This window comes from Saccharopolyspora sp. NPDC049426 (assembly GCF_040676935.1).
GTDB lineage: Bacteria > Actinomycetota > Actinomycetes > Mycobacteriales > Pseudonocardiaceae > Saccharopolyspora.
This window is the reverse complement of the sequence record NZ_JBFAPZ010000008.1, coordinates 56,869-170,122: the sequence shown is the minus strand read 5'-3', so window position 1 is coordinate 170,122 and position 113,254 is coordinate 56,869. Positions and strand designations below refer to the sequence as shown.

At 69.7% G+C, this 113,254-nt stretch carries 110 protein-coding genes (1 of these 110 cut by a window edge); 44 read left to right on the top strand and 66 right to left on the bottom strand.

Features of this window, described 5'->3' with window-relative positions:
- The first annotated feature begins 134 nt into the window (after nt 1–134).
- Nucleotides 135–800 (top strand): TrkA family potassium uptake protein, encoded by a 666-nt coding sequence (locus AB0J78_RS19235; RefSeq protein WP_363790773.1) that lies wholly within the window; start codon nt 135–137, stop codon nt 798–800.
- On the top strand, nt 800–1,465 hold the full coding sequence (locus tag AB0J78_RS19230) for a TrkA family potassium uptake protein (protein ID WP_363790771.1): 666 nt from the start codon (nt 800–802) through the stop codon (nt 1,463–1,465). Before AB0J78_RS19235 ends, AB0J78_RS19230 begins: the two co-directional genes overlap by 1 nt.
- 48 nt (nt 1,466–1,513) lie before the next feature.
- Here the strand turns inward: AB0J78_RS19230 and AB0J78_RS19225 are convergent, their stop codons facing one another.
- The 4 genes from AB0J78_RS19225 to dut form a co-directional block, all read right to left on the bottom strand.
- Nucleotides 1,514–2,209 carry a DUF3159 domain-containing protein gene (locus AB0J78_RS19225; RefSeq protein ID WP_363790769.1) on the bottom strand — a complete coding sequence of 232 codons (696 nt, stop codon included), beginning with the start codon at nt 2,207–2,209 and terminating at the stop codon, nt 1,514–1,516.
- Nucleotides 2,206–2,583, bottom strand: coding sequence for an OB-fold nucleic acid binding domain-containing protein (locus tag AB0J78_RS19220; RefSeq protein ID WP_132672633.1), 378 nt, complete (start codon nt 2,581–2,583; stop codon nt 2,206–2,208). The genes AB0J78_RS19225 and AB0J78_RS19220 overlap by 4 nt, the downstream gene beginning before the upstream one ends.
- Nucleotides 2,584–2,761: 178 nt before the next feature.
- A complete protein-coding gene (locus AB0J78_RS19215) occupies nt 2,762–3,397 on the bottom strand; it encodes a DUF3710 domain-containing protein (RefSeq protein ID WP_363790767.1) in 636 nt (211 codons plus the stop codon).
- Nucleotides 3,398–3,401: 4 nt separating this feature from the next.
- Complete coding sequence (gene dut / locus AB0J78_RS19210) at nt 3,402–3,896, bottom strand: dUTP diphosphatase (RefSeq protein WP_363790765.1); 495 nt, start codon at nt 3,894–3,896, stop codon at nt 3,402–3,404.
- Between the two features lie 24 nt (nt 3,897–3,920).
- On the opposite strand from dut, the gene AB0J78_RS19205 reads away from it, so the two are divergent.
- Entirely contained in the window at nt 3,921–4,430 is a 510-nt protein-coding gene (locus AB0J78_RS19205) for a DUF3093 domain-containing protein (RefSeq protein ID WP_363790763.1), read from the top strand.
- A 141-nt stretch (nt 4,431–4,571) separates the two neighbouring features.
- Here AB0J78_RS19205 and AB0J78_RS19200 read toward each other — a convergent pair whose 3' ends face one another.
- The gene (locus AB0J78_RS19200) at nt 4,572–4,871 is read right to left on the bottom strand and encodes a DUF4193 domain-containing protein (RefSeq protein ID WP_093416518.1); all 300 of its coding nucleotides are present in this window, start codon (nt 4,869–4,871) and stop codon (nt 4,572–4,574) included.
- A gap of 481 nt (nt 4,872–5,352) precedes the next feature.
- Between AB0J78_RS19200 and cei the strand changes: the two genes are divergently transcribed.
- On the top strand, nt 5,353–6,054 hold the full coding sequence (gene cei, locus AB0J78_RS19195) for an envelope integrity protein Cei (RefSeq protein ID WP_363790760.1): 702 nt from the start codon (nt 5,353–5,355) through the stop codon (nt 6,052–6,054).
- A gap of 89 nt (nt 6,055–6,143) precedes the next feature.
- Here the strand turns inward: cei and AB0J78_RS19190 are convergent, their stop codons facing one another.
- A complete protein-coding gene (locus AB0J78_RS19190) occupies nt 6,144–6,932 on the bottom strand; it encodes an inositol monophosphatase family protein (protein WP_363790759.1) in 789 nt (262 codons plus the stop codon).
- Between the two features lie 102 nt (nt 6,933–7,034).
- Here AB0J78_RS19190 and ppgK point away from each other — a divergent pair, with 102 nt between their 5' ends.
- The 3 genes from ppgK to AB0J78_RS19175 all read left to right on the top strand — a co-directional run bounded on the left by ppgK (nt 7,035) and on the right by AB0J78_RS19175 (nt 10,271).
- Entirely contained in the window at nt 7,035–7,796 is a 762-nt protein-coding gene (ppgK, locus tag AB0J78_RS19185; protein WP_363790757.1) for a polyphosphate--glucose phosphotransferase, read from the top strand.
- Between the two features lie 398 nt (nt 7,797–8,194).
- Nucleotides 8,195–9,604 (top strand): RNA polymerase sigma factor, encoded by a 1,410-nt coding sequence (locus AB0J78_RS19180; RefSeq protein WP_363791113.1) that lies wholly within the window; start codon nt 8,195–8,197, stop codon nt 9,602–9,604.
- Nucleotides 9,605–10,085: 481 nt separating this feature from the next.
- Nucleotides 10,086–10,271 carry a hypothetical protein gene (locus AB0J78_RS19175; RefSeq protein ID WP_210968756.1) on the top strand — a complete coding sequence of 62 codons (186 nt, stop codon included), beginning with the start codon at nt 10,086–10,088 and terminating at the stop codon, nt 10,269–10,271.
- A gap of 61 nt (nt 10,272–10,332) precedes the next feature.
- On the opposite strand, the gene AB0J78_RS19170 is transcribed toward AB0J78_RS19175, so the two are convergent.
- The 3 genes from AB0J78_RS19170 to AB0J78_RS19160 all read right to left on the bottom strand — a co-directional run bounded on the left by AB0J78_RS19170 (nt 10,333) and on the right by AB0J78_RS19160 (nt 14,181).
- Complete coding sequence (locus AB0J78_RS19170) at nt 10,333–11,544, bottom strand: cysteine desulfurase-like protein (protein ID WP_363790755.1); 1,212 nt, start codon at nt 11,542–11,544, stop codon at nt 10,333–10,335.
- Nucleotides 11,545–11,603: 59 nt separating this feature from the next.
- Nucleotides 11,604–12,341, bottom strand: coding sequence for a hypothetical protein (locus tag AB0J78_RS19165; protein ID WP_363790753.1), 738 nt, complete (start codon nt 12,339–12,341; stop codon nt 11,604–11,606).
- A 70-nt stretch (nt 12,342–12,411) separates the two neighbouring features.
- On the bottom strand, nt 12,412–14,181 hold the full coding sequence (locus AB0J78_RS19160; RefSeq protein ID WP_363790751.1) for a DEAD/DEAH box helicase: 1,770 nt from the start codon (nt 14,179–14,181) through the stop codon (nt 12,412–12,414).
- 267 nt (nt 14,182–14,448) lie between these two features.
- Between AB0J78_RS19160 and AB0J78_RS19155 the strand changes: the two genes are divergently transcribed.
- The gene (locus tag AB0J78_RS19155) at nt 14,449–15,582 is read left to right on the top strand and encodes a YihY/virulence factor BrkB family protein (protein ID WP_363790749.1); all 1,134 of its coding nucleotides are present in this window, start codon (nt 14,449–14,451) and stop codon (nt 15,580–15,582) included.
- A 27-nt stretch (nt 15,583–15,609) separates the two neighbouring features.
- Here the strand turns inward: AB0J78_RS19155 and AB0J78_RS19150 are convergent, their stop codons facing one another.
- Together AB0J78_RS19150 and AB0J78_RS19145 are read right to left on the bottom strand one after the other, a co-directional pair.
- On the bottom strand, nt 15,610–15,858 hold the full coding sequence (locus tag AB0J78_RS19150) for a DUF3039 domain-containing protein (RefSeq protein ID WP_132672622.1): 249 nt from the start codon (nt 15,856–15,858) through the stop codon (nt 15,610–15,612).
- 70 nt (nt 15,859–15,928) lie between these two features.
- Complete coding sequence (locus AB0J78_RS19145) at nt 15,929–16,276, bottom strand: DUF3099 domain-containing protein (RefSeq protein WP_363790747.1); 348 nt, start codon at nt 16,274–16,276, stop codon at nt 15,929–15,931.
- A gap of 141 nt (nt 16,277–16,417) precedes the next feature.
- Between AB0J78_RS19145 and AB0J78_RS19140 the strand changes: the two genes are divergently transcribed.
- Nucleotides 16,418–17,092, top strand: coding sequence for a lysophospholipid acyltransferase family protein (locus AB0J78_RS19140; protein WP_363790745.1), 675 nt, complete (start codon nt 16,418–16,420; stop codon nt 17,090–17,092).
- Nucleotides 17,093–17,186: 94 nt separating this feature from the next.
- On the opposite strand, the gene AB0J78_RS19135 is transcribed toward AB0J78_RS19140, so the two are convergent.
- The 3 genes from AB0J78_RS19135 to AB0J78_RS19125 are packed head-to-tail and all read right to left on the bottom strand — an operon-like array spanning nt 17,187 to nt 19,130.
- On the bottom strand, nt 17,187–17,765 hold the full coding sequence (locus AB0J78_RS19135; protein ID WP_363790743.1) for an HhH-GPD-type base excision DNA repair protein: 579 nt from the start codon (nt 17,763–17,765) through the stop codon (nt 17,187–17,189).
- Nucleotides 17,766–17,808: 43 nt separating this feature from the next.
- Nucleotides 17,809–18,525, bottom strand: coding sequence for a class I SAM-dependent methyltransferase (locus AB0J78_RS19130; protein WP_363790741.1), 717 nt, complete (start codon nt 18,523–18,525; stop codon nt 17,809–17,811).
- Between the two features lie 47 nt (nt 18,526–18,572).
- Nucleotides 18,573–19,130, bottom strand: coding sequence for an isochorismatase family protein (locus AB0J78_RS19125; RefSeq protein WP_363790739.1), 558 nt, complete (start codon nt 19,128–19,130; stop codon nt 18,573–18,575).
- Between the two features lie 123 nt (nt 19,131–19,253).
- Between AB0J78_RS19125 and AB0J78_RS19120 the strand changes: the two genes are divergently transcribed.
- From AB0J78_RS19120 to AB0J78_RS19110, 3 genes are all read left to right on the top strand, one after another.
- Complete coding sequence (locus AB0J78_RS19120) at nt 19,254–20,768, top strand: class I SAM-dependent methyltransferase (protein WP_363790737.1); 1,515 nt, start codon at nt 19,254–19,256, stop codon at nt 20,766–20,768.
- Nucleotides 20,765–21,190, top strand: a complete 426-nt coding sequence (dtd, locus tag AB0J78_RS19115; RefSeq protein ID WP_363790735.1) for a D-aminoacyl-tRNA deacylase — start codon at nt 20,765–20,767, stop codon at nt 21,188–21,190. The genes AB0J78_RS19120 and dtd overlap by 4 nt, the downstream gene beginning before the upstream one ends.
- A 337-nt stretch (nt 21,191–21,527) precedes the next feature.
- Complete coding sequence (locus AB0J78_RS19110) at nt 21,528–22,499, top strand: sigma-70 family RNA polymerase sigma factor (protein WP_132672615.1); 972 nt, start codon at nt 21,528–21,530, stop codon at nt 22,497–22,499.
- A gap of 249 nt (nt 22,500–22,748) precedes the next feature.
- Here AB0J78_RS19110 and AB0J78_RS19105 read toward each other — a convergent pair whose 3' ends face one another.
- Nucleotides 22,749–23,462, bottom strand: coding sequence for a tyrosine-protein phosphatase (locus tag AB0J78_RS19105; protein WP_363790733.1), 714 nt, complete (start codon nt 23,460–23,462; stop codon nt 22,749–22,751).
- Nucleotides 23,463–23,647: 185 nt separating this feature from the next.
- Here AB0J78_RS19105 and AB0J78_RS19100 point away from each other — a divergent pair, with 185 nt between their 5' ends.
- Nucleotides 23,648–25,303, top strand: coding sequence for a fumarate hydratase (locus AB0J78_RS19100; protein WP_363790731.1), 1,656 nt, complete (start codon nt 23,648–23,650; stop codon nt 25,301–25,303).
- A 333-nt stretch (nt 25,304–25,636) separates the two neighbouring features.
- On the opposite strand, the gene AB0J78_RS19095 is transcribed toward AB0J78_RS19100, so the two are convergent.
- The 5 genes from AB0J78_RS19095 to AB0J78_RS19075 all read right to left on the bottom strand — a co-directional run bounded on the left by AB0J78_RS19095 (nt 25,637) and on the right by AB0J78_RS19075 (nt 31,916).
- A complete protein-coding gene (locus AB0J78_RS19095) occupies nt 25,637–26,071 on the bottom strand; it encodes a hypothetical protein (protein WP_363790729.1) in 435 nt (144 codons plus the stop codon).
- A 123-nt stretch (nt 26,072–26,194) separates the two neighbouring features.
- Nucleotides 26,195–27,076, bottom strand: a complete 882-nt coding sequence (locus AB0J78_RS19090; RefSeq protein ID WP_363790727.1) for an alpha/beta fold hydrolase — start codon at nt 27,074–27,076, stop codon at nt 26,195–26,197.
- Nucleotides 27,077–27,117: 41 nt separating this feature from the next.
- Complete coding sequence (locus AB0J78_RS19085; protein ID WP_363790725.1) at nt 27,118–29,793, bottom strand: GNAT family N-acetyltransferase; 2,676 nt, start codon at nt 29,791–29,793, stop codon at nt 27,118–27,120.
- Between the two features lie 12 nt (nt 29,794–29,805).
- A complete protein-coding gene (locus AB0J78_RS19080; RefSeq protein WP_363790723.1) occupies nt 29,806–30,981 on the bottom strand; it encodes an acetoin utilization protein AcuC in 1,176 nt (391 codons plus the stop codon).
- 83 nt (nt 30,982–31,064) lie between these two features.
- A complete protein-coding gene (locus AB0J78_RS19075; protein ID WP_363790721.1) occupies nt 31,065–31,916 on the bottom strand; it encodes a sulfurtransferase in 852 nt (283 codons plus the stop codon).
- A gap of 122 nt (nt 31,917–32,038) precedes the next feature.
- Between AB0J78_RS19075 and AB0J78_RS19070 the strand changes: the two genes are divergently transcribed.
- The 3 genes from AB0J78_RS19070 (at nt 32,039) to galE (ending at nt 34,935) form a co-directional block, all read left to right on the top strand.
- The gene (locus AB0J78_RS19070) at nt 32,039–32,734 is read left to right on the top strand and encodes a metal-dependent transcriptional regulator (RefSeq protein ID WP_132620300.1); all 696 of its coding nucleotides are present in this window, start codon (nt 32,039–32,041) and stop codon (nt 32,732–32,734) included.
- A complete protein-coding gene (galK, locus tag AB0J78_RS19065) occupies nt 32,731–33,909 on the top strand; it encodes a galactokinase (protein ID WP_363790719.1) in 1,179 nt (392 codons plus the stop codon). The genes AB0J78_RS19070 and galK overlap by 4 nt, the downstream gene beginning before the upstream one ends.
- Nucleotides 33,910–33,972: 63 nt before the next feature.
- The gene (gene galE / locus AB0J78_RS19060; RefSeq protein ID WP_363790717.1) at nt 33,973–34,935 is read left to right on the top strand and encodes a UDP-glucose 4-epimerase GalE; all 963 of its coding nucleotides are present in this window, start codon (nt 33,973–33,975) and stop codon (nt 34,933–34,935) included.
- A gap of 26 nt (nt 34,936–34,961) precedes the next feature.
- Here galE and AB0J78_RS19055 read toward each other — a convergent pair whose 3' ends face one another.
- Nucleotides 34,962–36,062: a DUF4192 domain-containing protein gene (locus AB0J78_RS19055; RefSeq protein WP_363790715.1), complete on the bottom strand. Its 1,101-nt coding sequence runs from the start codon at nt 36,060–36,062 to the stop codon at nt 34,962–34,964.
- Nucleotides 36,063–36,253: 191 nt separating this feature from the next.
- Nucleotides 36,254–38,035 carry a Xaa-Pro dipeptidyl-peptidase gene (locus AB0J78_RS19050; RefSeq protein ID WP_363790713.1) on the bottom strand — a complete coding sequence of 594 codons (1,782 nt, stop codon included), beginning with the start codon at nt 38,033–38,035 and terminating at the stop codon, nt 36,254–36,256.
- A 150-nt stretch (nt 38,036–38,185) separates the two neighbouring features.
- Between AB0J78_RS19050 and AB0J78_RS19045 the strand changes: the two genes are divergently transcribed.
- Nucleotides 38,186–38,479 carry a hypothetical protein gene (locus AB0J78_RS19045; protein WP_363790711.1) on the top strand — a complete coding sequence of 98 codons (294 nt, stop codon included), beginning with the start codon at nt 38,186–38,188 and terminating at the stop codon, nt 38,477–38,479.
- On the opposite strand, the gene AB0J78_RS19040 is transcribed toward AB0J78_RS19045, so the two are convergent.
- A complete protein-coding gene (locus tag AB0J78_RS19040; protein WP_363790709.1) occupies nt 38,466–39,206 on the bottom strand; it encodes an SDR family oxidoreductase in 741 nt (246 codons plus the stop codon). The two genes, AB0J78_RS19045 and AB0J78_RS19040, sit on opposite strands and share 14 nt — an antisense overlap.
- A 23-nt stretch (nt 39,207–39,229) precedes the next feature.
- A complete protein-coding gene (locus AB0J78_RS19035) occupies nt 39,230–39,382 on the bottom strand; it encodes a hypothetical protein (protein WP_363790707.1) in 153 nt (50 codons plus the stop codon).
- Between the two features lie 108 nt (nt 39,383–39,490).
- Here AB0J78_RS19035 and AB0J78_RS19030 point away from each other — a divergent pair, with 108 nt between their 5' ends.
- Nucleotides 39,491–40,768, top strand: a complete 1,278-nt coding sequence (locus AB0J78_RS19030) for an aminotransferase class I/II-fold pyridoxal phosphate-dependent enzyme (RefSeq protein WP_363790705.1) — start codon at nt 39,491–39,493, stop codon at nt 40,766–40,768.
- A gap of 68 nt (nt 40,769–40,836) precedes the next feature.
- On the opposite strand, the gene AB0J78_RS19025 is transcribed toward AB0J78_RS19030, so the two are convergent.
- From AB0J78_RS19025 to AB0J78_RS19010, 4 genes are all read right to left on the bottom strand, one after another.
- Nucleotides 40,837–41,181 carry a hypothetical protein gene (locus AB0J78_RS19025; RefSeq protein WP_363790703.1) on the bottom strand — a complete coding sequence of 115 codons (345 nt, stop codon included), beginning with the start codon at nt 41,179–41,181 and terminating at the stop codon, nt 40,837–40,839.
- 290 nt (nt 41,182–41,471) lie between these two features.
- Nucleotides 41,472–44,297 (bottom strand): vitamin B12-dependent ribonucleotide reductase, encoded by a 2,826-nt coding sequence (locus AB0J78_RS19020; RefSeq protein ID WP_363790701.1) that lies wholly within the window; start codon nt 44,295–44,297, stop codon nt 41,472–41,474.
- Nucleotides 44,298–44,476: 179 nt separating this feature from the next.
- Entirely contained in the window at nt 44,477–44,968 is a 492-nt protein-coding gene (gene nrdR, locus AB0J78_RS19015; protein ID WP_363790699.1) for a transcriptional regulator NrdR, read from the bottom strand.
- Nucleotides 44,969–45,228: 260 nt separating this feature from the next.
- Nucleotides 45,229–45,702 (bottom strand): LysM peptidoglycan-binding domain-containing protein, encoded by a 474-nt coding sequence (locus AB0J78_RS19010; RefSeq protein ID WP_363790697.1) that lies wholly within the window; start codon nt 45,700–45,702, stop codon nt 45,229–45,231.
- Between the two features lie 293 nt (nt 45,703–45,995).
- Between AB0J78_RS19010 and lexA the strand changes: the two genes are divergently transcribed.
- Nucleotides 45,996–46,661 carry a transcriptional repressor LexA gene (gene lexA / locus AB0J78_RS19005; RefSeq protein ID WP_363791111.1) on the top strand — a complete coding sequence of 222 codons (666 nt, stop codon included), beginning with the start codon at nt 45,996–45,998 and terminating at the stop codon, nt 46,659–46,661.
- A 9-nt stretch (nt 46,662–46,670) separates the two neighbouring features.
- Here lexA and AB0J78_RS19000 read toward each other — a convergent pair whose 3' ends face one another.
- From AB0J78_RS19000 to miaA, 4 genes are all read right to left on the bottom strand, one after another.
- Nucleotides 46,671–47,702 carry a hypothetical protein gene (locus AB0J78_RS19000; RefSeq protein WP_363790695.1) on the bottom strand — a complete coding sequence of 344 codons (1,032 nt, stop codon included), beginning with the start codon at nt 47,700–47,702 and terminating at the stop codon, nt 46,671–46,673.
- Entirely contained in the window at nt 47,692–49,125 is a 1,434-nt protein-coding gene (gene hflX / locus AB0J78_RS18995; protein WP_363791109.1) for a GTPase HflX, read from the bottom strand. The genes AB0J78_RS19000 and hflX overlap by 11 nt, the downstream gene beginning before the upstream one ends.
- Nucleotides 49,126–49,291: 166 nt before the next feature.
- Nucleotides 49,292–50,134: a diaminopimelate epimerase gene (gene dapF / locus AB0J78_RS18990; protein ID WP_363790693.1), complete on the bottom strand. Its 843-nt coding sequence runs from the start codon at nt 50,132–50,134 to the stop codon at nt 49,292–49,294.
- 9 nt (nt 50,135–50,143) lie between these two features.
- Nucleotides 50,144–51,055 carry a tRNA (adenosine(37)-N6)-dimethylallyltransferase MiaA gene (gene miaA, locus AB0J78_RS18985; RefSeq protein ID WP_363790691.1) on the bottom strand — a complete coding sequence of 304 codons (912 nt, stop codon included), beginning with the start codon at nt 51,053–51,055 and terminating at the stop codon, nt 50,144–50,146.
- Nucleotides 51,056–51,645: 590 nt separating this feature from the next.
- Between miaA and AB0J78_RS18980 the strand changes: the two genes are divergently transcribed.
- A complete protein-coding gene (locus AB0J78_RS18980; RefSeq protein ID WP_363790689.1) occupies nt 51,646–52,971 on the top strand; it encodes a DUF349 domain-containing protein in 1,326 nt (441 codons plus the stop codon).
- Nucleotides 52,972–53,159: 188 nt separating this feature from the next.
- Here AB0J78_RS18980 and AB0J78_RS18975 read toward each other — a convergent pair whose 3' ends face one another.
- Both AB0J78_RS18975 and miaB read right to left on the bottom strand, forming a co-directional pair.
- A complete protein-coding gene (locus AB0J78_RS18975) occupies nt 53,160–53,603 on the bottom strand; it encodes a hypothetical protein (protein WP_363790687.1) in 444 nt (147 codons plus the stop codon).
- Entirely contained in the window at nt 53,600–55,084 is a 1,485-nt protein-coding gene (miaB, locus tag AB0J78_RS18970) for a tRNA (N6-isopentenyl adenosine(37)-C2)-methylthiotransferase MiaB (RefSeq protein ID WP_363790685.1), read from the bottom strand. Before miaB ends, AB0J78_RS18975 begins: the two co-directional genes overlap by 4 nt.
- A 289-nt stretch (nt 55,085–55,373) precedes the next feature.
- On the opposite strand from miaB, the gene AB0J78_RS18965 reads away from it, so the two are divergent.
- From AB0J78_RS18965 to AB0J78_RS18950, 4 genes are read left to right on the top strand one after another with little or no spacing between them, the layout of a single operon-like run.
- The gene (locus AB0J78_RS18965; protein ID WP_363791107.1) at nt 55,374–56,102 is read left to right on the top strand and encodes an amino acid ABC transporter ATP-binding protein; all 729 of its coding nucleotides are present in this window, start codon (nt 55,374–55,376) and stop codon (nt 56,100–56,102) included.
- A 34-nt stretch (nt 56,103–56,136) separates the two neighbouring features.
- Complete coding sequence (locus AB0J78_RS18960) at nt 56,137–57,042, top strand: glutamate ABC transporter substrate-binding protein (RefSeq protein ID WP_363790683.1); 906 nt, start codon at nt 56,137–56,139, stop codon at nt 57,040–57,042.
- A gap of 59 nt (nt 57,043–57,101) precedes the next feature.
- Entirely contained in the window at nt 57,102–57,761 is a 660-nt protein-coding gene (locus AB0J78_RS18955) for an amino acid ABC transporter permease (protein WP_363790681.1), read from the top strand.
- A complete protein-coding gene (locus AB0J78_RS18950) occupies nt 57,758–58,624 on the top strand; it encodes an amino acid ABC transporter permease (protein WP_363790679.1) in 867 nt (288 codons plus the stop codon). Before AB0J78_RS18955 ends, AB0J78_RS18950 begins: the two co-directional genes overlap by 4 nt.
- Before the next feature lie 52 nt (nt 58,625–58,676).
- Here the strand turns inward: AB0J78_RS18950 and AB0J78_RS18945 are convergent, their stop codons facing one another.
- Nucleotides 58,677–59,270, bottom strand: a complete 594-nt coding sequence (locus tag AB0J78_RS18945; RefSeq protein ID WP_363790677.1) for a transporter substrate-binding domain-containing protein — start codon at nt 59,268–59,270, stop codon at nt 58,677–58,679.
- Between the two features lie 178 nt (nt 59,271–59,448).
- Between AB0J78_RS18945 and edd the strand changes: the two genes are divergently transcribed.
- Both edd and eda read left to right on the top strand, forming a co-directional pair.
- Nucleotides 59,449–61,284, top strand: coding sequence for a phosphogluconate dehydratase (edd, locus tag AB0J78_RS18940; RefSeq protein ID WP_363790675.1), 1,836 nt, complete (start codon nt 59,449–59,451; stop codon nt 61,282–61,284).
- Nucleotides 61,285–61,325: 41 nt separating this feature from the next.
- Complete coding sequence (eda, locus tag AB0J78_RS18935; RefSeq protein WP_363791105.1) at nt 61,326–61,949, top strand: bifunctional 4-hydroxy-2-oxoglutarate aldolase/2-dehydro-3-deoxy-phosphogluconate aldolase; 624 nt, start codon at nt 61,326–61,328, stop codon at nt 61,947–61,949.
- Nucleotides 61,950–61,983: 34 nt separating this feature from the next.
- On the opposite strand, the gene AB0J78_RS18930 is transcribed toward eda, so the two are convergent.
- The 4 genes from AB0J78_RS18930 to recA all read right to left on the bottom strand — a co-directional run bounded on the left by AB0J78_RS18930 (nt 61,984) and on the right by recA (nt 65,229).
- Nucleotides 61,984–62,643, bottom strand: coding sequence for an HAD family hydrolase (locus AB0J78_RS18930; protein ID WP_363790673.1), 660 nt, complete (start codon nt 62,641–62,643; stop codon nt 61,984–61,986).
- 52 nt (nt 62,644–62,695) lie between these two features.
- Complete coding sequence (locus AB0J78_RS18925) at nt 62,696–63,388, bottom strand: hypothetical protein (RefSeq protein WP_363790671.1); 693 nt, start codon at nt 63,386–63,388, stop codon at nt 62,696–62,698.
- A gap of 177 nt (nt 63,389–63,565) precedes the next feature.
- Complete coding sequence (locus AB0J78_RS18920) at nt 63,566–64,153, bottom strand: regulatory protein RecX (protein WP_363790669.1); 588 nt, start codon at nt 64,151–64,153, stop codon at nt 63,566–63,568.
- Between the two features lie 17 nt (nt 64,154–64,170).
- Entirely contained in the window at nt 64,171–65,229 is a 1,059-nt protein-coding gene (recA, locus tag AB0J78_RS18915; RefSeq protein WP_363790667.1) for a recombinase RecA, read from the bottom strand.
- Nucleotides 65,230–65,499: 270 nt separating this feature from the next.
- On the opposite strand from recA, the gene AB0J78_RS18910 reads away from it, so the two are divergent.
- Complete coding sequence (locus AB0J78_RS18910) at nt 65,500–66,231, top strand: DUF4383 domain-containing protein (RefSeq protein ID WP_363790664.1); 732 nt, start codon at nt 65,500–65,502, stop codon at nt 66,229–66,231.
- Nucleotides 66,232–66,301: 70 nt separating this feature from the next.
- Here the strand turns inward: AB0J78_RS18910 and AB0J78_RS18905 are convergent, their stop codons facing one another.
- Entirely contained in the window at nt 66,302–66,496 is a 195-nt protein-coding gene (locus tag AB0J78_RS18905; protein ID WP_363790662.1) for a DUF3046 domain-containing protein, read from the bottom strand.
- 37 nt (nt 66,497–66,533) lie between these two features.
- On the opposite strand from AB0J78_RS18905, the gene AB0J78_RS18900 reads away from it, so the two are divergent.
- A complete protein-coding gene (locus AB0J78_RS18900; RefSeq protein WP_363790660.1) occupies nt 66,534–66,656 on the top strand; it encodes a hypothetical protein in 123 nt (40 codons plus the stop codon).
- Between the two features lie 46 nt (nt 66,657–66,702).
- A complete protein-coding gene (locus tag AB0J78_RS18895) occupies nt 66,703–71,268 on the top strand; it encodes an ATP-dependent helicase (RefSeq protein ID WP_363790658.1) in 4,566 nt (1,521 codons plus the stop codon).
- A gap of 7 nt (nt 71,269–71,275) precedes the next feature.
- On the opposite strand, the gene AB0J78_RS18890 is transcribed toward AB0J78_RS18895, so the two are convergent.
- From AB0J78_RS18890 to AB0J78_RS18880, 3 genes are all read right to left on the bottom strand, one after another.
- A complete protein-coding gene (locus AB0J78_RS18890; RefSeq protein WP_363790656.1) occupies nt 71,276–71,794 on the bottom strand; it encodes an N-acetyltransferase in 519 nt (172 codons plus the stop codon).
- A 71-nt stretch (nt 71,795–71,865) separates the two neighbouring features.
- On the bottom strand, nt 71,866–72,621 hold the full coding sequence (locus AB0J78_RS18885; RefSeq protein ID WP_363790654.1) for a maleylpyruvate isomerase N-terminal domain-containing protein: 756 nt from the start codon (nt 72,619–72,621) through the stop codon (nt 71,866–71,868).
- A gap of 1 nt (nt 72,622) precedes the next feature.
- On the bottom strand, nt 72,623–73,078 hold the full coding sequence (locus tag AB0J78_RS18880) for an SAV_6107 family HEPN domain-containing protein (protein ID WP_363790651.1): 456 nt from the start codon (nt 73,076–73,078) through the stop codon (nt 72,623–72,625).
- A 248-nt stretch (nt 73,079–73,326) separates the two neighbouring features.
- Here AB0J78_RS18880 and AB0J78_RS18875 point away from each other — a divergent pair, with 248 nt between their 5' ends.
- On the top strand, nt 73,327–73,893 hold the full coding sequence (locus AB0J78_RS18875) for a GNAT family N-acetyltransferase (RefSeq protein ID WP_363790649.1): 567 nt from the start codon (nt 73,327–73,329) through the stop codon (nt 73,891–73,893).
- A 66-nt stretch (nt 73,894–73,959) separates the two neighbouring features.
- On the opposite strand, the gene AB0J78_RS18870 is transcribed toward AB0J78_RS18875, so the two are convergent.
- A complete protein-coding gene (locus AB0J78_RS18870) occupies nt 73,960–75,642 on the bottom strand; it encodes a DUF885 domain-containing protein (protein WP_363790647.1) in 1,683 nt (560 codons plus the stop codon).
- A 110-nt stretch (nt 75,643–75,752) separates the two neighbouring features.
- Here AB0J78_RS18870 and AB0J78_RS18865 point away from each other — a divergent pair, with 110 nt between their 5' ends.
- The 4 genes from AB0J78_RS18865 to AB0J78_RS18850 all read left to right on the top strand — a co-directional run bounded on the left by AB0J78_RS18865 (nt 75,753) and on the right by AB0J78_RS18850 (nt 79,696).
- Nucleotides 75,753–76,415, top strand: a complete 663-nt coding sequence (locus AB0J78_RS18865; protein WP_363790645.1) for a DUF3153 domain-containing protein — start codon at nt 75,753–75,755, stop codon at nt 76,413–76,415.
- Nucleotides 76,416–76,539: 124 nt separating this feature from the next.
- Nucleotides 76,540–77,658 carry a polyprenyl synthetase family protein gene (locus AB0J78_RS18860; RefSeq protein ID WP_363790643.1) on the top strand — a complete coding sequence of 373 codons (1,119 nt, stop codon included), beginning with the start codon at nt 76,540–76,542 and terminating at the stop codon, nt 77,656–77,658.
- A gap of 4 nt (nt 77,659–77,662) precedes the next feature.
- The gene (gene crtI, locus AB0J78_RS18855; RefSeq protein WP_363790641.1) at nt 77,663–79,138 is read left to right on the top strand and encodes a phytoene desaturase family protein; all 1,476 of its coding nucleotides are present in this window, start codon (nt 77,663–77,665) and stop codon (nt 79,136–79,138) included.
- A 135-nt stretch (nt 79,139–79,273) separates the two neighbouring features.
- On the top strand, nt 79,274–79,696 hold the full coding sequence (locus tag AB0J78_RS18850; RefSeq protein ID WP_363790639.1) for a PPOX class F420-dependent oxidoreductase: 423 nt from the start codon (nt 79,274–79,276) through the stop codon (nt 79,694–79,696).
- Between the two features lie 42 nt (nt 79,697–79,738).
- Here the strand turns inward: AB0J78_RS18850 and AB0J78_RS18845 are convergent, their stop codons facing one another.
- Nucleotides 79,739–80,104, bottom strand: coding sequence for an Rv2175c family DNA-binding protein (locus AB0J78_RS18845; RefSeq protein WP_363790637.1), 366 nt, complete (start codon nt 80,102–80,104; stop codon nt 79,739–79,741).
- A 146-nt stretch (nt 80,105–80,250) separates the two neighbouring features.
- On the opposite strand from AB0J78_RS18845, the gene pknB reads away from it, so the two are divergent.
- Nucleotides 80,251–82,248 (top strand): Stk1 family PASTA domain-containing Ser/Thr kinase, encoded by a 1,998-nt coding sequence (pknB, locus tag AB0J78_RS18840; protein ID WP_363790635.1) that lies wholly within the window; start codon nt 80,251–80,253, stop codon nt 82,246–82,248.
- Nucleotides 82,249–82,464: 216 nt separating this feature from the next.
- The gene (gene mptB / locus AB0J78_RS18835; RefSeq protein ID WP_363790633.1) at nt 82,465–84,036 is read left to right on the top strand and encodes a polyprenol phosphomannose-dependent alpha 1,6 mannosyltransferase MptB; all 1,572 of its coding nucleotides are present in this window, start codon (nt 82,465–82,467) and stop codon (nt 84,034–84,036) included.
- A 119-nt stretch (nt 84,037–84,155) separates the two neighbouring features.
- On the opposite strand, the gene AB0J78_RS18830 is transcribed toward mptB, so the two are convergent.
- The 5 genes from AB0J78_RS18830 to AB0J78_RS18810 form a co-directional block, all read right to left on the bottom strand.
- Nucleotides 84,156–85,541: a class II 3-deoxy-7-phosphoheptulonate synthase gene (locus tag AB0J78_RS18830; protein WP_363790631.1), complete on the bottom strand. Its 1,386-nt coding sequence runs from the start codon at nt 85,539–85,541 to the stop codon at nt 84,156–84,158.
- A 448-nt stretch (nt 85,542–85,989) separates the two neighbouring features.
- On the bottom strand, nt 85,990–87,456 hold the full coding sequence (locus tag AB0J78_RS18825) for an MFS transporter (protein ID WP_363790629.1): 1,467 nt from the start codon (nt 87,454–87,456) through the stop codon (nt 85,990–85,992).
- Nucleotides 87,457–87,596: 140 nt separating this feature from the next.
- The gene (locus AB0J78_RS18820) at nt 87,597–88,622 is read right to left on the bottom strand and encodes a 6-phosphofructokinase (RefSeq protein WP_363791103.1); all 1,026 of its coding nucleotides are present in this window, start codon (nt 88,620–88,622) and stop codon (nt 87,597–87,599) included.
- Nucleotides 88,623–88,767: 145 nt separating this feature from the next.
- On the bottom strand, nt 88,768–89,268 hold the full coding sequence (locus AB0J78_RS18815) for a polyadenylate-specific 3'-exoribonuclease AS (protein WP_363790627.1): 501 nt from the start codon (nt 89,266–89,268) through the stop codon (nt 88,768–88,770).
- A gap of 45 nt (nt 89,269–89,313) precedes the next feature.
- Nucleotides 89,314–90,060, bottom strand: a complete 747-nt coding sequence (locus AB0J78_RS18810; protein WP_363790625.1) for a lysophospholipid acyltransferase family protein — start codon at nt 90,058–90,060, stop codon at nt 89,314–89,316.
- A gap of 277 nt (nt 90,061–90,337) precedes the next feature.
- Between AB0J78_RS18810 and AB0J78_RS18805 the strand changes: the two genes are divergently transcribed.
- Together AB0J78_RS18805 and AB0J78_RS18800 are read left to right on the top strand one after the other, a co-directional pair.
- Entirely contained in the window at nt 90,338–91,099 is a 762-nt protein-coding gene (locus AB0J78_RS18805) for an alpha/beta fold hydrolase (RefSeq protein WP_363790623.1), read from the top strand.
- Nucleotides 91,096–91,575, top strand: a complete 480-nt coding sequence (locus AB0J78_RS18800) for a DUF308 domain-containing protein (RefSeq protein ID WP_363790621.1) — start codon at nt 91,096–91,098, stop codon at nt 91,573–91,575. Before AB0J78_RS18805 ends, AB0J78_RS18800 begins: the two co-directional genes overlap by 4 nt.
- Before the next feature lie 54 nt (nt 91,576–91,629).
- On the opposite strand, the gene AB0J78_RS18795 is transcribed toward AB0J78_RS18800, so the two are convergent.
- The 5 genes from AB0J78_RS18795 to AB0J78_RS18775 all read right to left on the bottom strand — a co-directional run bounded on the left by AB0J78_RS18795 (nt 91,630) and on the right by AB0J78_RS18775 (nt 95,460).
- Nucleotides 91,630–92,562 carry an ROK family protein gene (locus tag AB0J78_RS18795; RefSeq protein ID WP_363790619.1) on the bottom strand — a complete coding sequence of 311 codons (933 nt, stop codon included), beginning with the start codon at nt 92,560–92,562 and terminating at the stop codon, nt 91,630–91,632.
- On the bottom strand, nt 92,556–92,909 hold the full coding sequence (locus AB0J78_RS18790; protein ID WP_363790617.1) for a hypothetical protein: 354 nt from the start codon (nt 92,907–92,909) through the stop codon (nt 92,556–92,558). Before AB0J78_RS18790 ends, AB0J78_RS18795 begins: the two co-directional genes overlap by 7 nt.
- 5 nt (nt 92,910–92,914) lie before the next feature.
- On the bottom strand, nt 92,915–94,132 hold the full coding sequence (locus AB0J78_RS18785; protein ID WP_363790615.1) for an ArsA family ATPase: 1,218 nt from the start codon (nt 94,130–94,132) through the stop codon (nt 92,915–92,917).
- 8 nt (nt 94,133–94,140) lie between these two features.
- Nucleotides 94,141–94,581 (bottom strand): SRPBCC family protein, encoded by a 441-nt coding sequence (locus tag AB0J78_RS18780; RefSeq protein WP_363790613.1) that lies wholly within the window; start codon nt 94,579–94,581, stop codon nt 94,141–94,143.
- Between the two features lie 90 nt (nt 94,582–94,671).
- On the bottom strand, nt 94,672–95,460 hold the full coding sequence (locus AB0J78_RS18775) for a metallophosphoesterase (protein WP_363790611.1): 789 nt from the start codon (nt 95,458–95,460) through the stop codon (nt 94,672–94,674).
- Between the two features lie 256 nt (nt 95,461–95,716).
- Between AB0J78_RS18775 and AB0J78_RS18770 the strand changes: the two genes are divergently transcribed.
- Nucleotides 95,717–97,525 (top strand): long-chain fatty acid--CoA ligase, encoded by a 1,809-nt coding sequence (locus AB0J78_RS18770; protein WP_363790609.1) that lies wholly within the window; start codon nt 95,717–95,719, stop codon nt 97,523–97,525.
- Between the two features lie 120 nt (nt 97,526–97,645).
- Here the strand turns inward: AB0J78_RS18770 and AB0J78_RS18765 are convergent, their stop codons facing one another.
- The 3 genes from AB0J78_RS18765 to AB0J78_RS18755 form a co-directional block, all read right to left on the bottom strand.
- Complete coding sequence (locus AB0J78_RS18765; RefSeq protein ID WP_363790607.1) at nt 97,646–98,941, bottom strand: hypothetical protein; 1,296 nt, start codon at nt 98,939–98,941, stop codon at nt 97,646–97,648.
- A 107-nt stretch (nt 98,942–99,048) separates the two neighbouring features.
- A complete protein-coding gene (locus AB0J78_RS18760) occupies nt 99,049–100,095 on the bottom strand; it encodes an NlpC/P60 family protein (protein ID WP_363790605.1) in 1,047 nt (348 codons plus the stop codon).
- Nucleotides 100,096–100,478: 383 nt separating this feature from the next.
- Nucleotides 100,479–101,840 (bottom strand): NYN domain-containing protein, encoded by a 1,362-nt coding sequence (locus AB0J78_RS18755; protein ID WP_363790603.1) that lies wholly within the window; start codon nt 101,838–101,840, stop codon nt 100,479–100,481.
- A 76-nt stretch (nt 101,841–101,916) separates the two neighbouring features.
- Here AB0J78_RS18755 and AB0J78_RS18750 point away from each other — a divergent pair, with 76 nt between their 5' ends.
- The gene (locus tag AB0J78_RS18750) at nt 101,917–103,632 is read left to right on the top strand and encodes a DEDD exonuclease domain-containing protein (RefSeq protein ID WP_363790601.1); all 1,716 of its coding nucleotides are present in this window, start codon (nt 101,917–101,919) and stop codon (nt 103,630–103,632) included.
- A gap of 140 nt (nt 103,633–103,772) precedes the next feature.
- Here the strand turns inward: AB0J78_RS18750 and AB0J78_RS18745 are convergent, their stop codons facing one another.
- The 5 genes from AB0J78_RS18745 to AB0J78_RS18725 all read right to left on the bottom strand — a co-directional run bounded on the left by AB0J78_RS18745 (nt 103,773) and on the right by AB0J78_RS18725 (nt 108,576).
- The gene (locus AB0J78_RS18745) at nt 103,773–104,198 is read right to left on the bottom strand and encodes a PPOX class F420-dependent oxidoreductase (RefSeq protein WP_363790599.1); all 426 of its coding nucleotides are present in this window, start codon (nt 104,196–104,198) and stop codon (nt 103,773–103,775) included.
- 92 nt (nt 104,199–104,290) lie between these two features.
- Nucleotides 104,291–105,946 (bottom strand): cytochrome bc complex cytochrome b subunit, encoded by a 1,656-nt coding sequence (locus tag AB0J78_RS18740; protein WP_363790597.1) that lies wholly within the window; start codon nt 105,944–105,946, stop codon nt 104,291–104,293.
- Nucleotides 105,943–107,073 carry a ubiquinol-cytochrome c reductase iron-sulfur subunit gene (locus AB0J78_RS18735; RefSeq protein WP_363790595.1) on the bottom strand — a complete coding sequence of 377 codons (1,131 nt, stop codon included), beginning with the start codon at nt 107,071–107,073 and terminating at the stop codon, nt 105,943–105,945. Before AB0J78_RS18735 ends, AB0J78_RS18740 begins: the two co-directional genes overlap by 4 nt.
- The gene (locus AB0J78_RS18730) at nt 107,070–107,876 is read right to left on the bottom strand and encodes a cytochrome c (RefSeq protein ID WP_363790593.1); all 807 of its coding nucleotides are present in this window, start codon (nt 107,874–107,876) and stop codon (nt 107,070–107,072) included. The genes AB0J78_RS18735 and AB0J78_RS18730 overlap by 4 nt, the downstream gene beginning before the upstream one ends.
- Nucleotides 107,877–107,964: 88 nt before the next feature.
- Nucleotides 107,965–108,576, bottom strand: coding sequence for a heme-copper oxidase subunit III (locus AB0J78_RS18725; protein ID WP_132672553.1), 612 nt, complete (start codon nt 108,574–108,576; stop codon nt 107,965–107,967).
- A gap of 86 nt (nt 108,577–108,662) precedes the next feature.
- Here AB0J78_RS18725 and AB0J78_RS18720 point away from each other — a divergent pair, with 86 nt between their 5' ends.
- From AB0J78_RS18720 to trpD, 3 genes are all read left to right on the top strand, one after another.
- On the top strand, nt 108,663–109,100 hold the full coding sequence (locus tag AB0J78_RS18720; RefSeq protein WP_363790590.1) for a hypothetical protein: 438 nt from the start codon (nt 108,663–108,665) through the stop codon (nt 109,098–109,100).
- Nucleotides 109,101–109,219: 119 nt separating this feature from the next.
- Nucleotides 109,220–109,627 (top strand): hypothetical protein, encoded by a 408-nt coding sequence (locus AB0J78_RS18715; RefSeq protein WP_363790588.1) that lies wholly within the window; start codon nt 109,220–109,222, stop codon nt 109,625–109,627.
- A 202-nt stretch (nt 109,628–109,829) separates the two neighbouring features.
- Nucleotides 109,830–110,864, top strand: coding sequence for an anthranilate phosphoribosyltransferase (gene trpD, locus AB0J78_RS18710; RefSeq protein ID WP_363790586.1), 1,035 nt, complete (start codon nt 109,830–109,832; stop codon nt 110,862–110,864).
- A gap of 243 nt (nt 110,865–111,107) precedes the next feature.
- On the opposite strand, the gene AB0J78_RS18705 is transcribed toward trpD, so the two are convergent.
- The 3 genes from AB0J78_RS18705 to coxB all read right to left on the bottom strand — a co-directional run bounded on the left by AB0J78_RS18705 (nt 111,108) and on the right by coxB (nt 112,868).
- Nucleotides 111,108–111,392 carry an Lrp/AsnC ligand binding domain-containing protein gene (locus AB0J78_RS18705; RefSeq protein WP_363790584.1) on the bottom strand — a complete coding sequence of 95 codons (285 nt, stop codon included), beginning with the start codon at nt 111,390–111,392 and terminating at the stop codon, nt 111,108–111,110.
- Nucleotides 111,393–111,488: 96 nt separating this feature from the next.
- A complete protein-coding gene (locus tag AB0J78_RS18700) occupies nt 111,489–111,887 on the bottom strand; it encodes a cytochrome c oxidase subunit 4 (protein WP_132672549.1) in 399 nt (132 codons plus the stop codon).
- Nucleotides 111,888–111,929: 42 nt separating this feature from the next.
- Nucleotides 111,930–112,868 carry a cytochrome c oxidase subunit II gene (gene coxB, locus AB0J78_RS18695; RefSeq protein ID WP_207918470.1) on the bottom strand — a complete coding sequence of 313 codons (939 nt, stop codon included), beginning with the start codon at nt 112,866–112,868 and terminating at the stop codon, nt 111,930–111,932.
- 296 nt (nt 112,869–113,164) lie between these two features.
- On the opposite strand from coxB, the gene asnB reads away from it, so the two are divergent.
- Nucleotides 113,165–113,254, top strand: the 5' portion of a protein-coding gene (gene asnB, locus AB0J78_RS18690; RefSeq protein ID WP_363790580.1) for an asparagine synthase (glutamine-hydrolyzing). The gene runs 1,839 nt beyond the window's last position; 90 of the gene's 1,929 nt are visible here — the first part of the coding sequence; its start codon is at nt 113,165–113,167; the stop codon falls past the right edge of the window.

The following is a 113,254-nucleotide window of genomic DNA, read 5'->3' as shown; positions in this document are numbered from 1 at the left end:
GGTGCACCAGCCCGTTTCCGGAGGGCCGCAGCGGTCACCGAACCGCCCCCGTCCGGGTACGGTCAGCGGCGACGAGCGGCGTCGTCCGCAGCAGTTGTTCCAGTGCGCTCAACACGCAGCGAGGAGACAAGGTCGTGCACGTCGTGATCATGGGCTGCGGCCGGGTCGGGGCCTCCCTGGCCGCCGCGCTGCAACGGCTCGATCACACCGTGGCCGTGGTGGACAAGGACCCGCAGGCGTTCCACCGCCTGGGCCGAGACTTCCGCGGTCAGCAGGTCACAGGCAACGGCTTCGACCGGGACATCCTGGAAGAAGCGGGGATCGAGCAGGCCAGCGCCTTCGCCGCGGTGTCCAACGGGGACAACTCCAACATCGTCTCGGCCAGGGTGGCGCGGGAGACCTTCGGCGTCGCCCACGTCGTGGCCCGCATCTACGACCCCAAGCGAGCCGAGGTCTACGAGCGGCTCGGCATCCCGACCGTGGCCACCGTGCCGTGGACGACGGACCGCTTCCTGCGGATGCTGCTGCCCGAGGGCGTGGCCACCGCGTGGCGGGAGCCGTCCGGTGCCGTCGCGGTGCTGCAGCTTCCGCTGCACGAGAGCTGGATCGGGCGCAAGGTCTCCGAGGTGGAGTCGGCGACCGGGGCGCGGGTCGCATTCATCATGCGGTTCGGCAACGGCGTGCTGCCCGACCGCAAGACCGTGATCCAGTCCGACGACATCGTCTACGTGGCAGCGCTGTCCGGAACCGTCACCGACGTCACCGCGGCCGCTCGCCGCACACCCGAGGAGAGCGAGTAATGCGAATCGCGATCGCGGGAGCCGGCGCGGTCGGCCAGTCCATCGCGCGGGAACTGCTCGAAGGCGAGCATGAGGTGCTGCTCATCGAGCGCAGCACCGGCAACTACCACCCCAGGCGCATCCCGGGCGCGGAGTGGATGCTCGCCGACGCCTGCGAGCTGGCGTCGCTGGAGGAGGCGGGGCTGCAGTCCTGCGACGTGGTCATCGCGGCCACCGGCGACGACAAGGTCAACCTCGTGGTCTCGCTGCTGTCCAAGACCGAGTTCGCGGTGCGCCGCGTCGTCGCCCGGGTCAACGATCCGCGCAACGAGTGGCTGTTCACCGACGCCTGGGGCGTGGACGTCGCGGTCTCCACGCCGCGGATGCTGGCCGCGATGGTCGAGGAGGCCGTCAACGTCGGCGACCTGGTGCGCCTGATGACGCTGCGCCAGGGCCAGGCCAACCTCGTCGAGGTGACGCTGCCGGAGTCGACCCCGCTGGCCGGACGCCGGGTCCGCGACCTCAAGCTGCCCGTCGACTCGGCACTGGTGAGCATCCTGCGCGGTGGCCGGGTCATCGTGCCCCAGGCCGACGACCCGCTCGAGGCGGGCGACGAGATGCTGTTCGTGGCCACCAGCAACGTGGAGAACGAGATCCGCGCGGTCATCCACGACCACGGGGAATGACGAACGGGGCGGTTCCCGGCGGAACCGCCCCGCACCACGTCGAGCGCGCTAAGCGCCGGCGACCGCCGCCTCTTCGGCGACCTTCTTCGCCCTGCGGATCGCCCAGACCGTCACGACCAGCGCGATGCCGGTCAGCGGGTATCCCATGGCGATGCGGGCGAAGGCCAGCCAGCCGGTCTGGTCGTTGTCGTAGAGCCACTGCTGCACCACGTACTTGGCGGCGAACACCGCCGCCCAGGACAGCGTGGCGATGTCGTAGGCGCGCATCGCGCGGCGCTGCTTGCGCCAGCCCATGCCCAGGCCGTTGAGGGCCGACCAGACCACTCCGACCAGCGGCCAGCGCGCCGCCACCGACACCAGGAACACCCCGCCGTAGATCAGGCTGGTCCAGATGCCGAGCAGGAAGAAGCCCTTGGTCTCGCCGGAGCGGTAGGCGATAAACGAGCACACCGCCACGCCCAGCACGCCGGAGATCGCCGGTTGCAGCGGCTCCTTGCGCACCAGGCGGAAGATCGCGATGCCCACCGCGACACCGATCGAGGCCCAGATCGCGGGCATCATCGAGGTGAACGAGCTGACCACCACGAACACGACGATCGGCACAGCGGAGTACGCGAGCCCGCTGACACCGCCCATCTGCTCCAGCAGGGTCTGCTCGGAAACACCGGCCTTGCCCGCGGGCTGCCGGTCATCGTCGGTCTGCCGGGCGTTGAGCCCCGCGGCCGATGCGTCATGTTCGCTCATGCGGTGTTCTGCAACTCGTAGTAGGGGTTGTACAGCACCTTACGACCGTCACGGACTGCGATCCGGCCACGGGCCTTGACGATACGGCCCGGTTCGATTCCGACGATGCGCCTGCGCCCGAGCCACACGAGAGTCACCCCTTCGGTGCCGTCGTAGAGCTCGGCCTCCAGGGTGGGCGCGGAAGTCTTGGGGCAGAGCTCAACGCTACGAACCCGGCCGAGCACCACGGCTTCCTGCCCGCACTGGCAGTCGCTGGCCCGCTGCGCGCCTCCCGCCTGCGACCGGTCTGACAGGTCGTCGGCGTCAAGTTCGGCGACATCGCTGGTCAGGCTCCGCACGAGGCGCTTCCAGTAGCCGCCTTCGGTCTTGCTCATCTAGCGCTCCTGTGCGCCTCGGGGCTCGACTCCGCAGCCCGTGCACTTCCCAGCCTAACCGCCTGCGGGGGCCGAATCCCACGCCCGGCGGAATAAAGAACCCACTCCGGAGCACGCCGTTCGTCTCACCCGTTCGGCGCAGGGGTGGGGCCGTCGAGATCCCCACCCCGCGCCGGCCTCAGACCTGCCCGTTGGGGGTCTCGGTCTGCTGCGTCTGCGCCTGCTGGATGTGGCGGAGGATCGCCTCGGGGAGCTCGATGGGCAGCGGCGTGCGCACCGGCATCGGCTCGGAGCCGCGGACCACGACCGTGTCGTCCAGGACGCCGTAGAGCAGCCGAGCGCACTCCTTGGCGGACTCGGCCGGACCCGCCGCCACACCGCGCAGCAACCAGCGCGGACCGTCGACGCCGACGAACCGCAACGCCGCCTTCGGCGAGTCCGCGACCAGCTCGACGCCCCAGTCGCCCTGCTCGGTGTGCACCCGCGCGCCGTCCTTGCGGAGCTGGTCGGCCAGTTCGTTGCCGACCTCCTCCCACAGCCCGCCGCTGCGCGGCGCCGCGAAGGCGCTCACGGTCAGCCTGCCGACCGGGGTCACCAGGTGCACCGCGCGCACCGGCCCGGAGGGATCGACCTCGACCTGCAGCTGTCCCCCCTCGGGCACCGGCACCCGCACCGAACCGAGGTCGAGCCGCTCCACCCCGGAATCGGGTGCTTCGCTCTCGTCGTACGGCCCCTGCGAGGGAACCTGCTCCGGCTCGGCCTGTTCCTCGATGGCCTCGTCGCGCTTGGACTTCCCCCGGCCCCTTCTGAACATCCCCTCAGACCTCCGTCCTGTGACCGGCCTCGGTGGTTCCCGACGCCGTCAGCACCTCATGACCACCTGTGGAGCCATGTCCACCGGCACCGCGCAACGACTCGGGCAACTCGTCGACCTCGGTGAACACGGCGTGCTCGACCTTCTGCACGACGAGCTGAGCGATGCGGTCACCTCGTCGCAGCGACACCGGCTGCACACGATCATGATTGATCAGGCAGACCTTGATCTCACCGCGGTACCCCGAATCGATGGTCCCGGGCGTGTTGACCACGCTGAGCCCGGTCTTGGCGGCGAGCCCCGAGCGCGGGTGGACGAAGCCCGCGTAGCCCTCCGGAAGCGCCACGGCGACTCCGGTGCCCACCAGCACGCGTTCGCCCGGTTCGAGAACCACGTCCCTGGTGGTTACCAGATCGGCACCGGCGTCCCCGGGTTTGGCGTATTCGGGAAGCGGTACACCGGGGTCGGTTCGGGTAAGCAGGACCTTCACGTTCGACACGGGCGGCGAGACTACCCTGAACGCGTGTCGGAAAGCGTAGAAGCAGCCACCACGAGCGGGGACACCCCCGGTCAGGCGAATTCGGAGGGGCAGGCGGTGTTCCGCGAGCGGCTGTACGCGTCGTGGTGGACCTGGCCGTTGCCGCTGGTCGCAGCGGTCTTGATGGCCGCTCAGGTGCACATGGGCTACCCGGGCGTGCGGGCGTGGCTGCCCTACGTCGTGCTGGTCCCGCTGGCGATCCTCGTGCCGCTGTGGCTGGGCAGGCTCAAGATCGAGGTCGTCGACGACGAGCTGTGGGTCGGCGACGCCCACCTGCCGCTCCGGTTCATCGACGAGGTCGAGATCATCTCCCCCGCCGAGCAGCGGCGTTCCCTGGGCCCGGACCTGGATCCGGCGGCGTTCCTGGTGCATCGCTCCTGGGTGCGCACCTCCGTGCGCGTCTGGCTCGACGACCCGGACGATCCCACTCCGTACTGGGTGGTCAGCACCCGCAAGCCGGAGCGGCTCAAGGCCGTCCTGCTCCGCGAGCGGTGAACGGCCACCGGCACCGGTGTCAGGTTCGCCACCCGCACCGCCGAGCGATTGAGCTGTGAAGCCTTTCGACGGGAAAAACACTGGGCACACGCCGCCCGCGTGTGCCCAGCCACTTCCCTTTGTGAGTCGTCGACGTGCGCCTCAGGCGGCGCAATCACGACAGATGAACTGACCGTTCTTGGTCTCGGCCAGTCGGCTGCGGTGATGGACGAGGAAGCAGCTCGAGCAGGTGAACTCGTCAGCCTGCTTCGGGAGCACCTTGACGGTCATCTCCTCGCCGGACAGATCAGCGCCCGGCAGTTCGAAATTCTCCGCGATCGCCCCTTCGTCTTCGTCGACGACGCCGGATTGCGCATCGTTGCGTCGCGCCTTCAGCTCCTCCAACGAGTCCTCCGCCAAGTCCTCGGACTCGCGGCGAGGAGCGTCGTAGTCGGTCGCCATCGTGATTCACCCCTGCGTTTGTGGAGACTGCAATGGTGTGCCGCTGGTAAACGTTCCAGGACCCGGATTTGTGCCCGATGGGACAGTGATCGCGGTCTCGCCCTGCAACGCGTCTAGTTCCCCCGTAAAGAGCGACTTGCCTCAACTCGGCACTCCGTGAGGCGCCGAGAGGGTAGCTCATAACTTCTGCGAACACGCAGCAGGTCACCCATAGGTGTGGCATTGCGCGCATTCGGAGGGCATCGTAGATCAAAATTCGACCGGTCGGCCGAGTCCTCCGGGCGGCCCGTCCCGGTTGCCCCGCCGATCCCCGCGTGATGCGATGCGCTCGCGGTTTCCCGTCGGCATCGGCTTCGAGACGATCACGGGAAGATCAAGACACGGCAGCGGCGACCAGCACCGCGCACAACAGGTTCAACCCCTAGGCTGATCCAGTGCGGGCGGGAGCGCGCGGATCCGAGGCATCCAGGGAGGGGCGGACGTGGGAGCCGTAGGTGCAAGGCCGGGACGGCGAGTCGGATATCGCCGACGCCGACCGCTGCCCGCGCTGGTCGTGCTGGTGGCGCTGGTGGCGCTGTCCGGACTGCTGTGGACTCGCGTCTTCGGGTCCGTGGAGGACATCGACACGGCCACCAGGTGCAACCCGCCCGGAGCACCGACCGCGCCGCCCGAGGCCAGCGGCATGCCGCCGCAGGTGCCGCTGGGCACCATGCTCGAACGCGACGCGCTGAACTCCACGACCCCGGTGCCGCCGCAGGACGTGCACGTGCGGGTGCTCAACGGCAACGGCGAGAGCAGGCAGGCGAGCATGGTCGGCGACGAGCTGGCCAGCCTCGGCTTCATCAAGACCGGCGCCGACAACGACTCCGTCTACGTCAACTACGACCTGCAGTGCCACGGTCAGATCCGGTTCGGCGCCGCCGGAATGAGCGCAGCCCGCACGTTGAGCCTGATCGCGCCGTGCGCGCAGCTGGTGCGCGACGAGCGCGAGGACGCCGGGCTGGACCTGGCGCTGGGCGCGCGCTTCGACGACATCAAGACCACGCAAGAGGCCAAGCAGATCCTGCAGCAGCTGCAGAACTGGGTGCCGCAGCGCGATCAGCAGGACGGCGCGCAGCAAGAGGTGACGCCACCGCAGATCAGCGAGGATCTGCTCACCAAGGCCCGCGACGTGCACTGCTGATAACGATTCCCGGCAACAACTCGCAACGGACCGCTATCGATGCCGTGGCGGAAACCCGATCGGGATTGGCGGGTTCCCGCCACTGGCGGTCAGACCTCGCCGGCGTTGGCCGCGCGCAGGGCGTCGGTGAGCTCCTCGGCGACCCCGGGCGTGGCGCAGACCAGCATCTCGTCGCCCAGCCCGTCCGACGACCCCTTCTCCGGGAGCCGCAGCGCCGCTCCGGCCTCCTGCGCGATCAGCGCGCCCGCCGCCCAGTCCCAGCGGTTGAGCCCGACCTCGTAGGTCGCGTCGAGCCAGCCGGCCGCGACCGAGCACAGGTCCAGCGAGGCGGCTCCCGCGCGGCGGATGTCGCGCACCTGGCCGAGCAGGTCGTTCACGACGCGCGCCTGGGCGGTGCGGCGCTCGACCGCGTAGGCGAACCCGGTGCCCACGAGCGCCAGGTCCAGCCGGTCGGAGCCGGAGACGTGCAGCGGTTGCCCGTCGAGGAAGGCCCCGTGACCGGCCGCGGCGCTCCAGACCCGTCCTGAGACGGGTTCGACGACGGCTCCGGCGACCGAGCGGCCGTCGACCTGCGCGGCCAGCGAGACCGCGTAGAAGGGGAACCCGTAGAGATAGTTCACAGTGCCGTCGATCGGGTCGACGACCCAGCGCAGTCCGTCCAGCGCACCGTCGCCGCCTTCCTCCTCGCCCAGCACGGACTCCCCGGGGCGGAGCTCGGCGAGCCGCTCGCGCACCAAGCGCTCCACGGCTCGATCTCCCATGGTGACCACATCGGTCTCGGTGCTCTTCGTATCAACACCGTCGGTCACTGCCTGATCACGCACGGTTCGGGCCAAATCGGCGGCTTCGCGCGCGATTCGCACCGCGACCTCGGACAAGGCGTTTGCATCCACATCTTTTGGCAATCCCACGCAGACATCGCAACACAGTCCCGTTAAGGTCTGCACACCTTGGTCTGAATCGAATAGGAAGGATCAGCCATGGCGACAGCCCGCGGGTTCGGCGTGGACATCGGTGGGTCCGGCGTCAAGGGATCGCCGGTGGACATCGAGGCCGGAGTGCTGGCCGAGGAGCGCTTGCGCCTCGCGACGCCGCAACCCTCGACGCCGGACGCGGTGGCCGATGCCGTGGCCGAGATCGTCGAGAAGTTCGCCTGGACCGGACCGGTCGGTGTCACGCTGCCCTGCGTCATCAAGGACGGCACGGCGCTGACCGCCGCCAACATCGACAAGGGCTGGATCGGTACCGATGCCCAGGCCCTGTTCGCCGAGCGCCTCGGTCGCAGCCGGGACGAGATCGTCGTGCTCAACGACGCCGACGCCGCCGGGGTCGCCGAGATGAAGGCGGGTGCGGGCGTCGGGCACGAGGGCCAGGTCGTCGTGCTGACCTTCGGCACCGGCATCGGCAGCGCGATGTTCATCGACGGCAAGCTCGTCCCCAGCACCGAGTTCGGCCACATCGAGGTCGACGGCCACGACGCCGAGTCGCAGGCCGCCGCGTCGGTGAAGGACGATCTGGAGCTCTCCTACGAGGAGTGGGCACCGCGGGTCACCCGCTACATCCAGTCCTTGGAGAAGTTCATCTGGCCCGACCTGATCATCGCCGGGGGCGGTGTCAGCCGGAAGGGCCACAAGTGGATCCCGCTGCTGGAGACCCGCACCCCCGTTGTGGCGGCTGCGCTGCGCAACGACGCGGGCATCGTGGGCGCCGCGATGGCCTCCGCGAGCAGCGCGAAGAGCTGATCCGACCGCTGCCGGGCACAGCTGCAACCGCGTGCTGAGCCCGGCCGCGAAGGGGCGTCCCGAGGGACACCCGTCGGAGTGTGCGGCACGGCTCGCAACGGTCTTCCGGAGCCGTGCCTAGCACACGGAGGGACGCGCGGACTCCGCCTTGCAGCGGAACCGCACCCCCGCATCGCGGTTACAATGGAACACGACCCACTTGGTTCGAAGTCCTTTTGGCTGGTGAACGCTGGTGAACCCGCCCGCTGGTGCAACACCTTCACCGACGGCGGGAGCCGGTGCGGCGGCGAGCCGATAACCCGGTACTTCACGGGTGATTGTTCGTCAGCCAGGACGCCGAGTCCGGTGGGTTGTTCCCCGACCTTTGGCGGCCGAGGTTTCGCGCCCTCCGGCCCGCCCTGATCGACCGTCGCGAAAGGGCGTACGTGGCAGCCGCAGAAACCGCAACCCGACGCTCCAGCACCGCCGCAGACGCTGGCGGCGCTCAAGCCGAGTCGGGCCAGTCCCAGGCCACCCCAGCTTCGGAGGCGGCTGCTTCGTCTGACGTCGAGCAGACGAAGCCTGCCGCGCGCAAGAGCACCGCCAAGAGCTCGTCGGGTGCGAAGTCGACCACCCGCAAGCCCGCGGCCAAGAAGGGCGCCGCCAAGGCCCCGGCGAAGAAGACGACCAAGTCGGCTTCCGCCAAGGGCGCTGGCGAGGGCATGGAGATCGACGAACCGATCGAGACCGACCTGACCTCTCCCGAGGTCGGCGATCTCGCGGAAGTCGAGGTGGAGATTCCAGAGGAGCCGGTTCCGGACGAGGACTCCAAGGAGTCCGGTGACTTCGTCTGGGACGAAGAGGAGTCCGAGGCGCTCCGGCAGGCGCGCAAGGACGCCGAGCTGACCGCTTCCGCGGACTCGGTGCGCGCCTACCTCAAGCAGATCGGCAAGGTCGCGCTGCTCAACGCCGAGGAAGAGGTCGAGCTGGCCAAGCGCATCGAGGCCGGCCTCTACGGTGCCGAGCGGTTGCGCCAGATCGAGGAGTCCGGCGAGCAGCTGACCACGCAGATGCGGCGCGACCTGCGCTGGATCGTGCGCGACGGCGAGCGCGCCAAGAACCACCTGCTGGAGGCCAACCTCCGCCTGGTGGTCAGCCTCGCCAAGCGCTACACCGGCCGCGGCATGGCGTTCCTGGACCTGATCCAGGAGGGCAACCTCGGCCTGATCCGCGCGGTCGAGAAGTTCGACTACACCAAGGGCTACAAGTTCTCCACGTACGCGACCTGGTGGATCCGTCAGGCCATCACGCGCGCGATGGCCGACCAGGCGCGCACCATCCGCATCCCGGTGCACATGGTCGAGGTCATCAACAAGCTCGGCCGCATCCAGCGCGAGCTGCTGCAGGACCTCGGTCGCGAGCCCACGCCGGAAGAGCTCGCCAAGGAAATGGACATCACCCCGGAGAAGGTGCTGGAGATCCAGCAGTACGCCCGGGAGCCCATTTCGCTCGACCAGACCATCGGCGACGAGGGCGACAGCCAGCTCGGTGACTTCATCGAGGACTCCGAGGCCGTCGTCGCGGTCGACGCGGTGTCGTTCACGCTGCTGCAGGACCAGCTCCAGTCGGTCCTGGCGACGCTGTCCGAGCGCGAGGCGGGCGTGGTCCGGCTGCGCTTCGGCCTCACCGACGGCCAGCCGCGCACGCTGGACGAGATCGGCCAGGTCTACGGGGTGACCCGGGAGCGGATCCGGCAGATCGAGTCCAAGACGATGTCGAAGCTGCGCCACCCGTCGCGGTCGCAGGTCCTCCGGGACTACCTCGACTGACCGAATTGTCCGGAATTGGCCGTCGACCCACTCGGGTCGGCGGCCTTTTTCGCGTGTCCACTTCGGCCTCGAAGGGCGGTTTCGGAGCTTCGGGAGGGCGATTTTCCGTCCGAGTGCTGAGATTTGCTGTTCGCTTCCAGAGGAACGGGGCCGATCACGGATCGTCATATTTGTGATCCAACCCACCAGGATTGGCCTTGACCAGTCGGAGCGTTTGTCCAGCTAGATTCGTCGATCTCCGCATCGTTGCAGGTCAGAATGGTGAACCCAATGTTGATCACCCTCCGCGAGGATCACTGCTGCAACCGGGTACTTCATGGTGACGACCGTCGCTAGCCCGCGCGGGAACACTGACTCCGGCCAAAACGTCTGGAAGAGTAGAGCCAACGAGCACCGACCCTGCAGCCAGTAGGACACCGGTGGTCGTAGCAGGATCGAGGGCGTCGGGTGGAATCCGACGCCGGGACGGAGGGAGATATCGATGCCGGGAACGCTCACCCGCCCCGAGCTGACCGCCGCCGACCGCTGCGACCGCTGCGGGGCCGCTGCCAAGGCTCGCGCCGTACTACCGTCCGGTGGCGAGCTTCTGTTCTGCGGGCACCACGCCCGCGCCTACGAAGCCGGTCTGCGCGACGTGCGGGCCGACCTCCAACAGGACGAGCAGTGACAACCTGATCAGCCAGGTCACCGGGCCCCCGCAGCCAAGCGCTGCGGGGGCCCGGTGCGTTTCACGCGCTGATCTCGCGCAAGGCCACCAGCAGGCGATCGACCTCGTCGGCCGTCGAGTAGTGCGACAGGCTCGCCCGCACGCCGCCCTCGGGCCCGATGCCGAGGGCGTGAACGAGTTCCCAGGCGTAGGAGTGGCCGGCGGAGACGTTCAGCCCCCGCTCCGACAGCGCCGCGGACACCTCCGCCGGAGCCTTGCCCTGGACGGTGAAGAAGGCGGTGGGCGTGGTCGGCCCCTGCGGAGTGCCGTGGCGCTGGACACCGCCCAGCTCGGCCAGTCCCGCGAACAGCCGACCGGCGAGCTGCTCCTCGTGCGCCACGACGGCTGACCGCGAGATCGCGAGGCGTTCGGCGCGGCTGCCCGTCGCATCGCCGTCCAGCCCCGCCAGGTGCTCCACCGCCGCGACGACACCGGCCATCGGGGCGAACGGGTTGGTGCCCAGCTCGAAGCGCTCCGGGGAGCTCTCGGGCGACGGCGCCAGCTTGTCCGGGTGGAGGTTCTCCAGGACCCACGGATCGGCGGCGACGACGGCCGCCAGGTGCGGTCCGGCCCACTTGTAGGCGCTGGTGGCGTACAGGTCCGCGCCGAGATCGGCGATCCGCACGTGCGCGTGCGGGCAGTGCTGCACGCCGTCGACGTAGGACAGCGCGCCGACCTCGCGGGCCCGGTCGGTGATCGGCTTGAGGTCGGGCATGACCCCCAGCAGGTTGGACGCGGCGGTGACGGCGACCAGCTTGGTGCGATCGCCGATCAGCCCGACGACGTTGTCGACGGGGAGCTCACCCGTGGTCGGGTCGATCTCGGCGGTGCGCACGGTCGCACCGGCCCGCTGCGCGAGCTGCACCCACGGCCGGACGTTGGCGTCGTGGTCGAGGGAGGTCACCACGATCTCGTCGCCCGGGTTCCAGCCGAGCGCCAGAACTCCGGCGAACCGGTAGGTCAGCGAGGTCATGCTCGGCCCGAACGCCACGCACGCCGGATCGGGCGCGCCCACCAGGTCCGCCACGGCCGCACGAGCCTCGGCGACGATCCCGGACGAGCGGCGGCTCGACTCGTACTGCCCGCCCACGTTCGACAACCCGGATCGGTAGGCGTCGCTGATCGCCTCGATCACCGATTCCGGCACCTGCGTGCCCGCTGCGCCGTCCAGCCACGCCCGGCCGTCCGCCAGCGCCGGGTACTGCGCCCGGACCTTCTCAACGTCGAATCCCATGCCGCGACCCTAGAAGACGGAACGCACGGCCAAGATCATCGCCCTCACTCGGGCTGCCGCTACGCGGTGACGGCCTCGTCGACCACGGCGGGACGCGGCGTGAAGGCGTCGGCGGTGACGTCCCGGACCAGTTCCACGACGCTGGGGCCGTAGCTCTCGGACTCCACCACGCGCAGGAGCAGGCAGAAGCGCCGCCTGCGGCCGTACTTCCGCATCAGGCGCGGGTGCTGGACGTCGACGTACCGCGCGGCGGCGCGGTTGGCGATCGAGGTCTGACCGCAGATCAGGAAGGCAGGCTTGTCCTGCTTGCTGCGGATGATCTTGGCCAGGACCACGTACTCGACCTGACGGCTCTGCGCCGGGTACCTCTCCCCGCCCACCTCGATCGCCGTCTTCGAGTCCAGTCCGCCCACCCTCACTCCTGGCAACGCCGACCGCAGGTGAGCCGCGGTGCGCCGGTTGGCGGACGGGCCACCGATGCAGAACTCGGGCTTGTCCGCCAGCCCCTGCTCGGACTGGTCGTGGAAGATCACCTCGGGCTTCGCCCCGCAGTCCCCCAGGATCGACGAGAGTTCGAGCATCGCCGCAGCGTCATTCCGGTGGACGCTGCGCTCGTTGTCCGCCGACACCATCCGGGGAACCACCAGCAGGCACTCGCCTCCGCTGCTCAGCCCGAAGAAAGCCTGCTTGCGCCGCAGCCTCCGAAGTCGCAGCAGGCGACCGGAGATCCAGACCACCGAGCCGGTGATCACGCTGGCGATGATGTAGAGCCCGACGTTCCACGCATCGCCCGTCACAGCACCCGCTCCAAGATCGTCGCTCTGGCGGGTGACAGGTTAGCCGGACGGCCGGACCCGCATCAGGCGTTCACCAAGAGCGGAGGGTGGCGATTCGCTCTTCGAGCTGCTCGACCGTGGCCATCGCAGTGGGCGGGCCGCCGCAGACCTTCTGCAGCTCGTTGTAGATCTTGCCGTGCGGCTTGCGGGTGCGGTGGTGGTGCAGCGACACGAGCGTGTTGAGCTCCTTGCGCAGCTTCTGCAGCCGCTCCTGGACGCTCTGCGGGCGCGACTGCTGCTCGGCCTGCTCGGCGACCTTGGCCGCCTTCGCATCAGCCTCGCGCTTGCCGACGTCGTCCAGCTGCTGCGACTGGCGCTGCCGCAGCAGCGCTCTGACCTGGTCCGGTTCCAGCAGACCCGGCAACCCCAGGTAGTCCTGCTCCTCCTCGGTCGTGCTGAACGCGGCCGTGCCGAACGACGAACCGTCGTAGATCACCTGGTCCAGCTCGGCCTCGGCGCCCAGCGAGGTGAACGCCTTCTCCTCCTCGCCGGGCTCGTCGCGCTGGGCGTTGGCGGCGGCGACCAGCTCGTCGTCCCAGCCGTCCTTCTCCCGGTGCGGCTTGCCCAGCACGTGGTCGCGCTGCGCCTCCAGCTCGCTGGCCAGCTCCAGCAGCACCGGAACGCTCGGCAGGAAGATGCTGGCCGTCTCCCCCGGTCGCCGCGACCGCACGAAGCGACCGATGGCCTGGGCGAAGAACAACGGCGTCGAGGCGCTGGTGGCGTAGACGCCGACGGCCAGGCGGGGCACGTCGACGCCCTCGGAGACCATCCTGACCGCGACCATCCACTTGTCGTCGGACTCGGCGAAGGCACCGATCCGCGAGGACGCCTGCGGATCGTCGGAGAGCACGACCACCGGATCCGAGCCGGTGATCTGGTGCAGCGCCTTGGCATAGGCCTTGGCCGTGGGGTGGTCGGAGGCGATCACCAGGCCACCGGCGTCCGGGATGCCGCCCTGGCGGAGCTGCTCCAGCCGGGTGTCGGCGGCCTTGAGCACCGTGGGGATCCACTCGCCGGACGGGTCCAGCGCGGTCCTCCACGCACGGGCGGTCTGCTCGGCGGTCAGCGGCTCACCGAGGCGCGCGCTGAACTCGTCGCCCGCGTTGGTGCGCCAGCGCGCCTCGCCCGAGTAGGCGAGGAAGAGCACCGGCCGCACGACGCCGTCCGCCAGCGCGTCGGAGTAGCCGTAGGAGTGGTCGGCGCGGCTGCGCATCGACCCGTCGGCATCGGGCTCGTACCCGATGAAGGGGATGGGCGAGTCGTCGCTGCGGAACGGCGTACCGGTCAGCGACAACCGGCGAACCGCGGGGGTGAACGCCTCCCGGATCGCGTCGCCCCAGGACTTGGCGTCGCCCGCGTGGTGCACCTCGTCGAGGATCACCAGCGTCTTGCGCCGCTCGGTGCGCACCCGGTGCAGGTTGGGGTGGGCCGCGACCTGCGCGTAGGTGACGACCACGCCGCGGTAGTCGCTGGAGGTGATGCCGTCGGCGTTGCGGAAGTTGGAGTCCAGCGGGATCCCGGCGCCTCCGGCCGCCAACGCCCACTGGTGCTTGAGGTGCTCCGTCGGCGCGACCACCGTGACCTGCTCGACCGTGCGGTCGGCGAGCAGTTCCGCGGCCACCCGCAGACCGAACGTCGTCTTCCCCGCGCCGGGCGTCGCCACGGCCAGGAAGTCCGTCGGCCGGTTGGCCAGGTACTTGGTGAGGGCTCGCCGCTGCCAGGCTCGAAGTGGCCGGGACGGTGCCTGCGAGGGGTCGCTAAGAACAGATCGGACGGAATAGTCGAGTTGCGCTTCGGACACGCCGGCTCGCCGCTCCCTTCCTCGTTTCCCCAAACCGGATGGTGCGGGCACATCCGTTGAGCCCCGCGACCGCCACGCTCCCCTGGACATCAGGCCTGAACCGGAGAACTGGATCAACCAGCACCGATCAACTCGTGGCGGGCCGTCGTGCAGCTTACCTTCGCGCTCGGGCCGACACCGGTTCGGCCGATCGAGATGGTTCCGACACTCCGGTTTCAACACCTCGACGCCTGCGCGCCGGAGCTATGAAGCATCCTTATAGGCGACATGGGTTCGCCGAGTTCGCCAGACAGTCGGGGGCGCAGCGCGACCGCAGCGCGGGATGAGGTCCCGGTCCGCCGCGGTCCCCTGCGCTTGGTCGCACGCACCCTGGACAAGGCGTGGTGGGACAACATCTTCTCGGAATCCGCGGCTGCGGCGTTCTGGCAGACGATGTCGCTGCCGCCGCTGCTGCTGGGTCTGCTGGGCAGCTTGGGCTACCTCGGCGACTGGTTCGGCCCCGAGATCGTCGACGCGGTGCACGACAAGATCCTGGCGTTCTGCCGGACGGTGTTCACCAGCAGCGTCGTTGACCAGATCATCGGGCCGACGGTCGGCGACATCCTGACCAAGGGCCGCAGCGAGATCGCTTCGATGGGTTTCCTGCTGTCGCTGTGGGCGGGTTCCTCGGCGCTGGCGTCGCTGGTGGACTCGATCACCCAGGCCTACGACCAGTACCTGGTTCGCAACAGCATCTGGCAGCGGATCGTGGCGCTGCTGCTCTACCTGGTGGGCCTGGTGCTGGCGATCATCGGGATGCCGGTGGTGGCGCTGGGGCCGGAGTGGCTGCCCACGGTGTTCCCGCACGCGCTGCAGGACGACGTCACCTGGCTCATCCACGCCATCTACTACCCGGCGACGGCCGCCGGTCTGGCGATCGCGCTGGCCACGCTCTACAGCGTGGCGCTTCCGCGCAAACTTCCCTGGCACCGCGGCGTGCCGGGCGCGCTGCTGGCGATGGTGCTGTTCCTGGTGGCCAGCTACGGGCTGCGGGTCTACATCACCTGGATCACCAGCACCGGCTACACCTACGGCGCGCTGGCGACCCCGATCGCGTTCCTGCTCTTCGCGTTCTTCATCGGTTTCGCGATCATCATGGGCGCGGAGTTCAACAACGCGATCCAGGAGATGTGGCCGGCGAAGATGACCCGCCGCGAGCGGCGGCGCTGGCGTCGGCTGGAGATGCGGCGACTGGCTCAGCGCATGCACACCGAGGACGGCTACCGCGCCTGGCGCGAGGACAACACGCCCGAACCGGAGCACGAAGCGGTGCAACCGAAGCCCGAGACCGATCCGCCGCACACCAACGGCAAGCCGGTGAACTTCAAGCGCGCAGGCCAACCCGAACCGCACGGCGGCTGACCCGCGGCGGTTCGGGAAGCACCCGACTTACTTGTCGGCCCCTGGGGGCAGCGACTCGAAGATCTCCTTGCAGTCCGGGCAGACGGGCGAACCGGGCTTCGCGGACTTGGTGACCGGGAAGACCTCGCCGCACAGCGCCACGACGTGGGTGCCCATGACCGCGCTCTCGGCGATCTTGTCCTTCTGCACGTAGTGGAATACCTCGGGACGATCATCGCTGGTCTGATCAGCTGTCTCGTTCCGGGTGTCGGTCTCCGGCAGCGTCATCGTGCTCATGGCACCAATGATGCCGCACGACGCATGCGTCTGTCCGCAGCGGTTCTGGTCTCACCACCGCAGAGGGGTGTCAGTGGCTCTCGATGACGCGATGTTCCGAGGCCTCGATGCTGCGGTGCGACCTGCGGAACCGGTTCACGTGCTCGGACTTGCGAACGGGCCGATCGTTGGCGATCAGGACCGCCATCCACGGCAGGGGGATCGAAATGGCCAGGATGATCAGGGCCAACCACCACAGCTGCCACACCTGGAACACGACCACCGCGCCGACCAGGCACGGAATCCGGCTTGCCATCATGATCGCGTACCTGCGGCGGCGAGTCGCCTGCTCATCGTCCATCGACGGCTGAGCCTCGGTGATCAGCACCGGGGTGTCGTCACGATGTGAAGTGTTCACGACGCTACCTCCGATTTCCATGCTCCCACCCACTGGTGCCCGCCGACACCCCCGGGGCCCGGCGATTCACCCCCACTGGTTGACCGCCACGACGCACGCGCGAAACCTCGCCGAGTTAGATTCGACGTGGGAGCAAGAACTTCGGCGCGGGAGTGACCACACATGATGTACGCGGTGAGCAAACGGGTCGTGGGTGCGGTAGCCCGGTCCGTCTACCGACCCAAGATCATCGGCGCGGAGAAGGTGCCCACGACGGGCCCGGTGATCCTGGCCCCGAACCACCTCGCCGTGCTGGACAGCTTCATCGTCCCGCTGGTGCTGCCACGTCCGGTGGCGTTCCTGGCCAAGGCCGAGTACTTCCAGGGCACGGGATTCAAGGGCGGCCTGAGCAAGTGGCTGTTCAGCTCGCTGGGCGCGATCCCGGTCGAGCGGGGACGCGGCCGGGCCGCGATGGAGGCCATCGGCGCGGCCGAGGAGGTCCTGCGCAACGGCGGAGCCTTCGGAATCCACCCGGAGGGCACTCGCTCCCCCGACGGCCGTCTCTACCGAGGCCGCACCGGCGTCGCCAGGCTCACCCTGAACACCGGTGCCCCGGTCGTCCCCGTGGCGCTGACCGGCACCGACAAGCTCCAGCCCCGCGGCACCAGGATCCCGCGCCTGGCCAAGGTCACGGTCCGCTTCGGCGACCCGCTGGACTTCACCCGCTACTCGGGCATGGAGGCGTCGCTCCCGGTCCTGCGCTCGATCACCGACGAGATCATGTACGCCATCTCCGAGCTCTCGGACCAGGAGTACGTCGACAAGTACCAGAAGCCGGGAGCAGCAGCCGCCGCCTGACCGCCCGTGCTGCCCGGGCAATCGCCAACGGGCGGTTTTGGTCCGAACCGCGTCCCTTGTGCCCGGTCAGCTCGGACCAGAACCGCCCACGCGGCTACTTCGCGGCCTTCGCGGCGGCCTTCTGCGCCTTCTTGAAGGAGCGGACCTCCTGGAGGCTCTGCTCGTCGACGACGTCGGCGATGGAGCGCCGCGAGCCCTGCTCGCCGTAGGCGCCCGCTGCCTCTCGCCAGCCCTGCGGCTCGACCCCGCGCTGCTTGCCGAGCAGGGCGAGGAAGATCCGGGCCTTCTGCTCGCCGTAGCCGGGAAGGGCCTTGAGCCGCTTGAGGACTTCCTTGCCGTCGGGGTCGCCGTCGGTCCACAGCGCCTCGGTCCGGCCGTCGTAGTGCTCGACGACGTGCTGGGCGAGGGCCTGGACCCGCTTGGCCATCGAACCGCCGTAGCGGTGGATCGCGGGCTTCTGCACGCAGAGCTCGACGAACTCCTCCGGGTCGGCCTCGGCGATCTTGGCGACGTCGAACCCGCCCATCCTGTCCGCGATCTTCTTCGGACCGGCGAACGCCAGCTCCATCGCCACCTGCTGATCGAGAAGCATCCCGGTGAGCAGGGCGAACGAGTCCTCGGAGAGCAGCCGGTCCGCCTCGGCGTCGCCGGTCAGGTGCAGTGCGTCGGACATGGCCGCATCATCTCACGACACCACGCCGGGAACGCGTTCGCGCTCAGTCCGCCCTGCGGGCGATGTAGACGTCCTCCAGGCCCGCGCGGTCCGGTGCTTCGCGCACCTCGCGCAGCACGAAACCCGCTTCGGCGAGGCTCGCGTCGATCTCGTCCCGGGTTCGGAAGCGCAGGGTGGACTCGGAGGTGAGCTCCTCGCCGTCGGGGAACCGGTAGGTGCTGCGGAACGAGATCAGCGGCGGGCTCGCGTCGGTGAGCTCGTCGTGCCGTTCGACGCGGCCGAGTTCCGGCACGTCGACGCTAGTCGTGCCCGGCCACCGCTCCCAGTCGCGGCGTTCGGGCTTCCTCGTCTCGAACACGAAGTGCGTCCCCGGCCGGAGCGCGGCGCGGACGCTGAGCAGGACTCGCGTCCACTCCTCGTCGGTGCGGAAGACCTGCGCGACGTTGCCGGTCATCACCACGAGATCGGCCGCGATGGTCGGCAGGACCGTGGCGTCGCAGCGCACCCAGACGATCCGCGCGGAGCCGTCCTTGGACCTGGCGACCGCGAGCGATGCCTCGGCCGGGTCGGTTCCCACGACCGTTCGCCCTGTCCCCTCGAGCAGGATCGCCAGCGAGCCGGTTCCGCATCCGACGTCGAGAACCCGGGCAGCGCCCAGCTCGTCGGCGATCTCGACGTAGGAGTGCAGGTCGCTGCGACCGGATTCGAACGCGTCGTAGAGCGGCGCGAGCCGAGGATGAGCGAACATCGCGTCAGGCACCGACCGAATCTAGCGAGGCGTCGGCGAGGTGACTACCGCCGTTTCGCTCATGCGCGAGCTAAGTCGACCTCCGCCGCGCTGACCGCGCCGGCCGTGCGGCCGGGTGCGGCCTGGTGCTGCCAGTACAGGTTGGTGTGCGCGATGACCTCGTCCGGCGATGGCGCCCCGTAGCGGCTGAGGTCGCTGGTGGTGTGGGCGTCGGCGACCAGCGTCGCGTCGTAGCCGCGGACGAACGCGCCGTGCAGCGTGCACCGGACGCACTGATCGGTCTGCGCCCCCGTGACGATCAGCCTGCCGATGCCGCGGTGGGCGAGCACCTTCTCGAGTTCGGTGTCCTCGAAGGCGTCGCCGTAGGACTTGTGCACCAGCGGCTCGTCATCGTCGCGGTCCAGCTCGGGCACCAGTTCCCAGCCCTCGCTGTCGCGGACCAGCCCTTCGTCGTGGTGTTGGATCCACACCACGTCGACACCGGCCGAACGCGCCCGATCGACCAGGTGGCCGATGTTGGCCACGACCCGGTCCCGATCGTGCGCGTCGGCGACCACGCCCTTCTGCACGTCGATGACCAGCAGCGCGGTGTTCGGCCTGTTCTCCAGAACGGTCATGGCGACTCCCCCATCAGCGATGCCCCGATGCTAGGCGGCACCACCGACGGTTTTCCGGTCTCCGCGAACCGCCCGACCGACTGAGCGGAGGCATCGGCCCGCGGGCGTGTGAGGATTCAGGACGTGATTCCAGATCTGTCCGCTGACCGCATCGACCGACTTCGCGAGGCGTTCCGCGCCGCCTCCTACGACGCCGACGGCGTCCTCGACCTGCTCGGCCACTCCGCGCACGCCGCGCTCGGCCGCGGCGAACCGATGCCCGCGCTGCGCGCCACCGAGGGCGCCGGCCCGCTGGGCACCCTGGTCCGCCTGTTCCTGCTGGGCCGTCCCGAGACCCGCGCCGACGTGCAGGCCGCGCTGGGTTCGCTGACCATCGACGACGCGCTGGCGGCCGGCATCCTCGCCGCCGACGGCGAGCTGGTGCGCGCCGGACTGGACATCCGCCCTCACGGCGAGGGCGAGCACTCCTGGTGGGTCGTGTCGGACCTGGACTCCGACCTCCGCGGGGGCCGTCCGGTCGACCCCGACCACGTGCTGGGAGTCGGGCACGCCTCGCTGAGCCTGGTGCGCGCCACCACCCGGCGGCCGGTCGGCTCGGTGCTCGACCTGGGCACCGGCTGCGGCGTGCAGGCGCTGCACGCGAGCACGCACGCGAGCAGCATCACCGTCACCGACGTCTCGCAGCGGGCGCTGGCCCTGGCTGCGGCGACCTTCCGGCTCAACGGCGTCGACGCGGAGCTCGGCGAGGGCGAGTGGTTCGACCCGGTCCGGGGCCGCCGGTTCGACCTGGTCGTGTGCAACCCGCCGTTCGTGGTCGGACCGCCGCGCACCGACTTCACCTACCGCGACTCCGGCATGGCCGGTGACGACGCGAGCGCGCTGGTGGTGCGCCAGCTGCCGTCGTTCCTCAACGAGGGCGGCACCGGGCAGCTCCTGGCGTCCTGGGTGCACCGCGAGGGCGAGGACTGGGAGGACCGGGTCGCGTCCTGGCTGCCGCCGGGGGCGGGGGTGGACGCCTGGTTCGTGCAGCGCGACGTCGCCGACCCCGACCTGTACGTCGGCACCTGGCTGCGCGATGCCGGCTACGACCTGCGTTCCGAGCAGGGCATGCGCAAGGCCGCCGAGTGGCTGGACTGGTTCGAGGACAACGACGTGATCGGCATCGGCTTCGGTTTCGTCACCCTGCGCCGCACCGACGGTCCCGGTGAGGTCATCTGCGAGGACCTGCGGCACGCCTTCGACGACCCGCTGGGCCCGGAGTCCGATGCCTGGCTGCGCCGGGTCGACTGGCTGCGGGAGCACGACTCGGACGACGACCTGCTGGCCGCCCGCCTGGTCACCGCCGACAGCACGGTGCTGGAGCAGGTCTCGCAGCCGGGCGACGAGGGCTGGGAGCCGATCGTGCACCGCCTGCACCGCACCGACGGACCGGGTTGGCAGCACGAGATCGACGAACTCGCCGTCCGGTTGCTGGCGGGATTCCGCGGTGCGCTGCCGTTGGACGAACTGCTGGAGTTGCTCGCGTTGGGTTACGGCGAAGATGTGGAGGAGTTGACCTCCGCTGCGATTCCCGTGGTGCGCGAACTCGTGCGGCACGGAATGGTCGTTCCGGCCGAATGGCGAGGTGTTGATCAATGAGGGCAATCGCCACGCGCGTCACTCGCGCCTCGGTAACGGTCGACGGTGAAGTGGTCGGCAAGATCGATGAACCCGGACTGTTGGTCCTATTGGGTGTGACGCATTCCGACGGCCGTGAGGAAGTCGTAAAAATGGCCCGGAAACTGCACGAGATTCGAGCCCTGCGGGACGAGGAGTCGTGCGCCACGAGCGGGGCTCCGCTGCTCGTCGTCAGCCAGTTCACCCTTTACGGATCGACCAAGAAGGGACGCCGCCCCTCCTGGACCGAAGCGGCCCGCCCGGAGCAGGCGGAGCCGCTGGTGGAAGAGGTCGTCGCCGAGCTCCGCGAGCGGGGTGCTCGGGTGTCCACCGGAGTGTTCGGAGCGATGATGGCGGTCGAAAGCGTGAACGACGGGCCATTCACACTTTTGGTTGAGGTCTAAACGTAACGAGAGCTCTCAGGAAATCCTCAGGCTTGGGCGCGCAACGGATGTGACGGCCGCGACGTCTTCGAATCGAGAACATCGGGAACGAATTCGTCGCGCCCGTCGTTTTCCAGGTAACGAAGCTTCGACGGCCATGCCGACAGCGGTGACCGAACGCTGGAAGTTCTCGCCCGGACATCCGGCGGAACCGACAGCTCCGGCACCGACCCGACATCCGAAGAAGAACGTCGACGCGGAAGCCCCGGTAATACCGAGCGTACGCGTCTTCCGCACCGCGCACCGATGCGTCGGTGTGAATTGCGCCCCGCTAGCCAGCCCGTCAGGGAGGGAGCTCATGACCGTCCCGCAGACCACCAAGCCAGACGTCGCCGTCGCCGAAGAACTGGACACCCAGGGACCATCGGCCGACCTGGTGCGCGTCTACCTCAACGGCATCGGGCGCACAGCGCTGCTCACCGCACAGGAAGAGGTCGACCTCGCCAAGCGGATCGAGGCCGGAGTTTTCGCCAAGCACTTGCTGGAGACCGGCAAGAACCTCTCCCCCGAGCGGCGTTCGGACCTCAATGCCGTCGTGCGGGATGGTCGGCGCGCGAAGAACCACCTGATGGAGGCCAACCTCCGTCTGGTCGTCAGCCTCGCCAAGCGCTACACCGGACGCGGCATGCCCCTGCTGGACCTCATCCAGGAGGGCAACCTCGGCTTGATCCGCGCGGTGGAGAAGTTCGACTACACCAAGGGCTTCAAGTTCTCGACCTACGCGACCTGGTGGATCCGTCAGGCCATCACCCGTGGCATGGCCGACCAGAGCCGCACCATCCGGCTGCCCGTCCACCTGGTCGAGCAGGTCAACAAGCTGGCCCGGATCAAGCGCGACCTGCACCAGAAGCTGGGCCGCGAGGCCACCGACGACGAGCTCTCGGAAGAGGCCGGAATCCCGGTCGAGAAGATCCTCGACCTGATGGACCACTCGCGTGACCCGGTGAGCCTGGACATGCCGGTGGGTGCCGAGGAGGACGCGCCGCTCGGTGACTTCATCGAGGACGCCGAGTCCGCCGACGCCGAGAACGCGGTGATCTCGGGCTTCCTGCAGGACGACCTGCGCAGGGTGCTGTCCACGCTGGAGGAGCGCGAGCAGGCGGTCATCCGGATGCGCTACGGCCTCGAAGACGGCCAGCCGCGCACCCTGGACCAGATCGGCAAGGCGTTCGGGCTGAGCCGCGAGCGGGTCCGCCAGATCGAGCGCGAGGTCATGTCCAAGCTCCGCCAGGGCGACCGCGCCGACCGGCTCCGCGCCTACGCCAGCTGAACCAGGCGGAGCGCCCCTCCCCACCCGAGGGGCGCTCCGCCTTCTCATGTGACCTCTGCGACGGTTGAGGCGGTCGGCGCGAGGTCGTGCGCGGGTCGAGCCAACCGGCATCACTTTGCACCCGATCGGCTCGTTGACCCGACGCGGAGAAGACGCGAAGATCTTCTTCCCGTTGCTTGAGCGGTGGGGTCCTCCACCGCTTGCTGGAGGAGGGCGGGCTCGTCGAACAGGCGGGTCCGGCCTCCTCACCTACTTCTGCAGGAACTTCTCCTGCCAGCGACCCAGCTCGTCGTCGGTGACCCCGTGGTCGCTCAGCCAGCCCGCCGCCCCCTGGTGGTCGTCGAAGATCTCCAGCACGCGCTCGATGGCCTGCGTCGGGGTCGCCAAGAACTCGGCGACCATCTCCTCGTCCACGCCGGGCGGTAGTTCCGGTGCCTCGTTGAGCCGCTGCAGAACGCGGAACATGTTCTTGTCGGTGCGCACGTAGTCGGCGATGATCGCGTCCTGCCGCACACCTGCCGCGCCCAGCAGCATCGCCGAGACCACCCCGGTCCGGTCCTTGCCCGCCGCGCAGTGCACCAGCGCCGGGCCGTCGGCCTCCAAGACCTGCCGGAACACCTCGACGAGCTTCTTCGGGGCGCCCTCCAGCATTCCCTGGTAGAGCAGGGTCAACTCGTGCACGGAACCGTCGGTCTCCGGCTTGTCCAGCCCTTCCAGCACCCGCACCCGGTGGACCTGGGCGACGGGGGCCAGCGGGTGCTCGTCCTGCGTCTCGACCGCTTCGCGCAGGTCCACCACCACGCGCGGTGGCCACGCGGAGGCCCCGGCCGGGTCCCGATCACCCGGGTGCGGGGCGTCACTGCGGTAGACCACGCCGGATCTGGTCAGCACACCGTCACCGGTGGGTTGACCGCCGAGATCGCGGAGGTTGACCAGTTCATCGAGCGCATCCGACGTCGCCATGAAGCCTCCATGTGAGGGAGCCGTCCAACCACGAGAATGTCAATCCGAGCCGGTTTCGACCAGGGCGCACCCGGCACGCACCACCGGGTCTCCGTCACACATAGCCCACCCGTGTGGACGGCGTGATCCGCTGCGCGGTTACATGAGTGCACGCGTAACCCGAACGCGCGCAAAGGAGCCGCGACGTGACCACCACGAATTTCGACTTCACCGAGGTGCTCCCCCTCGGCCCCGACGACACCGAGTACCGCTTGGTGACCGATGAAGGCATCAAGGTCGTCGAAGCCGCTGGGCGCCGCTTCCTGGAGATCGAACCCGCCACGCTGACCTCGCTGGCCGCCGAGGCGATCAAGGACATCCAGCACCTGCTGCGTCCATCGCACCTCGCCCAGCTGAAGTCGATCGTGGAAGACCCCGAGGCCAGCGCGAACGACCGCTTCGTGGCCACGGACCTGCTGCGCAACGCCTGCGTGTCGGCCGGCGGGGTGCTGCCGATGTGCCAGGACACCGGTACCGCGATCGTCATCGGCAAGCGGACCGAGTCGGTGCTCACCGGCGGCCAGGACGAGGAGTCACTGGCTCGCGGCATCTTCAACGCCTACCAGGACCTCAACCTGCGCTACTCGCAGATGGCGCCGCTGAACTTCTGGGACGAGCGCAACACCGGCAGCAACCTGCCCGCCCAGATCGAGCTGTTCAACAAGCCGGGCACCGACCCGTTCTACGAGCTGCTGTTCATGGCCAAGGGCGGCGGCAGCGCGAACAAGACCTTCCTCTACCAGGAGACCAAGGCGCTGCTGAACCCGACGCGCCTGGGCCGCTTCCTGGAGGAGAAGCTGCGCTCTCTGGGCACCGCCGCGTGCCCGCCGTACCACCTGGCGATCGTCGTCGGCGGCATGTCGGCCGAGTACAACCTCAAGGTCGCCAAGCTCGCCTCCGCGCGCTACCTCGACGAGCTGCCGCGCGAGGGATCCGGCTCCGGGCACGCGTTGCGCGACGTCGAGATGGAGCAGCAGGTCCTGGAGATGACCCGCCAGTTCGGCATCGGCGCGCAGTTCGGCGGCAAGTACTTCTGCCACGACGTGCGGGTCATCCGGTTGCCCCGCCACGGCGCGTCGCTGCCGGTGGGCGTGGCGGTGTCCTGCTCGGCGGACCGGCAGGCCAAGGCCAAGATCACCCCTGAGGGCGTGTTCCTGGAGCAGTTGGAGCGCGACCCGGCCAAGTACCTGCCGGAGGTCTCCGACGAGCAGCTCTCCGACGAGGTCGTCAAGATCGACCTCAACCGGCCGATGGCCGAGATCCGCTCCGAGCTGTCCAAGCTGCCGGTCAAGACCCGCGTGTCGCTGACCGGTCCGCTGGTCGTGGCGCGCGACATCGCGCACTCCAAGATCGCCGAGCGGCTCGACGCGGGCGAGCCGATGCCCGACTACATGCGCGACCACCCGGTCTACTACGCCGGTCCGGCCAAGACCCCCGACGGCTACGCCTCAGGTTCCTTCGGCCCGACCACCGCCGGCCGGATGGACTCCTACGTCGAGCAGTTCCAGGCCGCCGGGGGCTCGATGGTCATGCTGGCCAAGGGCAACCGCTCCAAGAAGGTCGCCGAGTCCTGCCAGAACCACGGCGGGTTCTACCTCGGTTCGATCGGTGGCCCGGCCGCCCGTCTGGCCCAGGACTGCATCCGCAAGGTCGAGGTCCTGGAATACCCCGAGCTGGGCATGGAAGCCGTCTGGCGCATCGAGGTCGAAGACTTCCCCGCCTTCATCGTCGTCGACGACAAGGGCAACGACTTCTTCGCCAACTCGACGCAGCCCACCCTGCAGATCTCCTTCGGTCGCTGAGATCCTCTTCCCGAACTCGTTGTGCGTGCCGGTGCCGGTCGCGGAACCTGACCTTCGGCGGTGCGAGCTGCTCAGATGGTCTTCACGGCTCGCGGCTGCGCAGCTTGCACACGGGTCAGGAACGCGCTCTGCGGTTTTCGCGCTGGACGACCGGTCTTGGGCTCACCCGCGCGTGGTGCGCGGGTGAGCCCAAGCGGCCGCGGTCATCCCGCTGCGAAAGCCCGCATCGAGACCAGGACTGCCGAACCAGGCCCACCGTGGAGCCCCACCTCCGGCGGCGAGCCGGGTTCCGCACGCGCGGCGGCGGCAGGTTTCCGCCGCGCTACAGCCTGATCAGCGCGGGACCTTCACATCTTTCTGCTCCAGGACCACTTTTCGCCCTTCCAGCGGAGCGCTGAGGCTCACCGCCACCGGCGGGTACCTCAGGTCCATCGTGCAGATGCCCGGCGGCTCCGGAGTCTCCTCCACCAGGATGATCTTCACGTGGTCCGCGGTCTGCTCCGCCACTTCGGCGTGCACCTTGCTGCAGCCGCCCTCCTGACCGGAGGCGACTACTGCGGTACCGTTGTCCTGGGTCCAGACCTTCTTCGGATATCCTTTTGGCAGCAGCGAAAGATCGATGGCCTCTGCGGCCACCGGCTTCCGTTCCGGTTCAGGTTTCGGCTGAACCGGCCCGGGCGGCACCGGCGGTTGACCACCGAACCCCACGTCGTTGGTCGGCTGTTGGGCGCAGGCTGCCAGGACGATAAGCAGACTCCCCGCGCCCACTGCAGTGTGTAGGCGTCTCATACCTCTAAGACGGACGCTCGGGAGTCAGCGGTTGCGTCCCGGCCGAGGTGGATCACTCCACACCTTTCACACAATTCACCCGGCCGGGTGCGCCACCCGCGGTCAGCGTCCGAGGACGCCGTTCATCCAGTTCTCGATCCAGGCCGCCATCTCGGCGGAGCTCCGCGTCCACTTGAAGTGGTCCACCGGCCCGCCCGCGTCGTCGGCCGTGTAGTGCCGGGCGGTGCGGTCGGCGCGGGTGGAGTGCTTGACCAGGTCGTCCATGGACGAGGTCGGCGCCAGCTCGTCGTTGTCCACGGTCACGGTGAGCAGCGGGGTCGTCACCTCGGCCAGGGCGGCGTCGTAGTCGAGGTCGCATCCGGTCAGCCGCCAGCGCCCGGTGCGCGCCTGGCGCGCCCAGTCGCGCATCAGGCCCGTCGCCTGCCTGCCCCCGAAGACGTAGCCGGGCCAGTACCCGAGCAGCGTCGAGGCCAGCGCGATCGTCTGGGTTCCCAGCAGTGAGTAGTAGTACTTGGCCAGGCCCGGATAGCCCCGGTACCAGACCGAACCGGTGGCGATCAGCGCCGCGCCCCGGATCCGGCCGGGATTGGCGGCGGTGTGCAGCAACGCGATCTGACCGCCGAGGCTGTGGCCGAGGACGAACCGGGGCGCCCTGGGGAAGACCGATTCGACCAGGTCGAGCACGGCGTCGAGGTCGTCGACGAAGTCCTGGTAGCCGAAGTGGACTCCGCGCTGGGGCCGGGGCTTGTTCTCGCCCTGCCCGCGCACGTCGTACGACACCACGGTCATGCCGAGCTGGTGCAGCTCGGCGACGAACCGCCGGTAGTAGCCGGCGGGTACGCCCATGGCCGGTGCCAGCACGGCGACCGGCGCGCTCGGGTCGTCCTGCTGCAACGCGCGCACCTTGATCCGGTACTGGCCCGCGGGGACCACGCCGAGCACGGGGGCGGGCGCGTCGATCTTCCGGGTCGTGACCTCATCCACGCGCACAGATTAACGGAACTAGCACGTTCCGTCTGTGTCCCCTATCGCAGTCGCCGCGGCCCGGTGTCCGGAACCGCCGCGGACTCGCCCAGCGACACTCTGGCCCCGGTGACCGCAGCACCGTTCGGCGAGGCCAGAACCGGCTGCAACACCAGCTGCCGCACCTCGGGCAAGTCCTCGGCCAGGGTCGCCACCCGCAGCACCAGGTCCTCCAGCGCGGACAGGTCGGCCGGCTCCACGCCCCGGTACCCGACCAGCAGCGGCGCCGCCCGAGGCGCGCGCACCAGCGTGGCAACGTCGACGTCGGTCAACGGCAGCGCGCGGTACGCCTTGTCCCCCAGCAGCTCGCTGGCCACGCCGGAGAGCCCGAACGAGACCAGCGTGCCGAACGAGGGGTCGTCGATGAGGTCGATGACGCACGAGGTACCGCGCCCGGCCATCCGCTGCACGTAGACCTCGTCGATCCCCGAGACCCGACGCACGTCGGCGTACGCCGTGCGCACCGCCTCCGGACTGCCCAGGTCCAGCCGGACCCCGACCAGGTCGTTGCGGTGCCGCAGCTTGGCGCTGGTGGACTTCAGCACCACCGGGTAGCCCAGCTCCTCAGCCGCGGCGATCGCGCCGTCGACGTCGGAGACCTTGCGGAAGGGCACCACCTCGATGCCGTAGCAACCCAGCAGGCGCACGGTGCGCTCGTCACCGAGCTCCACCACGCCCTCGGCCAACCACTGCTCGACCAGGGAACGCGCCTGCTCCCCGTCCACCTCCGGGCGCACGAAGTGCCCCTTCGGCGCCGCGCGCCACTTCGCGTAGCGGGTGACGCGAGCCAGCGCGAGCACCGAGCGCTCCGGGCTCGGGTACGACGGCACCGAGCCCTTGCCCGTGGTCCCGTCCGGTCCGGGCACCACCAGTTCGTCCGGCACGCCCTCCGCCGCCAGGAAGGTGGTCACCACCGGCTTCGAACGCGCGGCGTCGGCCTCCTGCAGCGCGTTCCGCAGCGCCCGCGCGTAGGCCGTCCCGGGCACCGCCACCGGCGGCGCGAACACCGTGATCAGCGCGTCGACGTCGTCGCGCAGGGCGGCATCGCGCACCGCGGCGGCGAACTCCTCCGGCCCGGCAACAGCCCCGACGTCGACCGGCTCGTGCGCCAGCTGCAGGCCCTGCGCCTGGGCCACGTCGGCGGCGATCATGCCCAGCGCCGACGAATTGCCCACGATCGAGACGCGATCGCCCTGCGGCAGCGGCTGGTGGGCGAGCAGCAGCGCGGTGTCGAACATCTGCGCCACCGACTCGACCCGGATCACGCCGGACTGCTCGAACAGCGCCTGCACGCTCGTCTCGTCGATCTCCACCGTGGTGGCGGCCAGACCCGCGCGCACCGAGTTGCGACCCGACTTGACCACCACGACCGGCTTGCTCCGGGCCAACCGCCGGGCGAGCCGCCCGAACTTGCGCGGATTGCCGAACGATTCCAGGTACAGCAGCACGACATCCGTGGCCGGGTCCGTCTGCCAGTACTGCAGCAGGTCGTTGCCGGACAGGTCGGCGCGGTTGCCCGCGGAGACGAACGTCGACAGCCCGAGCCCGCGTTCGGTCGCGGTCTCCAGGATCGCCACGCCCAGCGCACCGGACTGGCTGAAGAACCCGGTGCGGCCACGTCCGGGCAGCTGCGGCGCGAGGCTCGCGTTGAGCCGGAACTCCGGGTCGGGGTTGACCACGCCGAGCGCGTTGGGGCCCACCACCCGCATGCCGTGCACGCGAGCGGCCCGCACCATCTCGCGCTCGACCTCACGTCCCTCCGGCCCGGACTCGCTGAACCCGGAGGAGACGATGACCAGCGTTTTCACGCCCTTGGCCAGGCAGTCGTCGAGGACCTCGTTGACGCTGGCAGCGGGAATCGCCACCACAGCCAGGTCGACCTCGTCGGGGATGTCGAGCACCGAGGGGTAGGCCCGCACGCCGCGCACCGAGCGGTGCTCGGGGTTGACCGGGTAGACCGGGCCGGTGAAGTCCGCGGTGAGCAGGTTGGTCAGCACCGCGTGACCGATCTTGCGGGGATCCGTGGAGGCGCCGATCACCGCCACCGACCGGGGACGCAGCAGGTTGTGCACGCTGCGCGCCTCAGCGGCCTGTTCCCGGGCTCGGGCCACCGCGACCGATTCCTCGGTCGGGTCGATGTCGAACTCCAGGTGCACGACGCCTTCCTCCATGGCCCTGCTGACCTGGTAGCCGGCGTCGCGGAAGACCCGAACCATCGTCGAGTTCTCGGCCAGGACCTCGGCCACGAAGCGCCGCAGACCGCGTTCCTGCGCCGCGGCCGCGAGGTGCTCCAGCAGGATCGAGCCCAGTCCGCGCCCCTGGTGACCGTCCTCGACCACGAACGCGACCTCGGCGGACTTCTGCTCACCGAGCCGGTCGAAGCGGCCGACCGCGACGATGTCGTCGCCGAGCAGCGCGACCAGCGCGATCCGGTTGGCGTAGTCGACCTGCGTGAACCGCCGCACGTCGCGCTCCGGCATCCGCGGGTACGGACCGAAGTACCGGTAGTACCTGGTCCTGTCGCTGAGCCGCCCGTGGAAGGCGAGCAGCTTGTCCTTGTCGGCCGGAACGATCGGCCGCAGGTGCACGGTGCCGCCGTCGGACAGCACCACGTCGGCTTCCCACTGCCGGGGGTAGTCCTGCTGCGGCCCGGCCTCCTCTCCCCGCTCTTCGTCCACTTCGGATGCTCCTCAGTCGCGGCTGTCTGCCGGGTCCAGCCCGAGCAACGGGAAAACCGCGTGCCGGGCGTCGCGGATCGCGGTGTCCACCGACGAAGCGGTCACCCCGGTCCAGGCTTCGAAGGACGGGTCCGCCCCGTCCGACATCGACGTCGGCATCGGTACGTTCTGCGCACGCCGGACGGCGTACGCGATCCAATCCTCGGGGATGGTCGTCTCCGGCGCTACGTCCCGGTTCAGCAGCGTCGCCAGCAGGTGGGTCCACGCCCTGGGCACCACGCGGAACAGCGAATACCCCCCACCGCCGAGCGCCAGCCACTTGCCGCCGGCGTAGTTCTCGGCGAGTTCGCGCAGGTTCTGATAGGTCGCGCGCTGCCCGTCGACGGTCATCGACAGGTCGGCGAGCGGGTCCTCGCGGTGCGCGTCGGCGCCGCACTGGGTGACCAGCACCTGCGGGCGGAACTGGTCCAGCACCGAAGGCACCACCGCGTGGAAGGCGCGCCGCCAGTCCGCATCACCGGTGCCCGGTGGCAGCGGGATGTTGACCGCCGTGCCGTCGGCGTTGCCCTTGCCGACCTCGGTGGCGAAGCCGGTGCCCGGCCACAGCGTCACCGGGTGCTGGTGCAGCGAGATCGTCATCACGCGCGGGTCGTCGTAGAAGGCCGCCTGCACGCCGTCACCGTGGTGCACGTCGACGTCGAGGTAGGCGATGCGTTCGACGCCCTGCTCCAGCATCCAGGCGATGGCCACCGAGCAGTCGTTGTAGACGCAGAACCCGGCCGCGTGATCGGCCATCGCGTGGTGCAGTCCCCCGGCGATGTTGACGGCGCGGTCGGCCTGGCCGGACACGATCTGCTCGGCGGCCTTGATGGACGCACCCGCGATCAGGGCCGACGCCTCGTGCATCCGGTCGAAGATCGGGTTGTCGTCGGTGCCCAGCCCGTGCCCGACCTCCCAGCCGCTCAACGGAGCCGAGCGAACCGCGGCCATGTACTCGGCGGTGTGCACCCGCAGCAGGTCCCGTTCGGTGGCCGGCTCGGGTTTGAGCGTCTCCACGCCGTCGAGCAGACCGAGCGAGTCCGCCAACCGCATGGTCAGGTCCAGGCGGATCGGATGCAGCGGATGGTGCCCGCCGAGGTCGTACTCGAGCAGCGACTCGTCCCAGACCACGGCCAACTGAGAACCCATGGGCGGGACGCTACCCGCAGGAAGCCGCCCGCCACAGGGTCTCGGCCGCGTGACCCGCCGAACCGGATCGATCTTGCGAGCGCTCAGCCCGCGTCCGCACCGGTGGCCGCCGGCCGCGCGGGGTCCGCCGCCCAGTTCGACCACGAGCCCGCGTACAGCGCCGCCGGGTTGCGGGCGTCGGTGATGCCGGCGTGCTCCAGCGCGAGCAGCACCGAGCAGGCGGTCACGCCCGAACCGCAGTAGGCGCCGACCGCGCTGTCGCCGGTGACGCCCAGCGCGGCGAAGCGCTCGGCCAGCTCCTCCGGCGAACGCCAGCGCCCCGACTCACCGGTGTGCTCGCTGAACGGCGCGTTGCGCGCTCCGGGGACGTGCCCGGCACGCGGGTCCATCGGCTCGACCTCACCCCGGTACCGCTCCGGGGCCCGCGCGTCGAGCAGCACGCCGTCGCGAGCCAGCCCGGCCGCCTGATCTGCGTCGATCACCGGCATCGAACCGGGCCGAACCCGGAATCCGCCGTCACCGGGTCCCGGGGTCTCGGTGGTGGTCGGCTTGCCCTCGGCGGTCCACGCCGCGTAGCCGCCGTCGAGGACGGCGACCGAGCGGTGCCCGGCCCAGCGCAGCAGCCACCACGCCCGGGACGCTGCCGAACCGTTGTCCGAGTCGTAAACCACCACCGGCCGGTCGGCGTCCACTCCGGCGCGGCGGAGCACCTCCTGCAGGGCCGCCGGATCGGGCAGCGGATGCCGGCCCGCCGGGCCCGGCTCGGCCGCCAACTCGGCGTCCAAGTCCACGAAAACCGCTCCCGGCAAGTGCCCGTGGGCGTAGTCCTCCCGTCCCGGTGGGCCGAGCAGGGACCACCGCACGTCGAGCAGCGTTGGGTGCGGGTCCGCACTCAGCGCGGACATGAGATCATCGGTACTGATCAAGGGATGCATGACGGCCTTTCGAAACCCGCCGACGAGGTCGGTCATCAATCTTGGCTGTCAACTCCCCGGCCACTGACCGTTGTCGCTGGCAGCGACTAGCATCGTGGTTGGGACTTGAATGGGGAGCCGACGTGAACGATCTCATCGATACCACTGAGATGTACCTTCGCACCATTTACGACCTCGAGGAAGAGGGCGTGGTGCCACTCCGGGCCCGGATCGCCGAGCGCCTGGAGCAGAGCGGACCCACCGTCAGCCAGACGGTGGCCCGCATGGAGCGCGACGGCCTGCTGATGGTCGCCGAGGACCGCCACCTCGAGCTGACCAAGGCCGGTCGTGCCCGGGCGATCAGCGTCATGCGCAAGCACCGCCTCGCCGAACGGCTCCTCGTCGACGTGATCGGCCTCGAGTGGGAGCACGTGCACAACGAGGCGTGCCGCTGGGAGCACGTGATGAGCGAGGCCGTTGAGCGCAAGCTCGTCAAGCTCCTCGGTGGCCCCACCACGTCCCCCTACGGCAACCCCATCCCCGGACTCGACGACCTCGGTGTCGATCACGTCGAGAGCGCGGTCGACGGCGAGCTCCAGCGAGTCGACGAGATCGCGCGCAACGGCGGTGGCCGCGCGGTCATCCGCCGCATCGCCGAGCACGTGCAGCTGGACCCCGACCTGATGACCGACCTCAAGGAGGTCGGCATCGTGCCGGGCAACGAGGTCGAGATCCTGTCGGTGGTCGGGGCGAACAAGCCGATCGAGGTGCGCGGCCAGAGCGGTACCGCCGAGCTGACCCCGAGCATCGCCCACGCGGTCATGGTGACCGCCAAGTGACCGTCTCCGAACGCGCAGCGGAGCTGTTCGCCGCTGAGCACGGTCGTGCCGCCAGCGCGGTGTGGTCTGCCCCCGGCCGGGTCAACCTGATCGGTGAGCACACCGACTACAACGACGGTTTCGTGCTCCCGATGGCGATTCCGCACCGGGCGGCGGTGGCCGTCGGAACGCGCGAGGACGGCAAGCTCGTGAGCGCGACGCTGGGCGACGACGGCGAGCTTCACCGAAGCGACGAGGTCGTCGTCGACGAACTCCGGCCCGGCTCCCCCAGCGGCTGGTCCGCCTTCCCTGCCGGCGTCGCGTGGGCGCTGCGCGAAGCCGGTCATCCCGTACCCGGGCTGAACCTGATGATCGTCGGTGATGTCCCCACCGGTGCGGGCCTGTCGTCCTCCCACGCGCTGCAGTGCGCTGTTGCGCTGGCGTTGCTTGACCACTTGGGCCTGGCGCCGGGCGAGCCGAACGCGCCGAGCCTGGCGGAGATCGCACGGATCGTGCAGCGCTCGGAGAACGACTACGTCGGCGCTCCCACCGGACTGCTCGACCAGACCGCCTCGCTGCGCTGCGTCGAGTCCAACGTGCTGTTCTTCGACGTCCGCTCCGGCGAGGCCGAGCAGGTCCCGTTCGACCCGCGCAGCGCCGGCCTCGAACTGCTGGTCATCGACACCCGCGCGAAGCACTCGCACAGCGAATCCGGTTACGGAGTACGCCGGAAGGGCTGCGAGCGGGCGGCGGAGCTGCTGGAGGTCAAGGCACTTCGGGACGTTTCGGCGGCGCAACTGCCTGCGGCGTTGGAGCAGCTTCCGGATGAGCTCCAGCCGCTGGTCAAGCACGTGGTCTCCGAGAACGAGCGAGTGCTGTCCACCGTGGAGCTGCTGCGCTCCGGCGGTTACGCCGAGATCGGCCCGCTGCTCAACGCCTCCCACGCCAGCCTCCGCGACGACTACCGCGTCTCCTGCCTGGAACTCGACGTCGCAGCGGACGCAGCGGTGCAGGCCGGTGCACTGGGTGCGCGGATGATCGGCGGCGGTTTCGGCGGGTCGGCGATCGCGCTGATCTCCAGCGCCGACCGGCAGCGGATCGAGTCCGCCGTCCGGTCCGCGTTCGCCGAGCGGAGCCTCACCGAGCCGCGCGTGTTTATCGCGATACCCTCCGCCGGTGCGGGACGGGACCTGTGACGAGCTCGTCGACCTCCGCTTCCCGCCGAATCGACTAGTTTTCCCACGGAAGGCAGTGCGCAGTTGAAGCTCCTGGTCACAGGCGGTGCCGGTTACGTCGGAAGCGTGTGCGCAGCACGCCTGGTGGAGGCAGGTCACGAGGTCGTCGTGGTCGACGACCTGTCCACCGGGCACGCCGACGCGATCCCGGACGGCTGTAAGTTCGTCGAGGCCGACATCGCCTCCGCGGCGAGCGAGCTGCTCGCGGAGCGGTTCGACGGTGTGCTGCACTTCGCGGCCAAGTCGCTGGTCGGCGAGTCCATGGAGGACCCGCAGAAGTACTGGCAGGGCAACGTCGTCACGTCGCTGCGCCTGCTGGATGCGATGCGCGAGCACGGCACGCCGCGACTGGTGTTCTCCTCGACGGCGGCGACCTACGGCGAGCCCGAGGTCTCCCCGATCACCGAGGACCTCCCGACGCGGCCGACGAACACCTACGGCGCCACCAAGCTCGCGATCGACCACGCGATCACCTCCTACGCGTCCGCGCACGGCATCGGCGCGGTCAGCCTGCGGTACTTCAACGTCGCCGGGGCGCACGGCGCCTTCGGCGAGCGGCACACCGTGGAGACCCACCTGATCCCGATCGTGCTGCAGGTCGCGCTGGGTCAGCGCGAGCAGGTGCAGATCTTCGGTGAGGACTGGCCCACCGCCGACGGCACCTGCGTCCGCGACTACATCCACGTCACCGACCTCGCCGACGCCCACCTGCTGGCGCTGCAGAACGCCGAGGGCGGCCAGCACCGCATCTACAACCTGGGCAACGGCACGGGCTTCTCGGTCAAGCAGGTCATCGACACCTGCCGCGAGGTCACCGGGCACCCGATCCCCGCGAAGGTCGCACCCCGCCGAGCGGGCGACCCCGCGACCCTGGTGGCTTCCAGCCAGCGGGCGCGCGAGGACCTGGGGTGGCAGCCCCAGCGCGCCGACATCGGCGTGATCGTGCGTGACGCGTGGGAGTTCACCCGCGCGCGTCACGCGTCCTGAACGCTTCTTCCGCTTCTTCGCGCACATCAGCAGCCTCCCTCCTCGTCGAGCAGGAGCTGGACGTCGTCGACCGAGTGCCGGGCGACGGCGGCCAGCTCCGCGGGCGGAATTCCGGCGTCCATGGCCTGCCGGAGCAGGATGCCGAGGGTGTGCTCGGGCCTGACCCTCTCGATCCGTTCCAGCGCGACGCCCGCCAACGCGCCCTCACCGCGCACGTAGGCCGAGAACGCCAGCAGTGCGGCGACCTCGACGAGTTCGGGATCCGGCGCCTTGCGCACCAGCGTCAGCCAGAGCTCTTCGGCCGGACGCGCCAGTTCGCTCAGCGCGGTGCCCATCACGATGTCCCGCACCCGGACGTCGGCGACGGCCTGCAGCACGCCCAGCAGGTCGTCCTCGGTGAGCGCGGAGCCCGCGGCGATGCGCTGGATGGCGCCGAAGACCTTGCGCAGGTCTTCGGTGACGCGTGACGGGTCGTAGGAGTCGATGGCCTCCTCGGTCAGCGCGTCGAGCTTCGCCGACCAGCGGCTGATCACCTCTTGCGATTCGGGCGCGACGAGTTCGCGCAGTTCTTCCCTGCTTCCGAAGGTCACCGACCCCTCGGCGGCCATCACGGCTCCCATCGCGGATTCCTTCGGATCCGCGACGACGCCGCGGCAGCCCTCGTCGAAGTAGCACCGCCACTTCTCGCCGGCCGCGATCTCCGGCACGTGCAGCGCGTGGGCGGTCACGATCCCGGCCTGTAGCAGCGTTTTCCGAACCACCTCGATCAGGCCGAGCATCGGCGGCTCGGAGTCGGGACCGGACTCGTCGGACTCGTGGCACCTGCCGCCGCAATTCTCCGGGCAACCCGAGTAATTGGGTTTGTCGCCGACCACGACCATGATCACGCCTTCGACGTTCTTCCTGCTCAGCGGGCCTGTCAGCAGGAACTCGCCGAACGTGCAGGCGGTCGCGGGGCACGGCAGGTCCACGCGCAGGGTCATGCCGAACTTCGGGGTTCCGGTCAGGTCGTGCAGCGTCAGCACCACGAAGGAGTTGACCGGGTTGAACCCGATCATGTGCGGTAGCGCGGCCAGCACGTCACCGGGATCGCTCAGCGATATCTGGGTGTTCAGTCGGGTTGTCATGCCACAACGATGGAGCCGAAAACCCAGCTGGCGAAACCGATTTCGCGAATCTCTGGACAACTTCGTCCGCTGTGGACAGATCGGTGGCGAAACGCTCGAAACCACACCGATCAGCGACGATCGATCAGGCTAACTTCGCCACCCCATCGATCGTTGCTCTCCGCTACCGCAACGGATTTCATGAAATTCAGTCATGGAATCCTTCCGACGGCGGGAATCGAGATGCTGGTGCGCGCCAGGTCCAGCCCCAGCCCGGCCCCCGGCTTGGGGCGCAGCGTGAAGTCGTGATCGCTGGAGAGCACCACCACGCCCAGCCGGTGCCCAGGATCGAACACGTAGTCGTCGGGCTGCATGGTCACGGTGATCGCGTAGTTCCGCCCCGGCTCGATCGGCGTGGTGCGGTCCAGCGCATCCCGGTTCTGCGGATCGGTCCACCCGCGGGTGACCACCGAGACCGAACCGTCCGGCGCCTGGTCGACCAGCAGAACGGTCACGTTGGCCGCCGGCCGGTCGAAGGTCAGCGCCAGGTCAGCGCGCACCTCACCGCTGACCCGCGCCCGTTCGGCGAGCGGCTCGGTGAAGTAGGCCAGCCGGTTCGGCGAACTCGGTGCCGCCGCGAGATCCTCGGCCAACAGCCCGGCGTCGTCGGTGAGGCCTTCGACCATCTCAGCAACGGGGCTCGCAGCGCTGAGACCACCTCGCTGCGGTCCACCCGCGCTCGGACGCAACACCGTCTCGGCCGCATCCGGAGCGGGCCATTCGGGCTCCTCGGTCCAGCTGCCGTCCTCGCGCTGCACCGTCGCGCGCGGCTCGCCCTCCACGCCGTTGGGCACGTCGTAGAGGTAGCGGGTGAACCAGCGGTTCAGCGTCCGCAGCCACTCCTGCTCGCGCAGCTTGATCGGGTCGGTGTGGCCGGACTGGTGCCACCAGATCTTGTGCGGGACGTCGTGCTCCCGCAGCGCCTGGTACCACTGCGCGGCCTGGCGCGTCTTGACGTTCCAATCGTTGAGGCCGTGCACCGACAGCACGGCCGCGTGCACCTCGTCGACGTCGTCGAGGTAGTTGCGCTCGTCCCAGAACCGGCTGTAGTCGCCGGTGATCCGGTCCTGCTCAGCGGTGAGACCATCGATCACCGGACGGCAGGGCTCCCTGTCGGCGCGGGTGTGGACGTATTCGGCCAGCACATCGGCGTCCTCGCCCTGGTAACCGCCGGGCGCGACCACGGCACCGTCGGTTCGGTAGTAGTCGTACCAGTTCGAGATCGCCCCGATCGGGACGATCGCTTCGAGCCCCTCGACCCCCGTGGAGGCCACGGCGTTGGGCAGGGTGCCGTTGTAGGAGACGCCCATCATGCCGACCTTGCCGGTCGACCAGTGAGCTCGAACGGGCGCACCGCCGGCGTCGTGGCCGGGTGCGCGGCCGTTGAGCCAGTCCACCACTGACTTGGCGCCGATCGTCTCGTTCTCGGCACCGGTGGTCGGGCACCCCGTGGACTCCCCGGTGCCCAGCGACTCGGCGTAGACCACGGCATAGCCCCTGGCCAGCAGGTACTGCTCGTAGGCCCAATCGATCTCGGCGGCGACGGCGACCCGTTCGTCGCCCGTCGTGCGGCGCGTCGTGCGCGGTCCGGCCTGCTCCGGCACGTGCAGCTCGGTGTCGACGTTGTGGTTGGGCACGTCGTTGCCGCCGGAGAAGTACGGGCTCGCCTGGTAGACCACCGGAACCCGCAGACCGCGCTCGGACTCCTTCGGCCGCACCACCTGGACGTGCACCCGGTCCTGCTGACCGTCGTGGTCGCTGTCGACCGGCGCGGTGACGAACAGGTCCTGGCGCACCGCTTGAGCCGGGTCGAACACCGGCTGCGCTTCACCGTCGGAGAACACCGGGCCCTGCGGCGGTTGGGCAGCCGCCGTGGACCCGACCAGGGGCAGGGCGAAGATCGCCGCGAGACAACCGGTCACAACGCGCCGCATGCAGGGCTCCCGAAGCTGGAAGAAGGACGACAGCAGCACTTTTCTTAGCGCGAAATGGGAAGTCAATCACCGATGCGGCGGGTTCCCGCCAGAACCACCCGGGCGGCAGTAAGGTCGAAGCGTCGGGACCGGAACCAACGAGGAGTTCGCATGTCGATTCCGTCCAGCCTGCTGACCTCGGCCGGTTTGATCGGTGGCTTCGCGGTGGCTCGCGCCTCCCAGCACCGGCACTGGGGCGGAGTCGTCGCGGCAGGCGCCGGCTTGGGCGCGATGGAGGTCTGCCGCCGCCGCTCCGGTGTCGTCCCGGCGTTGGCCCTGGGGGCGACCTACGGAACAGCTCTGGCGGGCTCGCACCCGCTGGCGAAGAAGATCGGCGCCTGGCCCTCGGTGTTCGCCGTGACCGCCGCGACCGCGACCGCGGCCCACCTGCTCACCCGCCGCTGAGGAAGTCCTCGAACGTCGCCCGTCCGACGGCACGGTCCGGGACGAGGTTCTCACCGGCGCGCAACGCCCTGAACACCGCACCCGGAGGCCGCAGCCGGAGCACCCGCCTGCGAAGCCCGTGGGCCTCGCAGTACGCGCGGGTCAGGTCCGCGTGGCTGCGCACCTGCGGTCCGCCCATGTCCGGCACCCGACCAGCAGGCGCCCCGTCGACCAGTTCGGCCAGCCGGTGGGCGACCTCGTCCACCGCGATGGGCTGAAATCGCACGTCCGACAGCGCCGCGACCACCGGCGAGCGGCGCTGCACCGACGCGATCTTGGCGATGAGCTCGTGGAACTGCGTGGTGCGCAGAACCGTCCACGGCAGGCCGGAGCCCCTCACCAGGCGTTCGGCCTCGAGCTTGGCCCGGTAGTAGAACAGCGGTACCCGGTCGACGCCGACGATGGAGATGTAGACCAGGTGCGGCCGACCCGACCGGCGAGCCTCCTCGACGAGGTGCCGGGTGGCGACCACGTCCTTGCCACCGTTGGTGGTGGCGCAGTGCACGATCGTCTCGGCATCGGAGACCGCGGCACCGATGCCCTCACCGGTGCGCAGGTCACCGACCACCCGCTGCGGCCCCGCCCGACGACTGAGCACGCGGACGTCGTGCCCGGCCCCGCGCAGCAACCCCACCACGGCGCTGCCGAGCGTGCCTGTACCACCGGTGACCAGGATCGATCCGCCCATGCTTCCGTCCTCTCGTCGACTCGCTACGGGTACCAGGGACGCGATCTCGGGATCCAGGCCGGAACCTCGCGCCGGTAGCGCTCGTAGTCCGCGCCGAAGCGGCGGACGCCGATGACCTGCGCACGAGTCACACGATGCCGTTCGTCGAGGGCCGGCACCAGTACCCACGTGGTCACACCGGGCTCGCAGCGCGTGACCGGTCCGCGTGCCGTCTCACACCGGTTCGCAGGTGAGAGCTAGGCTGTTTGCCGACCCGTTACTCGACACGGCGAAGGAAACAACCGGTGTCTGATCCAGCTTCATCCATTGAAGAGCTGACCGCCCAGCGCGACCGCGCCCACCAGGAGTTCGCAGATCTCGTGGCGCGTGGCCTGAAACTGGACATCACCCGAGGAAAGCCCTCGCCGAAGCAGCTGGACCTGTCCAACGAGCTGCTCGACCTCGCCAGCGGAACCGACGCCGACGGCGCTGACCTGCGCAATTACGGTGGGCTCAACGGCCTGGCCGAGCTGCGGGCGATCTTCAGCGACGACCTGCAGGTGCCGGTAGACCAGCTGCTGGCGGCGGGCAACTCGAGCCTGGAGCTCATGCACGACGCGCTGGTCTTCGCGCTGCTCAACGGCGTGCCCGGCGGCACGCAGCGCTGGGTCGCCGAGCAGGAGATCGCCTTCCTGTGCCCGGTGCCCGGCTACGACCGCCACTTCGCCCTGTCGGAGCGGCTCGGCATCAAGATGATCACCGTCCCGATGACGCCCGACGGCCCGGACATGGACGTCGTCGAGCGGCTCGTCGCCGAGGACTCTCGCATCAAGGGCATCTGGTGCGTGCCGAAGTACAGCAACCCGGACGGTGCCGTCTACTCCGACGAGACCGTGCGGCGGCTCGCCGCGATGAGCACCGCGGCTCCGGACTTCCGGATCTTCTGGGACAACGCCTACGCGGTGCACCACCTCACCGATGACGAGGCCGAGATCGCCGACGTGCTGGCGCTGTGCACCGAGCACGGCAACCCCGACCGCGCGCTCGTGTTCGGCTCCACCTCGAAGATCACCTTCGCGGGTGCGGGCGTGGCGTTCTTCGGCTCATCGCCTGCGAACATCGAGTGGTGGCTGGCCTCGACGTCCAAGCGCAGCATCGGCCCGAACAAGGTCAACCAGCGGGCGCACGCCCGGCTGCTGCGCGACGCCGCCGGCCTGCGCGAGCACATGCGCAAGCACGCCGCGCTGATCCGCCCGAAGTTCGAAGCGGTGGACAAGATCCTCAGCGCCGAGCTGGGCGGCACCGGGCTGGCCAAGTGGAGCAACCCGGCCGGTGGCTACTTCATCAGCCTGGAGGTCCCCGCGGGCTGCGCCAAGGCCGTCGTCGCCAAGGCCAAGGAAGCGGGCATCGCCCTCACCCCTGCCGGTGCGACCCACCCCTACGGGGACGACCCGGAGGACTCGGTAATCCGCATCGCGCCGACCTTCCCGGAGCTCGCCGACGTCGAGGCCGCCACTGCGGGCCTGGCCGTCTGCGTTCGCCTCGTCGCCACGGAGAAGATCCTGGCCGAGAAGCAGTCCTGATCTGAGAACGACGAAGGCCGGTGCGGTTCCTCGGGAACCGCACCGGCCTTCGTCGTGGAAGAGCGGTTTCAGCTGGAGCTCTCGTCGTGGAGGACCAGCGGCCAGGCGTCCTCGTAGTGGACTCCTGGTTCCGGCGGGACGGGCTCACCGGTGTCGGGGTCGACGCATCCGATGTCGAAGGCCTCACCAGCGCGAACCGGCCTGACCGTTCCGTCCTCGATGAACCAGCCGTAGACGTGCTTGATCAGGACGTCGCTGCCCTGGGAGTCGGTGAACGCGACCTCGTCGGTGAGCGAGTACAACACCAGCGACACCATCGTCCCCTCGCGCAGCAACTCGTCGAGGAAGCGCTCGACTTCGGGATCGTCCAGGACCAGCTCATCGCGGTAGTCCAACGCCGCCAGGGTGTTCACGGACCGATCCGGAAACCCCGTCACGGTCAGGACGTGCACACCAGGTGCGGCGAAAAGAACCGCGTTCTTCAGCAAGCTTCGTGCCCGCATCTCCACCTCCGCGTGTCTCGGTGCGGATGAGAGTGCCGAACTCGGGCTCGCCGTTCGTCGTCTCAAGACGCACACCCCGCGGGAACCCCCGAACGTGAGCACGCTTGCTGGGCAGACGCGAAAGGTCAGAACACGAAAGAAGTCCGGGGTGGGCGTGTTGGTCACGCCCACCCCGGACTTCGGTCATTCAGCGCTCAGGCTCAGCTGCAGCCCGAGGTGGAGCCGCAGCCCTCGCAGAGGTAGCAGGAGCCGGACGGGCGCATCTTCGTGCCGCAGGTCATGCACAGCGGCGCGTCGGCGGCCTTGCCGAGCTGGAGCTCGAGCAGCTCGGTGGAGCTGCCCGCGCGACCCTCCTGCTTGGACTCGGACTTCTCCTCGGCCTTCGCGTAGTCCACCGTGGACCGCATGGTGTCCAGGTCGACGTTGTCCGAAGACTGAGCCGGTTCCGTGTTGTTGACCTGGGCTTCCCGCTCGTCCACGGTGAAGATGCCCAGCTGGGCGCGCTTCTCGTAGGGCAGGTAGTCCAGCGCCAGGCGGCGGAACAGGTAGTCCAGGACGCTGCTGGCCATCCGGATGTCCGGGTCGTCGGTCATGCCGGCCGGCTCGAAGCGCAGGTTCTGGAACTTCGAGACGTAGAACTCCAGCGGGATGCCGTACTGCAGGCCGACCGAGATCGACATGGAGAAGGCGTCCATCACACCGGCCAGGGTCGACCCCTGCTTGCCGAGCTTGACGAAGATCTCGCCCAGCCCGTCGTCGGGGTACGAACCGGCGTGCAGGTAGCCTTCGGCTCCGCCGACGGTGAACGACACCGTCTGGCTCGGGCGCTTCTTCGGCAGGCGCTTGCGGACCGGGCGGTACTCGATCTGCTTCTCGACGACCTTCTCCGACTCGCCCTGGTCGCCCTTGCCGGCGGACAGCGGCTGGCCGACCTTGCAGTTGTCGCGGTAGATCGCCAGCGCCTTCAGGCCCAGCCGCCAGCCCTCGAAGTAGAGCTCCTCGACCTCTTCGACGGTCGCCGACTCGGGCATGTTCACCGTCTTGGAGATCGCACCCGAGATGAACGGCTGCACCGCGGCCATCATCCGCACGTGGCCCATCGGCGCGATCGAGCGCTCGCCCATCGCGCAGTCGAAGACCTCGTAGTGCTCCTGGCGCAGACCCGGCGCGTCAACGACGTGACCGTGCTCGGCGATGTACTCGACGATCGCCTCGATCTGCTCTTCCTGGTAGCCCAGGGCCTGCAGGGCGCGCGGGACCGTCTGGTTGACGATCTGCATCGAGCCGCCGCCGACCAGCTTCTTGAACTTCACCAGCGCCAGGTCGGGCTCGACACCGGTGGTGTCGCAGTCCATCATCAGGCCGATGGTGCCGGTGGGAGCCAGCACCGACGCCTGGGCGTTGCGCCAGCCGTTGCGGTTGCCGATCTCCAGACCCTGCTGCCACACCTGGGTGGCCAGCTTGTGCACGGTCTTGTCGTTGTGGTGGTAGGTGCGCACCAGGTCGTTGGCCGCGGCGTGCTTGCGCATGACCCGCTGGTGGCCCTCGGCGTTGCGGGCGTAGCCCTCGTAGGGGCCGACCACACCGGCGAGCTCGGCCGAACGCTTGTAGGCGGTGCCGGTCATCAGCGAGGTGATCGCCGCCGCCAGCGCACGACCACCGTCGGAGTCGTAGGCGTGACCGGTGGCCATCAGCAGCGCGCCGAGGTTGGCGTAGCCGATGCCGAGCTGGCGGAACTTGCGGGTGGTGACGCCGATCGACTCCGTCGGGAAGTCCGCGAAGCAGATCGAGATGTCCATCGCGGTGATGACGAACTCGACGGCCTTCTCGAACAGCTCGGCGTCGAAGGTCAGGTCATCGCGCAGGAACTTCATCAGGTTCAGCGAGGCCAGGTTGCAGCTGGAGTTGTCCAGGTGCATGTACTCCGAGCACGGGTTGGACGCGGTGATCCGGCCCGTCTCCGGTGAGGTGTGCCAGTCGTTGATCGTGTCGTCGTACTGGATGCCCGGGTCGGCGCATTCCCACGCGGCCTTGGCCAGCTTGCGGAACAGGTCGCGGCCCTTGACGGTGTCGATCACGTCGCCGTCGGTGCGGGAGCGCAGACCGAAGTCGTTGTCGCTCTCGACCGAGCGCATGAACTCGTCGGAGACGCGCACCGAGTTGTTGGCGTTCTGGTACTGCACCGAGTTGGAGTCCGCGCCACCGAGGTCCATGTCGAAACCGGCGTCGCGCAGCGCGCGGATCTTGTGCTCCTCGCGCGCCTTGGTCTCGATGAACTCCTCGACGTCCGGGTGGTCGACGTCGAGGACGACCATCTTGGCCGCCCGGCGGGTCGCCCCACCGGACTTGATGGTGCCCGCCGAGGCGTCCGCGCCGCGCATGAACGAGACCGGGCCGGAAGCGGTGCCACCGGAGGACAGCAGCTCCTTGGAGGAGCGGATGCGGGACAGGTTCAGCCCGGCCCCGGAACCGCCCTTGAAGATCAGGCCCTCTTCCTTGTACCAGTCGAGGATCGACTCCATCGTGTCGTCGACCGACAGGATGAAGCAGGCCGAGACCTGCTGGCGCGAGCTGGTTCCCACGTTGAACCAGACCGGCGAGTTGAAGCTGAAGACCTGGTGCAACAGCATGTAGGTCAGCTCGTGCTCGAAGACCTCCGCGTCCGCGTCGGTCGCGAAGTAGTCGTTCTCGACGCCGGAGGCGACGTAGGTCTTCACGACGCGGTCGATCAGCTGCCGGAGGCTGCCCTCCCGCTCGTCGGTGCCGACGGCACCGCGGAAGTACTTGCTGGTGACGATGTTGACCGCGTTCAACGACCAGAAGTCGGGGAACTCGACCCCGCGCTGCTCGAAGTTGACCGAACCATCCCGCCAGTTGGTCATCACCACATCGCGACGCTCCCACTTGACGTCGTCGTAGGGGTGCACCCCTTCGGTGGTGTAGACGCGCTCAACCCGGATGCCCTTGCGAGCATCTGCTTCCGGCTCCCCCGCTGCGCCGGCCGGGCTACCGACGGTCTCTGTCATGACCTGCCCCTTTTCCTTCTTCATCGCTCGCTCAGTCGCTCGTCGCGTTTCGTCGGCCCCGTCCGGGCTCCCCGTCCGGTTCGGTCGTGACTCTGTTCTCTTCGCCGTCCCCGCCCGGGACTGCGAATGGCCTTTCGCGCTTCCGCCCCCCTTGCGGGACGTGCGCCGTCGCGGCTTGCTCAACCGCCGCACTCCACGTCTAGTCGCTCGCCGTCCTGCGGGGACTCCCTCGCAGCCCGCAGGTCGGTAATTTCCTTCTCGAAGTCCTCCACCGAGGAGTACGCGCGGTAAACGCTCGCGAAGCGCAGGTAGGCGACTTCGTCCAGTTCCCGCAGCGGACCGAGGATGGCCAGCCCGACTTCGTGGCTGGGCAGCTCGGCGACGCCGGAGGACCGGATCGCCTCCTCCACCTGGTGCGCCAACTGCTGCAGTGCGTCCTCTTCTACCGGACGCCCCTGACAGGCACGGCGCACGCCGGTGACCACTTTCTCCCGGCTGAAGGGCTCGGTGACGCCCGATCGCTTCACGACCGACAACACCAGCTCTTCGATCGTCGTGAACCGGCGACCGCACGCCGAGCACGAGCGTCGGCGGCGGATCGCCTGGCCGTCCTCGACTTCGCGCGAGTCCACGACCCTGGAGTCATCGCCGCGGCAGAACGGGCACCGCACCGGCCATTCACCCCCCTTCCCCCTTGGCGGCCGTCAGCCGGGATCCACCGGCCCGCGACCACGTACGCCCATGGGGTACCCAGAACCCTGGAAGCCCAATCTATGGACTAACCACATGGACGTAACTACTAGATGTTGTGGTCGACTTTAAACCCGCGTCGGACCGCGTTGCAAACCGACACACCTGTGTCGCCCGGCCGGATGACGCACCCCTCGCCCCAGCTGGGAAAACCCGCGAACCACAACATCTTGGGGTTCGATCAGCTATCGACCGGCACCACCAGGAATCGGCCCGCTTCCGCGGAAGGCGTCCCGAGACCGTTGAGCTCGACGATGCGATCGACAGCCGCGCGAGGGTCCGCATCGGGCGCCATGCGCGTCGCGATGCTCCACAGAGTGTCCCCCGTTCGCACCTGCACAACGGTGGTACCTCCCGCCACCGGCGCGTCGCCAGACCCGAACAGCCCCACCAGCACCACACCCAAGAAGGCCGCAGCGGCGACACCGGAGAGCACGAGCCACTCGCCGAGCCTGCCCCTCTCCGGAATCGGGCGGGCGCAGGGTCTGACCTCGGCGGCCCGCTCGCGGCGCCGAGCCTCGATCACACGCCCATGTGGGCGACGAGCCTCGACCCGGCGCGGGCGCGACACGATCGGCTCGACTTCCGGCCGACCGGCGAGCGACTCCCGCTCAACAGGCCGAACTCGCCGTACTGTGTCGATGAACGTGGTCATGTCGCCTCCCGCGCGGAACGATGATCGAAAGGTTGTTCGATCGAACCTCCGTGCGATTGTGTACCAAGAGTGGCCTTCAGCGCGAGACCCTGGGCCAAAATTAACTCGAACAGGTGTTTGATCTCCGTGTTTCTCGCGTCTACTGTGGAAAGCGAGCAGCGGACAGCGAACACCGGTGACCAAATCCGGGGCGGCACACCGCTCGATGAAGACCAGCACCGCAGTTCACACGAGTTCAGGAGGCAGCGGTGGCGAGAAATGCGACCGGCTCTATCGGGGGCCGCGTAGACGACATCAAGGACTCCCCTGCCGAGGTGGACACCGTGCCAGAGCAGGCCACCGCGGCCGAGGAACTCAGCGACCGCCAGCTCAGGGTGCTGGAGGCCATCCGGGAGTGGATGAGCGAGCACGGCTATCCCCCCAGCGTCCGGGAGATCGGTGACGCGGTGGGCCTGACGTCGACCTCCTCGGTGGCCTACCAACTGCGCGTGCTGGAGCGGAAGGGGTTCCTGCGCCGCGACCCGCACCGGCCGCGCACCGTGGGCGTGCTGGTCGGCGGAGAGCCGGAGAACGAGGCTCAGGCGAAGCCGGCCTACGTCCCGGTCGTCGGCAGGATCGCGGCAGGCGGTCCGATCCTGGCGGAGGAGTCCATCGAGGACGTCTTCCCGCTGCCCAAGGAGATCGTCGGCGACGGAACCCTGTTCCTGCTGAAGGTCGTCGGCGACTCGATGGTCGACCTGGCCATCACCGACGGCGACTGGGTCGCCGTCCGCCAGCAGCCCGACGCCGACAACGGCGAGGTCGTCGCTGCCATGATCGACGGCGAGGCGACGGTGAAGACCTTCAAGCGCACCGACGAGCACGTCTGGCTGATGCCGCACAACTCGGCCTACGAGCCAATCCTGGGTGACGACGCCCAGATCCTCGGCAAGGTCGTCGCGGTCCTGCGCCGCCTCTGAGCGAGGCGGTCAGAAGCGTTTGCGGCGCCAGCCGATGAGGTAGACCAGCAGGGCGGCGATGACTCCGGCGAACAGCAGCGCTCGGCCGGTGGACATGCCGCCCTCCTCGGTCGCGGGCTGGGCCTGGTCACCGTCGCCGCCGGGCGGCGCAGGCTGATCGGTCGCCGTCTCGGCGGACGGGTCGCCGTTCGCCCCGGCGATGCGGCGAACCGCTTCTCCGCCCTCGGAGCCGGACAGCAGGCTGCCGCCGGGCTCCCAGGCGATGGCTTCGCCCTGTTCCTCGTCCGGGAGCGGGATCCGCACCGGTTCGCTCTTGAGCGCTTCGAGCACGTCCCCGTTCGGTGAGCGGTAGACGTAGGCCTCGGTGTAGGTGCGCAGTGCTACCAGCGTGCCGTCCGCGCTCACCGATCCACCGGTGACCAGAACCGAACCCATCGATCCGTCGAGCGGTCCGCCCGGCGTCTTGGTCGCGCGCAGGGACACCGAGCCGACTCGTGCCATCGGGACGGTCCGGGCCGGGTCCAGCGGCTCCGCGGGCCGGTACACCCCGGCCCAGCCGAGCGGCTCCTTGGTGACGATGTGCGGCACTCCGGCCCGGTCCAGCAGCAGCGCCTCGGCGTCGTGCGGACTGTCCGGATAGGACATCCGGTACAGCGCGGAACCGCCGTTGCGATCCAGCACGTGCAGCGCCACGTCCTTCCGCTTGTGCCCGTTGTCGCCGGTGTCGGCCAGCCAGAGAGCTCCGTCCGGAGCCAACGCCAGGTCCTCGACGTCGTAGGGATCGCTGTCGCCGGTGCGTTGCGAGCGGACCTCGCAGGTCCGCGGGTCGAGCACGAACGCCCGTGCCCTCGATCCGCTGTCGTTGATGGCGTACCAGTTGTCCCCGTCCGAGGCCATTCCGGACAGCTCGGAGAGCCCGGATTCCTCGATCGTGCACAGCTCGAACGGCGCCGACTGAGCGTGCGCGGGCGCCCCGGAGAGGGTCGCGCAAGCGGAGAGCAGCGCGGCCCCGGTCAGGCCGCCGGCTCGGTCAGGCCGCACCGTTGGCTGCGAACGGCTCGATCAGCGAGGCCAGGTCCGGGCGGACCTTGGCCTGGATCCGAGTGCCCTCGGGGGTGTGCTCCTCCTCGACGACCTCGCCGTCGCTGTGCAGCCGCGCCACCAGATCACCCCGCGTGTAGGGGATCAAGGCGTCGACGAACACCTCCGGGCGCGGCAGCCGGTCGGCGATGATCTCGCGCAGGTGCTCGATGCCCTTGCCGCTGTGCGCGGAGACCAGCACGGCCTCCGGCAGCAGGCGGCGCAGTTCGGCCATGCGCGTCTCGTCCACCGAGTCGATCTTGTTGACGACGAGCAGCTCCGGGGGCATCTCCGACTTGTGCTCCTCGGAGATCTCGCTGAGCACCTCGCGCACGGCGGCGACCTGCTCGTGCGGCGACCCCTCGGAGCCGTCGACGACGTGGACCAGCAGGTCCGCGCTGGCGACCTCTTCGAGGGTGGAGCGGAACGCCTCGACCAGCTGGTGCGGCAGGTGGCGCACGAACCCGACGGTGTCGGTGAGCGTGTGCGGCTGGCCGTCGGGGGTGACCGCCTTGCGGGTGGTCGGGTCCAGGGTGGCGAACAGGGCGTCCTCGACCAGGACACCGGCGCCGGTCAACGCGTTGAGCAGGCTGGACTTGCCTGCGTTGGTGTACCCGGCGATGGCCACGCCGGGGACCTCGTTGGACTCGCGGCGGCTGCGCTTGGTGCCGCGGACGGTCTTCATCGCCGCCAGTTCCTTGCGCAGCTTGCTGATGCGCTTGTGGATGCTCCGGCGGTCGGTCTCCAGCTTGGTCTCACCGGGACCGCGGGTGCCCACACCGCCGTTGGCGCCCGCCCGGCCACCGGCCTGGCGGGACATCGTTTCACCCCAGCCGCGCAGTCGCGGCAGGAAGTACTGCAGCTGAGCGAGCTCGACCTGCGCCTTGCCCTCCTTGGAGCGGGCGTGCTGGGCGAAGATGTCGAGGATCAGCGCGGTGCGGTCGACGACCTTGACCTTGAGCTTCTCCTCCAGCTGACGCAGCTGGCCGGGCGAGAGCTCACCGTCGCAGATGACCGTGTCGGCGCCGTTGGAGGCGACCAGGTCGCGCAGCTCGCGGACCTTGCCGGAGCCGATGTAGGTACCGGGGTCGGGACGGTCGCGCCGCTGGATGATGCCTTCGAGCACCTCCGAACCGGCGGTCTCGGCGAGGCGGGCGAGCTCGGCGAGCGACGCGTCGGCGTGCGCGGCGTCGCCCTCGGTCCAGACGCCCACCAGCACGACGCGCTCCAGCCGCAGTCGCCGGTACTCGACCTCGGTGATGTCCTCGAGCTCGGTGGACAGCCCGGAGATCCGCCGCAGCGAGGCGCGGTCTTCCAGCTCCATCTCGCCGGTGGAAGGCTCACCACCGGCCAGGATCGGTTCGAATTCGTCGCCGTCGGCCATGTCCTGGTCCAAGGCGGCGTCGTGGTCGAGCTCTGGGGATGCGGTCAAGGAATCTCTCATCTCACGTTCATTGTCCCACGCTGCGCGACCCATTTTCACTCGCTGCGCTCGCCCGAGCCCGTCCGCGCAGCGCTGAACTGCGGGATCGGGGTCGTCGAAGGGATCGTCACGGGTTCTGCCACCAGTCGGGGTCCAGTCGTCCTCCGCCGACCAGCACGGCAGGGCCGGTCAGGGTGGAACCGCTGGCGGCGATCTCCACCTCGACGGTGCCGCCGGGGATGTGCACCACCCGGCGACCGGTGGTCTGACCTGCGGCGTGCAGTGCGGCGGCGGTCGCGGCGACCGTGCCGGTGCCGCAGGAGCGGGTCTCGCCGACACCGCGCTCGTGCACCCGCATCCGCACCTCGTCGCCGCCGAGCGGCCGCACGAACTCGACGTTCACGCCGTCCGGGAACAGGTTCACGTCGTGCGGCGGAGCCGCGCCGAGGTCGAGGGCGTCGAGATCGTGATCCCCGACGCAGGCCAGGTGCGGGTTGCCGACGTCGACGGCGACGCCGGCGAAAGCGGTGCCGTTCACCGTCGTGGTGGATTCGCCGAAGATCTTGGCCTGCCCCATCTCGACGGTCACCCGGCCGTCCTGGTGGGTGTGCACGGGGCGGATGCCCGCGCGGGTGCCGACCAGCAGATCCCCGGACGAGGCGAGGCCGGACACGACGAGGTAGCGGGCGAACACGCGCACGCCGTTGCCGCACATCTCGGCGATGGATCCGTCGGCGTTGCGGTAGTCCATGAACCACACGTCCGACGGGACGTCGGCCGGGGCGTCGGTCAGGTTGCCCGCGCGGATCACGCGCAGCACACCGTCGGCGCCCAGACCGCGCTGCCGGTCGCACAGAGCGCGCACCCGGTCGCCGGTGAGCTCCAGCTCACCGTCCGGGTCGGGCAGGATGACGAAGTCGTTCTGGGTCCCGTGGCCCTTGATGTACTCGGGTCCTCCGAAGGCGTGCACGTCGCCAGTCTACGGATTCACCAGGGCACGGACATGGTCGGCAAGCTCGGGGTCCGCGGCGTCGAACCAGTTGATGCGCTCGTCGCGCCGGAACCAGGAGCGCTGCCGCCGGACGAAGCGGCGCGTCAGCCGTGCGGTCTCGGCCGCGGCGGCGGTCATGTCGTCCGCACCGTCGAACTCGGCGAGGACCTGCTGGTAGCCCAGCGCACGACTGGCCGTGCGGCCGTGGCGCAGCCCCTTCTCCTCCAGGCGGCGCACCTCGTCGACCAGACCGGAGTCGAACATGCGGGTCACGCGCTCGTCGACGCGATCGTCGAGGTCCTCGGCGGGCCGGTCCAGGCCGACCAGAACCGTGCCGTAGCGCGGCGGGCCCGGGGTCGGCAGGTTCGCGGAGAACGGTTCGCCGGTGATCTCGATGACCTCCAGCGCCCGCACGATGCGACGTCCGTTGCTGGTCAGGATGGCTGCCGCGGCGGCGGGGTCGAGTTCGGCGAGCTTCCGGTGCATCGCGACCGGCCCGAACCTGGCCAGCTCCTCCTCGTACTTCTGCCGCACCTGCGGATCGGTCCCGGGGAACGACAGGTCGTCCACGACCGCCTGCACGTAGAGCCCGGACCCGCCCACGAGGATCGGGGTGCGGCCGCGTGCGAGCACGTCCTCCAGGATGGTGCGGGCCGCTCGCTGGTACGCGGCGACCGAGGCGGTCTCGGTGACGTCGAGGACGTCGAGCTGGTGGTGCGGGACGCCCCGCCGCTCGTCGGGGGTGAGCTTGGCGGTGCCGATGTCCATCCCGCGGTAGAGCTGCATCGCGTCGGCGTTGATCACCTCGCCGTCGAACCGCTCGGCGAGCAGCACGGCGAGGTCGGACTTTCCGGTGGCTGTGGGCCCGACGACGGCGACGGGGTGCGGCAGCGAAGACACACCAGAACTCTAAGTGCCCGCCGCCCCGTTTCGTCCGCGTGGCGGAGCGGGCGTGGCACCGCTCGCAACGGTGTGCGATCTGAATCGCGTCGGGCCGGATGGATCTGCGTCAACGACCACCCATTCGGCGTTCGAATCCGTCAGACTGGACACGGCGCGCGAACAGGCGCCCCGCAACCGCTCGGCTTCGACGCAGGCGCGCACGGCCAGCGCGAGGACCAGCAGCGGCGGGTGCGGCACGACGACACGGGTGATCGCACTCGTGCACGGCATGGGGTCACGGGCGAGTTGGCTGGAGCAGGTGGTCGCGCACTGCGGCGGATCGGACCGATGCGAGGCATCGGCACCCTGCTCGCTGCCGCCACACGGGTGACCGATGACAATGAAGCCGTGCAGGTCATGAGGTCCCGAGGTTTCAGCCGGGCACCGATTCGGGTATGGAGTACCGAATCGGCTGTTGACCTGTTTGAATGCGCCAGCGGAGGCCGGACCATCCGACGGTTCGGGCTGACGCTTGCTGGGCCCCGCCGACGCGGGGCGCCCGTGGCTGACACGGGCATCGAAGCGGGCACGCAAGGAGGAAGCCGGCCATGACGCACCAGGACACGACCCCCGAGTCGGTCGCCAGCAAGGCGGTCGCGGACTCGACCAGCAGCAACACCGGGTCACCCGCGGTCGCGCCCGCAGTACCGAAGGCTTCCGCGGACCCGTCCAAGTGGGGACGGGTGGACGCCGACGGCACGGTGTACGTGAGCACCGCCGACGGTGAGCGGGCCATCGGTTCCTGGCAGGCCGGTGATGCGGCGGAAGGCCTCGCCCTCTACGCGCGCAAGTTCGACGACATGGTCACCGAGGTCGAGCTGCTGGAGACCCGGCTGGGCACCCACGCCGGCGAGCCCAAGCACACGCTGACCAGCGCCAAGCACCTCCAGGAGTCGTTGGCCGAGGCCGCGGTGATCGGCGACCTCGCCGCCTTGGGCGCCCGCATCGAGCACCTGCTGGCCCGCGCCGAGGAAGCGGTCGAGGGCGCCAAGCACGAGAAGGAGCGCGCTCGCGCCGAGGCGATCGCCCGCAAAGAGGCGCTGGTCGCCGAGGCGGAGGAGATCGCTCACGAAGCGACGCACTGGAAGTCGGCCGGCGACCGGCTGCGCCAGATCCTCGACGAGTGGAAGAAGGTCCGCGGCGTCGACCGCAAGACCGACGAGCAGCTGTGGCGGCGGTTCTCCAAGGCGCGCGACGCCTTCAGCCGCCGTCGCGGTTCGCACTTCGCCGAGCTGGACCGGCAGCGCGCGGCGGCCAAGACCCACAAGCAGGAGCTGGTCGAGGAGGCCGAGTCGCTCACCGAGTCCAGCGACTGGGGCGACACGGCCAACCGCTACAAGCAGCTGATGGCCGACTGGAAGGCCGCCGGTCGCGCGCCCAAGGACAGCGATGAGGCGCTCTGGCAGCGCTTCCGCGCCGCGCAGGACCGGTTCTTCAGCCGCCGGTCGGAGGCGTTCTCCGAACGTGACGCCGAGTTCGCCGCCAACGCCAAGCTCAAGGAAGAACTGCTGGTCGAGGCGGAGCAGATCGACCCCTCGGCTGATCTGAAGGCCGCGCAAGCGCAGCTGCAGCGGGTGCAGGAGCGCTGGGACGCGATCGGCAAGGTGCCGCGCGAGCGGATGCGCGAGCTGGAGGGCAGGCTTCGCGGAGTGGCCGACAAGGTTCGCGACGCCGTGGACGCTCAGTGGCGCCGCACCGACCCGGAGGCCCAGGCCCGCGTCGACCAGTTCCGCGATCGCGTGGAGCAGTTCGAGGCGCAGGCGGAGAAGGCCCGAGCAGCGGGCGACGAGCGCCGGGCGAAGAAGGCCGACGAGCAGGCCGCCCAGTGGCGCGAGTGGTTGCACGCGGCGGAACAGGCCATCGCGAACCGCTGACCTGCACTACTTCTCGCACTCGGCCTGCTGAGCGGTTCGGGTGGCGGAACCTCAGCGGTCCTCCGGGGCCGGGCACCATTCCTGATGCACGGCGTCCTCCCCGGAGCACCGCTGAGGAATCCCCCGGAGTGACGGCACAGCTGTGCCGGTCGCGAGGGGCGGGAAGGCTGCGCCGCTCGAAGCGTTGCTCAGTCGCGGGACCAGACGATGCGCATCCACTGGATCGCCAGGACGGCCATGCAGATGACCGCGAGCACCAGGCCGAGGCCCGGCCCCGCCTGGCCGCTGGTCTGGCGGGACCAGATCGCGATCATGCCTTCGAAGGTGACCACCAGTCCGGCGACACCCGCCAGGAAGGCCGCACCCCAGCGGCGGGTGATCAGCGCCAGCGCGCCGAAGCCCAGGCCGACGATGGCGGAGTTGATCGCGAACAGCCGTGGCAGCAGCCCCACGTTCAGCGACGGGTCCGCCTGCCCGGTCAGCACCTCCCACCCGGGACTGCCGCCCACCCAGGGCAGCAGCGTGCTCACCACGAGCACCAGCATCACCGTGGCGATGACCAGCGCCTTGGCACCCGGGTCGAACCGCCGCAGCACCTCACCGCGGCTCTGGACGTCCTGTTCCTCGCTCAACACGCACATCCCTGCTGCGCAGCCGGCTGCGGAGCCGGGGCGCCGATGGAGGGCAGCCCGAGGCTGACCCCGGAGGTCTTGGGGCGCACGCCCTCTTCCCAGTGGTCGCCCGCCCGAGTCCGGCGGTGGCCGGTGATGTCGGTGTCGGCGACCAGGTGGTGCGGGGCGGCGCGGGTGATCGTGGTGCGCACGAGGTCGCCGGGCCGGATCTCACCGTCGAGCGCGCCGGTGGGCGTGAAGTGCACCAGGCGGCCGTCGCGGGCGCGACCGGAAAGCCGGTGGGTCTCGGCGTCCTTGCGCCCCTCCCCTTCGGCGACCAGCAGCTCGACCTCGCGGCCGACGATCTTCTTGTTCTCGTCCCAGGAGATCTCGTTCTGCAGCGCGACCAGGCGGTCGTAGCGCTGCTGAACGACCTCCTTGGGCAGCTGGTCGGGCATGTCCGCGGCGGGCGTGCCCGGTCGCTTGGAGTACTGGAAGGTGAAGGCGCTGGAGAACCGGGCGCGACGCACGACCTCCATCGTGGCCTCGAAGTCCTCCTCGGTCTCCCCGGGGAAGCCGACGATGATGTCGGTGGTGATGGCCGCCTCCGGCATGGCCGCGCGGACCTTGCCCACGATGTCGAGGAAGCGCTCGCTGCGGTAGGAGCGGCGCATCGCCTTGAGGACGCGGTCGGATCCGGACTGCAACGGCATGTGCAGCTGCGGGCAGACATTGGGCGTCTCGGCCATCGCCTCGATGACGTCGTCGGTGAAGTCGCGCGGGTGCGGTGAGGTGAAGCGGACGCGCTCCAGGCCGTCGATCTCGCCGCAGGAGCGCAGCAGCTTGCCGAAGGCGAAGCGGTCGCCGAACTCCACGCCGTAGGCGTTGACGTTCTGACCGAGCAAGGTCACTTCGAGCACGCCTTCCGAGACCAGCGCCTCGACCTCGGAGAGGATCTCGCCGGGTCGGCGGTCCTTCTCCTTGCCGCGCAGCGCGGGCACGATGCAGAAGGTGCAGGTGTTGTTGCAGCCGACCGAGACCGACACCCAGCCGGAGTAGGCGGAGTCGCGGCGTGCCGGGAGCGTGGACGGGAAGACGTCCAGCGACTCCAGGATCTCGACCTCGGCCTCCTGGTTGTGCCGCGCACGTTCCAGCAGCGTCGGCAGCGAACCGAGGTTGTGGGTGCCGAAGACGACGTCGACCCAGGGCGCCTTCTTGACGATCGTGTCGCGGTCCTTCTGCGCGAGGCAGCCACCGACGGCGATCTGCATGTTCGGGTTGACGTCCTTCTGGGGACGCATGTGGCCGAGCGTGCCGTAGAGCCGGTTGTCGGCGTTCTCGCGCACGGCGCAGGTGTTGAACACGACCACGTCGGCGGGCATCTCCCGACCGTTGCCGGCCCGCACGTACCCGGCGTCCTCCAGCATTCCCGCGAGCCGCTCGGAATCGTGCACGTTCATCTGGCAGCCGAAAGTGCGGATCTCGTACGTCTTCGTGCTCACCGTTCCACGGTAGCGCCTGGTCAGATCGCCGATTCACCCGCCCGGACCGATGATGGAGCGGGAGGAACACACCCTTCGTGATTACTGAGCGCAACGAACGGTCGGAAATCGCGGACACGATAGGCGGTCAGGTGGACGAAGCTAACTCCGTTGCGTAACGGAGTTGAAACAACGTATCGATCCCAACCTCTGGACTCCGCAGCCACGACAGGCTTAAGTTTCGGCCAACGAATTCCACATACGACGCATTCGGGAGCACTGGATGACCGCAGCCCCCACGGACGCTCCGATGATCCGGATGTCCGCGGTCGACAAGTTCTTCGGCTCACTGCACGTGCTGCGGTCGATCGACCTCGAAGTGCCCAGGGGGCAGGTCGTCGTGGTCCTGGGCCCGTCCGGCTCCGGAAAGTCGACGTTGTGCCGGGCCATCAACCGGCTGGAACCGATCAACGAAGGCTCCATCGAGATCGACGGCGTGCCGCTGCCGGCCGAAGGACGAGCTCTGGCCGAACTGCGCGCCGACGTCGGCATGGTCTTCCAGCAGTTCAACCTCTTCGCGCACAAGACGATCCTGGAGAACGTCACGCTCGGGCCGATCAAGGTCCGCGGGCAGAGCCGGGACGAGGCCCAGCGCGACGCGATGAAGCTGCTGGATCGGGTCGGCATCACCGACCAGGCTCAGAAGTACCCGGCACAGCTCTCCGGCGGCCAGCAGCAGCGAGCGGCCATCGCCCGAGCGCTGGCGATGAAGCCGAAGGTCATGCTCTTCGACGAGCCGACCTCCGCGCTGGACCCGGAGATGGTCAACGAGGTGCTCGACGTGATGACCGGTCTCGCCGAAGAGGGCATGACCATGGTCGTCGTCACGCACGAGATGGGGTTCGCACGCCGCGCCGCGCACCGCGTGCTGTTCATGGCCGATGGCGAGGTCGTCGAGGACGCCGAGCCCCAGAAGTTCTTCGGCGAGCCGAAGAGCGACCGGGCCAAGGACTTCCTCGGCAAGATCCTCACCCACTGAGTGTCACCACCACTGCACAGAGAGGCGTAAGCAGATGCGAGGCAAGAGATTTCGTCTGGTCACGGTGCTGACGGCGTCGCTGGCCCTGGCGTTGTCCGCCTGCGGCGGGGGCGGCGAGAACCAGCTGGAAGGCGGCGGAGGCGCCCCGGAGATCCCGGTGGACCAGAACGCGCAGTTCGAGCCCGGAAGCACGATGGCCAACCTCAAGCAGGCGGGCACCATCCGGATCGGCACGAAGATCGACCAGCCGCTGTTCGGCCTGAACGACCTCGAGGGCAAGCCGCAGGGCTTCGACGTCGAGATGGCCAAGCTGGTCGCGGCGAAGATGGGCATCCCCGCCGACAAGATCCAGTGGGTCGAGGCGCCGAGCAAGACCCGCGAGGAGGTCATCGAGCAGGGCCGCGTCGACATGGTGGTGGCCACCTACACCATCAACGACTCGCGCAAGCAGCGGATCAGCTTCGCCGGGCCGTACTACACCGCCGGTCAGGACATCATGGTCAAGTCCGACAACGCCCAGATCACCGGACCGGAGACGCTGCGAGCCAGCGGCGCGAAGGTCTGCTCGGTGACGGGCTCGACCCCGGCCGAGAAGATCAAGGAGTACGTCGACGAGCCGAACCTGGTGCTCTTCGACGTCTACTCCAAGTGCGCCGACGCGCTGCGCACCGGCCAGGTCCAGGCGGTGACCACGGACAACGTGATCCTGATGGGTCTGGTCGAGAAGAGCGGCGGGCAGTTCAAGCTCGTGGAGAAGCCCTTCACCGAAGAGCCCTACGGCATCGGCATCAAGAAGGGCGATGTGAAGTTCTGCGAGTTCATCAACCAGACCCTCGCGCAGGCCGGCCAGGACGGCACCTACGCGAAGGCGTGGCAGGCGACCGCCGGCAAGGTGTCCAAGCAGACGCCGAGCCTTCCGCAGACCGACCCCTGCAGCTGACCTGATAGCGGAATGAGGGTGCCGTCCGATCCGGTCGGCACCCTCATCTCTTGGCCGGAGTGGAATCTGTGCAAGTCATCATCGACAACCTGCCGCTGTACCTGAGCGGTCTCGTGCGGACGCTGGAGATCTGCCTGCTGGCGGGTCTGCTCGCGCTGATCATCGGCACCATCGCGGCGGGCTTCCGGGTCTCGCCGCTACCTCCGCTGCGCGCCGCCGGGACCAGCTGGGTCAACGTGCTGCGCAACTGCCCGCTGACCGTGGTGCTGTTCTTCATGGCCTTCGGCCTGCCGGAGCTGGGCATCAACGGTTCCTACTTCTGGTTCGGCACCATCGGCCTGGCGCTGTACACCTCGGCGTTCGTGTGCGAGGCGATCCGAAGCGGCATCAACGCCGTTCCGGCAGGTCAGGCCGAGGCCGCACGCGCCGTGGGCCTCACCTTCGGCCAGTCGCTGTCGCTGGTCGTGCTGCCGCAGGCCGTGCGCACGGTGGTCCCGCCGCTGGGCAACGTGATCATCGCGATGATCAAGAACTCGGCCCTGGTGGGCGCCTTCGGCGTCGGCGGGGACCTGTTCTCGGTCGGTGACACGCTGACCTCGGCGCGCGGCCTGGCCGCACTGCCGGTGCTGCTCGGCGTGGTGCTGTTCTACCTGGTGCTCACCATCCCGGCCGGTCTGCTGCTGGGTTACCTGGAGCGGAAGGTGGCGATCGCACGATGACCAACGCCGTTCTCTACGAAGCCCCCGGCCCCCAGGCGAAGCGGCGCTCGCTGGTCGCCAGCGCGGTGGTCGGGCTGCTGCTGCTCGCGGTGGTCGGCTGGGTGCTCTACACGCTGGGCGTGCAAGGGCAGCTGACCGCCGAGAAGTGGGGTCCGCTGCTCGACCCGACCAACGGCACGTTCACCGCGCTGTGGGGCCTGCTGGGCACCGGCCTGCTGGGCACCCTCACCGCAGCCGTGCTGGCGATGGTGTTCTCACTGGTCATCGGCACCCTGCTGGCGATCACCCGCGTCGTGAGCGCGCCCTGGTACCGCTGGCTGGTGGTCGGCGTGGTCGAGCTGCTGCGCGGCATCCCGGTGGTCATCATGGTCTTCTTCGCCTTCCGGGTGCTTCCCTCGGTGGGCTTGGACCTCTCGCCGATGTGGTTCCTGGTGATCGGCCTGACCGCGTACAACTCGGTGATCATCGCCGAGATCGTGCGCGCCGGGATCCTGTCGCTGCCCAAGGGCCAGAGCGAGGCCGCCTACGCCATCGGCCTGCGCCGCGGTCAGGTGCTGAGCTCGGTGCTGCTGCCGCAGGCATTCCGGGCGATGCTGCCCGCGCTGATCAGCCAGCTCGTGGTCATCGTCAAGGACACCTCGCTGGGCTTCATCGTCGCCTACGTCGACGTGGTGCGTGAGGCGCAGGTGATCATCCAGAACCTCAGCAACCCGATCCAGACCTACATCGTGGTCGGCGCGATCTTCATCGTCATCAACTACGCGCTGAGCAGGCTGGCGGTCTACACCGAACGCCGCCTCAGCCAAGGCCGCAAGGGCAAGCTGGGCACGGTCGCGGTCGTGGACACCGGTCGCGACACCTGATCCGGGCGAAGCAGGCGCCTCCGGGACCCGTTCCCGGAGGCGCCTCTTCACGTCACGGATGCGCCGAGATCCCCTGGGGAGCCAGGTTCTGGTCGTGGGCCCGTTGCCAGGTGCCGTCGGCGGTCGCGGCTCGGAGCATTCCCCGGAGCTCTTCGGCGAGCTTGGGGTCGTCGGCCTTGACGACCAGGTTCCGCTCGGTGTCGGTGACGGCGTACGGGATCTGCGCGAGCTGCGGGACCTCCGCGGTGCCGCCGAGCAGGAGGTCGACGTTGCCCGCTGCGACCGCGTCGCGCAGCAGCGTCGGGGGCAGGCGGCGGAACTGCACCTGGGTGGTGGGGTCGAGACCGATGCGGCGGGCGATGTCGCGGGCGATGTCGACGTCGAAGCCCCGGTAGCCGCCCGCGGGGTCGCGCGTCACGAACTCCGGCTGGTCGGCGCGCACACCCACCAGCAATCGCTTCCGCTGCTTGATCGCGGTCAGCGTCGGCGAGCTGCCCAGCTCCACGTCCCCTCCCGCCGAGGAGCTCGGCTGTGAGGGCGGGACCTCCGGAGCCGGCGGGGGCGGTGGCGGCGCTGCGGGTTCGGCTTGCCCGCACCCGGTCAGGACGACGGCCACCGCCGCCACTGCGAGCAGGCGAATCCTCACAACCACTCCTTCACCATCGGGACCACCCGACCATGATCGCGCACGGTCGATGTCACGCGGGAATGAGTTCTCATGGACTGGATCGATTGTGAAATCCAGGCCACACCCACTAGTGTGACCCGCGCCATGTGGCGCCAACGTCGTCGCCCGTTTGTCCAGCTCACCTTCGGAGGCGATCATGGCGCCACTGCACGCCGTCGTCGAGCGGGTCACCCGCCGCATCGCAGAACGCAGCGAGCGGACCCGCTCCGCCTACCTCGAACGCATCAACGCCGCAGCTGCGCAAGGCCCGGTCCGGGCCGACCTGCCCTGCAGCAACCTCGCGCACGGTTTCGCCGCCTGCAGCGGCTCCGACCGGCTCGCGGTGCGCGGCGTGAGCAAGCCCGGGGTGGCGATCGTGTCGGCCTACAACGACATGCTCTCCGCGCACCAGCCCTACAACGAGTTCCCCGCGTGGCTGAAGGACTCGGTGCGCGAAGCGGGCGGTGTCGCGCAGTTCGCGGGCGGAGTGCCTGCGATGTGCGACGGGATCACCCAGGGCCGCACCGGCATGGAGCTGTCCCTGTTCTCCCGCGACGTGATCGCGATGGCCGCCGGCGTGGCGCTCTCCCACGAGATGTTCGACGGGGCGCTGATGCTCGGGGTGTGCGACAAGATCGTGCCCGGGCTGCTGATCGGCGCGCTGGCGTTCGGTCACCTGCCGACCCTGCTGGTGCCCGCCGGACCCATGCCCTCGGGCCTGCCCAACCGCGAGAAGAGCCGCATCCGGCAGCTCTTCGCCGAAGGCAAGGCCACTCGCGAGGACCTGCTGGAGGCCGAGTCCGCCTCGTACCACTCCCCCGGCACCTGCACGTTCTACGGCACCGCCAACTCCAACCAGCTGGTCGTCGAGGTCATGGGCCTGCACCTGCCCGGATCCAGCTTCGTGCCGCCCGGCACCCCGCTGCGCAAGGCGCTCACCGAGGAAGCCGGCCGTCAGGTCGTGCGGCTCGGCCAGGGCGAGGGGCGCACGCCGATCGGTGAGCTGCTCGACGAGAAGGCGATCGTCAACGGCGTCGTCGCGCTGCTGGCCACGGGCGGCTCGACCAACCACACGCTGCACCTGCCCGCCATCGCCGCCGCCGCGGGCATCGAGCTGACCTGGGACGACTTCTCCGAGCTGTCCGCGGTCGTGCCGTCGCTGGCGCAGGTCTACCCGAACGGATCCGCCGACATCAACCACTTCGCAGCCGCCGGTGGCGTGCAGACGCTGATCGGTGAACTGCTCGACGCAGGCCTGCTGCACGCCGACGTCAAGACCGTCGCCGGTCACGGCCTGGACCGCTACCGGCAGCAGCCGTTCCTCGACGACGGCGAGCTGGTGTGGCGGGATGGTCCTTCGAAGAGCCTGGACACCGACGTGCTGCGAGGGGTCGACGACCCGTTCGCACCCGACGGTGGACTGCGCGTGCTGGAGGGCAACCTCGGGCGCGCGGTGATCAAGGTGTCGGCGGTGGCCGCCACGCACCGCACCGTCACCGCGCCGGCGCGGGTCTTCGACGACCAGCACGACTTCACCGCCGCCTTCTCCGCGGGCGAGATCGACCACGACGTCGTGGTCGTGATCCGCAACCAGGGCCCGCAGGCCAACGGCATGCCCGAGCTGCACGGCCTCACCCCGGCGCTGGGAGTGCTGATGGACCGCGGGCACCAGGTCGCGCTGGTCACCGACGGCCGGATGTCGGGCGCCTCCGGCAAGATCCCGGCCGCCATCCAGCTCACCCCGGAAGCCACCGCTGGCGGGCCGCTCTCGCGCATCCAGGACGGCGACGTGATCCGGCTCGACGCCGACCGGGGCACGCTGGAAGCCCTCGTGCCCGACGACGAGCTCACCGCGCGGCAACCCGCGCGCGGAGCGGATCCGGCACCGTTCGGCACCGGCCGCGAGCTGTTCGCCGCCTTCCGCAATGCCGTTGGCCGCGCCGACCAGGGCGCGAGCGTGTTCGGGCAGGCGCAACCGCAGGTGCGAGTATGACCAGCGGCGGAACCACCGCCCCGACGCGATTGGACGAGCAGATGAACACCGCAGCCGACGTTTTCGACCTGGCGCCCGTGGTGCCGGTCGTGGCCCTCGACGACGCCGAGCACGCCGTCCCGCTGGCCGAAGCGCTGCTGCGCGGCGGAATCCGGACCATCGAGGTCACCCTGCGCACTCCGGCCGGTCTCCCGGCCATCGAACGCATCGCGGCCGAGGTGCCCGACATGGTCGCCGGGGCGGGCACGATCACCGAGGTGGGCCAGGCCAAGCAGGCCGCCGACGCCGGTGCCCGCTACCTGGTCACCCCCGGCACCACCGATCGGCTGCTGGACGACCTGGAGGCCTCCGGGGTGCCGTACCTGGCGGGTGCCGGCACGGTGTCCGAGGCGATGCGGCTGGCCGAGCGCGGGGCGAGCGCGATGAAGTTCTTCCCCGCCGAGCCCAGCGGCGGAGTGCCGTTCCTCAAGGGCATCGCCGGCCCTCTGCCGCACCTGCGGTTCTGCCCCACCGGCGGGATCAGCCCGGCGACCGCGCCGGACTACCTGGCCCTGCCCAACGTCGGCTGCGTGGGCGGCTCCTGGCTCGCCCCGAAGAACCTGCTGGCAGCGGGCGACTGGGCGAAGATCGAGCAGCTGGCCGCCGAGGCCGCCGCGCTGCGCTGATGCTGGGGCGCCCGCGCGGGCGGGCGCCCCGGCTTCACGCCGCGAGCAGGGTGAGGGCCTCCGGAATCGAGTCCACGACCGGGTAGCCGGACTTCTCCAGCTTGGGGCGGTCCATCACGCCGGTGGTCACCAGAACGCACTGCGCACCGACCTGTTCGGCAGCGTGGGCGTCGTCGAGGACGTCGCCGATGAGCACCACCTCGGCCGGATCGAGCTCTTGCGCCTTGAGGTGGACGCGCAGGTGCTCGTCCTTGGATCCGCCACCCACCGAGGCGCGCAGGCCGTCCATCCGATCGAAGAGCTCGTGCAAACCGCGTGCCGTGACCAGCTCGACCAGCTCGTCGTGGAACCACATCGACAGCAGCGACTGGGTCCCGCCGGTCGCCGCCCAGTCCTGGAGCACGTGCGGCACGCCTTCGGCCATGCCGCAGGAATCCAGCAGATCCCGGTAGGCGACGTGGTAGAGCTCGTCGACGCGAGCCCAGTCGTCCTCGGTGATCTCGCGCCGCAGGAGGTTCTCGTAGCAGGCGCGCAGCGGACGGCTGTAGATCGCGCGCCACTCGTCGATGTCGATGTGTTCCCGGTCGAACCGGGTGCACACGCTGTTCACCGCGGACACCACGGCGTGGTTGTCGTCAAGAAGTGTTCCGTTCCAGTCCCACACGATGTGCTGCGGGCTCCTCGACTTCGTCATGACCAGGAACCCTACGACGCGCCACCGACGTTCTGGTACCCACGTCCCACAGTCAGATCGGACCGGTGAAGCAAGCGGTCTCCTCAGCGGCGAACGTCGGCTGCACGCTGACCTGCAGCTCGCCCGGCTCGGCCCCGATCTCGAAAACCACGGTGTAGAGCACTTCTCCACCCGGAGGCAGCTGCGCGACGGGGACCGGGTCCCCCGCCCCGAAGTGCTGCTGGGCGAGGCGCCCGTTGTGGGTGACGGTGATCGTCGCGTTGACGACGTTGTAGGCGGTGTCACCGCCGTTGCGCACCGCCACGTCGAACTGGACGTGCCGCTTTCCCGCAGGAGGGCGGGAGAACTGGCTGGTCTCCTCGTAGTGAACGGGCGGGAGGATCGAGATCGTCCACCCCTTCGGCCAGGTGTGCCGCTCGCCGAACGGCAGCCGCAGGGCCGGGGCCGGAGCGCTCGACGACGGCTGCTCTTGCTGCGTGCCGGTCAGCACCCGGTCCAGCTCGGTGACCACGAGCCCTTGGAGCACGGCGGTGGCCGCGATCCCCAGCACGCACAGCAACGCGCCGAGTCCGGCGAGCACCTTCCGGCTTCCGAACAGCGCGATGACGCCCAGCACCAGCCCGACGAGCGCGGCGAGGGCCGTGGCGTTGTTCAGGATCGGCAGGATCGATCCGCAGACCCCGACGATTCCGAGGATGAGCGCCGTCCACGCCAGCCCACCGAACTTCGGCTTCGGCTGGGCCACGTACGGGTTCTGCGTTGGCGTTCGCGCGGGCTGACTCACCTTGTCCCCCAGGTCCGTCGAGCGCGACCGACGTCCGCTGCGCCGGTGCACGCGGCGCGCTGGAGCCTAGGGAGAGCGATCAGCTCCGCTCACGGCATTCACCGGGTTTCACCCCAACGGCCCAGAAACCGCCAGGGATCAGGAGAAATCGGAGTCCGCCGCGTCGCCGGCGTTCTCGATCTCCTCCTTGACGATGCGGTAGGCGAGACCTTCGGAGTAGCCCTTGCGGGCGAGCATGCCGACCAGACGGCGCACCTTCGCGGTGTAGTCGAGCGATCCCGTGCTGCGCAGCTTGCGCTGCACCAGTTCGCGGGCGCGCTCGGCCTCGGCATCGTTGTCCACGTTGGACAGAGCCGATTCCACGAGGTGCTCGTCGATGCCCTTGCGCCGCAGCTCGAAGCCCAGCGCCTTGCGCCCCAGCCCCTGGGAGCGCTGGCGCTGGTTCACCCACTCCTCGGCGAACGAGGCGTCGTCGATGAGGCCCGCGTCGGCGAACTTCTGCAGCACGCCGTCGGCGATGTCCTCGTCGACGTCCTTGCGCAGCAACGCCTGTCGGAGTTCGAGCCGACTGCGAGCGCGGCTGGCCAGCAACCGGTACACGATGTCGCGGGCCTGCGCGGCGGGGTCCTCGGGCTTGCGAGGCGGCTTCTTCTCCGCCTCGCCGTCGCGAGGTTCGGCGCCGGGGGCGCGACGAGCGCTCCCCCGGCGCGTTCCTTCGTCGTTCATCCGTGCCAAGGCGTCGATCAGAACTCGACCGGTGCCGGCTCGGCGGCGCTGTTGTCGCCGCCCTCGGCGTCGAGGGTGGCGCCGATGCCGAGCTTCTCCTTGATCCGCTTCTCGATCTCGTTGGCCACGTCCGGGTTCTCCCGCATGAACTTGCGGGCGTTCTCCTTGCCCTGGCCCAGCTGGTCGCCCTCGTAGGTGTACCAGGCACCCGACTTGCGGATGATGCCCTGCTCGACACCCATGTCGATCAGCGAGCCCTCGCGGCTGATGCCGATGCCGTAGATGATGTCGAACTCGGCCTGCTTGAACGGCGGTGCGACCTTGTTCTTGACGACCTTCACGCGGGTCCGGTTGCCGACCGCGTCGGAGCCGTCCTTGAGCGTCTCGATCCGGCGCACGTCCAGTCGCACCGAGGAGTAGAACTTCAGCGCCTTACCACCGGTGGTGGTCTCCGGGGAGCCGAACATGACGCCGACCTTCTCGCGGAGCTGGTTGATGAAGATCGCGGTGGTCTTGGCGTTGTACAGCGCGGAGGTCAGCTTTCGCAGCGCCTGGCTCATCAGGCGGGCCTGCAGACCCACGTGGCTGTCGCCCATCTCGCCCTCGATCTCGGCGCGCGGCACCAGCGCGGCCACCGAGTCGATGACGATGACGTCCAGCGCGCCGGAGCGGATCAGCATGTCCGCGATCTCCAGCGCCTGCTCACCGGTGTCCGGCTGGGAGACCAGCAGCGAGTCGGTGTCCACACCGATCGCCTTCGCGTACTCCGGGTCCAGCGCGTGCTCGGCGTCGACGAAGGCCGCCGTGCCTCCGAGCTTCTGGGCGTTGGCCACGGCGTGCAGGGCGACCGAGGTCTTACCGCTGCTCTCCGGGCCGTAGATCTCCACGACACGACCGCGCGGCAGGCCGCCGATGCCCAGTGCGACGTCCAGCGAGATGGAGCCGGTCGGAATGACCTCGACCGGCGGCCGCGAGTCGTCGCCGAGCCGCATGACCGATCCCTTGCCGAACTGCTTGTCGATCTGAGCGAGCGCCAGCTCCAGCGCCTTGCCCTTGTCCGGTGTCGCTGCTGCCATCGGGGTCCACCTCGGTGAAGTCTTCGAGTCGGGTCTTCGGGCGACTCTCTTGGGAGCGAGTCGTTCACGTCGTTTCAGACGCTACGGGCTGGGACCGACAATCCGACTCGCGGGGTTTGCGGGTCTTCCCGGTCCGCACTCCCATAGTGAGCGAACGGATGTTCGAGCGTCATGCCGACACGCCGGACTCATCACCTGGTCGAGTGACAGTGCGATCAGCGCACCACAGGTGGACACTCAGGACTACCTCGCTCTCAGGAGGTGCCCGAAATGCGCATGGATCGCTACTTACCACCGGAACACCCGCTGAACCGCTTCTACCGGATCGCCGCAGCCGTGTTCGGGGCGTGCCTGATGGTCTTCGGCGGGCTCGGGCTCGCCAACCGGGTCCCGCTGTTCACCACCGACGGAGTCGACGTGCTGGGGCTGTCCAGCAACGGCCTGCTCGCCGTGGTGTCGATCGTCGTCGGCGCGATCCTGGTCGCCGCCGCGGCCTGGGGCGGCCCCGTCGCCTCCACCACGACCGCCGCCATCGGGGTGCTGTTCGCCCTGTCCGGCCTGGCCAACCTGGCGGTGCTCAACAACTCGTGGAACGTCTTCGCCTTCGAGCTGCAGAACGTGGTGTTCAGCCTCATCGCCGGCCTGGTGCTGATGTTCTTCGGCTTCTACGGCCGGGTCAGCGGTGGCCTGCCCGAGGACAACCCCTACGTCCGCTACCGCCACCACCAACCACCGGCGCACGAGGACCCCAGCGACGTGATCGCCGACGAGAAGCGGATCGCCGAGATCAAGCCGATGTGCGAGGACGAGATGGCGGTCGCGGAAGGGCACCCCACCCCGGAGCAGCAGCGACGGGTCACCGCCGAGCGGTTGCGGAACGTGCGGCAGGAACGCCGTCGGGCCTACGAGCACTACCGCGAATCGGGACGCAGCGAGCAGGAGCAGATCAGCGCCCAGAACCTCTGGGCCGACTTCCAGCAGGACGAGAGCACCCGCGGTTAGGCGTTGTTGAGGAATCCCGTTGCTCGGCGGTGCCAGCAGCGGAAACTCAGCGGCGGTGCACGCTGAGCGGCTAGCGGCGTTCGGCCGGGACCTCGAAGGTCTCGCAGACCGCGGCCCAGACCTCCTTGGTCGTGTAGCCGGCCTCCAGAGCCTGGTCCACCGTCCGTCCTCCGAGGGCCGAGAACACGTGGTCCTGGGAGAGCATCTCGGACCGGACCCTGCCGAACTCCTCGGCCATGCGTTGGCGGAAAGCGGTGTGGCGCATCGTCGACCAGCCTACGTGCCGCCCGTACGCTGGTGGTGTGCTGCTCCTGCAGACCGATCCGACCGGTATGTCCACGCCGCTGGGCCAGGTGGTGATCGCCGCGACGCTCCTGGCGGTGATCGTGCTCGCCGTGCGCTTCTTCTGGCAGAACCGACGATAGGCCCTCACCTGCGCCGTTCGTCGGTGGTGTGGTCCAGCATGGGTGCATGAGCGACGTGCTGGACGGGTTCTCCGCCGCGACCCGCGACTGGTTCCGCGGCGCCTTCGCCGCGCCCACCGAGGCGCAGGCGGGCGCGTGGCAGGCCATCGCGGCGGGCGAGCACGCCCTGGTGGTGGCGCCGACAGGCTCCGGCAAGACGCTCGCGGCCTTCCTCTCCGCGCTGGACCGGCTCGCTTCCGAGGGCGTGCCGTCGGAAGCGAAGAAGCGCTGCCGGGTGCTCTACGTGTCACCGCTGAAAGCCCTGGCCGTCGACGTGGAGCGCAACCTGCGCGCGCCGCTGGCCGGGATCCGGCAGGCCACCCAGCGGCTGGGCGGCGAGCCGCCGGACATCCAGGTCGGCATCCGCACCGGCGACACCCCCGCCGACCAGCGGCGTTCCTTCGCCCGCACACCGCCGGACGTGCTGGTCACCACTCCGGAATCGCTGTTCCTGCTGCTGACCTCGGCGGCGCGCGAATCGCTGGCCGGGGTGGAGACGGTGATCGTCGACGAGGTGCACGCGGTCGCGGGCACCAAGCGCGGCGCGCACCTGGCGCTGTCGCTGGAGCGGCTCGACCAGCTGCTGGCCCGGCCCGCCCAGCGGGTCGGGCTGTCGGCGACGGTGCGACCGGTCGAGGAGGTCCGGACCTACCTGGCAGGCGGTCGGCCGGTGCGCACCGTGCAGCCCGCCCACCCCAAGGAGGTCGAGGTCCGGGTCGAGGTGCCGGTTCCGGACATGGCCGAGCTCGGCGCGTCCACCGGCGAGACCGGAGAGCAGGCGGCCGAGCAGCACACCTCGATCTGGCCTTCGGTCCAGGAGCGCGTCCTGGAGCTGATCCGCCAGCACCGCTCGACCATCGTGTTCAGCAACTCGCGGCGGCTGGCCGAACGGCTCACCGCCGGCATCAACGAGCTCGCCGCCGAGCAGCCGGAACCGATGACCCGGTTCCCGGCGGAAGCCGTCGGCGGCTCCGGCATCGGCTCGGGAGCTCCGCCGGTCGTGGCCAAGGCGCACCACGGCTCGATGTCGAAGGAGCAGCGGGCCGTCGTCGAGGAGGAGCTCAAGTCCGGGCAGCTGCCGTGCGTGGTGGCCACCTCGTCGCTGGAGCTGGGCATCGACATGGGCGCGGTCGACCTGGTGGTGCAGATCGAGACGCCGCCGACGGTGGCCTCCGGCTTGCAGCGCATCGGGCGCGGCGGTCACCAGGTCGGCGCGGTCTCCCGCGGCGTGGTATTCCCGAAGTTCCGCGGCGACCTGGTCGGTTGCGCGGTGGTGTCGGAGCGGATGACGGGCGGGCTGATCGAGTCGATCGCCTACCCGCGCAACCCGCTGGACGTGCTGGCGCAGCAGATCGTGTCGATGGCGGCGATGGACGACTGGCCGGTGGCCGAGCTCGCCGCGCTGGTGCGCCGCTCGGCCCCGTACGCGGGGCTGCCGGACTCGGCGCTGCACGCGGTGCTGGACATGCTCGCCGGGCGCTATCCCAGCGAGGAGTTCGGCGAGCTGCGGGCGAGGATCGTGTGGGACCGGGTCAACGACGAGCTGCGCGCCCGACCCGGCGCGCAGCGGCTCGCCGTGACCTCCGGCGGCACCATCCCCGACCGGGGGCTGTTCACCGTGACCACGCCCGGCGACGAGGAGGCCGGTCGCGGAGGTGTGCGGGTCGGTGAGCTCGACGAGGAGATGGTCTACGAATCCCGCGTCGGCGACACGTTCCTGCTGGGCACCAGCGCGTGGCGGGTGGAGGACATCACCCACGACCGGGTCATCGTCACCCCGGCGCCGGGCGAACCCGGGCGGATGCCGTTCTGGAAGGGCGACCAACCCGGACGACCGCTGGAGCTCGGCCGCGCCCTGGGAGCCTTCGTCCGCGAGCTGACCAGCGCGGATGCCGACGACGCCCGGGAGCGCATCACGGCGGCCGGGCTGGACGAGTGGGCCCGCGACAACCTGATGTCCTACTTGGACGAGCAGCGGCGTGCCACGCGGCACGTCCCGGACGACCGGACGATCGTGGTGGAGCGGTTCCGCGACGAGCTCGGCGACTGGCGGATGGTGATCCACTCCCCCTTCGGAGCCCAGGTCAACGGGCCGTGGGCGCTGGCCGTCGGCGCGCGGATCAGGGAACGGCGGCGTGTCGAACCGCAGATCGCCTCCTCCGACGACGGCATCGTGCTGCGACTGGCCGACGCCCTCGACGACTCCGGCGCCGAGGTGCTGCCGACGGCCGAGGACGTGCTGCTCCCACCGGCCGAGGTGCAGCAGATGGTGACCGACGAGGTCGGCGGTTCGGCGCTGTTCGCCGCCCGGTTCCGGGAGTGCGCGGCGCGGGCCCTGCTGCTGCCGCGCCGGGACCCCCGCCGCCGCACCCCGCTGTGGCAGCAGCGGCAGCGGTCGGCGCAGCTGCTCACCGTGGCGGCGCAGTACGAGCAGTTCCCGATCGTGCTGGAGGCGATGCGGGAATGCCTGCAGGACGTCTACGACGTCCCGGGGCTGACCGAGCTGATGCAGCAGGTCGCGGCCCGCAAGGTGAAGGTCGTCGAGGTCGAGACGCCGACGCCGTCGCCGTTCGCGCGCAGCCTGCTGTTCGGCTACATCGGCATGTTCCTCTACGAGACCGACGCTCCCCTGGCCGAGCGCCGGTCGGCGGCGCTGAGCCTGGACTCCACGCTGCTCGCCGAGCTGCTCGGCTCGGAGGCGCTTCGCGAACTGCTGGACTCCGAGGCCCTGGACGAGATCGAGCAGCAGTTGCAGCGGCTCGCCCCCGAGCGCCACGCGCGCGACGCCGAGGGCGCGGCCGACCTGCTGCGCTTCCTCGGCGATCTGTCCACATCGGAGGCCGAGAAGCGCGGTGTGCGGCCGGAATGGCTCGAGGAGCTGGCCGAGCAGCGCCGCGTCCTGCGGGTCCGGATGGCCGGCGAGCAGCGCTGGATCCCGATCGAGGACGCGGGCAAGGTGCGCGACGCGCTCGGCGTCGCACTGCCGGTCGGCGTGCCGGAGGCGTTCACCGAGCCCGTCGCCGATCCACTGGCCGACCTGCTGATCCGCTACGCGCGTTGCCGCGGCCCGTTCACCGCCGACGCCGCTGCCCGGCGGTTCGGGCTGGGCGTGGCCGTGGTGCACGGCGTGCTGGACCGGTTGACCGGTTCCGGACGTCTGGTGCGCGGCGAGTTGCGCCCGCTGGAGGCCGGGGGCGGGGGTGCGCTCGACTACTGCGACGCCGAGGTGCTGCGCCGGCTGCGGCGGGCGTCGCTGGCACGGCTGCGGGCCGAGGTCGAGCCGGTGGAACCCGCTGCGCTGGGCCGTTTCCTGCCGGTGTGGCACGGCGTCGGCGCGCGGCTGCGCACCGCTCCGACCGTCGACGACGTGTACTCGGTGGTCGAGCAGCTCGCCGGGGCACCGGTCCCGGCGAGCGCGCTGGAGTCGCTGGTGCTGCCCGCGCGGCTGCCCGGCTACTCCCCCGCTCTGCTCGACGAGCTGACCGCGACCGGTGAGGTGAGCTGGGTCGGGTCGGGCTCGCTGGCCGGTGGCGACGGGTGGATCGCGCTGGCCCCGACCGATGTCTCCGACCTCCTGCTGCCGGATCTCCCCGAGGATTCGACGGATTCGCCGCTGCACCGAGCCGTTCTGTCCTCTTTGGAAGGTGGTGCGCTGTTCTTCCGACAGCTCGCCGACCGGGCCGGTGGACTCCTGCTGGAGCAGGAGGAGGCGGCGCCTGCCGACGACGCGATCACCACCGCGCTGTGGGACCTGGTCTGGGCCGGGGCGGTCACCAACGACACCCTCGCCCCGCTGCGCGCCCTGGTCTCCGGCCGCGGTGCCGCGCACAAGCCGCGTCGCAGCGCGCCGCGCGGCCGGTACGCGCGGCTGCGGGCCGGGCGTCCGGCGATGCCGCCGCGCGGCGGACCGCCGACGGTGTCCGGACGCTGGTCGCTCGCTCCGCAACCTGCGGCTGAACCGACGCGCCGCGCGCACGCCCGCGCCGAAGCGTTCTTGGAGAGGCACGGGGTGCTGACCCGGGGCGCCCTGGACGTCGAGCGGGTGACCGGCGGGTTCTCGGCGGTGTACAAGGTCCTTCGGGCCATGGAGGAGTCCGGTCGGTGCCGGCGCGGTTACGTGATCGAGGGGCTCGGCGCCGCGCAGTTCGCGGTTCCGGGTGCGATCGACCGGCTGCGGGCGCTCTCCGGCGACGACGAGGCGAGCACCGATGCGGTGGTGCTGGCCGCCGCGGATCCCGCGCAGCCCTACGGTGGCGCGCTGGGCTGGCCCGCGGCGATGGGCGACACCCGGCACCGGCCCGGCCGGAAGGCCGGCGCGCTGGTGGTGCTGGTGGCCGGTGAGGCGGTGTTCTACGTCGAACGCGGCGGCAAGTCGCTGCTGTCGTTCACCGACGACGATGCCGCGCTCCGGGCGGCGGCAGCGGGACTGGCCCGGGTGGTGCGCGACGGCTGGCTCGACCAGCTCGCGGTGGAGCGAGCCGACGGCGAAGGCGCGTGGGGTTCGCGACTGGCGGAGGTCCTCACCGAGGCGGGTTTCCGGGCCACGCCGAAAGGTCTCCGGCTTCGGGCGTGACCGTCCGCTAGAGCTCCATGAACGGTGCGGCGTAGGCGAATTCGCCGCGCACAGCCGAATCGTGGGCGGCCAGCTGGCGGACCTGGAAGTGCGAGGCCCACTCGGGCACCGGCGGTGCGATGCCGAAGTTCGCGGCGGGTTCGAAGCCGAACCGGGGGTAGTACTCGCGGTGGCCGAGCAGCGCGACCAGCGGTTCGCCGAGCGCGTCCGCGGCGCCGAGCACGGCGTGCATGAGCGCTGATCCGATGCCCGCGCGCTGCGACTCCGGGCGCACGCCGATCGGTCCGAGCGCCAGCACCGGGACCGCGCCCACGTGCGCCCGGCTGCACACCACGTGCCCGGCGATCTCCCCGGAACGCTCGGCGACCAGCGACAACGCCGGGAGCCACGCATCGCCGGCGCGCAGGGCGTCGACGAGCCCGACCTCGACCGGAACGCGGTGCGGGTTCTCGGCGTCGGCGAACGCCGCGGCGTGCACCTGACCGATGGCGGCGAGGTCTGCGGGGGTTTCGCGGCGGATCAGCATCCGCCCACGATGTGCCACCTCCCGGGTTGGGGCAATCGAATTTCGTCGAATCGGCCAGGCCGTGCCCGTGGTCACCGGGTCGCCAGCTGCAGCAGGCCCCAGAGCTGGGCGATGGCGTCCGGGTCGCCGCTGGTCTCCACCGCGCGATTGGGCAGGCGGCCCCACATCCACAGGTAGACCGCGCTGGGGTCGCCGCCGACCACGGCGTCCGGGGTCGTGGTGGCCACGTCCTCGGAGCTGGTCACCGCGGCACCGCTCGGGTCCGCGGTGACCAACCAGTTGCGTCCGGGCACGTGCACGCCCACCGAGCAGGGCCGGGTGGCGGTGATCTGCAACGAGTGCAGCCGGTAGCCGAACCAGGCCCGCAGCACCTCGTCGATGCCGTCGGCGGCGACCTCCGGATCGATCGGCGTGTGCTCGATGCCCGCCGCCGTTTGCACGTCGGCGCGGTGCACGGTGGTCGCGTGCAGCATCCGCCGCACCCAGAAGGCCACGGTGTGCTGCTCGGGCCACCACGTCGGGCACGGGTCGTCCGGCGGTCGGGAGATGAACTCGGCGAGCAGGTCGGCCATCCGGACGGCGAACCGGTTGGTCAGCTCCCGCAGGTCGGGTTCGGCGGGCAGGTCCCAGTGGCGTTGCGCCTCCGGCGATCCGAGCCAGCTCAGCACGTCCTCGCACAGATCACCGAGGTGCCGGAGCGTCTGGCCGACCGTGCGGCCGGACGCGCTGAACACCGGTGCGTCGACGTGCACGTCGTGCGTCGCGGCGGTCAGCAGCTGCGCTTCGATGCCCAGCTGATCGAGCATGCGTCCGTGTTCGAGTCCCACGTCAGTACCGTTCACGCGTCGCCCCCAGCAGGCTCCGCCCCACGATGCCGAGGAATTCCCGGCTGTTGTCCAGCAGTTCGTCGGCGTGCGCGTCGGTCGTGGTCGGGACCCCGGCCTCGGCGGCGGCCCGCCGGTTGGAGCGCGCGGCGAAGTAGGCGGCCCACTCGCGCAGTTCTGGTGCGGCGGCGGTGAGCAGCTGCCACACGCTCGCCGGGCGCTTGTCCTCGCGAGGAGCGGCGCGCGCCACGACCACCGCTGTGGCGGCCCGCAGCGCGGCCAGGTGCGCGGCGACGAACCGCTCACCTGGGCGGTCCGCGGTCTCGGCCTCGTGCAGGCAGGTCCGCGCGTGCAGCAGGAGCGAGAGGGCACCGGCGGGCGTGTCCGCTTCCGGCGTGGGCCCCTGGTTCTCGACGGAGTATCGCGGCGACGGGATCGACAGGTCGGTGGGATAAGACATCGGCTCTCTCCCTTCAGCGGTGAGGCCCGGTGGTGAGGTGCTTCCCCCACCCCACCACCGGACCGAGGTTCGAACGAGAGTTCGTCGAACTCCCGTTCGAACAAGCTCAGATTAGCGTCGAACGGAGATCGACTCAAGCGATGCGCTGTAGCTCACCTGTTCGAGTGCGTGGTGAGCGCCAACCCCGGGAGAACGGGTTGTCCGGGAGCAGGAAAGACCTCGGGCATGAGAGGCGTTAGTGTTCGGCCGTGACCGCTGCGCCATCCCCCAGCTGCGACCGGGTATTCGAACTGACCGCCGAACAGTTGCGAGCGAGACTCCCGGAAGCCCTCCGGATCTACGTGACCGCGATGGGCTACCCCCCGGTGACCGCCCAGCAGCGCGCCCCGATGTGGTCGGCCCACATGCTTCGCGCGGGCTGGCGCTGCATCGGCGCGTTCAACGAGGACGACGAGCTCACCGGCATCGGCTACGGCTACCTCGGCGCCCCGGGGCAGTGGTGGCACGAGCAGGTTCGCCACGGACTGGCCATCACCGGAGTCGGCGGCGAGTCCTGGCTGGAGGACTACTTCGAGCTCACCGAGCTGCACGTGCACCCGAGCGCGCAGGGCGCCGGCCTCGGCGAGGAGATCCTGCGCAAGCTGCTCGCCGGAGCACCCGGCAGCAAGGTCCTGCTGTCCACCCCGGAGGGCCCGACCCGCGCCTGGAAGCTCTACCAGCGCGTCGGCTTCCAGGACGTCCTGCGCAACTACAGCTTCACCGGCGACCCCAGGCCCTTCGCGGTCCTGGGCCGCCCGCTCCCCCTCCAGCCCTGACCGGCGCGGAACTGCGGTGCTCGCCGCCGCGAACACCGCAGTTCTCGTCCCGGAGGAACGGCCGCGCTACAGCTCCGCGAGTTGTTCGCGGAGGGTATCCAGGCCCATCGAGCCCATCTTGAGGGCTTCGGTGTGGAACGCCTTGACGTCGAAGTTCGCGCCGTGGCGCTGCCTGGCCTCGTCGCGAGCGGCGCGCCACAGGCGTTCGCCGAGCTTGTAGGACGGGGCCTGACCGGGCCAGCCCAGGTAGCGGTCGATCTCGTCGCGCACCTGCGCCGGGTCGGTGATCGTGCGGCTGAGCATGAACTCCAGCCCCAGCTCCGGCGTCCACTTCTCGCCCTCGTGGAACCCCGTTCCGGCCGGGATCTCCAGCTCCAGGTGCATGCCGATGTCCACGACCACGCGCGCGGCGCGGAAGAGCTGGTCGTTGAGCATGCCGAGCAGGTCGCCGTCGTCGGAGAGGTAGCCGAGCTCGCGCATCAACCGCTCCGCGTAGAGCGCCCAGCCCTCGCCGTGGCCGGAGACGAAGCAGGCCAGCCGCTGGAACTTGTTGAGCCGCTGGGCCTCGTGCACCGAGGTCGCCACCTGCAGGTGATGACCGGGCACGCCCTCGTGGTACACAGTGGACACTTCGCGCCAGGTCGGGAAGTCCTGCCGATCGGCGGGAACCGACCACCACATCCGGCCGGGACGCGAGAAGTCGTCGGTGGGACCGGTGTAGTAGGCGCCGACGCCCCCACCAGGCGGGGCGATCTTGCACTCCAGCCGCATCAGCGCGTCCGGGATCTCGAAGTGCGTTCCGCGCAGGTCTGCCAGGGCCTGGTCGGACAACCGCTGCATCCACCGCTCGAACTCGCGCTGGCCGCGCACCCGGTAGCGCTCGTCGGCGTCGAGCACCGCCGCGGCCTCGGCCAGCGTCGCGCCGGTCTTGATCCGGTTCGCGACCTGCTTCATCTCCGCCTCGATGCCGGAGAACTCCTGCCAGCCCCACTCGTAGGCCTCGCGCAGGTCGAGCTTCGCGCCGGTGAAGTAGCGCGACCAGAGCCGGTAGCGCTCCTCCCCCACCGCGTCCTTCTCCGGTGCCTTGGGCAGCAGGTCGCCGCGCAGGAAGTCGGCCAGGCCGGCGTAGGCCTCCGCAGCCGATTCCGCAGCCGTCTCCAGCTCGCGGCGCAGCGAGTCCTCGACGCCCTGAGCCCGGCCGACCATCGCGGCGAAGAACGACTCCTCACCGTTGCGCCCGGACCAGGTGTCGCACTGCTCGGCGACCTTGCGGACCTGCCGCGCCGCGGAGACGTTGCCCGCCGATGCCGCTTCGGTCAGCCCCGCGCGCAGGCCCAGGACCGCCTCGGGCATCGCCGAGAGGCGACGGCCGATGGTCCGCCAGTCGGCGTCGGTGTCACCGGGCATCAGGTCGAAGACCTGCCGCAACTCCTGCGCCGGGCTGGCGATCACGTTGAGCGAGGACATGTCCGCGCCGATCTCGTGCAGTTCGAGGTCGAGCCCGATGCGCTCGGTGAACACCGCCTTCGCGATCCGCTCGGCGTCGTCGGCCGGTTCGGCCTCGCGCACCTCGGCGAGGCTGCGGGCTGCCAGTTCGGCGCGCGCCCGGTGGCCGTCGGGCGAGTAGTCGGTCAGTTGCTCTTCCCCACCGGGCAGGCCCAGGTAGGTGCTCGCGATCGGATCGAGCGCCGCCAGCTCGTCGACGAACCGGTCGCTGATCGCGTGTACGCCGTTGTGGTCAACTCCCATGCCGCCACGCTAGCGCGCGCCGAAAGAACCGACGCGATACGACGAAAAGCGGACATGGCCGACGATCACACGAACGGCGAACTCCCCGCTTCGATGGCAGCATTCCCCGGGTGGAGGGGAACACGCTGCGCCGAACCCTGTTGGTACTGCTGATCATCCTGCTCGGCACGATGCTCAGCGGATGCCTGCACGTCAGGTCCGCCATGACCATCTCCGGCGATGACAAGGTGTCCGGAGAGGTGCTGGTGGCCACCGAAACGCCGGACGGCAAGGTGCCGTTCGACCTCCGACCGCCCTCGGGACTGGCCGATCGCGTCCAGGTCCGGCCCTACCAGGAGGGCACCAGGACCGGGGCGAACCTGTCGTTCAACGACCTCTCCTTCCAGGAGGTCGAGCAGCTCGCAGCGGCGATGAGCCCGACGGATTCGCGCTTCTCGCTCAAGATGTACCGCAGCGGTTCGCTGGTGATCTTCCAAGGGCAGGCGGACCTGACGCCGCTGGCGGACACCGACAGCGGCATCGAGCTCAAGATCAGCGCGCCGGGCGAGGTCACCACGACCAACGGCGAGGAGAGCGCGGGCACGGTCACCTGGCTGCTGAGCCCGGGCGAGGTCACCCAGCCGTACGCGACCTTCCAGTTCACCACCGGCTCCGGTATGGACTGGATCGGGTGGGCGCTGCTGGTGGGCGGAGTCGCGATCGTCGCGGCGGTCCTGATCGCCACGCTCGCCCTGCGCAACCACCTGCGAACCCGGCCCGGCGCCAGGCTCTGATCGCGGAACGCGCACCGAAGCCGACGACCGTCACCCTCCGGAGTTCGCCCGGACACGGGGAGCAACGCCGTGGCCCCGCAGGAAGCCGCGCGACGGCATCGCGCAGGATGGAGGTGTGCCTCCCATGTACTCGGCCACCATGCGGGCCGTCGGCGGCAACGCCGATTTCGAAGCTGATCTGCCCGGTCACGTCCAGCGGGTGCTGGCCACCTGCCTGCAGGCCCGGCGCGACGAGGCGGCCGACCTCGACCCCGCCGTCGGGTCGGCGGTTGCCGAGCTCAACGACTTCGTGCTCGGCGGCGGCAAGCGCATCCGCCCGACCTTCGCCTGGTGGGGCTGGCGGGCCTGCGGTGGCACGGCCAACGGGCCCGAGGCGGAGGCGATGCTCCAGGCCGCCAGCGCCCTGGAGCTGATCCAGACGTGCGCGCTGGTGCACGACGACCTCATCGACGAGTCCGACACGCGGCGCGGCAAACCGACGATCCACCGCCGGTTCCAGCAGCAGCACCGGGACTCCGACTACACCGGCGACGACACCCAGTTCGGCATGGCCGCCGCCGTGCTGCTCGGCGACCTCGCGCTGGCCTGGGCCGACGACATGCTGCACAGCTCGGGCATCCCGGCCGAGGTCATGAAGCGGGCGCTGCGACCGTGGCGCGCGATGCGCACCGAGGTGCTCTCCGGCCAGTACCTGGACGTGCTGGGACAGGTCAACGTCGACGAGTCGCCCGAAGCCGCGCTGAAGATCTGCCTGCTCAAGGCCGCCTCCTACACGGTGCAGCGGCCGCTTGAGCTGGGTGCGGAGATCGCCGGGGCCACGCCCGAGGCGCTGACCGCGCTGCGCCGGTTCGGCTCCGACATCGGCGTGGCGTTCCAGCTGCGCGACGACCTGCTCGGCGTGTTCGGCGACCCCGCGGTCACCGGCAAGCCCGCCGGGGACGACCTGCGCGAGGGCAAGCGCACGGTGCTGATCGCCGAGGCGGTCGCCGCCGCCCACGAGCGCGAAGACCAGGCGAAGCTGGACCTGCTGCACGAGGTGCTGGGCGATCCGCTGCTCACCGAGCAGCGAGTGGCATCGGCCCGCGAGGTGCTCACCGAGCTGGGAGCGGTGGCGGCCGTGGAGAAGCGGATCACCGAGCTGACCGGATCGGCGATGCTCGCGCTGCACACCGCAGGGCTCGACGAGCCCGCGGCGTCGCGGTTGGCAGAGCTGGCCATCGCGGTCACCGACCGCAGCCACTGACGCCATGCGCTCGGTCACCGGACGCACCGACCACGTGGTGATCGTCGGCGCCGGGCTGGCCGGGCTGTCCGCCGCGCTGCACCTGGCCGGTGCGGGGCGGCGGGTGACCGTCGTGGAACGCGCCCGGGTGCCCGGCGGCCGGGCCGGTCTGAAGGTGCTCGACGGGTACCGGATCGACACCGGCCCGACCGTGCTGACGATGCCGGAGCTGCTCGACGAAGCGCTGCACGCCGTCGGCTCTTCGGTGCGCGAACGACTGGACCTGATCCCGCTGCACCCGGCCTACCAGGCCAGGTTCACCGACGGATCGGTGCTGGACGTGCACACCGACGCCGAAGCCATGGAGCACGAGGTCCGGCGGCTGGCCGGACCCCTCGAAGCCGACGGGTACCGGCGGCTGCGGCGCTGGCTGACCGAGGTCTACCGGGCGGAGATGCACCGGTTCATCGACGCCAACTTCGACTCACCGCTGGACCTGGTCTCGCCGGAACTGGCGCGGCTGGTGGCGCTCGGGGGTTTCGGCAGGCTCGGCCCGGCGATCGGGCGGTTCCTGCACGACGAGCGGCTGCGGCGGGTGTTCTCCTTCCAAGCGCTCTACGCCGGTCTGGATCCGCGCCGGGCGCTGGCGCTGTACGCGGTGATCTCCTACATGGACACGATCAACGGCGTGTGGTTCCCGCGCGGCGGCATGCACGCGGTGCCCGCGGCGATGGCCGAGGCCGCGGCGCAGGCAGGGGTGGAGTTCCGGTACGGGACCGAGGTGACCGGGCTGGAGCGCAGCGGCGACCGGGTCAGCGCGGTGCTCACCGCCGACGAGCGGATCCCTGCCGACGCGGTGGTGCTCACCCCCGACCTGCCCGTGGTGCACCGGCTGCTGGGCAGCCGGCCGAAGCGCCGGTTGCGCTGGTCGCCGTCGGCCGTGGTGCTGCACGCCGGGACCACGCGGAGCTGGTCGTCGGCGCATCACACGATCTCCTTCGGCCAGGCGTGGGAAGGGACCTTCACCGAGATCATCCGCGACGGGCGACCGATGACCGACCCGTCCCTGCTGGTCACGCGGCCGACGGCGAGCGATCCTTCGCTGGCGCCGGACGGCGCGGAACTGCACTACGTCCTCGCGCCCTGCCCGAACCTGGAGACCGGTCCGATCGACTGGGCGCGCGTGGGACCCCGCTACCGCGAGGAGCTGGTGCGCGTCCTCGAGGACCGGGGGTTCACCGGGTTCGGAGCGGCGGTCGAGACGTCGGACCTGGTGACGCCCGTGGAGTGGGCGGCAGAGGGACACGCCGCGGGCACTCCGTTCTCGGCCGCGCACACCTTCTCGCAGACAGGACCGTTCCGGCCGAAGAACCTGGTCCGGGGTCTGGGCAACGTCGTCCTGGCGGGTTCCGGGACGACTCCGGGGGTTGGGGTTCCTCCGGTGCTGATCTCGGGGAAGCTCGCAGCGCAGCGGGTCCTGGGCCGTTCAGGCCCGAGCTGACCAGGCGAAAGGGACGGTTCGGACCCGCGACCCCCGGATGGCGGCGCGCCGCCGATGTGGCGATGATGCTCATCGCGGGGATCGGTGATCTTCACGGCTCCGCCGCAACGACACCCCAGTGATCGAGGAGACCTCATGTCCAAGCCGCCGCTGCCGCCCGACGCCGTCGAGCTGTTGCGCCGCGCCAACCCGTCCGTGATCACGACGCTGCGTTCCGACGGCACGCCCGTGTCCACGCCCACCTGGTACCTGTGGGAGGACGACGGCCGGGTCTTGATCAACATGGACGCGGCCCGCGTTCGCCTCAAGCACATCCAGCGGGACCCGCGCGTGACGCTGAGCGTCCTGGACTCCGGCAACTGGTACACCCACGTCACCGTCGTCGGCCGGGTGACCGAGTTCAAGGACGACGAAGGACTGGTCGACATCGACCGGCTCGCCGACCACTACCTCGGCAACCAGTACCCGAACCGGGAGAACCCGCGGGTCAGCGCCTGGATCGAGGTCGACAAGTGGCACGGCTGGGGCTCGATGAAGGACAACGACCAGCCCGGCTGAGCGCGTTCTCCCCGGGTGGTGCGGCACCACCCGGGGATGCGCTCAGAAGCCCAGCGCCTGAGCTCGGCGCTTGACCTCGCGGCCTCGGTCGCCGCGCAGCGCGTCGATCGGTGCGCCGGGCAGCGTGTCGTCCGGGGTGAACAGCCACCGGAGGATCTCGTCCTCGTGGAAACCGGCGTCCCGGAGCAGGGTGATCGTGCCGGGCAGCCCCTTCACGATCTCGTCGTCGACGAAGAAGGCGCTGGGCACGCCCAGCTCCTTATTTCGCCGCAGGGCGAGCAGATGACCATCACGAATGAGTTGGTGCACCCGGGTGACGGACCGACCGAGCTTCTCAGCAACGGCGGTCAGCGGCACGACCTCCACATCGGGAGCCAGCACGTCCGGGGCAGCAGGGATTGCAACCACGTCGAACACCTTGCCACATGACCGCCCGGCGTGCCGCGCACCGCGCGGGTAAAGTTGTTGATCACCACCTCTGCCCACCGAACACCGGTACCGTCCGCGTACCTGCCACAATCGGTGGTGGCAAGGAACCCGGGGAATGGCGAGCGATGACACCTGAGACGCGGCAAGGACAAGGCAACAGCCTCGTCGGAGCCTTTCTCGAACGTCGCTACCGGGTGGACTCGATCATCGCTCGCGGCGGCATGTCGACCGTTTACCGAGGCCTGGACACCCGCCTGGAGCGCCCGGTGGCGCTGAAGGTGATGGACGCCCGTTACTCGGGCGACCGCTCGTTCGTCGACCGGTTCGAGCGCGAGGCCCGCTCCGCCGCGAAGCTGCACCACAACGACGTCGTGGCCGTCTACGACCAGGGCGTGGACCACGGACCCGACGGCGACCACGTCTTCCTGGTCATGGAGCTGGTCGAGGGGTGCACGCTGCGCGACCTGATCCTGGACCGCGGTGGGAAGCTGCCGCTGGCCATGGCGCTCAGCGTGATGCAGCCGGTGCTCTCGGCGCTCGCATCCGCCCATCGCGCGGGCATGGTGCACCGCGACGTCAAGCCCGAGAACGTGCTCATCGGCAAGGACGGGTCGGTCAAGGTCGCCGACTTCGGGCTGGTCCGCGCCGCTGCCGAGGCGGGCACGACCAGCGGGAGCGTCATCCTCGGCACCGTCGCCTACCTCTCCCCCGAGCAGGTCACCACGGGTGCCGCCGACGCCCGCACGGACGTCTACGCCGCCGGGATCGTGCTCTACGAACTGCTGACCGGCCGCCCGCCCTTCACCGGCGACACCGCGATGTCGGTGGCCTACCAGCACGTCAACGACGACGTGCCACCTCCCGCCACGACCTCACCGGAGGTGCCCGACGCGGTCGACGCGCTGGTGCTGCGCGCCACCCGGCGCGACCCGGCGCAGCGTCCCGCCGACGCGGAGGCGTTCCTGGCCGAGCTGGAGCAGGTGCGCGGCGACCTGGGCATCGCCCCGGTGGCCGTGCCGGTGCCGGCCTCGGAGGCGACGACCGCGATGATGCCGCCGGTCGCCGACCCGCCGACCGAGCAGTTCCCGACCGTGCGAGCCCAGCCGACCCGGGTCGAGCCGGTCCCGGCGAACTTCGAGCAGCAGCCGCGCCAGCACACCCGCGCGCTCGCTCGCCCGGCCACCGAGGACTACGACACCCCGCAGCCGGGCGCGGGCATGGAGCCGCAGCGGCGCAAGGGCCGCCGCAACGGCGCGATGTGGGCCGTCATCGTGCTGGTCCTGGCCGCGCTGGTGGGCGGTGCGGCGTTCTGGCTCGGCTTCGGCAGCTACGTCTCGGTGCCCAGGCTCGTCGGGGTGTCCGAGCAGCAGGCCGTCCAGACGCTGGAAGGCGCCGGGCTGACCGCGAACGTGACCAAGGAGAACGACAACGACGTGCCGGAAGGCATCGTGCTCAGCTCGAACCCGACCGAGGGTTCGCAGGTGCGCAGCGGTGGCTCGGTGGACGTCGTGGTGTCGCTGGGCAAGCCCGCCGTGCCGCAGATCGCCGCGGGCATCACGGTCGCCGAGGCCGAGAACCTGATCCGCAACGCCAAGCTGCAGCCCAAGCAGGACTCCTCCTCTTCGCAGTACGACCGCTCGGTGCCCGAGGGGCACGTGATCAGCGTGGACCCGGGGCCGGGCACCCGGGTGAACCTCAACTCCGAGGTGTCGCTGATCGTCAGCAAGGGCCCGCCGCCGGTGCAGGTCCCGGACGTGCGCGGGATGAGCCGCGAGGACGCCTTCACCACGCTGAGCAACGCGGGCTTCGAGCCCTACGACGCGGGCCAGCAGTTCGACGGCGACATCGATGCCGGAAAGGTGGTCAGCACCAACCCGACGATCGGCACCGAGGTCAAGCTGGTCGGCCGTCCGCGCATCGGCGTGGTGGTGTCCAACGCGGTTCCGGTGCCCAGCCTCAACGGCATGAAGGTCACCGAGGCGCAGGTGCAGGTGGCTCAGCTCGGACTCCAGCTGAGCGTGCAGGCGCTGTTCCAGCGCGAGGACATGGTGATCCTGGGCCAGTACCCGCTGCCGGGCAGCCGGGTGCAGCCCGGTTCGGCCATCCACGTCACGGCGTTCTGACGACTCGCTCCCCGGTTCGGCGGTCGTCTTTTCGGTGGAAGATCTCCACCCGTCGGCGTGATCCTGATCTCGTGTCTGAGTTGTAACGTTTTTCCGACGCGTGGATCTACCTGGGGAGATCTGGGATGTGAAGATCATCCATGAACGCATGGGAACACGCGATCTGACCTGGTCAGAGCCAGATGGGCGGGCGCTTGTGGAAATATTGAGCGCACCATGGCCCCGATTGTCCCCGTGGAGTCGGCACCAGGAAGGTCCGGACGGACCCACAACACGACAGCCGACCCGTTCAGCTTCGGCGGACGTCTCCCCGGACGTCCGCTGCCCTTGCGCACCATCGCGCTCGGCGCGATCGGTTCCGTCATGCTGCTGGCCGGCTCCATCGGCGCCGCGGGAACCCTGATCCACGATCCGATCCTCGGCGACGGCCCGCTGTCGGCGCTGCGCTACGGCCACGGTCACGACGTCGCGGTCACCGTCGTCTACGTGGGATTCGCGCTGCTGGTCTGGGCGTGGGTGCGACTCGGCCGCGGCGTGATCGCACGACTGGTGTCCTCGCGCGGAGTGCTATGGGCGACGGCCGCCTGGCTCGCCCCGATCCTCATCGCCCCGCCGCTGTTCACCCGCGACGTCTACAGCTACCTCGGCCAAGGACTGCTCGCGCTCAACGGCCTCGACCCCTACGGCGTGGGCCCGGCGATGCTGACCGGCCCGATCCCGGAGAACGTCCACCCCACCTGGCAGACCACGCCCGCGCCCTACGGCCCGCTGTTCATGGGCGTGGCCAAGGGCGTGATCCTGCTGGCCGGGCACGACGTGATCGCCAGCGTCATCGTCATGCGGCTGGTGCTGCTCGGCGGCCTGGTGCTGCTCATCTGCGCGCTGCCCGGACTGGTCGAGCACCTGGGCGGACAGTTGCCGATCGCGCTGTGGCTGGTGGCGGCGAGCCCGATGACCGTGGTGCACCTGGTCGGCGGCCCGCACAACGACATGCTCATGATCGGCCTGCTCGCGACGGGCACGCTGGCGATGCTGCGGGGACGCAACGTGCTGGGCATCGGCCTGGTGTCGGCGGCGATGGCGGTGAAGGCGACCGCCGGGCTGGCTCTGCCGTTCCTGGTGTGGATCTGGGCGGCCCGGCTGGAGGGCCCGAGGCTGCGCCGGTTCGCGCACGCGGTCGTGCCCGCGCTGGGCGTGTTCGCGGTGGTCTTCGGCGCCTGCACGGCGCTGGCGAAGGTCGGTTTCGGCTGGCTGTCGGCGCTGTCGGCGCCCGGCATGATCGTGAACTACCTGTCGGCGCCGACCGCCGTCGGACAAGCCGTGCACACCGTGCTGTCGCTGTTCGGCGAGATCAACATCTGGCCGATCGTGGGCACCACCCGCACGCTGGGCTCGATGCTGCTGCTGGCGCTGCTGGCCTGGAACTGGTGGCAGGCCCGCGACGGGGGGACCGAAGCCGTCCGACGGGCGGCGATCGTGCTGTGCTGCGGCGCTCTGCTCTCACCGGTGGTGCTGCCCTGGTACCTGACCTGGGGTCTCGCCCTCGGCTCGGCGTTCGCCTGGACTCCCCGCGCCCTGTCCTACGTGGTGGGCGCCTCGATCGCGCTGGTGCTCGCCTACTACCCCGACGGCGAGCAGGCGATGTACAACTGGCCGTTCGTCGCGGTCGGCATCGGCGCAGCCGTGCTGGGCGGGATCTCGCTGCTGCGCTTCGACCCGCTCGGGCTGAGCGACCCGATCCGCGACTTCACCCGCGACCTCCGCGAAGAACGCCTGCTTCGCCGCTGACGAACGCGAACAGGACCCGGAAGAGATTCCGGGTCCTGTTCGACGTCCGCAAGCGGCGAAGCCGCTTCCTGAGGTTCCGCTGCCCGCACCGCCGAGCAGAACGAGCAACCGACCGAAGATCAGCCGCGCAGCATCTCCGCGACGAGGAACGCCAGCTCCAGCGACTGCTGGGTGTTCAGGCGCGGGTCGCAGGCGGTCTCGTAGCGACCGGACAGGTCCGAGTCGGAGATCTCCTGGGCGCCGCCCAGGCACTCGGTGACGTCCTCACCGGTCAGCTCGATGTGGATGCCGCCCGGGTGCGTGCCCAGCCGGTTGTGCACCTCGAAGAAGCCCTGCACCTCGTCGACGATGCGGTCGAAGTGGCGCGTCTTGTAGCCGGTGCTGGCCTCGTGGGTGTTGCCGTGCATGGGATCGCACTGCCAGATCACCTGGTGCCCGGAGGCGGTGACCTTCTCCACGATGGCGGGCAGGACGTCGCGCACCTTGCCGTTGCCCATCCGGCTGATCAGCGTGAGCCGGCCGGGCTCGTTGTTCGGGTCCAGCCGCTCGACGTACTCCACGGCCTGCTCGGGCGTGGTGCTCGGACCGATCTTGAGGCCGATCGGGTTCGAGATCAGCTCGGCGAAGGCGATGTGCGCGCCGTCGAGCTGGCGGGTGCGGTCACCGACCCACAGGAAGTGACCGGACAGGTCGTAGAGCCGGGGCTTGTCGCCGCTGTGGTCCAGCCGCAGCATGGCCCGCTCGTAGTCGAGCACCAGCGCCTCGTGGCTGGCGAAGAACTCCACCGAGTGCAGGCTGGAGTCGTCGACGCCGCAGGCGTGCATGAAGCGCAGGCCCCGGTCGATCTCGGCGGCCACGGACTCGTAGCGCTCACCGGCCGGCGAGTTGAGGACGAAGTCCTTGTTCCAGTCGTGCACCTTGGTCAGCGCGGCCATCCCGGCGCTGGTCAGCGCGCGGGAGAGGTTCATCGCGGCGCTGGCGTTGGCGTAGGCGCGGATCAGCCGCGACGGGTCGTGCCGACGGGCCTCCTCGGTGGCGACCAGCGAGTTGACCATGTCGCCCCGGTAGGACGGCAGGCCGAGCGCGTCGGTGTTGCTGGAACGCGGCTTGGCGTACTGGCCGGCGATCCGCCCGACCTTGACCACCGGCATGCTGGCGCCGTAGGTCAGCACGACGGCCATCTGCAGCAGGGTCCGGATGTTGCCGCGGATGTGCGGCTCGGTGTTGTCCGCGAACGTCTCCGCGCAGTCACCTCCCTGCAGCAGAAACGCCTCACCACGGGCGACCGCGGCGAGGTGGTGGCGCAGCTGGTCCACCTCGGACGGCACGGTCACCGGCGGCACGCTCTCCAGCACCTTGCGAACGTTGCCGACCTCTTGGTCCGGCCACGTCGGCTGCTGAGCCGCGGGGCGAGCCAGGGCGTCATCAAGACGGGCTCGCATCTCCGAGGGCAGCGGAGGCAACTCGGGCAGGTCATCTACGGGGACGTCGACGGTCCAGTTCACGCGGTCAAGAATAGGCGCTCCGCGCTACTGCTTTTTCGTCGGGAGCGCAGTCTCACACTCGTCGCTGCGATCCCCGACTACCGGTCGGCGTCGATTCAGAACCGGAGCAGCCCCATCCACCGCGCGAATCCCGCCGTTCGAACCCGGATACCCACCACTCCCCCCGCAATCACCACACGCACCACCTCAGCCACCCCCCAGCAAGCGCCCGACCTGACGCGACGCCACAAGACGGGCGGCACCTACCCAGCGGAAGCAATCCCAACCCGACCAACCCGGCCCACAACCACGACCAAGCCACGCCAAGCCACCCGTCCCCGCCGCCGGGCCCGGATTACTCCCGTATTCGGGGTTCCGATTACTGCGGTATTCCGGGTTGAACGCGGATTACTCCCGTAATCGGGTCACGGAAAACCGGGGTAATCCGTTCACCTGCGGGGGGTGCGCGTCATCGGGTGGTGGCGGGGGTCTGTTCCGCTTCGGCAGGGTCGGCGGCTGCGGCGTCGGCGTCGTAGCCGACCGGTTCCCAGCGCTTGGCGAGGAGTCCGATGAGGCCCATGAGGGGTGCCAAGGCGATCACCCAGAAGACGCCGCTGGCCAGGGCTGTGCTCAGGACCGGGAAGAAGAACAGGGCCAGCGTGGAGCCGACCCGCAGCGTGCCCTGGTTGAAGCCGAGGCCGGTGCCGCGCATCGACGTCGGGTAGCTCAGCGACGCGAAGCTCATGAAGTGCGCGCCCGGACCGGACGCCTGGGCGAACATGAACGCGCCGAGCGCGGCGATGGCGAACAGCACGTAGGCCGTGCCGTCCGGCTTGCCGATCAGGGCCAGCGCCACCAGCGAGGCCAGCTGGACGGTGAATCCGACGAAGGTCAGCTTCCACGCGCCGACCCGGTTGGCCAGCCGGATCCCCAGCACACCACCGGTGACCGCGAAGACCAGGTTGAGCACGAGCGAAGCGCTGATCGTGTTCAACGCGCCCTGCGCCAGGATGCTCGCGATGATCACCGGCAGGCCGTAGGCGACCGCGTTGTAGCCGAAGGTCTGCGCCAGGCCGATCGTCAGGGCTTGGAAGGTGCGGGCCCGGTAGCGGCGCTCGAAGAGGCGCTTGACCTCCGGAAGTCCCTTGCGCTTCGGCTTCTCGGGAACCTGCGCGTCCTCGGCGACGGTGGCGTTCACGCCGTAGGAGCGGGTGAGGATCTCCGCCGCGCGCCGCAGATCACCGTTGTCCGCGGCCCAGGACGGTGACTCGTTCATGTACTTGTTGCGGACCAGCAGGATCACCAGCGCGGGCACCGCGCCGAAACCGACGGTGAACCGCCACAGCAGGCCGTGGTGGGCCTCCGGCAGCAGGAAGTACAGCGCCATGATCACTACGTAGCAACCGCTGGTGGCCACGTACCAAGCCGTCGACCAGGACGCGGTGCGCGCACCCTTGCTGCCCTTGCCGCGCAGCCGGGAGAACTCCGCGAGGAAGGCCATCGCCACCGGGATGTCCATGCCGACGCCGAAGCCCATCAGGAACCGGAAGAAGATCAGCACCTCGGCGTTGGGGGCGAGCGCGCAGCCCAGCGCCGAGATCACGAAGAACAGCATGTCGGCCATGAACACGCGGTAGCGGCCGAGCCGGTCGACCAGCACGCCGCCGAACCAGGCGCCGAGGATCGCGCCCACGCTGATCGAGGCGGTCACCGCGCCCGCGCCCACCGAGGTCAGGCCGAACTGCTGCTTGATGTCGGTGATGCCGTAGGCCAGCGAGGTCAGGTCGTAGGCGTCGAGGAAGATCCCGCCCAGCGCCAGCAGGACGATCATCTTCGCGTGACTGCCGCGCGCCGCGCCCGAGTTGACCAGTTCGGTGACGTCCTGCGCCGAGCGGATGAGCACAGGCGGGCGCTCGGCGGCGGATTGCGTGGACACGCGGGCTCCTTCGCATGAATGGGATGGCGCCCGCGACGCTGCGAGCCGACTTCGCGAAGGACGAGCCTAACCGGACGAGATCCCTCGTCCACATGGTGGAACGCGGGGGCTCCGCCGACGCCCCCGCGTTGCCGGGTGGGTCAGCCGAAGAGGACTTCGGCTTCGGCGAGACGTTCCTTGGGGACCGTCTTGAGCGCCGCCGTCGCCTCGCTGAGCGGGACGCGGATGATGTCGGTTCCGCGCAGGGCGACCATCTTTCCGAAGTCGCCGTCGGTGACGGCGTCGATGGCGTGCAGGCCGAAGCGCGTGGCCAGCACCCGGTCGTAGGCCGTCGGCGTGCCGCCGCGCTGGGTGTGCCCGAGCACCACCGCGCGCGACTCCTTGCCGGTGCGCTTGGAGATCTCGTCGGCCAGCCACGTGCCGACACCGCCGAGCCGGACGTGCCCGAACGCGTCCTTCTCGCCACCGGCCAGCAGCTCCTCGCCGCCCTCCGGGATCGCGCCCTCGGCGACGACGATGATCGGGGCGTACTGGCGCTCGAAGCGCTGCTCGACCCACTCGACGACCTTCTCGACGCTGAACTCCTGCTCCGGCACCAGGATCACGTTGGCGCCACCGGCCAGGCCGGAGTGCAGCGCGATCCAGCCCGCGTGCCGACCCATCACCTCGACGACCAGCGCGCGGTGGTGCGATTCGGCGGTGGTGCGCAGCCGGTCGATGGCCTCGGTCGCGATGTGCACCGCGGTGTCGAAGCCGAAGGTGTAGTCGGTGGCGTCGAGGTCGTTGTCGATGGTCTTGGGCACGCCCACCACCGGCACGCCGTCGTGGGTGAGCTGCTCGGCCACGCCGAGGGTGTCCTCGCCGCCGATGGCGATCAGCGCGTCCACCCGGTGCTCGGCGATGGTCTCCTTGAGCCGGGCGATGCCGTCATCGATCTTGTACGGGTTCGTCCGCGAGGACCCGAGGATCGTGCCGCCCCGGTTGAGGATCTCCTCCACCTTGTCCAACGTCAGCGGCGTGGTCAGGTCCTCCACCGGGCCCTGCCACCCGCTGCGGAATCCGAGGATCTCGTGCTCGTACACCGAAATCCCCTTGCGGGTCACCGCTCGGAGCACCGCGTTCAGCCCAGGGCAGTCTCCGCCACCGGTGAGCACTCCGACACGCATTCCAGCCGGCATCGCTGTTGCCGCCTCCTTGAGTCCAACCCGTTGAGTGATCCACGTCTCCCCCAGGGATCAGCGTGGCACGGACTGGATCGGTGCAGCAAGGACCTGGCGCGATTACCCGCCGGTCGAGATCAAGGAGGCCGTCCTACAGCGGGTACCCGCGCTTGCGCTGGACCTCCTCGATGACCTTCCAGCGCTCGAGGTTGTGCTTGGCGTCGGCGAGCGCGTCGTGGGCGTTGTCCGGGGCCGACGGCAGCTTGGGCTTGCCGACGTCCTCCCAGCGCTGGCGCAGGTCGCGGGTGAACTTCGGGATCCGGGACGGCAGCGTCGGCATCGGGCCCCACAGCTGGGCCATCGCCACGTGGTCGTAGGCGGCGTACCAGGCCCACAGCTCGATGTTCCCGCTGCGCGAGGTGAGGAACTTGTACAGGTCCTCGCGGATGCGGGCCCGGGACTTCCAGCACTGCTCGGCCGGCGGCGGCAGCTGCGGCAGGACGTGCTGACGCACCCAGGCGCCCGCGCGGGCGGCGTCGAACTCGGTGGACACCGCGTAGAACTCGCGACCCGTCTCGTCGACCACACCGATCGACACCAGATCGATGGTCCGCCCGTCCTCGATGAACTCGCAGTCGTAGAAGTACCGCACCCGCGAAGCGTATGCGGCGGAGTTCGAGCTGCTCGGTCCGGCCCGTCAGCCCGCCTTGGTGTGCGGCAGCCGCGAAGCGGAGCTGCTGCTCCACCCGCCCAGGTCGTTGCCCTGCGCGGCCAGCTCGTCCTTGACCTTGGAGGCGTAGACGTCGACGTACTCCTGGCCGGAGAGCTCCATCAAGGCGTACATGATCTCGTCGGTGATCGAGCGCTCGACGAAGCGGTCACCGGCCATGCCCTCGTAGCGGGAGAAGTCCAGCGGCTCGCCGACCTTGACCACGACCTTGTGCGGCCACCACATCTTCGAGCCGATCGGGTTGACCTTGTCGGTGCCGAACATCGCGATCGGGATCACCTGCATCCCCGACTCCAGCGCCATCCGCGCCACACCGGTCTTGCCCTTGTAGAGGCGGCCGTCCGGGGACCGGGTGCCCTCCGGGTAAACGCCCAGCAGCTTGCCCTCCGACAGCAGCCGCACACCGGTGTCCAGGGCGGCCTGGGCGGCGGCACCGCTGGAGCGGTCGATCGGCACCTGGCCGACGCCGGAGAAGAACGCCTTCTTGAACTTGCCGCGCACTCCCTTGCCGGTGAAGTACTCGCGTTTGGCCAGGAACGTCACTCGACGCGGCATCATCAGCGGCATGAAGAACGAGTCGGCGACGGCCATGTGATTGCTGACCAGGATCGCGCCGCCCTCGCGCGGGACGCGCTCGACGCCTTCGACTCGTGGGCGGCAGAACAACTTCATGAGGGGACCGAGCAGTAGGTGTTTCATCACCCAGTACATCACGGTGCCGCCGCCTCCTCACGCGCGAAACTTTGCTGTTCAGCCTACGGAGCGCGAACTTTGCGCACAATGAGCACTGTCCGGAAACCGATCACGTCACACCTGGTGCGGAATCGTCCGTTCCGCTCGTTCCGCACGACGGTGCGAACGGCGGATCCCCGGACGCTGATGAGCCAGTCCCAATCGTCGGCTCCGCGTGCGACGATGAAGCGCAACAGGCACAGCGGCCCCGTGGCGTTCGAGCCGGGTGGGAGGTTCACGGGTGGGAGGAACAGGGTCAGTGCTAGTCGGCGCAGAACCATTCGCGCACGAGGGCTCCGACGACATCGGCGTGCTGCTGTGCCACGGCTTCACCAGCACGCCGCAGAGCATGCGGGGATGGGCCGAACACCTGGCCGAAGCCGGCCACACCGTGCGCTGCCCGCTGCTCCCCGGCCACGGAACGCGGTGGCAGGAACTCAACCGGACGACCTGGCGCGACTGGTACGGCGCCGTCGAGCAGGCGCTCGACGAGCTGCGCGACCGGTGCCGGTCGGTGTTCGTGTTCGGCCTCTCGATGGGCGGCACGCTGACGCTGCGCCTCGCCGAGCAGCATCCCGACATCGCCGGGATCGTGCTCGTCAACCCGTCGGTGATGACCCTGCGCAAGGAGGCCAAGCTGCTCCCGTTGATCAGCCGGGTGGTTCCGTCGATGGCGGCCATCGCGGGTGACATCGCCAAACCGGAGGTCGTGGAGCTGGCCTATTCGCGCCTGCCGCTGCGCGGCATGGCGAGCCTGCAGCAGCTGTGGGGCGTGGTGCGGGCCGACCTCGGATCGGTCCGGCAGCCGCTGCTCCTGCTGCGCTCGGCGGTCGACCACATCGTGGAACCGGAGAACTCCGCGATCGTGCTGAGCGAGGTGGGCAGCCAGGAGATCACCGAGGTCGTGCTCGACGACAGCCACCACGTCGCGACCCTGGATCACGACGCGCCGCGGATCTTCAGCGACAGCCTCGAGTTCGTGCAACGCGTCCACAGCGCACGGGTCGGGGAATCCGCATGAGCGCCCGCCACAACTCCTCGGACGGGCCGGAGGACATCGACGCCGCCTTCGCCGAGATCGTCGCCGACCTCGAACGCGACACCAAGTTCGGCAAGTGGCCGGGCGAGGACGACAACGCGGAGCCGACGCCGGACGAGCAGACCCGTCCAGCGGTCGCCGCGCCGGACGAGACCAAGCCGGTGGAACCGCCCGCCGAGCAGGGACCGCGTGATTGGGCCCCGGCCGCGGAAGAGGAGGAGCACTTCGTTCCGCCCGAGCCCCCGCCGCTGCCGATCCCGCGCCCGGCGACCTTCCTCGGAGTCGGGATCGTGGTTGTCGGCGTGCTGGTGCTGCTGATCCCCGGTCTGGCGGGCATCGCGACGACCGTGAAGCTGCCGCTGGGTCTGGTGCTGATCAGCGCCGGGATCGGCTGGCTGCTCTTCCGGCTCCGGCACTCGCCGCCCAGCGATTCCGACGACGACGGCGCGCAGGTCTGACCGACTGCGGGTGGTTGCTCTGCCCGGCGGTGCGGACCTGCACGCCGGCAGCGCTCAGGGGACCTTCGGGCCGGTCAGGACGTGCTGGCGCGCCATGGCCGCCGCCCCGATCATGGCCGCCGGGTCCCCGTGGTGAGCGACGCGGACCCTGGCGAGGGGCCGGTGACCGGAACCGGTGACGGCCGCTGCGTAGTGATCGCGGGCCTTGTCGAGGAACAGGTGCGCGGAGTCGGAGACGCCACCGGAGATGACCACGACCTCGGGGTCGTAGACGTCGGCGACCAGCGCCAACCCCTCCCCCAGCCAGCGGGCCAGGTCGTCCATCGCGCGGACGGCGACCTCGTCGCCGGCGTCCGCGGCGCGGGCGACGTCGAGGCCCGAGGGTTCCGCCGGCAGCGACGTGGTGCCGGTTCCGATGAGCTCGGCGGCGGTCGCGGCCAGCGCGGTTCCGCTGCAGTAGCGCTCCCAGCAGCCGTTCTTGCCGCACGGGCACTTCCGGCCCTCGGGCACCAGCCGCAGGTGGCCGAGTTCCGGGGCAACCCCGAACGCGCCTCGGAAGACCTCGCCGTCGATCACCAGCGCACCGCCGATGCCGGTTCCGATCGCCACGAGCGCCGCGACGCGGGCGCCGACCGCAGCGCCGAAGCGCTGCTCGGCCACGGCCGCCGCGTTCGCGTCGTGCTCCAGCACCACCGGAAGACCGAGCCGGTGGGAGAGCTCGTCGGCGACGGCCACGTGCCGCCACGGCAGGTGCGGTGCGAAGCGCACCACCCGCCGGTCTTCGCTGACGAAACCCGCGACCGCCAGTCCGACTCCGTCGATCGGGTACTGGTCGGTGAGCACCCGGACCGTGTCGGCGATGGCCGTGTTGAGCTCCGGACCCGTCTTCGGGGTCGGTACCCGGTGCGTCCGCAGGATCTGGCCGTGCTCGTCCGCCACAGCCGCGCGCACGCTGGTCCCGCCCACGTCCACGCCGATGGTCAGCACACCGCGTCTCTCTCCGCCAGCACCGGTCCCGCGACCCGCTGGACCTGGATGCGCTGCACCTTCGGCTCCTCCGGCTGAGCCTCCTCCGGCTCGTCCGCAGCGGGCTCGGCGTGGTCGACCAGCGCTTGCCGCAGCTGCTGGACGATGGCCAGCAGCTGGTCGTTGAGCTCGGGACGCTGCCCGCGCGCCAGCTCCATCGCCGCGCACAGCGGGCACCAGCCGCAGCCCGCACCGGTCTCGTCCGACTGCCCCTCGCGGGCGCAGCCGCGCAGGTACTCCTCGGCCTTGCCCGCCAGGGCGTCCAACAGCAGCCGCAGCTCTTCGAGAAGTCGATCGTGCTCGCGCATCGGGTTCACCGCATCCACAGATCGGGGTCGGGACGGAACCGCACCGTCAGCCCGTCGTCGCCGGCCACGGCCGAGGTCACCACGCACCGCTGCAGCACAGCGGGCAGGGCGAACAGCCGTCGCCGTCCATCGACGGTAATCGCCAGCTCGGGTCCGATCCGGGCCAGGTCCAGCTCGGCCGCCGGGTGCAGCGGCAGTCCGATGCGCAGCGTGTACTCCGCGTCCAGCGACTTGCCGCCACCGCCGACGCGCATCTCCGGCGTGGCCGCGTCGTTGGCGAGCGGGTCGCCGTCGCCGTAGAGCTCGGCACCGAGTTCCAGCAGCTGCGCGGTGCCGACCGGCTCGGCGGCCCGGTGCTCGACGGTGCGCAGCGGCAGGTCGGTGGCCGCGCGCAGCGTGTCGAGGACCGCCTCCTGCTCCTTGCGGCGGGTCCGCAGCCAACCGGCGGCCTCGCCGCGGGCCGAACCCGGGTGCGGGACCACCCGGTTGGCGACCAGCCCGTCGACGCGGATCCGCTGCAGCGCGAGGGCCGTCAGCGTCCTGCGCGTCTCGGCGGCGACGACCGATTCCGGCGTGAGCACCAGGCGAACGCTGGTGCCGGGGTCGGTGAGCATGTCCTTGAGCGCGGCCAGCTGCTCGGCGAGCCTGCCGAGCCCGTCGGCGACGGCGTCCCAGCGCTCCACCTGGTCGCTGCCGGCGATGCCGGCCAGCAGACCGCGAACGGCCCTGCGATGCGCGGGGAACAGCCGTTCCAGGTATCCGGCCAGGGACTCCGGAAGCGCCAGCAGGCGCAGCGTTTCCGCGGTCGGGCCGCAGTCGACGATGACGGTGTCCCACAGCCCGCTGCTCGCGAGCCGGTGCACCTCGGTCAGCGCGAGCAGGTCCTCGACGCCGGGCAGCACGGTCAGCTCCTCGGCGTCGACCTCGCCGACCCCCGCGCCCCGCAACAGGGTTCGCAGGTGTTCGCGCAGCTCGCGCCAGGTTCCGTCGACCAGGCTGCGGGTCTGCACCTCGGCGGCGTGCAGCGCCGCGCCGGTGTCAGCGACGCGGACCTCGGCGGGTTGCGCGCCCAGGTCGGCGGCGAGCGCGTCGGCCAGCGAGTGGGCCGGGTCGGTCGACACCGCCAGCACCTTGCCACCGTCGCCCGCGACGCGCGCGGCAGTGGCCGCGGCGAGGGTCGTCTTGCCGACCCCGCCCTTTCCGGTGAACAGCAGGATGCGCAATGGGCGATCTATTCCGCTTCCACGCGGCGCTTGAGCTCCTTGAGCGCCGTATCCATGATCATCTTCTCCGCCTTGCGCCGGAACAGCCCGATCATCGGGATCGCCAGGTCGACCGCGAGGCTGTAGGTGACCTCGGTGCGCTCGTCACCGAGCGGCTTGAGCGTGTAGCTGCCCTTCTGAGCCTTCTGCACCTGTCCCTCGGTCAGCTCCCAGCTCACCGAAAGGCCATCGGCGGCCCAGCTGTAGACATTGGTGTAGGTGTCCTTGACCACGCCCGCGTCCAGCACGAAGCGGACCCGCTCGGCGGTCCCGCCGGAGCTCTGGGAGAGCACCTCGATCTCCTTGACCGCTCCCGCCCACTCCGGATACGCCGGGAAATCCGCGATGACCGCCATGATCCGCGCAGCGGGGGCTTCGATCTCGATGGACTGGGTGGACTGATCGACCATGCGCGCAGGCTACCGGGTGGCCACCCGCGCGGCGTCAACGAGGAGCGAGGTTTCTGCGAAGTCCTCGAAACTCACCTCCTCGGGCGTCTTTCACCACCGAAGGACGTACGGCCGCTCCGTCCGCTTGAAGTGCCCGACGTTGACGCACTCGGTGCGACCGATGCGCATCCGCTGCGACAGCGGCTGGTGCACGTGCCCGAACAGCGACCACCGGGGCTGATCAGCGTTGATGCGCGCCAGCACGCTGGCGGCACCCGCCTCCTGGCTGCGCGCCACCACGTCGTAGGTCAGCTCGGCGACGGCGGGCGGCTGGTGGGTGCACAGCACGTCCACCGCGGGCAGCGAGGCGACCGCCTCGTCGTACTCCTCGGCGACACGCAGGTAGGGCACCCAGGCCGAGTGCGAGCGCAGCGTCGCGCCGTCGGGCAGCCGCACGCCACCGACGAACCCGAACGTCAGCCCGCCGATCTCGGTCGTCTCCCCGTCGAGGACGTGGATGCCCTCGCGCGCGAACTCCGGCCACAGGTAGGGCGCGTCGACGTTGCCCGGGGTCGCGTAGGTGGGCGCCGTCATCGCGCCGAACAGCTCCGCGTACTGCTCGCGCACGGCGTCGGCGACCGTCTGGGCCGGGTCGGTCAGGCTCGCCCACAGCGAGCGGATGTAGGCACCGAACTCCGGGCCGCGGCGGCTGCGCCGCAGCTCGGCGAACCGCTCGACCTTCTCCGCGCCGAAGACGCGGCCGAGGATGCCGTTGCCGTGATCGTGGTAGTCGACGAAGTCGATCAGGTCACCCAGCACGACCAGCGCGTCGGCTCCGTCGCCGGCGCGTTTGAGCGCCTCGACGTTGCCATGGACGTCGGACACGACGTGAACGCGCAACTTCCAACCCCACTTCCGCGATGACCGCTTCTGTCGAACCTAATCCGCCGAGGTGCCGGATCGCACCGCCCGTTGTGCACTTGTTCTTACCTGCCGTCGTCGCGCTCGTCGCGCCGCCGACCGGTGGACGATCGTCCGAATGGAAGAGGTTTAGGCTGTGCCCGCTGGTGTGGCCTGAGATAACGGGGGCTACCGCCCAGTAACTATCAGCGTTAGGTTGAGCCCACTAGACAGGCTTTTCTTCGGAGGTTTCGACGTGCGAGAGTTCAGCGCACCCGCCACTACGAAAGTGGCCGAGGACGAGAACCTCACCGACATGGTGTGGGCCAACGCGGAGCGTTTCGGGAGCACCGTGAGCTTCCGGCGCCGGGTGGACGGCACCTGGGTCGACGTCACCGCCGCCGACTTCGCCGCGCAGGTCCTGGCCGTGGCCAAGGGCATGATCGCCGCCGGGCTGGAACCCGGCGACCGGGTGGGGCTGATGTCCCGCACCCGCTACGAGTGGACGCTGCTGGACTTCGCGATCTGGACTGTCGGTTGCATCACAGTCCCGATCTACGAGACCTCCTCGGCCGACCAGGCCGAGTGGATCCTCACCGACTCCGGTGCGAAGGCGGCCTTCGTGGAGACCGAGGCGCACCGCGCCGAGATCGACAAGGTCATCGACCGGCTCTCCGAGGTCCGCCACATCTGGCAGATCGAGGGACCGACCAGCGGTGGCGCGGCCGGCGCGGTCGACGAGCTCACCGCGCTGGGCGCCGAGGTGCCCGACCAGCAGGTGCACGAGCGGCGCAGGGCGGTCACCGCCGAGGACGCCGCGACCCTCATCTACACCTCGGGCACCACCGGCCGCCCCAAGGGCTGCGTGCTGACCCACCGCAACCTGCTCGCCGAGGTGCGCGCCGACATCGACGCGTTCCCCCAGCTGACCAAGCCCGGCAACTCGTTGCTGATGTTCCTGCCGATGGCGCACGTGCTCGCCCGCGCGATCACAATCATGTGCATCTACGGCAAGGTCACCCTCGGCCACACCGCGGACGTCAAGGACCTGATCAACGACCTCGGTTCGTTCCGGCCGACGTTCGTGCTGGCCGTGCCGCGCGTGTTCGAGAAGGTCTACAACACCGCGAAGCAGAAGGCCCACGGCGACGGCAAGGGCAAGATCTTCGACGCCGCCGAGGAAACCGCCGTCCAGTACTCCAAGACCATGGACACCGGCGGCGCGGGACTCGGCCTCAAGGTCAAGCACGCGGTGTTCAACAAGCTCGTCTACGGCAAGCTGCGCGCCGCGCTGGGCGGCCGCTGCATCGCGGCGGTCTCCGGCGGTGCTCCGCTGGGCGAGCGGCTGGCGCACTTCTTCCGCGGCGTCGGCGTCCCGGTGCTGGAGGGCTACGGCCTGACCGAGACGACCGCCGCGGCCGCGGTGAACGTCGAGGAGGGCTTCAAGGTCGGCACCGTCGGCCGCCCGCTGGCCGGCACCTCAATCCGCATCGCCGAGGACGGCGAGATCCTGATCAAGGGCGACGTGGTGTTCAAGGAGTACTGGAACAACCCGACCGCCACCAAGGAGTCCATCGAGGACGGCTGGTTCCACACCGGCGACCTGGGTTCGCTGGACGACGAGGGCTACCTCCGGATCACCGGTCGCAAGAAGGAGATCATCGTCACCGCCGGCGGCAAGAACGTCGCCCCGGCCGTGCTGGAGGACGGGCTGCGCTCGCACCCGCTGATCAGCCAGTGCATGGTGGTCGGCGATCAGAAGCCGTTCATCGGCGTGCTGGTCACGCTGGATCCGGAGTTCGTGCCGTCCTGGCTGGCCAACAACAACCGGCCGGCCGACACGCCGATGTCCGAGCTGATCAACGACCCGGACCTGCGGGCCGAGGTCCAGGGCGCGGTCGACGAGGCCAACAAGGCGGTGTCCAAGGCGGAGGCGATCAAGCAGTTCCGCATCCTCACCGAGGACTTCACCGAGGCCACCGGCGAGCTCACCCCGAGCATGAAGCTCAAGCGCAACAAGGTCGCGGAGAACCACGCGGCCGACATCGAGGCGATCTACTCCTGATCCACCGGCACCGCCCGGTCGCCCCGGGCCATGCCGGTTCTCGAACGCGGGGCGGTTCCCCGGGTGACACACGGCGGTGCGACGACCGGATTCCGGTCGGAGCACCGCCGTTCTCGTCCCTCAGGCCAGGGTTCTCGGGAGGTCCGCGCCCCAGGCCGCCAGCAGCTGGGGCGAGGTCATGCCGGTGGACTCGTGGAGGGCGGCCTCCGCCTCGTCCGGGCTGGTGGCCATCGCGATGCGGCGGTAGAGCTCGGTGAGGCCCGGCTCGCCCAGGCGCTGCGCCAGGAAGTGCACCACCGACCAGGACTGCTGGTAGGCGAGGTCCAGACGGCGACCGGCCTGGTGGAACTCGGTGTTGGTGGGAAGCCGCAGCGGCGGTCCCACTTCGCGGACCGCGCGGGCGAGGTCCGGGGCGACGTCGCGGGGAGCCAGTCCGCTCTCGCGGTAGCCGATGTAGTCCGGGTAGCCCTCCAGCATCCACATCGGAGCGCCGTCGGCCGTGACCGCCCGAGCCGCGACGTGGGTGATCTCGTGCCGCAGCACCACGCCCAGCGCCACGCCGGAGAGCTGCTCGGTGGTGCTCGGGCTGAGCACCACGCGGGCCCCCTCCACCCGCTTCGTCCGGGTGTCCACCAGATCGGCGACCGCCACGCCGGCGATGCCGTCGACGGCGAACTCCGGGCCCACCAGCGATCGCAGCTCCTCCGGTGAGCCGGGAACCAGCACGCCCACGCGCTGCGCCCAGCCGCTCCCCCACACCTCCGTCACATCGGCCACCGACGCGTCCAGCTGCTCCGCGACCCGGTCCACAGCGGCGGCGTCGTGGCCGACGACCACCCCGCGATCGGTGCGCCGCACCTCGACGCGGCCGAAGTCCCACGGTCCGCGCCACGCGTCGGGCACCACACCGGTGTCCTCGGCGAGGTACCACGAGGCGCCGCGGCGGACGAACAGGTAGCCGAGGGGGCGCTGGGTGGGCACCGAATCGGCACCGGACAGCGCGTACCGCAGCACCACCCGGGACGCCAGCACCTCGTCGGCGGCGGGAACCGGGGCGTGCGCCAGCGGAGCGCCGTCGAGCCGGTAGCCGAAGCTGCTCAGCGGCACGGACCGCAGGTTGTGGAACAGCTGCACCTGGCGCTGCTGGAACTCGGCGGGCGCTTCCGGGTCCACAGTGGCCGCGAACGCCGCTTCGTCTCCGTCCCGGATGGATTCCTCGCGGCGGGCCAGCAACTCGCGCACGGCCATCTCAGGGGCCGGCAACCGGGCGGCCAGACCCGCGTGCCCGGCCGAGGCCGGTGCCGGCGGCGGTTCGACCGGAGCCGGGGAGGGCAGCCCCACCAGCGCGAGCCCACCCAGCACCGCGGCCGACGCGGCGAGCACCAGCCAGCCGCGGGCTTTTCCGGTCGAAGACACGGCTCGCATCGTAAGTCCGCTCACCGCACCGGTCGACGCGCACCGCACGCGAAAAAGTTTCGGGGCCGGCACCCGAAGGCACCGGCCCCGAACCACGACTTCACGGATCAGCCAGCCACGCGGCGCATGGCCGTGACGTCACCGATGTTCTTGTAGTCGGTCACCTTCACCACGTCGCCCGAGGTGGGGGCGTGCACGGCCTTGCCGTTGCCGATGTACATCGACACGTGGCTGACCGGGCTGTAGTAGAAGATCAGGTCGCCCGGCTTGAGCTCGCTGGCCGACACCGACCTGCCCTCGCTGACCTGGGTCTTGGTGGAGCCCCCGATGGTCACGCCCGCCTGCTTGTAGGCCCAGTACATGAGCCCGGAGCAGTCGAAGCTGCTGGGGCCCTTGGCGCCCCAGACGTAGGGCGAGCCCTGCTTGCCCAGCGCCGCGTTGACGGCCTGGATGGCAGCGCCGGCACCGGCGATCGAGCCGACACCGGTCTCACCGTCGGAGATCAGGGAGTCCTGATCCTCGCCGCTGAGCTCGGCGTACTTCTCCTCGACCTTCTCGATCTGGTCCTTCATGGCCTTGGACTTGTTCTTCATGTCCACGGCCAGCCGCGCGGCGTCCTGTTCGGCCTGAGCCGCGCGGTTGCGCGCGTCCTTCGCGGTCCGCTCGGCGTTCTCGGCCTGGTGCGTGGCCGCCGCGAGCGCCTTGACCGCGTCGTTGTTGTCCTTGGCCAGCGCGTCCAGCGCGGAGGCGCGGTTCAGGAAGTCGTCCGGGGTCTCGCTCACCAGCAGTGCGGAGAGCTTGTTCAACCGCGCGCCCTGGTACGAGGCGTGGGTGAGCTTGTCGACCTGGCCGCGGAACCGCTCTTCTTCGCCGCGGGCCTGGTTGGCGACCTGCTCGGCCTGCGCGGCCTGAGCTTCGGAACGACCCAGTTCGGCCTTCTTGGCCTCGTGGTCGTCCTCGGCCTTCTTCATGTCCTCGGTGAGCTGCTCAGCCTGGTGCTGGAGCTCGCGGACCTGCTTGGCCGCGTCCGAGGCGTTGTTCGGGAGAGGCGGGTCTGCGAGGGCAGCACCGCCGGAGGTCATGCCGACGACTGCAGCGACCGCGGTAGCGGCCAGGGCGCCTCGCAATGAGCGCTTGATTCCGTGCGACGCCACGTCGCGCACAGCTCCTTCTGCGTCCGACCGCCTGACCGCATGCGGAAAACCCGCTGGAACGCGGCCCGGTTCCCCGACAAAACCGAATCAGCGGCGCCTCGCGTGTCGCCCGGTATGAGCAACTGATCGCCACGAGGACTCAGGTAGGTTACGAAAGGTGAGGCGGCACGTCTAGAAGCGGGGTCCGTTTTCTACTGAGCGCGACTGAACTCCCCTAACGGAGGATAGTCGCTTGCTCACAGTAACGGATCTTGCGCCACCGTCACCTGGACTTGTCACCACAACACGCCCACCTTCGGGATACGGAGCGTACCCGAGTGATCGACTATGACTTCGGACACCTCCCCGAAGTCGCCGGGTGGCACCGGAGCAGCGGTGAACGGCTAGACCCGGTTCAGCCGCGCCAACAACATCGCCGAGGACACCGAGTAGGCACCGCGCCGCTGCACCGAGGTCACCACCGCCCGGTCCGACGTGGCGACCACGACCTGACGACCCTCCGGCTCCGCGGCGACCAGATCGCGGATCACGTCGTCGGCCTGCACCCCTGAATCGCTGAACAGCACCCGCACACCACGAGGTCCCGCCGTCGGCACCGCGAGCACGTCCGCGCCGTCGAAGACCAACGTGACCTCGGCACCCGTGCGAGCGGCCAGCGCCGCGAGCTGATGGCTCAGCCGATCGCGCTGATCGGCCAGCGGCAACTCCGGATACCCGGTCTTGGTGACGTTGTAGCCGTCCACGATCAGGTGCACCGCGGGCAGGCCCAGGAGCCGGTCCAGCGCGGCGACGTCGGCGACCTCACCGGAGGTCGCGGTCTGCTCCCGGACCCGCCGGACCACGTCCGCCGGGCGCGGCCCGGAACCGGCGGCACCGAGCTCGCGGCGCAATCCGCCGACCGCACCCTCCAAGGTCTCCAGCAGCAGCGCGAGCCGGACCTCATCGCCCTGCCGCGCCTCCCGGGCGCTCTCCCGCGCCACCCGCGCCTCCGCGGCGGCGTGATCGGCGCGCTGCCGCTCCTCCTGCGCGCGGAGGCGTTCGCGGTCCCGGTCGGCGGCGACCTCGGCGACGGCCGATTCCCGCTCCTCGTGGGCCCGCGCGAGCTCGTCCCGCGCGGCCACGGCGGCGTCCTTGGCCTCCCGCAACCGCACGCCCTGCTCCCGCAGGCGCTTCCGCAGCCGGTCGGCCTCCGCGTTGCCCGCGGCCTGATCCACCGACTCGCGCGCCTGCGCGAGCTCCGCCTTGAGCCGGTCGACCTCGGTGGTCAGCCGATCGACCTTCGCCAGGGCCGAATCGCGTTCGGCCCGCAACTGCCCCTGCTCGCTGCGGAAGCCGATCAACTCCGCGTAGTGCGAGGCGATCGCGGCGCCCTGCAACACCGCCGCGGCACCGACGACCACCGGATCCGGGTCCTGCAACGACAGCGCACCCGGGCGGTGGTTGCGGCACCAGTCCACCACCGAGGTGCGGAACACCGAGGAATCGCGCAGCGCGCTCAGCAGCGCGGGCTGACCCAGCTTGGCGCGCTTGGCCGGTGCGAAACGCACCACCGGGCGCAGCGCGGCGGGCACGTCGGTCGAGCGCATCTCGTCGAGCGCGCCCGCGGCCAGGTCGGCCAGCCGGGCGCGCAGCGGAGGCGGCAGGTCCTCGGGATCGACAGGCGCGGCACCGGGAGTCTGCTGGGAACCGTCCACAGCGGACTCCTCCGGAGTGGGACCGTCCGGCCCCGAGTTCGGTGTCGCCATCCCCACAGGCTAATCGCCGTCGTTCGGCGCACACGCACGCGTGGCGGTGTCGGTAGTGGGACGTAACGTGCCGATGATGTCCGCGCACCGCCAACTGACCTTCGACGAGATCGCCGTCAGCGAGGAAATCCCGCTGCAGGAGGCGACGTTCGTGGTGGTCGACCTGGAGACCACCGGTGGTGACCGGCAGGGCGACGCCGTCACCGAGATCGGCGCGGTGAAGGTTCGCGGCGGAGAAGTGCTCGGCGAGTTCGCAACCCTGGTCAACCCCGAACGCGGCATTCCGCCCGCCGTCGTGTCGATCACCGGCATCACCGAGGCGATGGTGCACGACGCACCTCGCTGGGACAGCGTGCTGCCCGCGTTCCTGGAGTTCTGCCGGGGCGCGGTGCTGGTCGCGCACAACGCGCCCTTCGACCTCGGATTCCTGCGGGCCGGCTGCGAACAGCTCGGACTGGAATGGCCGAAACCGCAGGTCGTCGACACCGTGCGGCTCGCCCGCCGGGTCCTGACCCGTGACGAGACGCCCAACCACAAGCTCGGCACGCTGGCCCGCGTCCTGGGGGCCCGCACCGAACCCGTGCACCGCGCGCTGGACGACGCCCGCGCCACCGTCGACGTGCTGCACGCCCTGCTGGAACGACTCGGACCGCTGGGCGTGCGCAGCCTGGAGGACCTGCTCGGGCACCTCCCGGACGTCACCCCGCAGCAGAAGCGCAAGCGCGGCCTGGCCGACTCGCTGCCCAACTCCCCCGGCGTCTACCTCTTCCGCGGCCCCAACGACGAGGTGCTCTACGTCGGCACCGCGTCCGACCTGAGGCGACGCGTGCGGCAGTACTTCACCGCGGGCGAGCGCAGGGCCCGCGTCAAGGAGATGGTCGGCATCGCCGACCGGGTGGACCACGTCGAGTGCGCGCACCCGCTGGAAGCCGAAGTGCGGGAGCTGCGGCTGCTCTCGGCGCACCAGCCCCGCTACAACCGGCGCTCGAAGTTCCCGCAGCGCGCGTGGTGGGTGGTGCTCACCGACGAGGCGTTCCCGAGGCTGTCGATCGTGCGCACGCCGCGCGAGGACGCGTTGGGGCCCTTCGGTTCCCGGCACGCCGCGAGCGCGGCCGTCGAAGCCCTGCAGTCGGCGACCTTCGTCCGGCGCTGCACCGAGCGCCTCTCACCGCGCAAGCCGATCCGCCCGTGCGCGCTGCACGAGCTGGGCAGGTGCGGTGCCCCGTGCGCCGGGCTGCAGAGCGCCGAGGAGTACGAACCCGAGGTCATCGCCATCCGGGACGTGATCCGCGGACGCAGCGGAGACCTCCTGGAGCGGTTGCGCGAGGAGCTCCAGCGGCTCTCCGACACCGAGCGCTTCGAAGACGCGGCCAACCACCGCGACCGGCTCGCCGACCTCGTCCGCTCGCTGGACCGAGGCCAGCGGCTGTCCGCGCTCGCCTCGGTCCCGGAGCTCGTCGCGGCCCGCCCGGACGGGCGGCGGGGCTGGCACCTGTCGGTCATCCGCCACGGACGTCTCGCGTCCGCAGGGATAGCCCGCCGGGGCGTCCCGCCGATGCCGGTCGTCGACATGCTCCAGGCGTCGGCGGAAACCGTCCTCGACGGCCCCGGCCCCCTCCACGGCGCCACCGCCGACGAGACCCGCGTCATCTACCGCTGGCTCACCACCGGCGGAACCCGCCTGGTCCGCACCAGCACTCCCTGGACCGAGCCCGCGAGCGCAGCGGCCACCTGGCGGACGTGGCTCGACAAGGCCACCACAGGCCGAACCCCCTACGCGGCCATCGACTGACCCGCCCCGAATACTCCGGTAATCAGGCCCCCGAAAACTGCGGTAATCCGTCCACCGCCCGGAAAACTCCGGTAATCAGGTCCCCGAATACCGCAGTAGTCGGGGACCTGAACACGGCGGTATTCGGGGTTCGGGGTGGGTCAGCCGGTCATGTCGAAGGCGGCGTTGATCTTGGTGGGGTGGAGGCGGATCGCGAGTTCGCCGGGGACGCCGTTGCGGCGGCCGAACTCCTCGGCCTTGTCCGGTCCGACGTAGCGGGCCGCGATCATCGTGGCGGTGTCGACGAGCTCCTGGGGATCCTCCGACACCTCCGCCGTGCCCTGGACCTGCACGAACGCGTAAGGCGGCTGAGGCAGATCGACGCACAGCGCCAACCTGGGGTCGCGGAGGACAGACCTGCCCTTGGCAGAGTCCTTTCCGGTGTTGAACACCAGCGCGTCGCCGTCGACGACGAACCACACCGGCGCGACCAGGGGACGGCCGTCGGCGGCGGTGAAGCCCAGCAACCCGGTGCGGGTGCCCTGGGAGAGGAACTCGCGGACCTTCGGATCCTGCAACGTAGCCATGCCCGGACGCTACCGACCGCGGCGAACCGGCGCCGGAGACGCGAAACGGCCCGGCACCCGCTCGGGGTACCGGGCCGTTTCGGCTTCGGTGCTCAGTCCGTCGGCTGCGAAGGCTTGCCGGCGGTCAGCTGCGTGCGCTCCTCGGCTTCGCGGACCGCGTCGTCGTGACGGGCCTGCTCCAGCGCGGCGGTCTCCTCGACCGGGTCGGGCTTCAGCAAGCTGCCCTCGACCGGGTGACCGGCGGCGCCCAGCTGGTTCATCTTCTTCGGCACCGGAGCGCCCTGGTAGGGCAGCGCCTCCGGGTGGCCGTGGTCGTCCACCGGGCCGAGCGGCTGGTGGACCTCGATGAACTCACCGTGCGGGAGCCGCTTGATGATGCCGGTCTCGACGCCGTGGTCGAGCACCTCCCGGTCGCCGTGCTGGAGACCCAGGCACATCCGGTAGGTGATCCAGTAGGCGATCGGCGGCGCCACCAGCAGGCCGATGCGGCCGGCCCAGGTCATCGCGTTCAGCGAGATGTTGAACTCGAAGGCGATGATGTCGTTGGTACCGGAGATCATCAGCACCATGAAGAACGTCAGCGCCATGGCACCCAGCGAGGTGCGTACCGGGTTGTCGCGCGGACGCTGCAGCAGGTTGTGGTGCGCGTTGTCGCCGCTGAGCTTGCGCTCGATGGCGGGGTACATGATCGCCACCGTGAAGATCAGGCCCATGAACAGCGCGGTCGGGAAGAACGGCGCCGGGATCGTGAACGGTCCCAGGTAGACCTCCCAGGCCGGCCACAGACGCGATGAACCGTCCGTCCAGATCATGTACCAGTCGGGCTGCGACGCGGCGGAGATCTGCGAGGCGATGTACGGGCCGAGGTTCCAGATCGGGTTGATCTGGAAGACACCGGCCATGATCGCGCAGACGCCGACGACCATCGCGAAGAAGGCCCCGGCCTTGACCGCGAACACCGGCATGATCCGGACGCCGACCACGTTGCTCTCGGTGCGCTTCACGCCCGGGAACTGGGTGTGCTTCTGGTACCAGACCAGCGCCAGGTGCGCCGCGACCAGACCCAGGATCAGACCCGGCAGCAGGAACACGTGGAACAAGTAGAACCGCGGGATCAGGTCGGTGCCGGGGAACTCGGCGCCGAACAGGATCCAGTGCACCCAGGTGCCCAGCACCGGGACCGACATGGTGATGCCGGAGGCGATGCGAACACCGGTGCCCGACAGCAGGTCGTCCGGCAGCGAGTAGCCGGTGAAGCCCTCGAACATGCCGAGGATGAACAGCGTGACGCCGATCATCCAGTTCGTCTCACGCGGGCGCCGGAACGCACCGGTGAAGAAGATGCGCAGCATGTGCGCCACCATCGACGCCATGAACAGCAGCGCCGCCCAGTGGTGCAGCTGGCGGGCGAACAGACCACCGCGGACCTCGAAGGAGATGTCCAGCGTGCTCTCGAACGCCCGCGACATCTCCACGCCGCGCAGGTTGGTGTACAGGCCCTGGTACTCGACCTCCTGCATGGAGGGGTCGAAGAAGAACGCCAGGTACGTGCCCGTGATCAGCAGCAGGATGAACGTGTAGAGCGCGATCTCGCCGAGCAGGAACGACCAGTGCGTCGGGAAGACCTTGTTCAGCTGCCGCCGCATGCCGGGAGCCAAGCGGTACCGCGTGTCCAGCTCGTCGGCGGCGTGCGCGACTTTGCCGTACAGCTTGCTCTCTCCCTTCGTGGGCGTGGTGATCGAACTCATGACTTACGCTCCCAGTACGCCGGACCGACGGGCTCGATGAAGTCGCCTTTCGCCACGAAGTAGCCGTCCTCGTCCACCGTGATCGGCAGCTGGGGCAGGGCACGCGTGGCCGGGCCGAACACCGGCTTCGCATAGGTGTTGACCACGTCGAACTGCGACTGGTGGCACGGGCAGAGCAGGCGGCCGGTCTGCTGCTCGAACAGCGACGTCGGGCAGCCCAGGTGGGTGCAGATCTTCGAGTAGGCGTAGTAGTCGCCGTAGTTGAAGTCTTCCTGCCCCTTGCGCTTGAGCGGCTTGCTGCCGGGGCGGAGCCGGATCAGCATGACCGGCGCGTCGCCCTTGCGCATCGAGGTGATCAGCTCGTGCTCGTCGTGCCGCCAGGCTTCCCGGAACGGGAAGACGGTCTCGAAGCCACCGGCGTCGATGTCCTCGGGCCGCAGCAGCGAGACGTCGTGCGGGTTGCCGGTGTCGCGACGCAGGTAGATCTTCTCACCGGGGTGCTCCGGCATCCAGCCGGTGTGCAGCAGCGACTCCTGGCCCTCCTCGGCCCAGGGGTTGCGCACCATGCCGCCGAGCGCGAACACGCCGGCGCCGAGGCCGAAGGCACCCAGGCCGAAGCCCGCGGTGCGCGTGATCATCTTGCGGCGGGCGATGCCGCTGCGGTTGCCCGCGTCGGCCAGGATCGCGGCGGTCGTCTGCCGGTCGACCTCGCTGGACCCGTGGCCGTCGTGGCGCTGCTGCACCGCGACCTCGTGCGGGATGAACTTCTTCTGGTACTGCACGACGCCGATGCCGACGGCCAGGATCGACAGGCCGAGGAAGAAACCGATCAGCGGGTTGTACAGCGAGTAGATGAAGTGCGCGGTCGGATCGGTCGAGGGCTGGTAGCCCCACGGCCAGAAGATGAACACCGCGATGAAGGCCAGCGCGGACAGGCCGGCCAGCATGAACCAGGCGGCGATGTTGCGCTCGGCACGTCGCTCGGCGCGGGTCCCGCTGACCGGGAAGTTGTCCCGGTACTCGACCAGCTCGACGTCGTCGAGGGCGAGACCGAGCCGCATCTTCTCGTCGCGGCTCATCTCGGCCAGCTCGGCCTCGGTGTAGTCCTTGTTCTCTTGCTCACTCATGCCCTGGCTCCGATCCACAGGGTGAGGCCGATCAGCGCTCCGAGTCCGACGACCCAGGCGATCACCGTTTCCGGTCCGGGGCCGTAGCCGCCGAGGGAGTTGCCGCCCGGGTTGTTGTTGCCGTTGGTCACGGACTTGACGTAGGCGATGATGTCTTTCTTCTCTTCCGGCGTGAGCTGCCGGTCCGAGAACTTGGGCATGTTCTGCGGCCCGGTGAGCATCGCGTGGTAGATGTCCTGCTCGGTCGCCTGGTCCAGGTTCGGCGCGAACTTGCCGGAGGACATCGCGATGCCTCGTCCGGTGAAGTTGTGGCAGGACGAGCAGTTGAGGCGGTAGAGCTCGCCACCGCGCGCGGGGTCGCCGCCCTGCAGCGCTTGACCGGACTGCTTCTGCGCCTCCGGGCCACCGCCGTAGGTCTGCACGTACGCGCCCAGCGCGTCGATCTCCTCCGGGCTGAACTTCGGCGGCTTGCGCACCGCCTGAGCTTCCTGCCGGACCATCGGCATGCGGCCGGTGGCGACCTGGAAGTGCACTGCGGCTTCGCCGACGCCCGTCAGGCTGGGACCACGGTCCTGCACGCCCTGCAGGTTGGATCCGTGGCAGCTGATGCAGGCGTTGTTGTAGAGCTGCTCGCCCTGCCTCACCAGTGCCGGGTCCGCTGCGGCGTGCGCGGTCTGCGGCTCGGGAGTCAGGACGGTGTACAGCCCACCGGCACCCACCAACGCAATGCCCAGCGCCAGTACACCGGAGATCCGCCGCTTGAGCTTCGAGCCCGCGCGGTTCCGTTTCTTAGTGGTGGTCATGAGTGCGGCAACCCTTGCTGTCCGGTTCGGGGTGTTCGTTTCGGCCTCGTTCGTGCCAGGCGATCGAGGTTCCTCGCTGGAGGAGCGATCACGGGACGAGGTAGATCACGGCGAAGAGGCCGATCCACACGATGTCCACGAAGTGCCAGTAGTACGACACGACGATCGCTGCGATGGCTTGAGCCGGCGTGAACTTGCTGAGCTTCGTCCGGATGATCAGGAAGACGAACGCGACCAGCCCGCCGATGACGTGCAGCCCGTGGAAGCCGGTCGTCATGTAGAAGACCGTTCCGTAGGCCGACGACGCGATCGTGGTCGCGTGCTCGGTGACCAACTGGAAGTACTCACCGGCCTGCCCGAGCACGAAGACCGTGCCCATGATCAGCGTGATCACGTACCACCGGCGGAGACCGAAGACGTCACCCCGCTCCGCCGCGAACACGCCCCACTGGCAGGTGAACGAAGACGCCACCAGGATGACCGTGAACGGGAGGGCATACGGGAGGTTCAGGTGAGTGGGCGGTGGTGGCCACGCGCCCTCGTTCTGCGCCTTCACCGTGAAGAACATGGCGAAGAGTCCAGCGAAGAACATCAGCTCGCTGGCCAACCAAACGATGGTGCCGACGCTGACCATGTTGGGTCGGTTCAGCGAGTGCACGCGTTGACTGATTGAGGGCGCTGCCGTTGTCACGCGACGCATTATGTCTTGCAGCTTTTCCCCTCGCGCCTTCGGGTCCTCCCCTACGGCCGCGAGGTGATCGGATTGCGATCTGGAGGTAACTCAACGTGAAAACTCTTCGGTCCGCTCTGAGCGTGCTGGGACTCCGCCGGACCGACCGCGACAAGCCCGTGATCAGCATCGATGACCCCGGATTACAGGTGGTGGTGTGGTCCTACGACGACACCGAGGCCGCGTCGACGGCGCTGGCCAGGGCCACCGGGTGGAAGCCGGAGGACCCGGCGGTGCTGCGCCACCACCTGGCACTTCCCGGTGACGCTGTCGACACCGCGAGGGCCTTGCTGGCCTCGGACAAGTGGACATTGCGCCCAGGAGGCCGCGGAGATGACCTCAGCGTGCCCGGTTTGACCCCGTTGGTTGCGCTCCGTGTGCAGCGATTGGATGCGTTGCATTGCTCACAGGAGACGTCCCGGATGGCCGGTCTGGCGCAACGGCACGGCGGCGAGACCTTCGGCTGGGACGCACTGCAACCCGGGTCCGAATGATCGAATCCGGCCGGGTGGCTACTGTCACACCCGCTCGGGAGGCTAGCATTCGGACCTGTTAATGCCCCGTGCTGCGCAGATCGGGTGCGGGTGTCCGCAAGCTCGCCGAGGAGCCAGTGATGAGCACCGCAACAACGAACGTTCTCGTGTTCAGCCACCGCGCCGAGGTCCGGGAGGCGATCATCAACGCCGTCGGGCGGCGCCCGGCACCCGATCTGGACCGGCTGCACTACGTCGAGGCGAGCACAGTCGCCGACGTCCTCAGCGAGGTCGACGCGGGCAAGGTCGACCTGCTGATCCTGGACGGCGAAGCGCAGCCGACCGGCGGCATGGGCGTGTCCAGGCAGCTCAAGAACGAGATCGCCCAGTGCCCGCCGGTGGTCGTGGCGGTCCGCCGCAAGGACGACCGGTGGCTCGCCACCTGGTCGCAGGCCGACGCGGTCCTGGTGCACCCGCTGGACCCGCTGGCCTCCGCCGAGACCGTCGCCGAGGTCCTGCGCACCCAGGGCAAGCCCGTCCCGGCCTGACCCTCGCCCGGCCGCGAGGGCGGCGAGGCAACCCGGTCCGCGCAGGCATCGGCCGGTCCTCAGCGGAATTCCGCGTTCCGGTTTCCGCTGATCTCCGGCCGGTGCCTGCGATACATGCCATATCGGGCAGATCAGGAGGCGTGCGCGGCGGCACGATAGTTTTCCTTGGACAGCCGAACCGACGGAGTAGATCGTGGGAACCATGGCGGGAAGTTGGGCAGGGCTGCTGGGCAGCCTGGTCGCGGGTACGGACCTGTCCGCGGAGGACACCGCCTGGGCCATGGACCTGATCATGTCGGGCGAGGCGACACCGGCCCAGGTGGCGGGCTTCGTGGTGGCGCTGCGCGCCAAGGGCGAGACGGCCGCAGAGGTGCGCGGCATGGCCGACGCGATGCTCCAGCACGCCCGCACGCTGGACATCACCCAGCGCGCGGTCGACATCGTCGGCACCGGTGGTGACCGCAGCGGCAGCGTGAACATCTCCACCATGGCCTCGATCGTGCTGGCCGCGTCCGGGGTGACCGTGGTCAAGCACGGCAACCGCGCGGCTTCGTCGAAGTGCGGCACGGCCGACGTGCTCGAAGAGCTCGGCGTGGCGATCGACCTGCCGCCGGCCGCCGTGGCGCGCTGCGTGGAGGAGGTCGGCATCGGCTTCTGCTTCGCGCCGGTCTTCCACCCCGCGTTCAAGCACGCCGGAGCCCCGCGACGCGAGATCGGCATCCCGACCGCGTTCAACGTGCTGGGCCCGCTGACCAACCCGGCTCGACCCGCCGCGGGCCTGATCGGCTGCGCGGACCGCCGGATGGCGCCGGTGGTCGCCGACGTGTTCGCCGCGCGCGGCAACGCGGCGCTGGTGGTGCGCGGCGACGACGGCATGGACGAGATCACCACCACGGCCGCCAGCACGCTCTGGGTGGTCAACGACGGCACGGTTCGCGAGGACGCGCTGGACCCGCAGGACTTCGGCATCGCCCGCAGCCGCCCGGAGGACCTGCAGGGCGGCGACGCGAAGGACAACGCCGAGGTCGTCCGCGACCTCCTGGCGGGCGCCACCGGCCCGGTCCGCGACGCGGTCCTGCTCAACGCGGCAGGAGCCTGCGTCGCCTACGACGGCCCCGGAGCCGACCTGCGGACGCAGTTCGAGGCCGGCCTGACCCGAGTGGCCGAGGCCATCGACTCAGGCGCCGCAGCAGCCCTCCTGGACCGCTGGACGACCCTCTGCACCGAACTCCGCTGAAGCCTGAAACACCCAACGTCAGGCAAGCGACGAAGTCGCTTTCGCCTTCACCACCTGAGCAACCTGCACCGCCCGGGGTTCTGAGCGGCTTCGTGGCGAGGACGCCGCGACGCCGATGTCCACACCCCGGGTAAGCGGCATGCATCAGGAGTGGCGCCCGGAGTCCACGGAGCCGCTGCGCTCTCCCCTTCGGGGGTTTCCGCCACCCGCACCGCAAAGCAAAACGACCACGAAGGTCGGCCCCTACTCCTCTTCGAGGCCGATGGAGAAGGCGGCTTCTTCGTCCTTGCGGGAGTACGAGCGGAAGGCGATGTGGGTGTCGGTGTCCTGGACTCCGGCCACCTTGTTGATCTTGCCGGGGACGATGTCCGCGAGGTGCTCGTGCTTGGCGACGCGGAGCATCGCGATCAGGTCGACATCACCCGCGCAGGAGTAGACCTCGTCGACGCCGTCGATGTCGGCGATCTCCTGAGCCGCCTCGGTGAGGCGGTCGGCGGCGGTCTGGATCAGCACGATGGCGGTGATCACGAGGGAGAACCTCCTGCTGCGTGGTTGTTCGTCGGACGAGATCCTAGATGCGAAAAGGCCCCTCGGTCGCGACCGAGGGGCCTTTCACGTTCTGCGTCAGTGGCTGCTCTGACCGGTGTGGTACTCGAACACCAGCCCGGCGACCATGATCAGCAAGAAGCCGACCGCGAGCACGATCATCCAGACGTGGAAGAACGCCAGGGCGATGCCCGCGAACGCCGCACCGGCGGCCAGGCCGACGGGCCAGTAGCTACCCGGGCTGAAGAAGCCCAGCTCACCAGCACCGTCGCTGATCTCCGCGTCCGGGTTGTCCTCGGGACGCTCCTCGATCCGGCGAGCCACGAAGGAGAAGTAGCTGCCGATGATCAAGGACAGGCCGCCGACCAGGACCAGCGCCACGGTGCCCACCGGCTCCTTGGCCCAGACGCCGTAGACGACTGCGGACAGGAAGAAGAAAACGGTGATGATGTTGAAGATCTTCGATTCGACCTTCATGGAGTCCTCGCTCTCACGCCGTACGCCCTGTCGAGGGCACCCCTAGCTGTTCGTCCCGATGCCGGAGGGCACGCCACCGGTGCGGTCGGTGTTGAACGGAACACCGGTCACCGCGTGCGGCGTGCACAGCTCACCGCAGTTCATCGCACCGAGAGCCTCGGCAGCGGTGTAGGTCTGCCCCGTCTGCGGGTTCACCTGGGTGCGCAGCTGCATGTACCGGTCGAACTTGTCAGGCGAAAGCGCCCGGACCTCGAAGTTCATCATCGCGTGGTAGGTGCCGCACAGCTCGGCGCACCGGCCCACGAACGAGCCTTCCCGCTCAACGGTGTTCTGGAAGACGTTGTCCTGGTTGTTCTTCTCCGGGTACGGGAAGGTGTCCCGCTTGAAGTGCCACTCCGGGACGAAGAACGAGTGGATCACATCGGTGGAGCGGATGTGGTACTCGACGCGCTGCCCGACCGGCACGACCAGCAGCGGGATCTCGCTGCTGCTGCCGACGGTGCGCACCGGCTGCCCGTCCGGCGTCTTGTAACCGGGGTAGTTGAACTCCCAGTTCCACTGGAACGAGATCACGTTCACGGTCTGGTCCGGCTTCGCCGGCTTGGCCAGAACCGTGTTCTGCGTGACCGCCGTGAAGTAGAACAGCACGACCACCAGCACGAACGGAATCGCCGTGTAGATGAGCTCGAGCGGCAGGTTGTACTGGAACTGACGCGGCAGCTCCTCGTCGTTCTTCTTCTTGCGGTGGAAAGCGACCGACCAGAAGATCAGTCCCCACACCAACACACCGACCGCGAGTGCTGCGATCACCGACCAGGTCCACAGGTTCCGCATCGCCTCGGCCTGCGGGGTGACACCCTCTGGCCATCCGAACCGCAGGACCTCGTCGGTCGTGCAGCCAGTGGCCGCGACACCAACCAGGCCGATCAGACCAGCGACCTTGACCAGCCGTGGCACTCGGGTCCCCTCCTTCAGGCCCACTGCGCGACGCCTCCTCGTGCAAAACTCACCGAAGCGGCTTGGTCGATCCCCGGTCCACCCGCAGGCAACCGCAGATCCGCCGCCGGAATCCTGGGCAGAGCCTAGCCCAGGTGTAGCCGCGATACTGCTCCGGGGGCGTCGATCGTTCGCTCAGGGCTCATCTCGAAGTACCGGAGCCGCACCGCCACGCAAAACGACCACGGAGCACTCCCCGCACGCACGTGCAGCGCGCGGGCCGAGGTTCTGCATACTGGAGCCAGCCTTTTCCCCCCGACTCGGAGAGGTGCACGAGACGCGTGTGCGGCCTGCTTGGACTCATCTGTCCCACTGAAGAATCTGCCGGTTACAGCGTGAACGCCGTGGCCAACGCGCTGCCCTGTCAACGA

Bases quoted from the DNA above. Each gene is read 5' to 3' on its own strand.
- AB0J78_RS19230 (WP_363790771.1), top strand. From the start codon at position 800: ATGCGAATCGCGATCGCGGGAGCCGGCGCGGTCGGCCAGTCCATCGCG.
- AB0J78_RS19225 (WP_363790769.1), bottom strand. From the start codon at position 2,209: ATGAGCGAACATGACGCATCGGCCGCGGGGCTCAACGCCCGGCAGACC.
- AB0J78_RS19220 (WP_132672633.1), bottom strand. From the start codon at position 2,583: ATGAGCAAGACCGAAGGCGGCTACTGGAAGCGCCTCGTGCGGAGCCTG.
- AB0J78_RS19215 (WP_363790767.1), bottom strand. From the start codon at position 3,397: ATGTTCAGAAGGGGCCGGGGGAAGTCCAAGCGCGACGAGGCCATCGAG.
- AB0J78_RS19200 (WP_093416518.1), bottom strand. From the start codon at position 4,871: ATGGCGACCGACTACGACGCTCCTCGCCGCGAGTCCGAGGACTTGGCG.
- ppgK (WP_363790757.1), top strand. From the start codon at position 7,035: ATGGCGACAGCCCGCGGGTTCGGCGTGGACATCGGTGGGTCCGGCGTC.
- AB0J78_RS19175 (WP_210968756.1), top strand. From the start codon at position 10,086: ATGCCGGGAACGCTCACCCGCCCCGAGCTGACCGCCGCCGACCGCTGC.
- AB0J78_RS19170 (WP_363790755.1), bottom strand. From the start codon at position 11,544: ATGGGATTCGACGTTGAGAAGGTCCGGGCGCAGTACCCGGCGCTGGCG.
- AB0J78_RS19155 (WP_363790749.1), top strand. From the start codon at position 14,449: ATGGGTTCGCCGAGTTCGCCAGACAGTCGGGGGCGCAGCGCGACCGCA.
- AB0J78_RS19150 (WP_132672622.1), bottom strand. From the start codon at position 15,858: ATGAGCACGATGACGCTGCCGGAGACCGACACCCGGAACGAGACAGCT.
- AB0J78_RS19145 (WP_363790747.1), bottom strand. From the start codon at position 16,276: ATGGAAATCGGAGGTAGCGTCGTGAACACTTCACATCGTGACGACACC.
- AB0J78_RS19140 (WP_363790745.1), top strand. From the start codon at position 16,418: ATGATGTACGCGGTGAGCAAACGGGTCGTGGGTGCGGTAGCCCGGTCC.
- AB0J78_RS19135 (WP_363790743.1), bottom strand. From the start codon at position 17,765: ATGTCCGACGCACTGCACCTGACCGGCGACGCCGAGGCGGACCGGCTG.
- AB0J78_RS19125 (WP_363790739.1), bottom strand. From the start codon at position 19,130: ATGACCGTTCTGGAGAACAGGCCGAACACCGCGCTGCTGGTCATCGAC.
- dtd (WP_363790735.1), top strand. From the start codon at position 20,765: ATGAGGGCAATCGCCACGCGCGTCACTCGCGCCTCGGTAACGGTCGAC.
- AB0J78_RS19110 (WP_132672615.1), top strand. From the start codon at position 21,528: ATGACCGTCCCGCAGACCACCAAGCCAGACGTCGCCGTCGCCGAAGAA.
- AB0J78_RS19105 (WP_363790733.1), bottom strand. From the start codon at position 23,462: ATGGCGACGTCGGATGCGCTCGATGAACTGGTCAACCTCCGCGATCTC.
- AB0J78_RS19080 (WP_363790723.1), bottom strand. From the start codon at position 30,981: ATGGGTTCTCAGTTGGCCGTGGTCTGGGACGAGTCGCTGCTCGAGTAC.
- AB0J78_RS19075 (WP_363790721.1), bottom strand. From the start codon at position 31,916: ATGCATCCCTTGATCAGTACCGATGATCTCATGTCCGCGCTGAGTGCG.
- AB0J78_RS19055 (WP_363790715.1), bottom strand. From the start codon at position 36,062: ATGACAACCCGACTGAACACCCAGATATCGCTGAGCGATCCCGGTGAC.
- AB0J78_RS19050 (WP_363790713.1), bottom strand. From the start codon at position 38,035: ATGCGGCGCGTTGTGACCGGTTGTCTCGCGGCGATCTTCGCCCTGCCC.
- AB0J78_RS19045 (WP_363790711.1), top strand. From the start codon at position 38,186: ATGTCGATTCCGTCCAGCCTGCTGACCTCGGCCGGTTTGATCGGTGGC.
- AB0J78_RS19040 (WP_363790709.1), bottom strand. From the start codon at position 39,206: ATGGGCGGATCGATCCTGGTCACCGGTGGTACAGGCACGCTCGGCAGC.
- AB0J78_RS19020 (WP_363790701.1), bottom strand. From the start codon at position 44,297: ATGACAGAGACCGTCGGTAGCCCGGCCGGCGCAGCGGGGGAGCCGGAA.
- AB0J78_RS19010 (WP_363790697.1), bottom strand. From the start codon at position 45,702: ATGACCACGTTCATCGACACAGTACGGCGAGTTCGGCCTGTTGAGCGG.
- hflX (WP_363791109.1), bottom strand. From the start codon at position 49,125: ATGGCCGACGGCGACGAATTCGAACCGATCCTGGCCGGTGGTGAGCCT.
- AB0J78_RS18980 (WP_363790689.1), top strand. From the start codon at position 51,646: ATGACGCACCAGGACACGACCCCCGAGTCGGTCGCCAGCAAGGCGGTC.
- AB0J78_RS18965 (WP_363791107.1), top strand. From the start codon at position 55,374: ATGATCCGGATGTCCGCGGTCGACAAGTTCTTCGGCTCACTGCACGTG.
- AB0J78_RS18960 (WP_363790683.1), top strand. From the start codon at position 56,137: ATGCGAGGCAAGAGATTTCGTCTGGTCACGGTGCTGACGGCGTCGCTG.
- AB0J78_RS18950 (WP_363790679.1), top strand. From the start codon at position 57,758: ATGACCAACGCCGTTCTCTACGAAGCCCCCGGCCCCCAGGCGAAGCGG.
- edd (WP_363790675.1), top strand. From the start codon at position 59,449: ATGGCGCCACTGCACGCCGTCGTCGAGCGGGTCACCCGCCGCATCGCA.
- eda (WP_363791105.1), top strand. From the start codon at position 61,326: ATGAACACCGCAGCCGACGTTTTCGACCTGGCGCCCGTGGTGCCGGTC.
- AB0J78_RS18930 (WP_363790673.1), bottom strand. From the start codon at position 62,643: ATGACGAAGTCGAGGAGCCCGCAGCACATCGTGTGGGACTGGAACGGA.
- AB0J78_RS18920 (WP_363790669.1), bottom strand. From the start codon at position 64,153: ATGAACGACGAAGGAACGCGCCGGGGGAGCGCTCGTCGCGCCCCCGGC.
- recA (WP_363790667.1), bottom strand. From the start codon at position 65,229: ATGGCAGCAGCGACACCGGACAAGGGCAAGGCGCTGGAGCTGGCGCTC.
- AB0J78_RS18910 (WP_363790664.1), top strand. From the start codon at position 65,500: ATGCGCATGGATCGCTACTTACCACCGGAACACCCGCTGAACCGCTTC.
- AB0J78_RS18905 (WP_363790662.1), bottom strand. From the start codon at position 66,496: ATGCGCCACACCGCTTTCCGCCAACGCATGGCCGAGGAGTTCGGCAGG.
- AB0J78_RS18895 (WP_363790658.1), top strand. From the start codon at position 66,703: ATGAGCGACGTGCTGGACGGGTTCTCCGCCGCGACCCGCGACTGGTTC.
- AB0J78_RS18890 (WP_363790656.1), bottom strand. From the start codon at position 71,794: ATGCTGATCCGCCGCGAAACCCCCGCAGACCTCGCCGCCATCGGTCAG.
- AB0J78_RS18880 (WP_363790651.1), bottom strand. From the start codon at position 73,078: ATGTCTTATCCCACCGACCTGTCGATCCCGTCGCCGCGATACTCCGTC.
- AB0J78_RS18870 (WP_363790647.1), bottom strand. From the start codon at position 75,642: ATGGGAGTTGACCACAACGGCGTACACGCGATCAGCGACCGGTTCGTC.
- AB0J78_RS18860 (WP_363790643.1), top strand. From the start codon at position 76,540: ATGTACTCGGCCACCATGCGGGCCGTCGGCGGCAACGCCGATTTCGAA.
- crtI (WP_363790641.1), top strand. From the start codon at position 77,663: ATGCGCTCGGTCACCGGACGCACCGACCACGTGGTGATCGTCGGCGCC.
- AB0J78_RS18850 (WP_363790639.1), top strand. From the start codon at position 79,274: ATGTCCAAGCCGCCGCTGCCGCCCGACGCCGTCGAGCTGTTGCGCCGC.
- pknB (WP_363790635.1), top strand. From the start codon at position 80,251: ATGACACCTGAGACGCGGCAAGGACAAGGCAACAGCCTCGTCGGAGCC.
- mptB (WP_363790633.1), top strand. From the start codon at position 82,465: ATGGCCCCGATTGTCCCCGTGGAGTCGGCACCAGGAAGGTCCGGACGG.
- AB0J78_RS18820 (WP_363791103.1), bottom strand. From the start codon at position 88,622: ATGCGTGTCGGAGTGCTCACCGGTGGCGGAGACTGCCCTGGGCTGAAC.
- AB0J78_RS18800 (WP_363790621.1), top strand. From the start codon at position 91,096: ATGAGCGCCCGCCACAACTCCTCGGACGGGCCGGAGGACATCGACGCC.
- AB0J78_RS18790 (WP_363790617.1), bottom strand. From the start codon at position 92,909: ATGCGCGAGCACGATCGACTTCTCGAAGAGCTGCGGCTGCTGTTGGAC.
- AB0J78_RS18780 (WP_363790613.1), bottom strand. From the start codon at position 94,581: ATGGTCGATCAGTCCACCCAGTCCATCGAGATCGAAGCCCCCGCTGCG.
- AB0J78_RS18755 (WP_363790603.1), bottom strand. From the start codon at position 101,840: ATGGCGACACCGAACTCGGGGCCGGACGGTCCCACTCCGGAGGAGTCC.
- AB0J78_RS18750 (WP_363790601.1), top strand. From the start codon at position 101,917: ATGTCCGCGCACCGCCAACTGACCTTCGACGAGATCGCCGTCAGCGAG.
- AB0J78_RS18745 (WP_363790599.1), bottom strand. From the start codon at position 104,198: ATGGCTACGTTGCAGGATCCGAAGGTCCGCGAGTTCCTCTCCCAGGGC.
- AB0J78_RS18740 (WP_363790597.1), bottom strand. From the start codon at position 105,946: ATGAGTTCGATCACCACGCCCACGAAGGGAGAGAGCAAGCTGTACGGC.
- AB0J78_RS18735 (WP_363790595.1), bottom strand. From the start codon at position 107,073: ATGAGTGAGCAAGAGAACAAGGACTACACCGAGGCCGAGCTGGCCGAG.
- AB0J78_RS18730 (WP_363790593.1), bottom strand. From the start codon at position 107,876: ATGACCACCACTAAGAAACGGAACCGCGCGGGCTCGAAGCTCAAGCGG.
- AB0J78_RS18725 (WP_132672553.1), bottom strand. From the start codon at position 108,576: ATGCGTCGCGTGACAACGGCAGCGCCCTCAATCAGTCAACGCGTGCAC.
- AB0J78_RS18715 (WP_363790588.1), top strand. From the start codon at position 109,220: ATGAGCACCGCAACAACGAACGTTCTCGTGTTCAGCCACCGCGCCGAG.
- trpD (WP_363790586.1), top strand. From the start codon at position 109,830: ATGGCGGGAAGTTGGGCAGGGCTGCTGGGCAGCCTGGTCGCGGGTACG.
- AB0J78_RS18700 (WP_132672549.1), bottom strand. From the start codon at position 111,887: ATGAAGGTCGAATCGAAGATCTTCAACATCATCACCGTTTTCTTCTTC.